Origin of the sequence: Asinibacterium sp. OR53 (assembly GCF_000515315.1) — a bacterium.
Taxonomy (GTDB): Bacteria; Bacteroidota; Bacteroidia; order Chitinophagales; family Chitinophagaceae; genus Sediminibacterium.
Map to the genome: position 1 here is coordinate 3,091,690 of NZ_KI911562.1, position 115,343 is coordinate 3,207,032.

109 protein-coding genes, 1 tRNA gene, 1 other RNA gene and 1 pseudogene (2 of these 112 only partly in view) are annotated in these 115,343 nt (G+C 44.1%); 46 read left to right on the forward strand and 66 right to left on the reverse strand.

The genetic code is table 11. From position 1 onward, the window contains the following. Window positions 1-278 carry the 3' end of a tRNA1(Val) (adenine(37)-N6)-methyltransferase gene (locus tag SEDOR53_RS0113675; RefSeq protein WP_026770233.1) on the forward strand. Its footprint begins 448 nt before the window's first position, so only the last 278 of its 726 coding nucleotides appear in the window; its start codon lies off the left edge, out of view; its stop codon occupies window positions 276-278. Here SEDOR53_RS0113675 and SEDOR53_RS0113680 read toward each other — a convergent pair whose 3' ends face one another. Further along, on the reverse strand, window positions 279-1,478 hold the full coding sequence (locus SEDOR53_RS0113680) for an NAD(P)-dependent oxidoreductase (protein ID WP_026770234.1): 1,200 nt from the start codon (window positions 1,476-1,478) through the stop codon (window positions 279-281). It abuts the gene before it with no gap. Window positions 1,479-1,508: 30 nt separating this feature from the next. On the opposite strand from SEDOR53_RS0113680, the gene hscB reads away from it, so the two are divergent. Continuing rightward, entirely contained in the window at window positions 1,509-2,012 is a 504-nt protein-coding gene (gene hscB / locus SEDOR53_RS0113685; RefSeq protein WP_026770235.1) for a Fe-S protein assembly co-chaperone HscB, read from the forward strand. A 97-nt stretch (window positions 2,013-2,109) separates the two neighbouring features. Next, window positions 2,110-2,193, forward strand: a tRNA-Leu gene (locus SEDOR53_RS0113690). Window positions 2,194-2,441: 248 nt separating this feature from the next. Here SEDOR53_RS0113690 and SEDOR53_RS18070 read toward each other — a convergent pair. From SEDOR53_RS18070 to SEDOR53_RS0113800, 19 genes and pseudogenes are all read right to left on the reverse strand, one after another. Next, window positions 2,442-3,683, reverse strand: coding sequence for an efflux RND transporter periplasmic adaptor subunit (locus SEDOR53_RS18070; RefSeq protein ID WP_051416656.1), 1,242 nt, complete (start codon window positions 3,681-3,683; stop codon window positions 2,442-2,444). 6 nt (window positions 3,684-3,689) lie between these two features. After that, window positions 3,690-5,021, reverse strand: a complete 1,332-nt coding sequence (locus tag SEDOR53_RS0113700) for an efflux RND transporter periplasmic adaptor subunit (protein ID WP_198018947.1) — start codon at window positions 5,019-5,021, stop codon at window positions 3,690-3,692. 10 nt (window positions 5,022-5,031) lie between these two features. Then, window positions 5,032-6,300: a TolC family protein gene (locus tag SEDOR53_RS0113705; protein ID WP_369751308.1), complete on the reverse strand. Its 1,269-nt coding sequence runs from the start codon at window positions 6,298-6,300 to the stop codon at window positions 5,032-5,034. Next, window positions 6,281-9,472 (reverse strand): efflux RND transporter permease subunit, encoded by a 3,192-nt coding sequence (locus SEDOR53_RS0113710; protein WP_198018949.1) that lies wholly within the window; start codon window positions 9,470-9,472, stop codon window positions 6,281-6,283. The genes SEDOR53_RS0113705 and SEDOR53_RS0113710 overlap by 20 nt, the downstream gene beginning before the upstream one ends. Then, complete coding sequence (locus SEDOR53_RS18075; RefSeq protein ID WP_051416657.1) at window positions 9,417-12,152, reverse strand: cation-transporting P-type ATPase; 2,736 nt, start codon at window positions 12,150-12,152, stop codon at window positions 9,417-9,419. The genes SEDOR53_RS0113710 and SEDOR53_RS18075 overlap by 56 nt, the downstream gene beginning before the upstream one ends. A gap of 4 nt (window positions 12,153-12,156) precedes the next feature. After that, entirely contained in the window at window positions 12,157-12,489 is a 333-nt protein-coding gene (locus SEDOR53_RS19510) for a DUF5676 family membrane protein (RefSeq protein ID WP_369751309.1), read from the reverse strand. Continuing rightward, window positions 12,416-12,640: a hypothetical protein gene (locus SEDOR53_RS18925; RefSeq protein WP_084220437.1), complete on the reverse strand. Its 225-nt coding sequence runs from the start codon at window positions 12,638-12,640 to the stop codon at window positions 12,416-12,418. The genes SEDOR53_RS19510 and SEDOR53_RS18925 overlap by 74 nt, the downstream gene beginning before the upstream one ends. A 10-nt stretch (window positions 12,641-12,650) precedes the next feature. Further along, window positions 12,651-14,339, reverse strand: coding sequence for an alpha-amylase family glycosyl hydrolase (locus tag SEDOR53_RS0113730; protein WP_026770240.1), 1,689 nt, complete (start codon window positions 14,337-14,339; stop codon window positions 12,651-12,653). A gap of 41 nt (window positions 14,340-14,380) precedes the next feature. Beyond that, complete coding sequence (locus SEDOR53_RS0113735) at window positions 14,381-14,962, reverse strand: hypothetical protein (RefSeq protein ID WP_026770241.1); 582 nt, start codon at window positions 14,960-14,962, stop codon at window positions 14,381-14,383. Window positions 14,963-15,625: 663 nt separating this feature from the next. Further along, the gene (locus tag SEDOR53_RS18080) at window positions 15,626-15,799 is read right to left on the reverse strand and encodes a hypothetical protein (RefSeq protein ID WP_198018953.1); all 174 of its coding nucleotides are present in this window, start codon (window positions 15,797-15,799) and stop codon (window positions 15,626-15,628) included. A 161-nt stretch (window positions 15,800-15,960) separates the two neighbouring features. After that, window positions 15,961-16,140: pseudogene (locus SEDOR53_RS19515) on the reverse strand (HNH endonuclease); the annotation flags it as partial. 1,445 nt (window positions 16,141-17,585) lie between these two features. Continuing rightward, window positions 17,586-17,996 carry a hypothetical protein gene (locus SEDOR53_RS0113765; protein WP_070415593.1) on the reverse strand — a complete coding sequence of 137 codons (411 nt, stop codon included), beginning with the start codon at window positions 17,994-17,996 and terminating at the stop codon, window positions 17,586-17,588. A 156-nt stretch (window positions 17,997-18,152) separates the two neighbouring features. Beyond that, window positions 18,153-20,516 carry a family 78 glycoside hydrolase catalytic domain gene (locus SEDOR53_RS0113770; protein ID WP_026770244.1) on the reverse strand — a complete coding sequence of 788 codons (2,364 nt, stop codon included), beginning with the start codon at window positions 20,514-20,516 and terminating at the stop codon, window positions 18,153-18,155. 94 nt (window positions 20,517-20,610) lie between these two features. Next, window positions 20,611-20,889 (reverse strand): cytochrome c, encoded by a 279-nt coding sequence (locus SEDOR53_RS0113775; RefSeq protein WP_051347882.1) that lies wholly within the window; start codon window positions 20,887-20,889, stop codon window positions 20,611-20,613. Between the two features lie 13 nt (window positions 20,890-20,902). After that, the gene (locus tag SEDOR53_RS0113780) at window positions 20,903-22,123 is read right to left on the reverse strand and encodes a hypothetical protein (protein WP_026770246.1); all 1,221 of its coding nucleotides are present in this window, start codon (window positions 22,121-22,123) and stop codon (window positions 20,903-20,905) included. Between the two features lie 63 nt (window positions 22,124-22,186). After that, on the reverse strand, window positions 22,187-22,582 hold the full coding sequence (locus SEDOR53_RS0113785; protein WP_232214778.1) for a cytochrome c: 396 nt from the start codon (window positions 22,580-22,582) through the stop codon (window positions 22,187-22,189). A gap of 364 nt (window positions 22,583-22,946) precedes the next feature. Beyond that, the gene (locus SEDOR53_RS0113790; protein WP_026770248.1) at window positions 22,947-24,497 is read right to left on the reverse strand and encodes a phosphatase PAP2 family protein; all 1,551 of its coding nucleotides are present in this window, start codon (window positions 24,495-24,497) and stop codon (window positions 22,947-22,949) included. A 7-nt stretch (window positions 24,498-24,504) separates the two neighbouring features. Next, window positions 24,505-25,503, reverse strand: a complete 999-nt coding sequence (locus SEDOR53_RS0113795) for a hypothetical protein (protein ID WP_051416768.1) — start codon at window positions 25,501-25,503, stop codon at window positions 24,505-24,507. 104 nt (window positions 25,504-25,607) lie between these two features. Next, window positions 25,608-26,213, reverse strand: a complete 606-nt coding sequence (locus SEDOR53_RS0113800; protein WP_026770250.1) for a hypothetical protein — start codon at window positions 26,211-26,213, stop codon at window positions 25,608-25,610. A gap of 196 nt (window positions 26,214-26,409) precedes the next feature. On the opposite strand from SEDOR53_RS0113800, the gene SEDOR53_RS0113805 reads away from it, so the two are divergent. From SEDOR53_RS0113805 to SEDOR53_RS18640, 5 genes are all read left to right on the forward strand, one after another. Continuing rightward, window positions 26,410-26,943 carry a ferritin-like domain-containing protein gene (locus SEDOR53_RS0113805; RefSeq protein ID WP_026770251.1) on the forward strand — a complete coding sequence of 178 codons (534 nt, stop codon included), beginning with the start codon at window positions 26,410-26,412 and terminating at the stop codon, window positions 26,941-26,943. Between the two features lie 73 nt (window positions 26,944-27,016). Next, window positions 27,017-27,442 (forward strand): Hsp20/alpha crystallin family protein, encoded by a 426-nt coding sequence (locus SEDOR53_RS0113810; protein WP_198018955.1) that lies wholly within the window; start codon window positions 27,017-27,019, stop codon window positions 27,440-27,442. 133 nt (window positions 27,443-27,575) lie between these two features. Then, window positions 27,576-28,019 (forward strand): Hsp20/alpha crystallin family protein, encoded by a 444-nt coding sequence (locus SEDOR53_RS0113815; RefSeq protein ID WP_026770253.1) that lies wholly within the window; start codon window positions 27,576-27,578, stop codon window positions 28,017-28,019. Between the two features lie 70 nt (window positions 28,020-28,089). Then, the gene (locus tag SEDOR53_RS0113820; RefSeq protein ID WP_026770254.1) at window positions 28,090-28,599 is read left to right on the forward strand and encodes a hypothetical protein; all 510 of its coding nucleotides are present in this window, start codon (window positions 28,090-28,092) and stop codon (window positions 28,597-28,599) included. Between the two features lie 45 nt (window positions 28,600-28,644). Further along, window positions 28,645-30,219 (forward strand): L,D-transpeptidase family protein, encoded by a 1,575-nt coding sequence (locus tag SEDOR53_RS18640; protein WP_157576829.1) that lies wholly within the window; start codon window positions 28,645-28,647, stop codon window positions 30,217-30,219. Here the strand turns inward: SEDOR53_RS18640 and SEDOR53_RS0113830 are convergent. The 6 genes from SEDOR53_RS0113830 to SEDOR53_RS0113855 all read right to left on the reverse strand — a co-directional run bounded on the left by SEDOR53_RS0113830 (window position 30,216) and on the right by SEDOR53_RS0113855 (window position 36,871). Continuing rightward, window positions 30,216-31,271 (reverse strand): response regulator, encoded by a 1,056-nt coding sequence (locus tag SEDOR53_RS0113830; protein WP_026770255.1) that lies wholly within the window; start codon window positions 31,269-31,271, stop codon window positions 30,216-30,218. The genes SEDOR53_RS18640 and SEDOR53_RS0113830 overlap by 4 nt on opposite strands. Then, a complete protein-coding gene (locus SEDOR53_RS18095; RefSeq protein WP_198018957.1) occupies window positions 31,249-32,868 on the reverse strand; it encodes a PAS domain S-box protein in 1,620 nt (539 codons plus the stop codon). Before SEDOR53_RS18095 ends, SEDOR53_RS0113830 begins: the two co-directional genes overlap by 23 nt. 216 nt (window positions 32,869-33,084) lie before the next feature. After that, window positions 33,085-34,011 carry a 1-phosphofructokinase family hexose kinase gene (locus SEDOR53_RS0113840; RefSeq protein WP_026770256.1) on the reverse strand — a complete coding sequence of 309 codons (927 nt, stop codon included), beginning with the start codon at window positions 34,009-34,011 and terminating at the stop codon, window positions 33,085-33,087. Window positions 34,012-34,016: 5 nt separating this feature from the next. Continuing rightward, window positions 34,017-35,018, reverse strand: coding sequence for a 2-hydroxyacid dehydrogenase (locus SEDOR53_RS0113845; protein WP_026770257.1), 1,002 nt, complete (start codon window positions 35,016-35,018; stop codon window positions 34,017-34,019). Window positions 35,019-35,042: 24 nt separating this feature from the next. Continuing rightward, complete coding sequence (locus tag SEDOR53_RS0113850) at window positions 35,043-35,870, reverse strand: universal stress protein (RefSeq protein ID WP_026770258.1); 828 nt, start codon at window positions 35,868-35,870, stop codon at window positions 35,043-35,045. Window positions 35,871-35,872: 2 nt separating this feature from the next. Then, window positions 35,873-36,871, reverse strand: coding sequence for a hypothetical protein (locus SEDOR53_RS0113855; protein WP_037361340.1), 999 nt, complete (start codon window positions 36,869-36,871; stop codon window positions 35,873-35,875). A 319-nt stretch (window positions 36,872-37,190) separates the two neighbouring features. Here SEDOR53_RS0113855 and SEDOR53_RS0113860 point away from each other — a divergent pair, with 319 nt between their 5' ends. Then, on the forward strand, window positions 37,191-38,015 hold the full coding sequence (locus SEDOR53_RS0113860; protein WP_026770260.1) for a hypothetical protein: 825 nt from the start codon (window positions 37,191-37,193) through the stop codon (window positions 38,013-38,015). Between the two features lie 47 nt (window positions 38,016-38,062). On the opposite strand, the gene SEDOR53_RS18100 is transcribed toward SEDOR53_RS0113860, so the two are convergent. Together SEDOR53_RS18100 and SEDOR53_RS0113870 are read right to left on the reverse strand one after the other, a co-directional pair. Further along, a complete protein-coding gene (locus tag SEDOR53_RS18100) occupies window positions 38,063-39,115 on the reverse strand; it encodes a nucleotidyltransferase domain-containing protein (RefSeq protein WP_051416662.1) in 1,053 nt (350 codons plus the stop codon). A 23-nt stretch (window positions 39,116-39,138) separates the two neighbouring features. Further along, window positions 39,139-39,786 carry a BON domain-containing protein gene (locus SEDOR53_RS0113870; protein ID WP_026770261.1) on the reverse strand — a complete coding sequence of 216 codons (648 nt, stop codon included), beginning with the start codon at window positions 39,784-39,786 and terminating at the stop codon, window positions 39,139-39,141. A 253-nt stretch (window positions 39,787-40,039) separates the two neighbouring features. Here SEDOR53_RS0113870 and SEDOR53_RS0113875 point away from each other — a divergent pair, with 253 nt between their 5' ends. Next, window positions 40,040-40,252 (forward strand): dodecin family protein, encoded by a 213-nt coding sequence (locus SEDOR53_RS0113875; RefSeq protein ID WP_026770262.1) that lies wholly within the window; start codon window positions 40,040-40,042, stop codon window positions 40,250-40,252. 43 nt (window positions 40,253-40,295) lie between these two features. Here the strand turns inward: SEDOR53_RS0113875 and SEDOR53_RS0113880 are convergent, their stop codons facing one another. Both SEDOR53_RS0113880 and SEDOR53_RS0113885 read right to left on the reverse strand, forming a co-directional pair. Continuing rightward, window positions 40,296-41,135, reverse strand: coding sequence for a universal stress protein (locus SEDOR53_RS0113880; RefSeq protein WP_026770263.1), 840 nt, complete (start codon window positions 41,133-41,135; stop codon window positions 40,296-40,298). 33 nt (window positions 41,136-41,168) lie between these two features. Then, complete coding sequence (locus SEDOR53_RS0113885) at window positions 41,169-42,008, reverse strand: universal stress protein (RefSeq protein ID WP_026770264.1); 840 nt, start codon at window positions 42,006-42,008, stop codon at window positions 41,169-41,171. A 171-nt stretch (window positions 42,009-42,179) separates the two neighbouring features. Between SEDOR53_RS0113885 and SEDOR53_RS0113890 the strand changes: the two genes are divergently transcribed. From SEDOR53_RS0113890 to SEDOR53_RS0113950, 13 genes are all read left to right on the forward strand, one after another. Further along, window positions 42,180-43,031, forward strand: a complete 852-nt coding sequence (locus tag SEDOR53_RS0113890; protein WP_198018958.1) for an AraC family transcriptional regulator — start codon at window positions 42,180-42,182, stop codon at window positions 43,029-43,031. 223 nt (window positions 43,032-43,254) lie between these two features. Continuing rightward, on the forward strand, window positions 43,255-44,007 hold the full coding sequence (locus tag SEDOR53_RS0113895; protein WP_026770266.1) for an SDR family NAD(P)-dependent oxidoreductase: 753 nt from the start codon (window positions 43,255-43,257) through the stop codon (window positions 44,005-44,007). Window positions 44,008-44,049: 42 nt separating this feature from the next. Beyond that, a complete protein-coding gene (locus SEDOR53_RS0113900; RefSeq protein ID WP_037361344.1) occupies window positions 44,050-44,640 on the forward strand; it encodes an ester cyclase in 591 nt (196 codons plus the stop codon). A 28-nt stretch (window positions 44,641-44,668) separates the two neighbouring features. After that, the gene (locus tag SEDOR53_RS18105) at window positions 44,669-46,300 is read left to right on the forward strand and encodes a PQQ-binding-like beta-propeller repeat protein (RefSeq protein WP_051416663.1); all 1,632 of its coding nucleotides are present in this window, start codon (window positions 44,669-44,671) and stop codon (window positions 46,298-46,300) included. 39 nt (window positions 46,301-46,339) lie between these two features. Further along, complete coding sequence (locus SEDOR53_RS0113910; RefSeq protein WP_026770268.1) at window positions 46,340-46,918, forward strand: YceI family protein; 579 nt, start codon at window positions 46,340-46,342, stop codon at window positions 46,916-46,918. A gap of 65 nt (window positions 46,919-46,983) precedes the next feature. Further along, the gene (locus SEDOR53_RS0113915; protein ID WP_026770269.1) at window positions 46,984-47,916 is read left to right on the forward strand and encodes an NAD-dependent epimerase/dehydratase family protein; all 933 of its coding nucleotides are present in this window, start codon (window positions 46,984-46,986) and stop codon (window positions 47,914-47,916) included. A 10-nt stretch (window positions 47,917-47,926) separates the two neighbouring features. Continuing rightward, the gene (locus tag SEDOR53_RS0113920; protein WP_026770270.1) at window positions 47,927-49,393 is read left to right on the forward strand and encodes an MFS transporter; all 1,467 of its coding nucleotides are present in this window, start codon (window positions 47,927-47,929) and stop codon (window positions 49,391-49,393) included. A gap of 23 nt (window positions 49,394-49,416) precedes the next feature. Beyond that, window positions 49,417-50,682, forward strand: coding sequence for a M20 family metallopeptidase (locus SEDOR53_RS0113925; RefSeq protein ID WP_051347881.1), 1,266 nt, complete (start codon window positions 49,417-49,419; stop codon window positions 50,680-50,682). Window positions 50,683-50,696: 14 nt separating this feature from the next. Continuing rightward, a complete protein-coding gene (locus SEDOR53_RS0113930; protein WP_026770272.1) occupies window positions 50,697-51,335 on the forward strand; it encodes a trimeric intracellular cation channel family protein in 639 nt (212 codons plus the stop codon). An 11-nt stretch (window positions 51,336-51,346) separates the two neighbouring features. Next, the gene (locus SEDOR53_RS0113935; RefSeq protein WP_026770273.1) at window positions 51,347-53,386 is read left to right on the forward strand and encodes a copper-translocating P-type ATPase; all 2,040 of its coding nucleotides are present in this window, start codon (window positions 51,347-51,349) and stop codon (window positions 53,384-53,386) included. A gap of 276 nt (window positions 53,387-53,662) precedes the next feature. Further along, window positions 53,663-54,211, forward strand: a complete 549-nt coding sequence (locus tag SEDOR53_RS0113940) for a Crp/Fnr family transcriptional regulator (protein WP_198018960.1) — start codon at window positions 53,663-53,665, stop codon at window positions 54,209-54,211. 45 nt (window positions 54,212-54,256) lie between these two features. Further along, entirely contained in the window at window positions 54,257-55,024 is a 768-nt protein-coding gene (locus tag SEDOR53_RS0113945; RefSeq protein WP_026770275.1) for a hypothetical protein, read from the forward strand. A 7-nt stretch (window positions 55,025-55,031) separates the two neighbouring features. After that, window positions 55,032-55,844: an SDR family oxidoreductase gene (locus tag SEDOR53_RS0113950; protein ID WP_026770276.1), complete on the forward strand. Its 813-nt coding sequence runs from the start codon at window positions 55,032-55,034 to the stop codon at window positions 55,842-55,844. On the opposite strand, the gene idi is transcribed toward SEDOR53_RS0113950, so the two are convergent. The 9 genes from idi to SEDOR53_RS0114000 all read right to left on the reverse strand — a co-directional run bounded on the left by idi (window position 55,832) and on the right by SEDOR53_RS0114000 (window position 62,735). Beyond that, complete coding sequence (gene idi, locus SEDOR53_RS0113955) at window positions 55,832-56,362, reverse strand: isopentenyl-diphosphate Delta-isomerase (RefSeq protein ID WP_026770277.1); 531 nt, start codon at window positions 56,360-56,362, stop codon at window positions 55,832-55,834. The genes SEDOR53_RS0113950 and idi overlap by 13 nt on opposite strands. A gap of 37 nt (window positions 56,363-56,399) precedes the next feature. Further along, complete coding sequence (locus SEDOR53_RS0113960) at window positions 56,400-57,101, reverse strand: lycopene cyclase domain-containing protein (protein ID WP_026770278.1); 702 nt, start codon at window positions 57,099-57,101, stop codon at window positions 56,400-56,402. Beyond that, window positions 57,101-57,556 carry a sterol desaturase family protein gene (locus SEDOR53_RS0113965; protein WP_026770279.1) on the reverse strand — a complete coding sequence of 152 codons (456 nt, stop codon included), beginning with the start codon at window positions 57,554-57,556 and terminating at the stop codon, window positions 57,101-57,103. Before SEDOR53_RS0113965 ends, SEDOR53_RS0113960 begins: the two co-directional genes overlap by 1 nt. 72 nt (window positions 57,557-57,628) lie before the next feature. After that, window positions 57,629-58,749 (reverse strand): IS3 family transposase gene (locus SEDOR53_RS0113970; protein ID WP_369751278.1). Its coding sequence is split into 2 segments (ribosomal slippage): window positions 57,629-58,488 and window positions 58,488-58,749, totalling 1,122 coding nucleotides; the frame shifts between segments, so codons are not numbered across the junction. A gap of 63 nt (window positions 58,750-58,812) precedes the next feature. Further along, window positions 58,813-59,259: an SRPBCC family protein gene (locus SEDOR53_RS0113980; protein ID WP_026770280.1), complete on the reverse strand. Its 447-nt coding sequence runs from the start codon at window positions 59,257-59,259 to the stop codon at window positions 58,813-58,815. A gap of 3 nt (window positions 59,260-59,262) precedes the next feature. Further along, window positions 59,263-59,724 carry a hypothetical protein gene (locus SEDOR53_RS0113985; RefSeq protein ID WP_026770281.1) on the reverse strand — a complete coding sequence of 154 codons (462 nt, stop codon included), beginning with the start codon at window positions 59,722-59,724 and terminating at the stop codon, window positions 59,263-59,265. After that, entirely contained in the window at window positions 59,721-60,557 is an 837-nt protein-coding gene (locus SEDOR53_RS0113990) for a phytoene/squalene synthase family protein (RefSeq protein ID WP_026770282.1), read from the reverse strand. Before SEDOR53_RS0113990 ends, SEDOR53_RS0113985 begins: the two co-directional genes overlap by 4 nt. Further along, entirely contained in the window at window positions 60,554-62,050 is a 1,497-nt protein-coding gene (locus tag SEDOR53_RS0113995) for an NAD(P)/FAD-dependent oxidoreductase (protein ID WP_037327089.1), read from the reverse strand. Before SEDOR53_RS0113995 ends, SEDOR53_RS0113990 begins: the two co-directional genes overlap by 4 nt. Before the next feature lie 25 nt (window positions 62,051-62,075). Then, window positions 62,076-62,735, reverse strand: a complete 660-nt coding sequence (locus SEDOR53_RS0114000) for a MarR family winged helix-turn-helix transcriptional regulator (protein ID WP_026770284.1) — start codon at window positions 62,733-62,735, stop codon at window positions 62,076-62,078. A gap of 196 nt (window positions 62,736-62,931) precedes the next feature. Between SEDOR53_RS0114000 and SEDOR53_RS18110 the strand changes: the two genes are divergently transcribed. Then, window positions 62,932-63,195, forward strand: coding sequence for a deaminase/reductase (locus SEDOR53_RS18110; protein ID WP_037327192.1), 264 nt, complete (start codon window positions 62,932-62,934; stop codon window positions 63,193-63,195). On the opposite strand, the gene SEDOR53_RS0114010 is transcribed toward SEDOR53_RS18110, so the two are convergent. The 9 genes from SEDOR53_RS0114010 to SEDOR53_RS0114055 form a co-directional block, all read right to left on the reverse strand. Then, complete coding sequence (locus SEDOR53_RS0114010) at window positions 63,196-63,702, reverse strand: GNAT family N-acetyltransferase (RefSeq protein ID WP_026770285.1); 507 nt, start codon at window positions 63,700-63,702, stop codon at window positions 63,196-63,198. A 225-nt stretch (window positions 63,703-63,927) separates the two neighbouring features. Further along, complete coding sequence (locus tag SEDOR53_RS0114020) at window positions 63,928-65,094, reverse strand: glycoside hydrolase family 172 protein (RefSeq protein WP_084220439.1); 1,167 nt, start codon at window positions 65,092-65,094, stop codon at window positions 63,928-63,930. A gap of 214 nt (window positions 65,095-65,308) precedes the next feature. Continuing rightward, window positions 65,309-66,757 (reverse strand): RagB/SusD family nutrient uptake outer membrane protein, encoded by a 1,449-nt coding sequence (locus SEDOR53_RS0114025; protein ID WP_084220440.1) that lies wholly within the window; start codon window positions 66,755-66,757, stop codon window positions 65,309-65,311. 12 nt (window positions 66,758-66,769) lie between these two features. Beyond that, a complete protein-coding gene (locus tag SEDOR53_RS0114030; protein ID WP_026770288.1) occupies window positions 66,770-69,844 on the reverse strand; it encodes a SusC/RagA family TonB-linked outer membrane protein in 3,075 nt (1,024 codons plus the stop codon). A 118-nt stretch (window positions 69,845-69,962) separates the two neighbouring features. Further along, window positions 69,963-71,309 carry a HAMP domain-containing sensor histidine kinase gene (locus SEDOR53_RS0114035; RefSeq protein WP_026773856.1) on the reverse strand — a complete coding sequence of 449 codons (1,347 nt, stop codon included), beginning with the start codon at window positions 71,307-71,309 and terminating at the stop codon, window positions 69,963-69,965. A gap of 22 nt (window positions 71,310-71,331) precedes the next feature. Then, window positions 71,332-72,006, reverse strand: a complete 675-nt coding sequence (locus SEDOR53_RS0114040) for a response regulator (RefSeq protein WP_026770290.1) — start codon at window positions 72,004-72,006, stop codon at window positions 71,332-71,334. 97 nt (window positions 72,007-72,103) lie between these two features. Next, window positions 72,104-72,796: a VIT1/CCC1 transporter family protein gene (locus tag SEDOR53_RS0114045; protein WP_026770291.1), complete on the reverse strand. Its 693-nt coding sequence runs from the start codon at window positions 72,794-72,796 to the stop codon at window positions 72,104-72,106. Window positions 72,797-72,880: 84 nt separating this feature from the next. Then, the gene (locus tag SEDOR53_RS0114050; RefSeq protein WP_026770292.1) at window positions 72,881-75,238 is read right to left on the reverse strand and encodes a TonB-dependent receptor; all 2,358 of its coding nucleotides are present in this window, start codon (window positions 75,236-75,238) and stop codon (window positions 72,881-72,883) included. Between the two features lie 107 nt (window positions 75,239-75,345). Next, window positions 75,346-75,840, reverse strand: a complete 495-nt coding sequence (locus SEDOR53_RS0114055; RefSeq protein WP_026770293.1) for a YkgJ family cysteine cluster protein — start codon at window positions 75,838-75,840, stop codon at window positions 75,346-75,348. 32 nt (window positions 75,841-75,872) lie between these two features. On the opposite strand from SEDOR53_RS0114055, the gene xerD reads away from it, so the two are divergent. Beyond that, window positions 75,873-76,802 carry a site-specific tyrosine recombinase XerD gene (gene xerD / locus SEDOR53_RS0114060; protein WP_232214779.1) on the forward strand — a complete coding sequence of 310 codons (930 nt, stop codon included), beginning with the start codon at window positions 75,873-75,875 and terminating at the stop codon, window positions 76,800-76,802. Window positions 76,803-76,941: 139 nt separating this feature from the next. Here xerD and SEDOR53_RS18115 read toward each other — a convergent pair whose 3' ends face one another. Next, a complete protein-coding gene (locus SEDOR53_RS18115; RefSeq protein WP_026773855.1) occupies window positions 76,942-78,882 on the reverse strand; it encodes a von Willebrand factor type A domain-containing protein in 1,941 nt (646 codons plus the stop codon). A gap of 77 nt (window positions 78,883-78,959) precedes the next feature. Here SEDOR53_RS18115 and SEDOR53_RS0114070 point away from each other — a divergent pair, with 77 nt between their 5' ends. The 3 genes from SEDOR53_RS0114070 to SEDOR53_RS0114080 are packed head-to-tail and all read left to right on the forward strand — an operon-like array spanning window position 78,960 to window position 81,519. After that, window positions 78,960-79,532 (forward strand): RNA polymerase sigma factor, encoded by a 573-nt coding sequence (locus SEDOR53_RS0114070; protein ID WP_026770295.1) that lies wholly within the window; start codon window positions 78,960-78,962, stop codon window positions 79,530-79,532. Continuing rightward, window positions 79,525-80,628 (forward strand): hypothetical protein, encoded by a 1,104-nt coding sequence (locus SEDOR53_RS0114075; RefSeq protein ID WP_026770296.1) that lies wholly within the window; start codon window positions 79,525-79,527, stop codon window positions 80,626-80,628. The genes SEDOR53_RS0114070 and SEDOR53_RS0114075 overlap by 8 nt, the downstream gene beginning before the upstream one ends. Before the next feature lie 45 nt (window positions 80,629-80,673). Further along, a complete protein-coding gene (locus SEDOR53_RS0114080) occupies window positions 80,674-81,519 on the forward strand; it encodes a DUF2911 domain-containing protein (protein WP_026770297.1) in 846 nt (281 codons plus the stop codon). A 122-nt stretch (window positions 81,520-81,641) separates the two neighbouring features. Here the strand turns inward: SEDOR53_RS0114080 and SEDOR53_RS0114090 are convergent, their stop codons facing one another. Beyond that, window positions 81,642-82,901, reverse strand: coding sequence for a pyridoxal phosphate-dependent aminotransferase family protein (locus tag SEDOR53_RS0114090; RefSeq protein WP_026770298.1), 1,260 nt, complete (start codon window positions 82,899-82,901; stop codon window positions 81,642-81,644). A gap of 195 nt (window positions 82,902-83,096) precedes the next feature. Between SEDOR53_RS0114090 and pafA the strand changes: the two genes are divergently transcribed. From pafA to SEDOR53_RS19135, 4 genes are read left to right on the forward strand one after another with little or no spacing between them, the layout of a single operon-like run. Further along, entirely contained in the window at window positions 83,097-84,758 is a 1,662-nt protein-coding gene (gene pafA / locus SEDOR53_RS0114095; protein ID WP_026770299.1) for an alkaline phosphatase PafA, read from the forward strand. A 34-nt stretch (window positions 84,759-84,792) separates the two neighbouring features. Next, window positions 84,793-85,194 (forward strand): hypothetical protein, encoded by a 402-nt coding sequence (locus SEDOR53_RS0114100; RefSeq protein ID WP_026770300.1) that lies wholly within the window; start codon window positions 84,793-84,795, stop codon window positions 85,192-85,194. Window positions 85,195-85,198: 4 nt separating this feature from the next. Next, the gene (locus tag SEDOR53_RS0114105) at window positions 85,199-85,750 is read left to right on the forward strand and encodes an inorganic diphosphatase (protein WP_157576831.1); all 552 of its coding nucleotides are present in this window, start codon (window positions 85,199-85,201) and stop codon (window positions 85,748-85,750) included. Window positions 85,751-85,783: 33 nt separating this feature from the next. Then, entirely contained in the window at window positions 85,784-85,936 is a 153-nt protein-coding gene (locus SEDOR53_RS19135) for a hypothetical protein (protein ID WP_157576833.1), read from the forward strand. Between the two features lie 63 nt (window positions 85,937-85,999). Here the strand turns inward: SEDOR53_RS19135 and SEDOR53_RS0114115 are convergent, their stop codons facing one another. Both SEDOR53_RS0114115 and SEDOR53_RS0114120 read right to left on the reverse strand, forming a co-directional pair. Then, window positions 86,000-86,761, reverse strand: a complete 762-nt coding sequence (locus tag SEDOR53_RS0114115; RefSeq protein WP_026770302.1) for a C40 family peptidase — start codon at window positions 86,759-86,761, stop codon at window positions 86,000-86,002. Window positions 86,762-86,781: 20 nt separating this feature from the next. Beyond that, window positions 86,782-87,246 (reverse strand): polymer-forming cytoskeletal protein, encoded by a 465-nt coding sequence (locus tag SEDOR53_RS0114120; protein ID WP_026773847.1) that lies wholly within the window; start codon window positions 87,244-87,246, stop codon window positions 86,782-86,784. Between the two features lie 201 nt (window positions 87,247-87,447). Here SEDOR53_RS0114120 and SEDOR53_RS18120 point away from each other — a divergent pair, with 201 nt between their 5' ends. The 5 genes from SEDOR53_RS18120 to ssrA all read left to right on the forward strand — a co-directional run bounded on the left by SEDOR53_RS18120 (window position 87,448) and on the right by ssrA (window position 90,335). Continuing rightward, window positions 87,448-88,059 (forward strand): polymer-forming cytoskeletal protein, encoded by a 612-nt coding sequence (locus SEDOR53_RS18120; protein WP_037361356.1) that lies wholly within the window; start codon window positions 87,448-87,450, stop codon window positions 88,057-88,059. Between the two features lie 121 nt (window positions 88,060-88,180). Beyond that, entirely contained in the window at window positions 88,181-88,747 is a 567-nt protein-coding gene (locus SEDOR53_RS0114130) for an RNA polymerase sigma factor (protein WP_026770304.1), read from the forward strand. Continuing rightward, entirely contained in the window at window positions 88,744-89,103 is a 360-nt protein-coding gene (locus SEDOR53_RS0114135; RefSeq protein WP_026770305.1) for a hypothetical protein, read from the forward strand. Before SEDOR53_RS0114130 ends, SEDOR53_RS0114135 begins: the two co-directional genes overlap by 4 nt. Before the next feature lie 194 nt (window positions 89,104-89,297). Beyond that, window positions 89,298-89,882: a hypothetical protein gene (locus SEDOR53_RS18125; RefSeq protein ID WP_026770306.1), complete on the forward strand. Its 585-nt coding sequence runs from the start codon at window positions 89,298-89,300 to the stop codon at window positions 89,880-89,882. Window positions 89,883-89,962: 80 nt separating this feature from the next. Continuing rightward, window positions 89,963-90,335: a transfer-messenger RNA gene (ssrA, locus tag SEDOR53_RS18780) on the forward strand. Between the two features lie 356 nt (window positions 90,336-90,691). Here the strand turns inward: ssrA and rseP are convergent. From rseP to SEDOR53_RS0114160, 3 genes are all read right to left on the reverse strand, one after another. Further along, window positions 90,692-92,041 carry an RIP metalloprotease RseP gene (gene rseP, locus SEDOR53_RS0114150; protein ID WP_026770308.1) on the reverse strand — a complete coding sequence of 450 codons (1,350 nt, stop codon included), beginning with the start codon at window positions 92,039-92,041 and terminating at the stop codon, window positions 90,692-90,694. Between the two features lie 48 nt (window positions 92,042-92,089). Beyond that, window positions 92,090-93,247: a 1-deoxy-D-xylulose-5-phosphate reductoisomerase gene (locus tag SEDOR53_RS0114155; RefSeq protein WP_037361359.1), complete on the reverse strand. Its 1,158-nt coding sequence runs from the start codon at window positions 93,245-93,247 to the stop codon at window positions 92,090-92,092. Window positions 93,248-93,339: 92 nt separating this feature from the next. Further along, window positions 93,340-94,833, reverse strand: a complete 1,494-nt coding sequence (locus SEDOR53_RS0114160) for a GH3 auxin-responsive promoter family protein (RefSeq protein ID WP_026770310.1) — start codon at window positions 94,831-94,833, stop codon at window positions 93,340-93,342. Window positions 94,834-94,946: 113 nt separating this feature from the next. On the opposite strand from SEDOR53_RS0114160, the gene rplU reads away from it, so the two are divergent. After that, window positions 94,947-95,252 (forward strand): 50S ribosomal protein L21, encoded by a 306-nt coding sequence (gene rplU / locus SEDOR53_RS0114165; RefSeq protein ID WP_026770311.1) that lies wholly within the window; start codon window positions 94,947-94,949, stop codon window positions 95,250-95,252. A 30-nt stretch (window positions 95,253-95,282) separates the two neighbouring features. Next, window positions 95,283-95,540: a 50S ribosomal protein L27 gene (rpmA, locus tag SEDOR53_RS0114170; RefSeq protein WP_026770312.1), complete on the forward strand. Its 258-nt coding sequence runs from the start codon at window positions 95,283-95,285 to the stop codon at window positions 95,538-95,540. Window positions 95,541-95,598: 58 nt separating this feature from the next. Here rpmA and SEDOR53_RS19140 read toward each other — a convergent pair whose 3' ends face one another. Continuing rightward, window positions 95,599-95,898 carry a hypothetical protein gene (locus SEDOR53_RS19140; RefSeq protein ID WP_157576835.1) on the reverse strand — a complete coding sequence of 100 codons (300 nt, stop codon included), beginning with the start codon at window positions 95,896-95,898 and terminating at the stop codon, window positions 95,599-95,601. Between SEDOR53_RS19140 and SEDOR53_RS0114180 the strand changes: the two genes are divergently transcribed. Beyond that, a complete protein-coding gene (locus SEDOR53_RS0114180) occupies window positions 95,882-97,558 on the forward strand; it encodes a DNA polymerase/3'-5' exonuclease PolX (protein WP_037361362.1) in 1,677 nt (558 codons plus the stop codon). The genes SEDOR53_RS19140 and SEDOR53_RS0114180 overlap by 17 nt on opposite strands. 66 nt (window positions 97,559-97,624) lie before the next feature. Here the strand turns inward: SEDOR53_RS0114180 and SEDOR53_RS0114185 are convergent, their stop codons facing one another. Genes SEDOR53_RS0114185 through SEDOR53_RS18645 form a run of 3 tightly spaced genes read right to left on the reverse strand, consistent with a single transcriptional unit; the run spans window position 97,625 to window position 103,158 of the window. Then, window positions 97,625-101,392 (reverse strand): ATP-binding protein, encoded by a 3,768-nt coding sequence (locus SEDOR53_RS0114185; RefSeq protein WP_026770314.1) that lies wholly within the window; start codon window positions 101,390-101,392, stop codon window positions 97,625-97,627. Beyond that, complete coding sequence (gene mazG, locus SEDOR53_RS0114190; RefSeq protein WP_026770315.1) at window positions 101,386-102,180, reverse strand: nucleoside triphosphate pyrophosphohydrolase; 795 nt, start codon at window positions 102,178-102,180, stop codon at window positions 101,386-101,388. The genes SEDOR53_RS0114185 and mazG overlap by 7 nt, the downstream gene beginning before the upstream one ends. Before the next feature lie 9 nt (window positions 102,181-102,189). Continuing rightward, window positions 102,190-103,158 carry a DUF3667 domain-containing protein gene (locus SEDOR53_RS18645; protein WP_026770316.1) on the reverse strand — a complete coding sequence of 323 codons (969 nt, stop codon included), beginning with the start codon at window positions 103,156-103,158 and terminating at the stop codon, window positions 102,190-102,192. Between the two features lie 114 nt (window positions 103,159-103,272). Here SEDOR53_RS18645 and SEDOR53_RS0114200 point away from each other — a divergent pair, with 114 nt between their 5' ends. Further along, window positions 103,273-104,106 (forward strand): hypothetical protein, encoded by an 834-nt coding sequence (locus SEDOR53_RS0114200; protein WP_026770317.1) that lies wholly within the window; start codon window positions 103,273-103,275, stop codon window positions 104,104-104,106. Window positions 104,107-104,224: 118 nt separating this feature from the next. Here SEDOR53_RS0114200 and SEDOR53_RS0114205 read toward each other — a convergent pair whose 3' ends face one another. Next, the gene (locus SEDOR53_RS0114205) at window positions 104,225-105,895 is read right to left on the reverse strand and encodes a sodium/solute symporter (RefSeq protein ID WP_026770318.1); all 1,671 of its coding nucleotides are present in this window, start codon (window positions 105,893-105,895) and stop codon (window positions 104,225-104,227) included. 141 nt (window positions 105,896-106,036) lie between these two features. Here SEDOR53_RS0114205 and SEDOR53_RS0114210 point away from each other — a divergent pair, with 141 nt between their 5' ends. Next, window positions 106,037-106,696 carry an HD domain-containing protein gene (locus tag SEDOR53_RS0114210; protein ID WP_026770319.1) on the forward strand — a complete coding sequence of 220 codons (660 nt, stop codon included), beginning with the start codon at window positions 106,037-106,039 and terminating at the stop codon, window positions 106,694-106,696. 15 nt (window positions 106,697-106,711) lie between these two features. Here the strand turns inward: SEDOR53_RS0114210 and SEDOR53_RS0114215 are convergent, their stop codons facing one another. Continuing rightward, on the reverse strand, window positions 106,712-107,503 hold the full coding sequence (locus SEDOR53_RS0114215) for a hypothetical protein (protein WP_037361366.1): 792 nt from the start codon (window positions 107,501-107,503) through the stop codon (window positions 106,712-106,714). A gap of 148 nt (window positions 107,504-107,651) precedes the next feature. Here SEDOR53_RS0114215 and SEDOR53_RS0114220 point away from each other — a divergent pair, with 148 nt between their 5' ends. Further along, window positions 107,652-108,173 carry a GNAT family N-acetyltransferase gene (locus SEDOR53_RS0114220; protein WP_026770321.1) on the forward strand — a complete coding sequence of 174 codons (522 nt, stop codon included), beginning with the start codon at window positions 107,652-107,654 and terminating at the stop codon, window positions 108,171-108,173. 6 nt (window positions 108,174-108,179) lie between these two features. Here the strand turns inward: SEDOR53_RS0114220 and SEDOR53_RS0114225 are convergent, their stop codons facing one another. The 4 genes from SEDOR53_RS0114225 to SEDOR53_RS0114240 are packed head-to-tail and all read right to left on the reverse strand — an operon-like array spanning window position 108,180 to window position 112,209. Continuing rightward, on the reverse strand, window positions 108,180-109,268 hold the full coding sequence (locus tag SEDOR53_RS0114225) for a dipeptidase (RefSeq protein ID WP_026770322.1): 1,089 nt from the start codon (window positions 109,266-109,268) through the stop codon (window positions 108,180-108,182). Between the two features lie 10 nt (window positions 109,269-109,278). Then, window positions 109,279-110,379: a D-TA family PLP-dependent enzyme gene (locus tag SEDOR53_RS0114230; RefSeq protein WP_026770323.1), complete on the reverse strand. Its 1,101-nt coding sequence runs from the start codon at window positions 110,377-110,379 to the stop codon at window positions 109,279-109,281. Window positions 110,380-110,409: 30 nt separating this feature from the next. After that, entirely contained in the window at window positions 110,410-110,880 is a 471-nt protein-coding gene (locus tag SEDOR53_RS0114235) for a RidA family protein (RefSeq protein WP_026770324.1), read from the reverse strand. 12 nt (window positions 110,881-110,892) lie between these two features. Further along, window positions 110,893-112,209, reverse strand: coding sequence for a gluconate:H+ symporter (locus SEDOR53_RS0114240; RefSeq protein ID WP_026770325.1), 1,317 nt, complete (start codon window positions 112,207-112,209; stop codon window positions 110,893-110,895). Window positions 112,210-113,332: 1,123 nt separating this feature from the next. Here SEDOR53_RS0114240 and SEDOR53_RS0114250 point away from each other — a divergent pair. Together SEDOR53_RS0114250 and SEDOR53_RS0114255 are read left to right on the forward strand one after the other, a co-directional pair. Beyond that, on the forward strand, window positions 113,333-113,779 hold the full coding sequence (locus SEDOR53_RS0114250; RefSeq protein WP_026770327.1) for a hypothetical protein: 447 nt from the start codon (window positions 113,333-113,335) through the stop codon (window positions 113,777-113,779). Between the two features lie 50 nt (window positions 113,780-113,829). Further along, window positions 113,830-114,105, forward strand: coding sequence for a hypothetical protein (locus SEDOR53_RS0114255; protein ID WP_026770328.1), 276 nt, complete (start codon window positions 113,830-113,832; stop codon window positions 114,103-114,105). Between the two features lie 124 nt (window positions 114,106-114,229). Here the strand turns inward: SEDOR53_RS0114255 and folE are convergent, their stop codons facing one another. Continuing rightward, window positions 114,230-114,871, reverse strand: coding sequence for a GTP cyclohydrolase I FolE (folE, locus tag SEDOR53_RS0114260; protein WP_084220441.1), 642 nt, complete (start codon window positions 114,869-114,871; stop codon window positions 114,230-114,232). Window positions 114,872-115,029: 158 nt separating this feature from the next. Here folE and SEDOR53_RS18140 point away from each other — a divergent pair, with 158 nt between their 5' ends. Continuing rightward, on the forward strand, window positions 115,030-115,343 hold the beginning of the coding sequence (locus SEDOR53_RS18140; RefSeq protein ID WP_051347877.1) for a MerR family transcriptional regulator. 565 nt of this gene lie beyond the right edge of the window; the window shows 314 of its 879 coding nt (coding positions 1-314); the start codon lies at window positions 115,030-115,032; the stop codon falls past the right edge of the window.

Here is a 115,343-nt window from a genome sequence, read left to right on the forward strand (position 1 = left end):
CTGCCAGCCGCTTATTGAAACCCACCGGGCACTTTGCGGTATTGCTTCCTTATGCCAGAACAGCAGAATTCATTTACATAGCGGGCGATCACGAGCTGTCCCTGCATGATGCTGTGACCGTTAAACAAACGCCTGCACACCAGCCTTTCAGGTCCATGCTGCTCTTTGGTAAAACGCAGGTGAGCGCTCCCGGCTCAAGCACCATCACCATTAAAGAAGATGATGAATATACAGCGCCATTTGCCATGCTGCTGAAAGATTATTACATTAATCTCTGATCAATGAGCGGCATAATCACGCAGGTACATAAAGCCTGGTGTCAATTGTCCTTTTTGTAAGATGGTAGCTTTTTCAATAAGTGCACTTCCACCCTTTCTCACATCATCGAGCACATATTTGATCAACTGTTCACCAAAAAATTTGCTGGCATCGCGGGGTAATTCGTTGGGGAGGTTGCCAACGGCCATCACATCTACACTTCCCGGGAGGTAAGGCGCTGTTTTGGCGCCTGTGCGTTTGTCTACACCATATACGGGCGATTCAATGGTAGCGTCGCCCAGGTTGCAGGGTACGCTCCCATTTTTATCGTCGGTGATATCGGCGATTGTTTGCAAGCGGAAACCGGGGCGTTGCAAGTCTTCCATGGAGAAAAGGCGCGGTATGTGCTGGTCCCAGTAAATACCGTTCATTAAAATATCGGTATGCGCCAGGTATTGATTAAATACGCACTCGTAGGAATCGGGGTGGGCATGGAATGCGGTTCTGTCATAAGTGCCATTTTGCCGGTGGCGGTACAGATCGGTGCCTTTGAGGTGCACGTATACCGGGTAGTCGAATTCCTGGCGCAGGTATTCGGCCGGTTCAGCTTCCTGCACATCGAGCAGGTTCATGATCTCTAAAATACCATGTGCCACGCGGCCTGTTCCGGTTACCGCAATTTTGATATTGGGCAGTTTCATGCCGAAATAGGTGTGGATGAGCTCGCGGTAGTCATGCACTTCCCTTACCCTGCCCAGTTGGTAAGCGCCGGTACGGTTGCCGTAGGCCATAATGCCGTTGTGTGCTCCCACGATGCCGGCAAAAAAGCCGAAGCCAATGATACGCTGGCCGTCTTTGTGTTCCAGGCATTCATAATCAATGAGCGTTATGTGCCGGTCAACCATGGCATGCATCAGCGGCTGATTATAGGCTTGTTTTTTCTTGGTATGGGAGAAAAAAAAGTAGGTTTTATCGTTGATGAGCATATTCACGGGCACTTCCTTGATGCCGAACAACACATCGCAGGATGAGAGGTCTTCCGTTACTTCGATGCCTGCCTGCCGGTATTCTTCATCGCTGAAACAGCGGTGGGGCGAAGATTGTACCAGTATGGACAGGCCGGGAAAATGTTTCACCAGCCATTTGCACTGGCCCGGCGTAAGCGCCACCCGGTTATCTGAAGGAACTTTTCCCTCTCTAATAAGTCCGATGACAAGCATTGGTTTACATTTGCAGGCAAGATAAGCGTTATGAATTATTTCGAGTTATTTGGTATCCCGGTGGCTTTACAGGTGCCTTCGGCAGGACTTAGCGACAAATATTTCGCCCTGCAGAAAAAATACCATCCCGATCGTTTTGCACAGGCCCCGGAAGCCGAGCAACTGGAAGCCCTGGAACTGTCTTCCCAGGTGAACAAGGGCTTCAGGATATTGAAGAACCCGGAAGAAACCATACGTTATGTGTTACAGTTGAAAGGTTTATTGCAGGAGGAGGAGAAATACGAGCTATCGCCCGCTTTTCTCATGGAAATGATGGAGTTGAATGAGCTGGTTATGGAAGCCGATGGAGATGCCGCTGCGTTGCAATCCGTGACCAGTGCAATTGATCAGTTTAAACAAGATATTTATGAACCTGTTAAAAAAATTATGGCAAATTATCAGGAAGGTGTTACTTCCGAAGAAGAGTTGCTGCAAGTGAAGGAGTACTATTTTAAGAAGAAGTACCTGGACAGGATAACGCCATCCCGGGCATAATTTGCACGTCATCCTGAGCGAACGAAGTGAGTCGAAGGATCTCTCAAAAGATTTTGCCCATAACAATTCCTGACGTAATATTGCACCCCATTCCAAAGCCCAGATGGCGGAACTGGTAGACGCGCTAGACTCAAAATCTGGTTATCGCAAGGTAGTGCAGGTTCGATTCCTGTTCTGGGCACAAAACCACTTTTTCAAGTGGTTTTTTATGTACGAAATTCAATGTTTAAAAGGGTTTTAGAGTTTTATCTTTCCTTTGGTTTCCTGGAGTGTCGCTCTATGGCGATGGAAACACACTCGCAAACAACTTTCCTTCGAGAAAATGCAACTCGTGCCTGCCCAAAGCGGCGCGTTCGAAAAATGGCCGCTCGAATTTGTGGCAACTGAAAATCGCTATTTTCATTGAAGATATCTTTCGTTAGCAATATTTTACATCTTCATCCCCGCCATCGGGTTGGCCCCCTGCCGGAAGATATATTCGCTATTGATCAGGTAAGCCCCATTCACCACCACGATATCTCCCGCCGTCAAACCCGACCGGATCTCGATCCGGTCCCCCGACTCCATACCCACCTCCACCATCCGGCTGGCAAACGTATGCTCCCCGGTTTGGACCCACACCGTCGCGCCCTTACCATCCCGGATCACCGCGTCAATGGGCATAGAGAGCATGCTGTGTAGAGGATTAATCAGAAATACATAGGCCGGCATACCCGGTTTCAACCGGCCACCCTCGTTCGGAATGCTGATCCTGATTAGGTTGATCCGGGTGTCGGCATTGATCTCCGGATTCACGAATTCAACCTCGCCCTTTACCCGTTTGCCTGGCAGATCGGGTATCTGCACTTCGGCCGTTCCAATTCGGTCTATTTGAGGCAACTGCGAGGAATACACCTGCGCCTCCACCCATATCGTGGACAAGTCTGCCAGGAGCATCAATGTAGCCCCCTCCATCGCATAGTCCCCCTCCTTAAGGTCCAGGGAGGCGATCACTCCTTCTGAGCTGCTGTAAAAAGTCGTGAGCAGGCCCGTTTTTCGAGTCTTCACCACCTCATCGATCTGCCCCGCACTCATCCCCCAGAGCTGCAGCTTGTATTTCGCGCCTTCGATCAGCCTGCTCATGTCCACGACTGAGCTATCCAGCAGCTCTTTGCGCTCCACCGCCGCTATCAGCTCCTGCTTGGCATTGTTCAGATCCTCACTGTAGATATCATACAGGCGATCTCCCTTTCGTACATAATCCCCGGCATTTTTGAAATACAACCGGTCGATGCGCCCCATCACTCTTATGCTCACCGAGCTTGTCCGCTGCTGGTTCACGGCGAGAGTACCAGTCAACACCAACTTGCTGCCCACCATCGCCGGCCGTAGCGTGTCCGTCCGGATATTGGCCAACTGCACCTGCTGGCCGCTCAGATAGATGTCCCCAACACCACCCGCGACGCTCACCCCAGCTTTACCTTTTACATTCTCCCTGACACTGTCCTTACTCATATCCATGCCGGGCATAGACACCTGCTGCGGTGTCTTTCGCATTCCTGCCTCTGAATCCATTCCCATCCCTGTCATACTGTCTCCTTTATGCACCGCCTCCGGATTCCAATCCCGGCAAGCCGTCGTAAGCGAAACAGCCAGTGCCAATATCAGCCGAAAACCCACTCTTCTTTTCATACACCTTCATTTTACGATGATAAAACTTTCACTATCCATCAGGTACTGTCCATCACGTGCCACGCTATCCGCTGGCGCGAGGCCACCCAATACCTGTATCTTCCCGTCATAGACATAGCCCGTCTCCACCCGGTGCGCCACAAAGCCACCCCTGGTCCTCACAAAAGCTACCTTGTCTAACCCAAGGGAGACTACCGCCTCCTTCGGCAGCCAGTTCCCGCTCACCGGAGCAGACCGGATCGTCGCCTCTACCTGACTACCCACTGGCAGCCTCAGCCGGGCATTGTCAAAATAAACCCTGGCCGTCAGCGTCTTTTGGTCCCTTCTGAAAGAGGGCTCTATAAAGTCTATCTTACCCCAGATCACCTGATCGGGAGCTACCTCCGCCCGTAGCGTCACACTGTCTCCTTTACGGACCAACCCCTGCTGGCCCGCGTAAATATTCACCAATGCCCATACCCGCGAGGGATCATACACCTTCAGTACCGTCTGGCCTTTTTGGACATACATCCCTTCTTTCAACGCCAGCTCCTCTGTGATCAGCGATATATCCGGCATACCTCCGGGCCCACCCATGCCCGTGGTCCCAGCGCCGGCCACACCACTCCGCACATTCATCATCCCTCCCGCCTCATGGACATGCCCGCTGTAACCACTGCATATCGACACCGTGTAGGCCGCCTTGCCCGTACGCACCACTTCCGCCAGTTGTCCGGGGCTCATACCCAACAAAAGTAGCCTCTCCCTAGCCGCCGCGATCAGCGTTGCATTGGCCGCATCATTCTTTAGCAAGAACAAGAGGTTCTGCTGGGCTGTCAGCAATTCGGGGCTATACATATCCATGATCTTCTGTCCCGCATGCACCGGCTCAAAACGATAGCGCACATATAATTTTTCGATCCGCCCCGATACCCGCGCGGAAATCGCCCCTACCCGGCGGGTATCATAGGTTACAAAGCCCAGGGCCTTTACTTCTATCGCCACCGAACCCCACTCCATCGTTATCACCGGCAGTGAGGCGATCACAAAGCCGTTAGTAGGCTTCAGCAGGGTCCCCAGGTCGATTCCGTCGACCCTGCGGCTCTCCGCCGACTTCTTCAACAGTTCCATTCTGCAGATGGGACATTGTCCGGGCGTATCCCGGATGACCTGTGGGTGCATCGAACAGGTATACACCTCCCGCCTCATGGTATCGGGAGCTTTGACCATACCCGGCATCGATTGGGACATCGAATCCCACTCCGCCGCCTGTGGACCACTGCCGGTTACCCACCTGTCCTTGCAGGCCTCAAAACCGGCCAGCACCAAAAAAATGATCCAGTAATATCTTCGCGGCATAGTTCCTGTTTTATCGGATTTCCAATATCTTTTCCAGCTCGACCTGCATTCCCAGCAACTGCTGCAACTGGTCTAGCCACTCCAGTCTTGTCATGTTCAGGGTCTCCCAGGCATCCAGCAACATGAACAGCTCCTCCGTATTCTGCTCATACCCCAGCTTCATCGTCTGGTAATTCTTTTCCAGGGCCGGTAGGATATTTTGCTCGAACAAAGTCACCTGTTTCTTCTTCGTCTCCAATTCTGCCTGGATACCCGCAGCCATGCCCGTGACTTCGTTGATTGTCATCAGCTTCTCCTGCTCTAGCGACGCCGCTTTCCATTTCAGGCTCTCCGCATTTGCTTTATTCATTTTCGAAGACCAACTGGCGAAAGGAATGCGCACCATGCCCATGAGCGTGAACTGCATGGGCAGCCCCCCGAAGCCAAACATGTGCTCGTACCGCAACCCGAACTCCGGTCTCAGCTTCGTCAGCTCTACGTGCCGTTGCAGGTGCGCCAGGTCGATCTCCCGGTCGATGGCCCGTATATCGCTGCGGGTTTCCGTGATCAACGCGCTGTCAAACAACAACCCATGATAATCCCGGATACTGTACACCGTATCGATCTCGAACGGCGTCAGCTTATTCCTGTTCATGAGCGTGTTCAAGGCGATCCGCTTCTGCACCATTTCGTTTTCCAGCATGCTCCGCATGTTCTCCAGGTTACCCAGGGCCGCCTTCGCCTTGTAGTAGGCGCTCAGCTTATCCATCCCGTTCCTATAGCGGATTTCCGCGTTCCGGATCATGAACTCCAACAAGCGCCGGTCTCGCTCCACTATGCCCCATTTCTTCCGAAGAATGATCCACGCATAATAATTCTTCTTGGCCGCCGCATACAATTCATTCAGGGAGGCCTTCTTCTTTTCTTTTTCCACCGAAGACATAGCACCCATATAGGCAGCATTGGCGTCCTGCGCCTTCTTGTTCGGGAACATCTGCTGGGCCGAGATCATGTACTGCCCCATCCCGCTCGACCCGTCCGGCTGTTTTCGCCACAAAGCAGTATTATAAGGAGCCATCCAGAAACCCGATCCCACTTCCGGCGCCATCCAGCTCCGGGCTCCCCTGGCGGCTTCGTCCATCGCCCGTATGTCGTTGTCGTACATCCGCCCCACCGGATTGCCCCTTTGCACCCGGTCCAGGATACTATCCAATGGCATCTGCTGAGGCTGGGCAAAACAGCCTCCGGCAATGAACAGGACCAGTGCGAGGATCGATACTCTATTTAACATGAATGACATCAATTTTACCTTTACGTTTCAATTCTGATTCTTTTACTATTGCCAGCACCACCGGGGTCACAAAAAGGACAAACAGGATCGTGGTGATCGTCCCGCCCAGCAGGGGTATCGTGATCGGTCGCATTACATCGCTTCCCACCCCCGTAGCCCAAAGGATCGGAATCAGACCAAATAGAGATACAGAAACCGTCATGACCACAGGGCGAAGACGCTTTGACGCACCTTCGATGATATATTCCCGGATATCGGAGATATTAATCGACTCCTGCGAGTTACCTTTTTCCTCCGCCAGGTTCAGCATGGCCTGGTTCAGATAGATCGTCATGAGCATGGCCAGCTCGACGGCCATACCAAACAAAGCAATAAAACCTACCGCCACCGCCACCGACAAATTCACATGATAGAGAGACACCATAAATACCCCGCCGGTCAGCCCAAACGGTAAGGTGATCATCGTGAGTATCGATTCCTTGAAAGAATGATAAGTAAAGTAGAGTACCAGGAAAATGAGCAGGAGAACAATAGGCATGACGATCTTCAGGGTTTTGTTGGCCCTAAGCTGGTTCTCCCACTGCCCACTCCATTCAAGAAAATATCCCCTGGGCAGTTTATCTATCATAACTCCCAGTTTTCTTTGAGCTTCTGTAACCGTACTGCCAAGATCCCGTCCCCTGGCATTAAATAGCACGGTACCACGTAGCAGAGCATTTTCTGAATTGATCATGGGAGGTCCTTCTGAAATCCTAATATCGGCAACAGCTTCCAGAGGCACCGGCCCAAATCTCATTGTTTGCACCTGCAGCTGTTTCAGGGACTGAATATTATTTCTAAAATCCTGGCCGAAGCGGGCGTTGACCGAAAAACGCCGGCGGCCCTCGATGGTTGTTGTCAGTTTCATTCCACCCAGAGCGCTCTCGACCACCGCATTTACATCGTCAACCGTTAAACTATACCTGCTGATCTCTTCCCGTCTGACGGCGATGTCTATATATTTGCCGCCGGTTATTGGCTCTACATACAAATCCTTGACCCCAGGTATCCCTTGGAGCGCATTTTTGATCTTTTGTGAAAAGGCATAGATCGTATCGAGATTCTGCCCATATACTTTAACGCCAACATCTGTACGGATGCCGGTTGACAACATATTGATCCGGTTGATGATCGGCTGCGTCCATCCGTTGGTGATCCCGGGGATCTGCAGTTTTGCATTCAGTTCGTTGATGATATCCTCCTTGGTTTTGCCGGGCCTCCACTCATTTTTTGGTTTCAGCAGGACAACCGTCTCGATCATGCTGATGGGAGAGTTGTCCGTGGCAGTATTGGCCCGACCCGCCTTGCCCAATACGTTAGTGACTTCGGGGACGCTCTTGATCAGCTTATCCTGCACCTGAAGGATTTGTTTCGCTTCGGAATTAGAAATGTCCGGCATTGAGATGGGCATGAACAATATAGACCCTTCATCCAGGGGAGGCATGAATTCAGAGCCCAATCGAGTGAACAGGAAGATGCCGGCCACCAGGGCCAGCAGTTCAACAGCGATAACGGTCTTTCTCCATCGTAAGCATAATCCCAGGACAGGCCGGTATAACCGCTCCAGGACTCGGGTAATGGGATTGGAGCTTTCGGGTTTTAGCTTTCCACCTAAGAGAAAGGAGATCAGCACCGGAGCAAGCATAACAGCCATAAACGCATCGACCAGCAGGATAAAGGTCTTTGTCCATGCCAGAGGGCTGAACAATTTTCCTTCCATCCCGGTGAGCAGGAATACGGGCAGAAAAGAAGCGACAACCACAATATTCGAAAAGAAAACGCCCGGTCCCACCTGTCGGGACGCTTGTGCGATCAGGCCGAGCCGATCGATAGGCCCCGCATTCCGCAACTGCGCTTCCGACAAATGCCGGTAGGAGTTCTCGACCATCACGATACTATCGTCCACCACCACGCCGATGGCCAAAGCGATTCCGGTGAGCGACATGATGTTGGAGGAAATACCAAAGGCTTGCAGCAAAATGAAGGCTGCGCCCACCGATACCGGCAGCTCGATCAGGATCACTACTGCGCTGCGCCAGTGAAACAGGAATATGATAACGACTATGGATACCGTGATCAGCACCTCTATAAGTGTTTCTTTGACCGACCCGATAGCCTCCTCGATCAGCATACTCCGGTCATAAGCGGCATGAAATTTTACTCCCGTCGGCAATCCCTTCTCAACGTCTTTCATTTTGGCCTTCACCGCATTGATCACCTTGTCCGCATTTTCGCCATAGCGCATGACCACGATACCGCCGACAACCTCCCCTTCACCATTCTGATCGAAAATACCAAGCCGCAGATCGCCTCCCATTTGAACGGTGGCTATATCCTTTACCCGCACGGGGATACCTTTATAGTTGACCAAAGCGATGTTCTCCAGGTCGTCCTTGTTTTTAATATAGCCAAGCCCCCGGATAATATATGCCATATCACTCATTTCAAATTTCCGTCCCCCTACGTCGTTGTTATTTGCCCTCACCTTATCCATTACATCCATCATCGAGACATTATAATATTGCAGCTTTACCGGGTCCACCACCAATTGATACTGCTTTTCAAAACCCCCGAAGGACGCCACTTCCGCCACACCAGGGACCGTTTGCAAGGCAAACTTGATATACCAGTCCTGCAAAGCCCGCTGTTCCCCCAAATCCATATTCCCCGCATCCAGCGTATACCAAAAGACATGCCCGACCCCTGTCCCATCGGGCCCCAGGGAAGGGGTCAGTCCTTGCGGCAGCAGCCGCTGGGCATAGTTCAACCGTTCCAGGACACGGGTACGTGCCCAGTATATATCCACATTATCTTCGAAAATGACATAGACAAAGCTCATCCCGAACATGGATGTACCACGGATATTTTTAATCTTTGGGATACCCTGCAAATTGGACACCAACGGGTAGGTGACCTGGTCCTCAATTACCTGGGGCCCACGTCCCATCCATTCAGTAAATACAATGACCTGGTTTTCCGACAGATCGGGAATAGCATCGATGGGGTTCTGACGGAGGCTGTAAATTCCCCAGCCAAACAAGCCCGCTGCTGCCAACAGCACTATGAACCTGTTTCTCAGGGCAATATCAATTAGTTTGGAGATCATGGGTAAACTTTCGTTTTGCTTTTTTTTGCCGTTCATAGACCGTCAGGCAGATGGTAAATACGGCTATCGGAAAAAGCCAGTCCACCAGGTATAAACCCGAAGTATGAAAATAAAGGTTCAGAAAGGGTACATAGACGATCAATAGCATGCAGGTAAGCGACAACGCAATGGCGCCCCATAAATATGGGTTCGAGAACAAATACCTGCTCCAGACACTTCCGGCCGTCCTCCGGGAAAGTAAGTTTGCGATCTGTCCAAACAAAATGGAGACATAAGTCACCGTGGTTGCTTTTTCATAATGATTGGATAGGTGATGATTGTGAAAATATTCGGCCAGAAAAGCGCCATAGGATGCAATTCCCATTACCGTCCCGCGTGCTATGATACCCTTGAGGACTTTTTTTGTCAATATCTTATCTTCGGGGTTTCTGGGTGGATCATCCATAATGGTCTTTTCAGGCGGATCATACGTCAGCATCGTCAGCGGGAACATTTCTCCGAGCATATCCATGGCCAATATCTGCATCACCAATAAAGGGGTCGCAATGCCGATGAAAGCGCCTACAAAACCAGCCAGCACGCATATCAATTCAGCGATGTTGGAGGAAAGGTTGGTAATGACGGTTTTTTCAATATTCCTGAAAATGATGCGTCCTTCCCTCACCGCATAAGCAATGGTAGAAAAATTGTCGTCCAGCAGAATGACGGTTGCCGCCTCCTGTGCTACTTTTGAACCGTTCAAGCCCATAGCAACACCTATATCCGCCCGTTTTAAGCTGAGCGTGTCGTTCACCCCGTCTCCTGTCACTGCCACTATCTCTCCTTTCCGCTTAAGAAGATCAACGATCCTGTATTTGTCATCCGGTGAAACCCTTGAAAAAATAACAGCCCTCTTATTAAATGCTTCCTGCAGTTGCTGATCATCCATTTTCTGCAAGGTTTCACTATTTATAACCTGGGGAAACTGATCATACTCATTCATCAGGCCAATGGATTTTGCAATCGCTCTGGCTGTCAATTCATTATCACCTGTGATCATAACCACCTTTATATGGGCCTTAAAAACCGATTCTATTGCAGTCGTCACCTCCTGATGAGGCGGATCAAGCATTGTCACAAAACCCGCGAAGGTCAGGTCGGTTTCTGCATCTTCAATGTTGTAGTTTTCGGCATCTGGCAAATCTTTATAAGCCAATGCAATTATTCTGTATGAACTTGCCGCATAGGCTGCTGCCGAGGAAAAAACCTGTTCCTTTTGCTTTTCGTCCAATTCCCCTACCTGGCCTTCTACAATCATTTTCCGGGATGCGGATAATATCCCCTCAAGGGCTCCTTTTACAAAAGAAATGGACTTTCCCTTATGCCGCCTGATCACCGAGGCTCTTTTCCGCATGGAATCGAACGCAAATGATTGAACCACCGGGTATGCCTCATTAATTTCCTCCAGAGTGTACCCGGCTTTCATCGCCAGCGTGGAAAACGAGGCTTCCGTCGGGTCCCCAACGCAATACCACCCGGCGTGGTATCGGTCCGGCGGGTTTATTTTGCCACTGGAAGAAAGATAGCCGGAAAGGAAAAATATCTTTAGATCTCCCAGGTTAGACTTGGTTAGGATCTTACCATCCTTCGTCATGATCTCGCCTTCCGGTGCGTACCCAAGGCCGGAAATCGAAAATATCGAACCATTGAAACGACACCCGGTGATAGTCATTTCATTCCTGGTAATGGTACCCGTCTTATCTGATGCAATCACCGTCGCGGAACCTAGCGTTTCAACAGCAGCAATTCTTTTTACAATAGCGTTTTTACCGGCCATCCGTCTTACTCCCAGAGCCAGCGCAGTGGATATCTGTGCTGGTAGTCCTTCTGGCACCATGGCCGCAGCCACCCCGATGGTAAATACCACTGCTACCAGGATAGAATCATGCAGCACCATCCGGGTGGCAAATAAAGGGACTGCGATGATTATGGTGCCCCACATTACCTTCCTGGCCACGTCGGCCGCTTCCACCTGCACTGGCGTCAAATCTGTTTTGATCCTCTTTGAGGTTGCGCTGATCTTCCCTATTTCCGTTTGCATACCCGTGGCATATGCGATGCCGGTTGCCTCCCCTCTGGCAACTGTGGTCCCCATAAAAGCGCAATTCTTCCTTTCTGTAAGGGGAATGATCTTTTCGGTCGCAAAAGCGGCATCCTTTTCAGATGGCACCGATTCACCGGTAAGGGTAAATTCATTAGTGAAGAAAGAAGATGTCTGGATCAAACGGATATCCGCCGGTACGCCGTCTCCTTCATATAGCTTTACGATATCCCCGGGTACCAGGTCCTCAGCCAGTATTTCAACTACCCCTCCCCCCCGCATAACTTTACATTTCTCGACAACAAGCTTTTTCAGGGATGCAAGGATATTCTCAGCCTTTAGCTCCTGGTAAAATCCTATGAGCGCATTGGACACAACGATGGCTATCAGGACTGTGCCGTCCCGGTACTGTCCCAGGTAAAAATCCAGGAGTCCCGCAAGGATAAATATAACTACGAGCAAATCCGTGAACTGCCTGTACAGCGTCAGCCAAATGCCTCCCGAACGCTGCGTCCTCAATTTGTTAGTTCCGTACAGTTGCAGATTGCGTTCCACCGCATCGGGGGCAAGCCCGTTCTGCACATTGCCGCCAAGCTTGTTTACCAATGTCTCTATATGTTCTTTATACCGTTCCATAATGTTATTCCTTAACCAAGGCATTATAGAACCCACCCACACAGGCACCAATGAGCCACCCGAGAACAAATGTTTCCATAACTCCCACGACCGCTTCACCAGCCGGGACCTGCATCCGGATAATGGTACTGGTATCCAATCCATGCAAAAGGCTGTTGAAAAATCTCACCGTTCCGTCGCGGCCGACCGTACACATCGCGATAATACATCCCAGGTAGAGCAATACGCCGGTAGCCCCGAACGCTAACCCCAATTTCCTAATATCAATGCTGGTGTTCATGGTGTTGAATTTTAGAAGTGGAAGAATTTCCCTGCTCGTCGTGCCCGTGTCCACCATGGTGTATGGGCATAAGGATGTGGCAGGCAAACATGGCTAGGATGAAAATAAATAAGGAAGAGCCGGACCCCCATCCCAAAGCAGGAGCCAAAAATATCAGCAATAGCGGGATGGTACACCCGATCAACATCCATAATAACTGTCTTTTCATATTTCAGAATTTATGAGCTTTTTAAGATCACGAATTGCATGGGTTTAAGGTATAGCCCGACATACCTTATCTCTCCGCCGTTTTTCCCTTGCCCCAGCACTTCGACGTCACTTTCATAACCGAACAGGCTCTTCATCGATTTGGATTCACTATTAATACGGCAGTCTATCTCAACATGCTCGACCTTGGCGTCACAGTTTGAGGAATTATATACCACCAGGATCTCCTCGTTGAATAGAATTCTCGAAAATGCCAGCGTACATTTAGGGCATTCTGGCAGATGAAATGAATGACCATCCACAGACAATTTTCTTATATACATCCTGCCGAACTTCAGTACCGGACTTGTATTTCGAATCTTTGCGATAGTTGAAATAGCCTGATAAATGGATGATTTGCAATTAAGGAGATTACTATTTTTCTCTTCCGGATCAAACAGGCATTCCCGGATAAACCAGTCCCCGTTCCCTGCACCCTCCATCCCCTGTTCCGTTCCATAATAGATACATGGAGTTCCCAAAGCACAGAGCAGAAAGCCAATACCTGCGACGATCTGCTGCGGGGTGGCATCATGTCCGAAGCGGGCTTTCAGATTTCTGCCTACCTGGTCGTGATTGTCGATGAAAGTGACCAGGTATTCACCGTTTTCTCCACGGGAAAGCGCATTTTTCTGTAGTGCCGTATATCTATCGATCAGCTTTTCGGGAGAAGCTATTCCCTTGATCACGCCCTCCAAAATATGATATAAGGGGAAGTCCAGCACGGAATTCAGACCATAGTAGAGATTCTTATCTTCCACCGTCACTGGGGTTTTGGGACCGATATAGCGGTTGTACGTCTCCTCCGCACCCAGCAGTTCTCCAAACAAGAAAAAATTACGTTTGCCCAGTGAATAAGCGTATTCACGCACATGAGAGCAAAACCGGCTGATGGCTTCCTCCCGCATATGCTTTACTGCATCAACCCGAAAACCATCGATATCCGTCTCCCGTATCCAATAACAATGTAAGGAGATTAGCAGATCCTGAACATACAATGATTCCCGGGAATCATCATTTCGAAAAGCCTTCATACTGAAAAAATCACCATCCCTGGCTTCCGGCTGAGCCTCAAAATTCCTGATTTGGCCTTTCCGGTTATACAAGTCAGGATTACGCAATTCATCAGGAATGGGCTTATCGGGAAACCGCCAGTTCTCCAAAGGATATTGCAAGCCTTCGTAATAGTAATACTCATTCCCGCCAGGATAATTCCAGTTGTTACCGGAGTAGCGGAGCACGATATCCAGGAAGACTCGCATATCCAGATCATGTGCAATCTCCACCAACTCTTCCAGGTCTTCCTTCGACCCCCATCGACTATCAATATCCAGATAATTGTCGATGGCGTAACCATGATACGACTCTGGGTTATTCCCGAATAAAGGGCTTAGCCAGATGGATGTACAGCCCAAGTTCCGGATATATTCGATATGGTTGATGATTCCCCGAACCGTCCCCCCGCAACTTTGCTGCAATTGATGGTTTACCCCAAATCCGGGATGGCGATCCGCAAAATCCAGCGGGTGCCGGTTTATCGAATCGTGAAACCTGTCCACAAGCAGAAAGTAGATAAACTCCTCCCGCCACTCCCGATGACAACCGCGCCAATACTTTTTACCCGGCTTAGGTGTCAGCAATATTTCCTTTATCGATCGCATAGCTTATGAAATAGTGCTGGAAATAAAATCAATTCATTTAGCTACTGGTTCATTTCAAGAACATGGACTACCTTAAACTTATTATGAAAGCTGTCAAAAGCAGACAGGTCATTGTCATCCTTAAAGGTTACTTCAAGGGCATCGTGGAATTTATGATTGCCGGGATAGGCCGCCTTTAAATTCGCTTTGGTCAACGGCTGAGGCGTTGACTGAATATCCTTGCTGAAATAAAAAGTACTGATAAATTTAAAATTGCCCTTGCCCCCGATAGAAGTAGGGGTTTGCAATTCATAAAGTATCAATTTGTCCGTTTTGTTCAGCACCTGACACGCTTTATTGTCTAAGAACCGAAAGTCAATTCCCTTCGTGTCACGGTATCCGTAAATATCCTTTTTCTTAAGGGCATAAATGTTTCCCCGGTGCTTAACCTTTACTTCCGATTCATTAAAAAGTAAATTGTCTTTGATCTTATGTTTTTCTATGGTATAATTAATGGCGTAAGACAGCTTTCCTTGCCGGAAATCTGTCGCTGTCAAATAGATGCCGCTACTGTCCTTCTGCCCAGAAGCGGGTAATGAATAAACAGTGATGACAAGAGCCATCATAGCTAATGCTCGTTTCATAGTATGATAGTTGATAGGTTTCTAAAAAATGTTCATTGGAAAATCGAAAACCTGGTTTATAACTTGATATGGCCACCGTCAGGAAATGCGATCAAGTGATAATCCCAAACCCGGATTGTCAAAGGAGAAAAAAGCTAAATTCTGAAAACCTTGTGCATGATACACAGGTCAACGGGGTGTTTATATAGTATTCCAGGCGGAGAGCCCGTGCTTCTATATTCCTCATAAATGGGGTGAGACAGGGGACTGATAAAGTCCGGAAACAGCATTGGCGCCTGCACAGTAGTCCTCAAGTTACCCACATTGGTAAAAGCCAACAGCCGGTGATTATCCGTCTTGCAAAAACAAACCACGTTCTTGCAGCATCCCGGTGGCATAGCGCCCGGCGGGCAGCAACAATGTGCATGTCGTAGCCCTACTATCGAAATATCCGCTACTATCCCGCCACATAAGTGGATATCTACGCCTACTCCCAAGGCAGTGTTCAAATAGATAAGCCAGAACAATATAACAGTTAACTTTTTCATACCGGCCATGCTTTGAGTTGCATCTAAAGATAGACTCATCGGAGCAGTGGTCTTATGACATGAATCAGGGCTTTATCTGACTTTTATCGGTACAGGAGCTTTCCGCTAAATGCCTTAGTTCGTTGGAGACCATCCCTTAACGCTTTATCCGGAGCAAACCGGCATTCACCGCTACCATCACCGTGCTTACACTCATCAGCACCGCACCCGCTGCCGGGCTAAGCAGGATGCCCCAGCGATAAGCCACCTCCGCTGCCAGCGGTAAGGTCACCACATTATACCCCGTGGCCCATGCCAGATTTTGCATCATCTTCCGGTAAGTAGCCTTCCGTGTTTTTTAAATGAGCAGATCATCAATTATTATCTCACTTCATCGAGAATACTTTGGAATATTTTTTTTCATAAATCCTTGTGACACTCAAGTTTTAGTAAACTAATATTAGGCCAGGTTTCATTAAGAGTTAGACGTATTTATTTGCTTTTTTTTAGTTCCTCTTTTTCTTTCCAATTATTGTAAAAGTCAATGGCTGCTTGCCGCTTAGGATGGCAGTCACGATAAACAGCAACTCCATTTTCGATTGTAGTCCATCCATCATTTTGATGCTCGTTTAAATGATGAATTTCTAAATTATCCCACTTTATTTCAGAGCCGCAAACGACACATTTTTTTTATCCCGATAATATATAATTTCTCTTTCTAGTTGTCCATATATCCTTGTTGTATCTTTCTGAACGGGTTTTAAAACATCAAACATCTTTTCCGAAAAGAAACTATGTCGAAGCTGTATTGTTTTTGCTATTGGTACTACTGGCGAAGCAACGGGACTAATTTATTCGTCAATATCTCAGCACTGTGGGCGCCGTACTGTAGCATAGTGCACCGCATCCACCACACTGTGGGCGCCGTGCTGTAGTATAGTGCACCGCGTCCACCACACTGTGCGTGCCGTACTGTAACATAGTGCACCGCTCCCACAGTGTGGTGGAATCCTCCATTTGAACACAATAGAACAACTAATGGGTTTATTGCCTTTAAGGTGTAAGTCAACGGGAAAGGCTAAACCGTATTTTTTAGCCACTTTAAAAACCTTATGCCATGACTTACGCAGAAAACAAATTAACCCTGTTTGGAGGCTACACATTATGGCTTCCAAGTAGGGGGTTACATTATCGGCTCCTATTATTTTACAATCTGGTTAATCGATCAACAAAAGAAACTATGTTCCAAGTATTACCGATAATAAAACCAATAGCAATACCAATTAAAAGCCACTTGATTTTCGTTGCTTTTATTGCGTTTTTTATTTCCGCTGAATTTTCCATAAAAGTTTGAAGCTATTTAGGCTGATGTTCAATCTTTGTTCCCAAGAGGCGGGGGAATATTCATAAATTTTAGCCAATACCTGAATACGGAAGTATGCCAAACATATAATATTTTTCGATCAAAATCGAAAAATATTATATGTTTTTGCGATTGTAATCGAAATTAATGATATTCAGAAATTTACAAGCAGTTATTGAAGCCCATCTTTTTAATACGCCATTAGCACGTCGAACGTGAAAGAGTTTATCGGCGGGATCTGATGTCTAATCCTAAAACAGAAAAAAATACAACAAGCCATTTCGCAGTTTGAACCGGGGCAAGTGTTCACTTATGAACAATTGCAGCTCAAGCCCACTGAATACCGGGCTGCCGTCAAAGCATTGGGCAGAATGACATCGGGAGGCATTGTAAAACGAGCCTCTACAGGTCGTTACTATAAACCAAAAGACACTGCTTTTGGACAACTAAAACCTGGAGAGAACGAATTGCTAAAACCTTATTTGTTTGAAAAAGGCAAAAGGATAGCCTATGTAATGGCGTCCCGCATGAGGTCGCTTACGATCCGACAGAAGACAAAACATTTCTTGCTTTCTTAATCAAGAAAAAATAGTAAATTTGACTATGCTTACAGTTAAAATACATATATCTGCTGGGAAAGGAAAAGAACGTTCGTTTACAAAGAGGCAGATTAAAAGTTCGTCTTTTAAAGAAAAGATCGAAAAAGCCAATGAATTATTAAGTACCGCAGTTTTACTTAAGAAAAAGAAATAGGTTACTTAGTGCTGAAATCCTGGTTGCTGAATGGCGGTATGGATGGCACTGTAATTACATTAAATGCATGCCCCGTTGCCTGGTGACAGCTATTGCAGGTTGTTGTAAGGAGATGAAAGCTATTTTTAAATTGAATACTGTTTTTTTGTTGAATAGCATTGCTCACACTTTGTAGCGATGAATCGATCATTCCGATAGACCTGGTCTCCGGCCGGTCTGTACAATACATTTTTATATCGTCAAGACTCTCTTTGATTTCGTTGATTTCGAAATCGGCCAGCTTCCAGTTTTGATTGATTCCTGCAAACCAAAGCTTGTTGTGATGCACCTGGATGCCGCTCATAAACTCTCCGAATCCCGGCTTATACGTTTTATTAATTTGCGCTTGCAGGCTATCTATTTGCTTTTGCAATGATTGTGTGTTCGAGCCAGCCCCATTACAAGCCCAAAACAACATAATTGTAGCTAATAACAAAATACATTTCATAGCTATTGATTTTGTTACATACCTAAAGTTACCCCATCAATACAAATCAAAGAAGCCGCGAGCCTGTTTTAGTAACGCACACTACAATATTTGCACACGCTGCTCACCTGGTTTCAACGACAGCGTTTTCCCATTCCAGTTAAATGTTCCGGAAGTATTAGCAGGCAATACTACCGTGCCCTCTATTCCGTTTGCACCTTTCCGTTGCAGGTCAACAGCAATGGTGCCATCCGGATGCGGCATGGTACCTTTTATGGAAGTCAATTCCCCTGGTGCTGGCGCAATATTTATTTTTCTGAAACCAGGTGCCGCGGGCTCAATGCCGCAAATGGTTGCCAGGAAATCATACACGGGACTGGCGCTCCATGCATGGCAATCGGAACGCGTGGGATCCGGGTTTTCTGCAAAAGTAGTAAGCCCATTCGCCAGCATATCCCGCCAGGGTTTTAAATTACTGTAATAACTGTTGGCCATGCCTGCTGCTTTCATGGCACGGGTAAGATAGAAACGATAATAAAAAGTGGCCTGGCTGAGGCTTTTATCGGTTAAAATGGTTTGCAGTACTTTTTGCATGTCATGCTGTGGAATACTGCCCGTTAAAATAGCCATGATACTGGCATGCTGACTGAAGGTATTCTTGAGCGGCGTATTGGCCATCGCATTTTTTGTTGCATCGAAACAATAACGATAGGTGTTTTTTATGAGTGAAGATGCCAATGATTCGTAATGCGCCGCCTCTTCTTTCTTTCCAAAATAATTGAACAGATCAGCAGCCTGCCTTAATGTATAAGCATATTGTAAAGAAATAATGGAACTGTTTCCATCTGTAGCCCCATCGGGAACACCACCGGGGAAACTCTTGTTCCAATCCACAAAATTCCACCACTTCATGGGGCCCAGCATCTGTTTGCCGGCATCTATCTTTTTTTCATACCAACCCAGCGTTGCACGTACCGCCTGTAGTTTATCTTCAATAAACGCATCATCGCGCCGCAACATCCAGTAATCATGTATCATGCTGATCCAGAAAAGAGAAAAAGTGGGGATCACCTGGAAACGACTGCTCGGATAGCGGCTCTGCGTTAACCCCTCCGGTACCTGTGAGTTGTGAAAATCAACAATGGCTTTACGCATCAGCCGGTCGTCACCGGTAATGTATAAAGAGATCAGGCATTGGATACGGGTATCCGCCGCATATTGTAATTGCTCATAATAGGGACAATCAAAATAATTTTCCCCGGCGCAGAGCCTTGCAGTACGCCAGCCCACATCCCATATATTTTTCAAAGAAGGGTCGTTACTACTGTATGATGCTTTCTGCACAAAGGGATAGCCTGTATACTGTCCGTACAGGTCTTCTATCGTAAGCGGCTCATTGCCCGTTGTGATATCCAGTTGCAGGTAACGGAAAGTGCGGAACCACAGCGGCCTGAAAAGCCTGTTATTGCCACCATCGGGCAGGAAAATATCATAGTTACCTGCTATGCTTTTACCTTCAATCTCGTTCCGGTTACCCTTGATATGATTGGTATCGAACAACGCTTCTGCATACGTCAATTTTACGGCACTCCCCTTCCCCCCGCTTACATTCAATTCAGGATAAGCTACCGTATTAAATGTTTGATCAAGTAAAATACTTGCAGTTGTATTAGCCGGAATAGTTACCGGATGATTGCCTGCAATAAAACCCGCATCCTGGATACCCGATTTTCTCCTTACGCTAACGATGCGTTGCAAAGATTCTTCCATTTGTGGAATGGTGCGCGGCGCGAGCGTCCATAAATTATCCGTGCCATAACCTACAGGCTGTACCCCGGCTACCACAACAGCCTGTTGCCATCTACTATCGTCGAAGTTCCGTGTCTGCCATCCCCAGGGGTAAGCGCTGGCATCTACCTTATCGCCCGGACCAATGACCATATATGAGCGCAGCTTTGCTCCATTTTCCAAAGAGCAGGGCGTGTAGGCGCTGTCTTTACAAGCTTTCCAGGAATTGTTCGTGTTGAGTATCTGTTCCGCATCACCATCGCCCTGCAATAAAAAACCGGTCTGGTTACTCATTTGTGGAACCGCCGCATATTCAGCCATATTCCAGACCTGTGCAGCAATGATATTATCGCCTTCTTGTAATTGTGCAGCGATATCGACCGTTTCAAAATTCCAGTGATTGAGGTCGCAACGGGCCGGGCCGGCCGACACCATTTTTTCGTTCACAAACAACCGATACCGGTTATCGGCAGAAACATGTATAATGAACTGCTGTGGCTTTTTCTCTATATGCAGTATTTTTCTGAAATGATATACACCGTAGGCTCTTTGCGCTATTCCGGAACAGCTGATCCACCGGGCCTTCCATGAGCCGTTCAATAATTGGGGATTGATAGGTTGCTGTGCCTGGGCATGTAAGAGGAAGAATATACCCAGCAGGCCTGCTATTTTTTTCATCTGGCAGCGGTTTCGCTGAAATTACACAAATATCAAAAACAACCATCCCGTACTTACCGGCAGTTGTGGAAATCTGCCATTATGATCAACAACGCTACTGTTTCATAAATTCAATGATCTTGTCTCTCTCCTTGTTGGTGAGCAGTGCACGACTTTGCATATGCAAGCCAATCGTTTCCCATTGCTCCGGCGAAAATGTGGATGGAGAAGGGGTATTATGACAACGTTGGCAGTTTTCAGTCCACAATTGCGCGCCTGACCTCATTGCCACTTTCTGACTTACTTTACAGCTGTTCATGAACAATACTGTAACGGATATAAATGAAAGCAGCGCTGTAATGATTTTCGTTTTTTTAAATGAAATCTTTTTCATATACTATCCATTTTTATAATTGAATAGAGAACTGAACAAACAATGTATTGGTGCTTGTTTTACCGGTAAATGCACCTAAATCTTTGCTGGCAGTACTGTTGCCTGTGTAGGATTCGTACGTTACTTTAAAAACAGTTCTCCAGTTTAACCAATAGCTGAGCCCTACCGTTACAGCATGTTGGTCGCTTCCGAAAGTGGAATTAGCTGGCGTATTGTACATAGTGTACCTTCCTGCCACTTCTATATTTTTTATAAAACTGTTGACATTGACCGGGCGTAGGGAACATTGTGCAAACGACGCGATCGTGTGGTTATCGAATGTATAAGTCTGCGTAGTATCAACAGGGCTTATATAATTCACATTGTCGATGTTCTGAATATTGTATTGTGCTTTTATATTCAGCAAAACAGGATTGAAATTCTTTACGTAGTTTAAGTCAAAAGCATAAGAATTTCCTTTTGCATTCTGCGTTGCACTTCCCGGGGTGCCTACTTTCCCAAACATACCCGATACACCTACTTCTAATGAAGAGTTGGGAAATGGAAGCAAGCCCACACGGCCAGTTACGGTCTTATTATTGTTATTATCTGTAATATTCCCACTTGTTAAAGTTCCATCCGGGTGTAGCTGGCTGCCGTTGGTTAGGGCAATATCATAATTCATTTTCATGTCGCCTAAATGGAATCCTCCTTCAGCTTCAATACCATAATCTGTTGGCGTCATACCCGCTATCCCGATTGGGTCTGTAGCTAATTTGTTAATCCATCCGGCCGCTAACCTTTTAGCGTAAGATCCATAGGGCAAAACAAAATACCCCGCCCGAAAGATCAAACCTGGAGCAGCAAACCAGGATACATCAGCCCAGTTTACACTTAATCCATTGTTGTTGAAGGAAGGTTCAAATTCCAATAAGAAATTTTTTCCATGCCGCCATAAAAACATGGGACTGAATTCATAGTGGTTGGCATCTGGAAAGCTATTGGCCTTTGAAACAACGGAGGCGCCATTCAAGGTATTGGTAGTTTTATAACTTGAAAATCCAATTGTGGTTAGTCCGGCTACCATAAAATGATCTTCTCCCGATCTTTTCTCAGCAACTTTTTTCTCAAGTGCCGCCATCCTGTCGAGCAAAGAAGAATCAACTACCGTTTGTTGCGCACCGGCTTTATTTTGAAAGAAGGTAATCCATGAAAAACAAATGAATATTTTCAATAGTAAGTATTGCTTTTTCATAAAATAGATTTTTTATAGTGAAGCATGTTACAAAGCATTCATTCGGGTAAATCATTGCCATAACTATCGTTTAGATCCTTTAGATAATGTTCGGATATAGGCCACCAACTCCCATCGTTGCTTTTCCGTGAAAGCAGATTTGTATTGAGGCATCGGTGTTCTCCCTTCGCTTATTTTATAGAATATATCTCCGTCTGTTTCACGCAGCATGATGATGGAACTATGATCGGCAGGTTTAGGATTTAGTGCAGCCGCTGCCGGGCCGTCTCCTTTACCTTTGTCTCCATGGCAAGGGGCGCAATTGGTTGTATATAAAGTTCTCCCCTCCTTTATTGCCGCCTGGTTATCGGCCATGGGATTACTGAGATTGATATATTCTTTGGGAACAAGCCAGGGTTTTGATTGTGCTGATAATTGACATAAAGGGATAATAGAAGCGAATAGCACAACGATTATCAATTGAGCAGGTTTTCTGCATGATGACCGGATATCCATAAACAATGTTTTTAAATCTGAATGAATGAATGAACGATTGTTCACGAAACCGACATCAAAATTATAGTACGTACTGCTGCAGGTGTATGATTAAAGTCAGACGGGCTGATGATTTTAAGTTGACTTGTGCGTTTTTTCCATGGCAAGATTCGCTTTTTCTCTTGCTTCCTCATCTGCTATGAATGACTTTGGGTAGAGGTTAATGTTTGTAAATTTATATTTGCCAAACTCTGGCGGAGTAGCAAGAGAAAGCACCCATTCGTTCCGGGTGCTTCCTCTTTAAATAAGCTATCTCTTTGGTATTTGTTGTGCGGCCTTTGTTAATCGGCTATTTGTCAGCTCCATCATTCTTTGCGCGGGTAATGGCATAATTGCCAATGTTTGTTCCTACCTGTAATCCAATAGCACAATCCGACCGGTAATGTATACCACCTGCCATCCTTGAAAAAGATGCTTCCTGTGCCATGGCTGTATAAACGCTGGCCTTATCCGGCACAATATATCCCAATATGGCCGCCGCTGCTCCACTGAAAGTAGAGTGCCCGGAAATATAAGAAGGGAAATTAGGGATGCCGGTTAATGTTTTGATGGCCGGGTTCATCTGTGTGGGCCTGGGATTGAAATAGTAGTACTTGGTATTCCAGCATACAATGGCAGCATCCATCAGGCTCATATTCAGTAACGCCATATTCCTGGCCCACCTTACTTCACTGAAATTCTTCGTGATGAAATCCTCAGCGGCTATCGCGTCCCAATGACCAGCCGGCGTATAGGTACTTACTCCATCTGCCCAGAATTGTACAATCCTTATGTTTTCGCGTGTGGGGTTCTTTAACAATTCGTATATTTCTTCTGTTTCCTGTTTCATTTGCGCACTGGAAGTAGATGGTGGCGCCGGAGGCCTCAATGCACTAACGGTAGCCGTATCGAACAGGAACGGCGTTACGTTTCCAAACAATGGTAACATGGGTGGTCGCTTCGGTACATCCAGGCTGTACCAGGGTATCTCTCCCTTCGCAGTTGCAACTGTTTCGAAGTTCGACCAGTCAGCCGGCGTGCCTGCTGCCTTCCCCGCATTGTCTGTACGTGCCCTTGCAATAAACACCTGCGCTACCCGTCTTCCCAGTGCCTCACCCGCAACGATATCACTTCGGGTTGCTGCGCCCGACATGATCGTGGCTGTTTCCTCTTCTGTGGTCTTTGCCTGTATGGAAGCTATTTCCGTAGGGAACAACAATTTCATCATTTCCGCCGTAACACCTGCCAGCACTGCTGCTTCAGAGGGATAAGAAGGCAGGTCTGTCTGCGGCACTTTGCTGATCACCCCATTATCTGTTTTGTATGGTGCCGGCCGATTGTATAATTTCTTATAGTACCAACAGGCTACCAGTGCATCATATTGTGCAGCACTGATATAAGCATAAGCCCTTGCCGCATACGGTGGATTGGAAAATGGAAACAATGGATAAGCGAAAGGATTGGCGGCACTGGGTATGGGATACGTGCCATCGGCATTCTGGTATGGCGGAAGATTGTATTTGGCCACAAGTTCACGCATCAATTCATTCCATCGCAATACGCCTCCGGCAGCCCAGTACCTGATGCGGGCTTCCTGGTCGCCCGTCAGGTTATGCTGGTATCCTTTGATTTCATTCAGCTCGGCAACATAAGCCGTAGAATTGGTAGTGGCAGGCACTGCTACCATAAAAGTATCGGGCCTTGTCAGCAATACTGTTTTCCAGGTGCCTGCATTGAGATCGATGTTCTGTGGGTTGAGCGGCACCAGGTCATCTGTTTTGCCCTTTACTGATTTATTACAACCGGCATCCATCAAAAAGAAGAATGAGCCGATAGCTATATAATGGATTATTTTTTTCATAGTGGGGTTATTTAGAAATGTCGTGTGATGGCTTTTGATTGCTGTGCTCTTTCTTTGGATGGAATGCAATAATGTAAAAAACACCCAGGTTATAACTTGTTGACTGGCCAACATTCCTGCCGGCTACCACATAGTTAGCGCCGCCTGTTATGGAAAGTCCATCTATTTTGGCAATCTCATACTTGCCATTGACACCTACAGAAGTAGCATTCATTGTATTACTGGGAAAAGGCATGTCGTTCTTGCGAATATCAAAGCCACCCAGCGTTTGCATATTGCTAATTACCACTTCAGCAATGAGTGGATGGCTCCGGTAACCGGCTCGCAGTGAAAAGGCAGCCATATCGGGCATGTCTACTTTATTGCTCCGCACCTGTGCTGTGGTGTAGTAGGATGTTCTGTCGATAGTAATATCATTCCGGTAAGTATAGGTGGCCGAACCCGTTGCAAAGAAGCCCCCTCGCTGATAATCCAGCATCAGTCTTCCTGAAAAAGTAGTGCTCTGCAAGCCGATAGACATAGGCAGAAAATCCGCTGTATAGTTGGAAAGCGGTGTAGAAAGGCCGCCCAGTAAATACAGGGAAAGATCATTCTTACCAACTATTTTTTCTGCGGCCAGCCATTTCAGCCAGACTGAAAGATCCTGTATTCCTTTTTGCTGATGCAGGGTTCCCGCCGAAGCCTTTGTCTGTATATAAGGTAGCCCGAATAAAAAATTCAGTTGATCTGTGATGCCATAATTACCCATCACTGCGTAACTGTTGGTGCTTACAGTGCCCAGGTTAAGGTTGTCTCTCTTGTAAGTACCCTCCCAGTAATGATCCCAGTTGCTGTGACCATACATTAGTCCGGTACAGAAATTATGCTTGCTCATCATAATGGCGTCCTGGTCGGTCTGCGCCAGGAGTATGTTGCCAGTGATCAGTAACAAGGCTAAGACGAAGAGCCTCTTTCGTATAAAGCAGCGTTCCATTGGTGTTGTTTTATTGATAGTAATCAGGTGCATATCGCAGGATAACTGCTGCGACATGATATAATAGCCGTACAAGGCCATAAACGTGCATGGCACGTTCCTGCTAAAGTTGATAAATCATTACTGTTGTGCGCGAATCAGATACGATCGCATTCCGGCGGCTGGTCTATTTTTTTCAGGTGGCTATAGCTTGTCCAGTCATTCCAGTCCGGGCAATGCTCTGTTAGTGAGGGATCATTATTATAAAGAAAAGAAACAAATTCTTCCGTGTAAAAATCCTGTGTGGTTGATTTTGAAAGATGAGAATTATTGCTTTTTTTCAGTGGAAGCGAGGCTTCTGCATTGTTGGTACTCTTCAGGTATTCCGTTCTCAGGTTGAGCAGGTTTGTTCTCTCAATATTCGGTATGCACAATAATTCCAGGCTATCATTGTAAAAACGGCGTTTGACATAGGTATAACTGACACCATTGATCTCGATATTTCCTTTGATCCTTTGATAATCCTGTGAATACTGATAAGGAAGATGCGCATGCACTTTGATGCTGATGAGACCTGCAGTATCACCCTTTTCCTCGTCGAGCAGGGCAGCAAGCCTGGATTCCGACTGGTTCTCAAACCAGGTCGCAATCAATGGATAAGCATACCAGTTCAGCAACAGGGTTAGCAGCAATAGTATGGAAGCAAGCCGTTTCAATACTTTGGTAAGATAATGAAAAAAATAAAGCTGAACAAAAAGCAGCATCAGCTATCTGATTTGTTTAGTACTACATAAATATATATTACCGTGTTGATTATTAAAGCACATAATTCAGAAAATGTAAATAATTGACATATAATATGTTGTGAATTCTATGTGAGAACAATCAAATTAGTTGATGATAGCCGTCAATGTTAAGGACATTCTTCCGGAATAGATTTGTAGAATAAAATTTTCGGTTATGCGAGAAGATATTATGGGTCTCACCACATTACACGATCTGATAGATTTCGATGTCCGGAAATTGAACGGTGCTGAAAGACAACTGGAAAATATATTGCCTGATTGGATAAGCAAAGCAAGTTCTCTGTCTCTTAAAAATGTGCTGCAGCAATATCTTGATTTTGCAAAGGATAATCTTTTAAAGATAAAAGTCTTTATCGCCGAAGAAAAGATTGAATCTCTTTCCTGTACCAACGCTATCATGCAAGCATTTATATTGGAAACAAGAGAGAAAATGAGCAATTGCAACAACACCGAAATACGGGATGCTTGTCTGCTTTCAAGTATACAGGGCATCAATCATTACAAAATAAATATGTATGGTACTGTTGCCGCATTTGCAAAAAATCTTGGAAATGAAAAATCAGCGGTCATTTTCCATCAGGCGAAATTGAATGAAGAGCAAATTGATAAGATACTTTCAAAACAGGCTGAACAGGCCATTAATATGGGCGCGGCCAATCCTATTTTATTGTCAAATAAGAATGGCTGACTGCTCGTATTGATAGTCATCCGTGTACAGTATTTTGATTTTAAAATATATGGAAAATTTCAAACTCCACTATATGAAAGAGTCAGCAATTTACCCTGGTGAATATATCCTGCTTCCTGAATTGGAAGTTTTTTTACTTGATACTAAACCAGCGGCTCCGGCGAATATGGCAATACCTCCGGTCAATATGACTGAGACGGAAGACTGCTTTAACATAGAAATATCTTTGCCCGGAGTAAAAAGAGAAGATATATTCATTCATATGCACAACAATACTTTGCTTTTGTTTGTATTGAAGGAAAAAATAACAAAAGAAAAAAATGAAAAGTCTAGGATGCACGAATTTGAGTCTAATGCCTTGAAACGCCATATCCCGCTGCCTTCTAATGTGGACCCGGGGTTCATGAGTGCGGAATATAAGCAGGGTATCCTACAGATCTATATTCCCAAAACTACTCAACAATCGACAGATAAAGACATACAGGTAATTGTTTATTGAATGCATTTCTGTATATACGGTTATTTTCACTGATGAGTCTCATCACATGCACTGATGGAAATCGTTTGATGTGCTTTTTAAGAAAAATAAATTTGTTCTGCAATTATCCATTCAATAATCAAAATATAAAATTATGGGAACACAAACACTTGCAAGGCAATCAGAAAGAAAGCCTTCATTATTCGATGATTTTTTCAAACCATGGAATGAATGGTTTGGCAATGGCGGCTCCTGGGGTCGTACGATGGATGTACCAGCAGTGAATATTTCCGAACAAAAAGACGAATACCTGGTATCACTGGCCGCTCCCGGTATGAAAAAAGATGATTTCAAAATTGATGTTGATGGCAACATCCTCACCATCAGTTCCGAAAAAGAGGAAAGCAGAGAAGAAAAAGAGAAGAAATTTACCAGGAAGGAATACAGTTATTCGTCTTTTAGCCGAAGCTTCACGTTGCCTGATGAAGTTAACAAAGAAAAGATCGAAGCAAAGTATGAAGATGGAATTCTTAAAGTTTCTTTACCTCACAGGGAGGGGGCAAAGATGCCACAGGCGAAACATATCGCCGTGAAGTAAGCCTACTAATTGTGTGGCTTAGAGCCCCGTCTCTCAGGGTGGCGGGGCTTCTTATATTAACATTTATCGTATGACAGAACTAGATCTTTGGCTGGATTCTTATGATGATATTTATTCCGATTTTGATAGCCGGCATTATCTCAAGCGGAGAATATCGGAAGATTTTTTATATGAATTACGCAGAGAAATGAAATATAAAGAACATAATGCCGAAGGCCTGTTCCTCTTACTGCCACAGGAGCAAAGGAATGAAGAATCAGAAAAAGTGATTGTAAGCAGTCTCAGCGATTTTTTCAGGCGCCAATTTCTGTTTCATCAGCTTAAATGTAGGGGTAAGCTGAGAAAAGGCATTTTGACTCTATTAAGTGGGATAATGATCATACTTCTGAACTCCTGGAGCGATTTTCCTCTTTCTCCCTCTCATATTATTGTTAGTATTAAGGCCCTGCTGGAACCGGCCGGCTGGTTTTTAATTTGGGCTTCTTTTGATTTTCTTTTTTATGATTTTACAAGGCTAAAAAATGAAAGAGATTTCTATAAGCTGCTGAGTGAAATACATATTTATTTCAAATCGGCCTGAGTCAACTTGTTTTCAATATTTATCTATCAGAAAAATAGTAATGCTGTGAAATTCAGGCTAACTATATGCATCATTTTACTGTTGAGTTATACGTCCTATTCGCAAATCACTCCGGACAGGTTGCGAAATTTTGTTTCTAATGGAAAAAACACCCCTGGATCGATTACTCCGTATCCGGTTGAAATCATAACATTCTATGAAAAACTTGGTTTTAAGACTGCATGGATACAACAAGAAAATAAAGAGAATCTGATTTTTTTGCTAACCGTGCTTAAGCAGTCGGCAAATTGGGGCTTACTGGATGAAGATTATGCAACTGGCTTCCTTGAAGAATTTTGCAATGGGCATCTTTCATTGCAGAATGCCGATGATTCTATGAAAAGAGAAATCAGAATTTCCGGCATAGCTATTCACTTTTACAGAAGTATTGCATTTGGCAATATTATACCACAACTTGGCTACGACGGACTTGAGTATGAACCCGCATGCTATGATATTCCAGTATTATTAGCTAACGCCATTGAGACGAAGTCCATGCCGCTATTAAAAGAGCAGCTTAACCCTCCTCTGATTGAGGTTAACACCCTGGAAAATAAAATAAAACAACTGAATGCCAGGATGTCTGAAAGCGATTTTAAAGAGGTTGTCATCGTATCTAATAAGGTTAACTCAAGTAATACTGCGCTGATACTAAAACTCTATCAATTGGCAATTTTGGATTCTGTCAATATCCATCTGTCTGACAATTCATTAAAAAAAGCAATCCGGGAGGCGCAACGCCAGTTTAATTTAATGTCCGATGGAGTACTCCGCTCAACTATTTTGGAACAATTGAACGTTTCGCTATATAAAAGATTACAGCAACTAAGTCTTTCTGTTAATTATTACCGATGGTTGTATTGTCTTATCCGGGACCAAACGGTAATTGTTGTAAATATCCCAGCCGCATATATGAATGTATACCGGGGCAACCGGTCAATCCTGGAAATGCGAATGGTACTTGGAAAAGTGTCTACTCCAACGCCAACACTGGCAAGCAGGATCAGCAAAGTAATTCTGTATCCTTACTGGCATGTTCCATTTAGTATTGTTGCCAAAGAGCTATTACCCCTGATCAAGGCAAATCCTGCATTCGTTGGTGCTGGTAATTTTCAGATATTGAACAGCGCCGGGAAGATCATAAATCCTTACAACATAAAATGGCAGGATTTAAGCATAAAGCATTTCCCATATACTATTCGCCAAAGCACCGGATGCGATAATGCGTTGGGGCTGTTGAAACTGGACTTTTATAGCCCTTTCGGCGTGTATTTGCATGATACCCCCTTCAAGAATGCCTTCATGTTGAATAAAAGGTATTTCAGTCATGGGTGCCTGAGGATGGAAAGCCCTATGAAGCTGGGCCATCTTGTGTTAGAAGCCCACCCCCTGGCAATCGATACGCTCGAACAAAAGGGCTGTCTCAAAAACCGGTCCCCCATAACAGTCTCTGCAGATAACCCTATGCCCGTGATCGTATGGTACAACCCGGCGGGGTGTGATTCAACCGGCAGAGTCCTGTTTTACGAAGACATCTATGGAAAATTCCATCTGAAAGAAGGCAAATCAGCAAAAAATTAACCGAATAAATTTTCAAGTTTCTCCTGATTAAGAATACTGATCCGGCCATCATGTATATCGATCAGTTTTTCATTCTTAAAATCACTGAGTGTTCTTATAAGAGATTCTGTAGCAGTACCCGCCATGGTAGCCAGATTTTCACGACTGAGGTCAATATCAAAATTTTGCCCCCCCTTCATATACTTTGCCTGGATTAGCAAAAGTGTATCTGCAACTTTCTTCCGGAGGGAATTATAAGCAAGTTTTAAAAGTTGATTTTCTTTTTCCGAAATATTCTTTGCGAGTAGCTGAATAAACTTCCGGGAAACTTCCGGGTTCTTGTCGATTAATTCATCAAAGTCTTCTTTGGGTATCACCGCCAGTTCCAGATCTTCCAGTGCTTCAGCAGTATCTTTATAGGTAGATTTTTCTAAAAGAGCGATATGTCCTACAAAATCTCCGGCACTGAAAAGATCGGTCACCAACTCTTTTCCGTCCTTGTTTGTTTTATATGCCTTTATTTTCCCCTTTATAATATAATAAATGCGACTAGGATGATTCCCCTCAGAATAGATCGTTTGCTTTTTTTTATACCGGTTAATATTCCTGTCTTCAGTAAGTGCTTGCAATTCTTTTTTGCCAGACGATGCTTCAAGAAGCTGTCTAACACCGGCCAGACTAGCATTGAGTTCCTGTTTCAGCAGGTCTAACTTCTTTATCCGGCTGTTGACCGCATTCAGCAATTCTGTACCATCAAACGGTTTTATAAGGTAATCGTCTGCACCCAATTCCATTCCTTTGCGAAAATCGCTTCGTTCGGCCCTGGCAGTAAGAAAGATGAATGGCGTATTTTTTATCACTTCATTATTTTGAATAGCATGAAGTACCCCATATCCATCAAGCTCAGGCATCATAATATCGCAGATAATCAGATCCGGTTTATTCTCGATCGCCTTTACCACTCCCGCTTTTCCATTTTCTGCCGTGATCACCATATAATTCGATAATTTCAATATTTCCGAAGTGTTATTTCTGATATCTTCATTGTCTTCAATGATTAATATCTTTTTCATAACGATTGGTTTTTTCATTAAAAGTTATTATAAACTCAGTGCCTTCCAGCAATTCGCTTTTGCATTCAACTGAACCGTTCATCAATTCAGCATATTTAGATACAATGTGTAGCCCAAGGCCTGTTCCCTGTATACCGGTGACATTGTTCCCCCGGAAAAATCTTTCCATTAAATGCTTTTGGTCATCTTTCGAAATGCCTATGCCCTGATCTGTTATTGAAAAAATAAAACGGTCCTCATCAGAATATGTTTTGATCCTGATAAGACTTGCTTCCGGAGAAAATTTGCCGGCATTCGATACCAGGTTCATAATAATATGCTTCAGTAATGTGGGATCTAAAAAAACCATGGAATGACCATCATGAACATAATTGATTACCTGCCCCTTCTTCAGGGTATTTTTTATTTCATCTGTTACCGATACGATCAGATGCTGAATATCAAATTCAGTGTATTTAACGTTAATTTTCCCCTCTTCAATTTTGTCCACGCTGAGAAAATCGTTTAAAATGTCGGTCAGCATATTTGCAGATGAGATAATTCGTTTCAGATGCCTATCCCGCTTTGCCTGATCGTTGTTGTTATTGTATTGCTCTAATAAGTAAACCGATGAGAGTATAGTACTTAAAGGAGTTCGGAATTCGTGAGAAGCCATAGACACAAACCGGGATTTAAGTTCATTCAATTCCTTCTCTTTTTCCAGCAATTTGGAAAGTTCTTCCTTGGACAATTCCAATTGTTGTATGGCGGTTTTAAGCTCCTTCGTTCGCTGTTCAATTTTTCCTTCCAACTCATCATTCAGGTTTTTAATTTCCGTTTCCGACTTTTTACGGATAGAAATATCACTCACAAAAGCTATGATACATTGTTCGTTATCCCGGATATAGCTGCTAAGACTTACTTCTACGGGGAATTCAGTTCCATCCTTTTTAACGGCAAACAAATCCATACCAACTCCCATAGGCCTGTTCTTCGGATGCGCTATGTAGTGACCCCTGTGATGTAAATGTTTAGAATGATACCTTGTTGGAATCAGCAACTCTATCTTCTTTTTTAATATTTCTTCCTTGCTGTAGCCAAAAAGCATTAAAGCGAAAAGATTAATATTAATTATTTCACCGTAGCTATTTGTTTCTATGATTCCCATGCTGGCATATTCAAGCAATGCATCAAATCTTTGCTTATCCTGTGCGATCATTCGTTCAGTTTCTTTTACGCTGTCAATCTTATCAATTACAACGATGTAATAAATTCTTTCTTTATTTTTAAATGGTCTGATCGATAACTCTCCCCAGAACGACCGTCCATTCTTAGATATATATTCTGTCTGTTCGCAAAAAAACCCTTCTCTTTCTAATGTGACAATACGGTTTTCTATCTCTGCATCTGTAAGTTTTATTATCCTGCGTTGATCTACCTGAGTCATGTCTATTTCAGCAGATGCATCAAAATCAAACAACTTAAGCCAGGCAGCATTACAAAAAACAATTTTTGTAGTATCCTTTTCTACAATGGCAGCTCCTTCTTTTATGCTATTGCATAATGTTATCAAAAAGTCATTTTTTGCAATATCCATAACGAGTATCGGCGCTTGCATACAGGTATTCATTGAGTGTTGCAACAGTGAAAGCACTACTAAAATACTCAACTACCATAAATAATCCTATACCGATTGCACCCCGGTAGAGGCCTCGATAAAGGATTAAATGCCAGCCACTTAAAATTGCTACAAATACAAACTATATATCCGTCTACACGCATCAAATGACGATACTCATGAACATTCATGAGTATCGTCATAGTTATAGATAGATTATTCTGAAAGAAGGAAATATAACCCATCGGCATCTTCCTTGTGACACAATCCGGTTCCCGGGTTCATAGTGGCGGCAGTACCACAAGCTACGCCGTATTGCAATGCCTGCTTCAGGTTGCTTCCTTTTGTAAGACTGTATACAATACCGGCCACCATGCTGTCGCCGGCTCCTACCGTACTTTTTACTTTCACTTTCGGAGGGGATACTCGATAAATTTCATCTCGCGTAACAAGCATTGCTCCTTCTTTGCCTAGTGACACTACAATTATCTCACACTTATACTGCTGAATGACATTTTTTGCTATTCCTTCAACCTGATCAATATGAATACTGCTCAGCCCAACCAAAGCAGATAGCTCAGCCAAATTTGGTTTGATCAGGTAAACACCCTGAATAACAGCTTCTTTTAATGCATTCCCGGATATATCAACAATAAGTTTTGCATTTTTTCTTTCAGCATTTTTTGTCAACTGTTCAAAAATGCCCAGGGGAACACCTGGTGGTAAACTCCCGCTTACAACAATAAAGTCGACATCTTTTATTTCGTTCAAGGCATTAAGACATTGTTTCCACTCATTTCCGCTTAATTTACCGGCGGGCATGCCCAACCGGTATTGGTTATCCGTATGCTCATCTTTTATGATGAAATTTTCTCTGGTTTCATTAATGGTCTCAATAATAATGGTATGAATACTTTCTTTTTCAAGGAGATGATTAAGAAATTTACCCGTATAGCCGCCTGACAATAATATACAGGTTGCGTTTCCTCCTATTTTCTTTATCGCCCTTGCCACATTTATACCTCCGCCGCCCGGCTCAAGTTTTACTTTTGAGCATTGCAGTTTTTTATCGGGTATTAAAAAGGGAATTGATGCACTTTTATCAATACAAGGACTAAAAGTAATAGTAACAATAGATGACATAAAAATTAAATTACTTTGGACCTCAATTCATGCTTATTAGTTTTCCCTTTTTCCCAGCAATCGATATTATAAAAGGTAGTTGATGCAATATTGCTCAATGCTTCTTTTGTTGCAAAAGCCTGATGTGGAGTAATGAGTACATTGGGCATATCCAATAGCTTTTTCAATAAAGGGTCTTCCATTTTCTTGTCCGAAAGATCATGAAAGAAAATACCTTTCTCATTTTCATACACATCCGCCCCATAGTAGCTTATCTGGCCGCTTTCTAACCCTGCAATAACATCGGCAGTATTCACGCATCCGCCACGGCCGGTATTAATCAGCATTACACCGCGTTGCATGAGGGCAATGAGCTTGCTATCGACCAAATATCTTGTCTTGGGTGTAAGACAGGTATTGATGCTGATGATATTAGATTCACTGCATAATCTCGTAAGAGTTACGTATTCCAACCCATATTGATGTTTGAGTTTTTCATTCTCCTGGATGTCATACCCCATGAGATGGCACCCAAATCCATGTAATATTTTAACCAATACACTGCCGATTTTACCTACTCCGATAATGCCTATAGTTTTGTTATGCAGATCAAACCCTATGAGGTTGGAAATAGTAAAATTATGCAGGTGTACCTGCCTGTCTGAAAGAATGATTTTTCTGTTCATTGATAATATCAGCGCAAGGGCATGTTCTGCAACAGCATAAGGAGAGTATTCAGGTACATTCGCCACTCGTATTCCCAATTCAACCGCTTTCTTCAAATCTACGTTATCATGTCCTGCTGCTCGGATAGCAATAAACTTTATCCCGTTTTGCCGTAATCTTTTCAAAACATCTGCAGAGCCGTCATCCGACGTAAAAATGCTGATTACATCATAGCCTATCGATTCATCGGTAGTATCAAGCGACAATGCTGTTTCTGTAAATGAAATATCATTATGGAGAAAATTAGCCTTTAACAGATAAGGCTGTTCAAATCGCTGTGTACTATAGAAAAGAATTTTCATTTTTTCAACTCCTTTCAGGCTATTTTATTCATGAATGGCCATAACAGGAATATGCGCATGAAGCACGATCTGTTTTGAATGGCTGTAATGAAATATTTTACTGATAAGGCTATGTTTTTTTGGAATGATGATGAGTAAATCCAGTTTGTTCTTTTCGGCAAATTCAATAATACCTTGTTCCGCGACCGGATTCTTGATAAAATGATACTTGGGGTGCATTTCGCCTAGCATTTCCTGCAACAGACCAGATTCTTCTATTGTCTCTGAGCTGAAAGCATTCCTGGGCTCTTCACTTACATGTAATACATGCAGTTCTGCTTTAAATTCTTCAACTAATTCACGAATCTCTTTTACCCGTACGGATTCTATAACCTCTCTAAAATCGCAGGCAAGTCCTATTTTCCGGATATTTTTGAATTTTGTCAAAGGTGGTACAATCGTCAAAGGCCATTGCACCCGATCCAGGGCGCCTGTTGTTTTTCCTCCAAATAAAAACCGCTCGATTCCACTGGCGGTCTCTGCCCCCATTACCACAGCATACGGCTTAACTGTAGCGCAATACTCTGTTAACCTGAAAAGCACATCTCCGGCTTTTATTTCGTTGTGAATAATTATTCTATCGCCTGTTCGAGCCAATAGTTTTTCTTTGAGCTTTTCAATTTTCTGTTCTGCGTCTGCTTCCAATAGTTCAATACTAAAGGCCGGCATAGGCACTTCACCTACCGGCACTGGAATTGCGTAGACGTGAAATAGTGTTAGACGGGCACCAAGCATGCATGCCATATCAGCTGCATAATCCACTGCATTGAGTGAGACGGGTGAAAAATCGGTAGGGGCAATAATTGTTCTCATAATTAATAGAATTTAATCAGTGCAATATGATGGTATTCTTTCAACAGTTCGTTATCTACAAACTCCACATCTCCGCCATTTTCAAGTACTGTTTGTATTACATCATCCACTGCATCTCTTATAGTGGAAAATTTATTATAGGGCTTAGATGGCATATAGATGGCCCCTTTATTGCTGCTACGTTGCGATCCACACATATAATCTTTTTCAACAACAAGCAGGCGGCCATTCCGGCCCCTGGCATCCTTCCATACTTCTCTTATTCCAATGCCTAATTTCTTTTTGCCAGCAGCGTCTTCCAACTGATTCAACAGGTTCTTTTGTACTACTTTTTCCCAATCTTTTATATATGGTTTGAGCGTCTCGGGCAGTTCTTGTACCGGGGTGTCTTCATAATTTCCATGTATATATTCAATAACAGCCTTCGAGTGCCTGGTAAAGCTTTTAAAATGTCCTAATATTCTTTTAGGGCCTAACAGGAAAAGAGGCAGCCGGTAGGTATTGAGTATCAGATCCAGTGTATTATCAATATGATGGAGGAACTTATCCATTACTATTTCTTTACGGCTGGAGGTATCTGAAAAATTAGCCACTTTTTCAGGGATGTCATTTATATAGGCGTATGCTGAATCGGGAGCGTCTGCAACAATTTTGACAAGTGTATCGGCTTTGCCTAAAAATATCTTGCTTTGCTTGCCGCTGAGGATCAAAACAAGGTATTGGCGCAACTGCTTTTTACTGTACACCAGATCGCGGATTTCAAAGGAATCGTTTATAACCACTTTTTGTAAAACGGGTATATCCAGGTACAATACCTTCTCAAACACAGGCGATACATAAATGGCAATGCTTTTTTTTTGTGTACTGAAATTCAGATTTGACACCAGAGTTGTCAGTTTATCCATCATTAACTCAACCACCCATACAGGGTAGTTGTTCTTTAACTCCTGTTCCACTTTACCTGAAGCAAGCTTCAATGAATGTATTAATTCAGATTTCATACTCATTTTTGGCTCAAAAGGTAAAATAATTGACACGGCAGGGCGATAATATATCGCTCCCTTTACTTCGTTTAATGCTGGTAACAAAACCGGAGTCATAATATGCAGTTTAAGAAAACAAAACTAACACCAGCCATTCCCGTAAACCCTGACTGGCATCAGTATAATCTTTGATTATTCTCAGGAACATTTTCAGCTAATGAGAGAAATCTTGGCGGGAGTAGTTATCAGGTGACGAAGATTAGCCGGAAAGCTGCATATTATCAGTTTTTATTGGTCCCTTAAGTGATAGTTTTATAGTTCAAATCAACATCCTAATATGAGAAAGATATTAATAGCATTTTATGGGACGAACTATTCAGATTCCGCTCTTTCATTTGCTGCTAAATTAAATGAAAAGAACCCAATATTGATTGCAGGTGCATTTTTGCCACAAACAAGTATTGCTAATTTGTGGATGTATTTTGGGACTGGCGCATCCGGTCAGGAATTTCTTTCCCAGATCAGAGATAACGATAAGGAAGTGATACAAAAGAACATCAATCGTTTTGAATATTTTTGCATTGATCATGGCATAGAATACAGGATACATAAAGATTATTTAGATTTTGCTATTCCGGAATTAATAAAAGAATCCCGGTTTGCGGATCTCCTGATCATCTGCAGTGAATCCTTTTATTGGGACATAAAAAATGAGCCGAATGAATACCTGGAAGAAACCCTGCATGCTATTGAATGTCCGGTAATTCTTCTTCCGAATGAATTTGAATTCCCAAGCTGCAATATTCTGGCTTATGATGGAGGCAAATCTTCTGTATATGCCATAAAACAATTCTCTTATCTTTTGCCGGAATTGACATCCAATGAAACAACACTGATTTGTGCGGATGATAGTATAAATATACCATTGCCAGATGAGCTGAATGTAGGGGAACTGACTGCCCGGCATTTTGATAACCTTAATTTGCTCAAATTCGAATCAGATCCCAAAAAATACTTTAATACATGGCTGAGTGAAAAAAAGGGTGCAATTCTGGTAAGTGGCTCTTTCGGACGATCAGCTTTATATCGCTTGTTTCATAAGAGCTTTATTGCAGAAACAGTAAAAGAACACCAAACCCCGGTTTTTATCGCCCATAAATAATATAGAAAATTTTCCTGTTTTCTTCAGGTTCAACAGCAATAGCAGCTCTACAAAACTGATCTAATCAAACCTGGTAGTTTGCGCTCGCTTGCCAGTTCAATTTCATCCTTTCCCTCCCTTAATTCGGGGGAAATATATTGCATCCCTAGCCGTTCATAGATTTCCTGTTCGGTTTCACCCGCTAGCTTTTCACCGGTTTTTACATCAAATAACCCATATTCATTGAGTTTCCAACCCTTCTCCTTTGCCAATAGCCGCAACTTAAGGGTATGCGCTCTGGAGCCTGTAAAATACATAAGGGCTGCCCCATGCTCTTCAACCTGTACAAGTCTTATGTCTACCTGTATGTGCCCCTGCGTCAACAAAAAACTTAGTTTCGTATCGCCACTTACCAGTATTCTGTCAACCTGTTCAATCTTCTTGATTTTATTTATAATTCTTCTCCAATCCTGTTTTTGCGCACAAATAACAATATCTATATCACCTATCGTTTCTTTTTTTCGCCTCAGGCTCCCTGCCAGATCAGCCATTATTATTCCATTTATTTTTCGGATCATTTTAAGTAATTCGGTTCCTATTTCTAATGCGGCAGACAGCAGCATTCTATTTTGTTCAGCTTTAAATAGTTTCAGGCTTCTCATCAGGTTTTCTATTTTCTTTTCGCCAAACCCTTTCGCGCCTTTCAATTTTCCAGACTCAATAGCAGAAATCAAATCTTCTTGATTATTTATATGGAATTGTTCATGGAGCAATTTTATCGTAGCGGGCCCCAAACCTGATATATTCATCAACGCCAGCAAGTTTTCAGGGACTTTTCTTCTTACCTTTTCGAAGACCATGATCTTTCCGGTTCCCAGGTATTCAATGATCTTTGCTGCTATACTGCTGCCAATGTTGCTCAACCTACTCAACGACTTCACATCGGTAGCATATGTGCTTATGTCATTTTTCAAACCCTGTAAAGTTCTCGACGCATTTTCATAAGCTGCTGCACGAAATTGTTGTTCTGGTCCTAAATAACGATAGCAGCCGGCCATTTGATGAAATATATCAGCCAATTTCCCGTTACGGTTCTTATTTGTTACCATCTGCCGCATCATTCAAGTAAAACTTTATAACTTTTTTAAATCTGCAGCTCATTCTCCACACTGGTAACGCCGGGGGCTTTCCACGCAGCGAGTTCTGCATCTTCTTTTTCGGCAAATGAACGAACTCTTCCACTAAGAACAACCTGACTGCCAATAGTCTGCACAATTATATTTTCGGCATCAATAGTGGCGCTTCTATGGAGCGCTGCTATTATTTTTTGGTGAACATCAGAAGCTGTAAACTTCGGTTTTATTGTTATCAGGTTCATAACTGATTTTACGCCAGTCAAATTTTCAATCGCAGATTTTATACTTGTACGCTGATACTCCCACTCTACCTCACCTTCCAGCTGAACATTTCCATCTTCTACTTTTATTTTTATTTTTTCTTCTTGTACACTAGAGTTCCATTTCAATGCATTCAGCACTGCTTCTGCAATTTCCGAATCAGATTTTTGAAATGAAGGAAAAACATGCAATTGAATGTCTTCAGCTATCGCTTTTACCCCTGAAATCTTTTTGGCATCTTTTTCAGCAGCTACTTTTTTTGTGTAACTGTTGACCTGACCGGAAAGAGTTACAATGCCGTTCTTAACTGTTACGCCAATCTCGGTTGAATTGAGAGACGGATCCCATTTCAATTCATCCATTACATCTTTTTGAATTTGGATATCAGTTTTCATAATTTTAAAAAATTAAGATGAATAAATATTTATTGTTCCAACATCGCAACAAATGTATTTTACTGATCTCTTTTCCTTAATGATGGCTATTACATGAAATACTGACCCTGATCAGTATGCATAAAATAAAAAAAAACTGAATATACTTCCTGATACCAATTACTCAATGGGATGATATTTATCATCGACTTTATCTGAAAATCAGCACTATCTTGTCTTGTACAATTTTCATTCATTCTTAAAAAGAAATTATATGACAATCTTAAAAGTTATTGAAGTAATGGCTAACTCCAATAAAAGTTGGGAAGATGCCGCACAAAAAGCAATTACTGAAGCAGGTAAGACATTAGATAATATCCGGTCTATTTATATTCAGGATCATAGTGCAAGTGTTGACAAGAATAAAATTGTAGACTACCGGATCACTGCCAAAATAAGTTTTGAGATTGAAAAGAAACATGCTTAGTAAGGCCGGTTACTATAAAAATAAACAGCAATTGTTTTACTTACTATTTGGCATGAGCAATAAATAAAGGGATTTGTAATTCTTTCATTATCATATCGGCCATACTGGGTCGTAGCCAATTGCTTATCATTCCCCTACCATAGGCTCCTAGTATCACAAGGGAATAATTGCCGGTTCGTTTTAGATAGTTTCGAATTTCAGTTTCAGCTGAGCCCTTCAGAATGGTATAAGATACTTCAGGAAAATGGCGTTTCATAAACTCTTTCATTAATGCATTGTTTGGCAAATGCGAGCTTTCATTTTCCCCTTTTACACTGACGACTTCAGTCGGATGCTCTTTTAACGATGATAATATATAACTGAACATTTTTATGGCATAAACAGACGATGGATCTCCATTATAAAGTAATACAATTTTGTCGATTGGTTTAAAATGATGAGGAACCATTAGTACGGGGCACTTAGTTCGACTGAGCAGGTCTCCAATAAATTCACTGGGAATCTTTTCGGTATAAGCTGTTAAAGTCTCAGTGTTATCTATCATTAGCAAGTCAGCGTAAATACTTTCACGCAATAGCTCCTGTATAGCTACGTTCCGATCATGATGTACATTATATTGCAAACCTGCTTCCTGACAGGCAATCTCGAAATTTTTTACAGCCTCCTTTCTGGTTGCCACATCCTTTGTTTCCAATTCCTTTTGTTTGGCATGGTAATTCTTATTCTCTGTAATGAGGTTTTGTATTTTGTAGCTATGATGCATAAAATCATCTAAAAATACACCAACGAGGTGCGCATTACTTTGATTAGCAAGCTCAATAGCATAATCTCTTACACTTTCTGAGAATCTCAGACCATCAAATGCAACAATAATTTTTTTCATACTCCCAGCTTATTTTAAAGAAAATATCAACCATTAATGATGTGCGATAAAGATGGCCTGAGATATCCCTTTTATTAAAAGATCGGCCTGGCTGTGTTTAAAAAAATTCGATAAGGTATTCCTGCCATAGGCTCCCATTACCACGAAAATATCTTTTCTCCTGAGTAGATAATCAAACAAAGCCGTGGTGGTATCTCCTTTTAATGCTTCGAAATGCAGATTGCTATAATGATCTTTTAACCATTCGGAAAATATATACTTGTCCTGGTCTTCCCACTTACCGGATTCATTGACTTGCACTATCGATACTTTTATTTCATTCAATTGCGGTAAGAGATACGTAAATTGTTTGATAGCAAACACAGATGAGGCAGAGCCGTTATATGTAAAGATAACCTCATTGATTCCGTCAAAACTTTCCGGGGCTATCACCACAGGGCATTCCGCCTTTTGCAAAATATCTTTTACAAATTCCGTTGGGCTGCCTTCATACCGTTTATTGAATGAAGTATCGGCGTCAACGACAAGCAAATCTGCAAATCTGCTTTCTTCAATCAATTCGTCAGCCGGTACACCTCTGTCTCTATGTACCCGGCATGTAATTCTTTCTCCTATACATTTCTGCTTGAAAAGAGTAATATTTTTTTCTATCACCTCTGCCCGTGTTCTATATTCGGAAGGCCTTTCATCTGCATGCCATTCCCGGTAGGGAGTGCCTGGTATTTCTTTCAGCGAAAATTCATGTTGTGCAACAATATTTTCAAGAAATATTCCAGTGGTTTTAGACTTTGTTAACCGTGCAAGATAGCAGGCAAATTCGATGGCATTTTTATCTGGATTTACAGCGTTAATGCCCAGCAGAATCTTTTCCATATTTTTTTGTAAAACTATAGATACAGAACTACAGGATGTATGACAGCCATTAGGAGGTAAGATGATTGTGGTTAAATCGTTAGAATCGTAACAGAGTGGTCAACATAATCGAATACAAACTGTTGCGCCGGACATTTTCAACAATTACGGGGTTCAATACAAAAATTTTTTTTGCTATCTTTAGTAACAATGAATCAGCCATTTTCAATATTCCAGTTAACAGAATCGGACATTGATTTGTCTACAATTGACAGCAATAAAAATTATCCCCATAATCATGATTACGAAGAATTAATTATCGGCGTTGAAGGGGATGTGGAACATTTTATTGACTATAAAAAGGTCAGTCTCAAATCTCCCTTTGTTAGTTTTGTGGCTAGTGGTAAGATGCACGCGGTGCAGCCCCGCCTGGTAAATGGAAAATGTAATATATGGGCCTTAAAGTTTCAAAGTGATTTTATTCCCCAAACCACTTTCCGGCTGTATTCATATTACCATGATCACGCTAACTTTCAAATTTCAATGGCCGTTACAGCCAAGCATATCTTTGCTCTCCTGGAAATGATCGTTGACGAAACACGACATGAAAAATCAAATTTCACCGTTATCCGTCATCTACTCGCCGCTCTTTTTGCCATCATAGAATCTGAAAAAAAGAACATAGAACAGGAGAAAGGTATTGTAACAAAAGAAAACGAAACGTTCAAACAATTTCTCATCCTGCTTGAAAGTCATTATCACGAGCATGTAGGCGTCAAATTCTATGCGGACAAGTTGTTTATGTCAGCGAGAAATCTCAACAATATCTGTCATAATATCCTTCAAAGGAGCGTCATTGAAATAATAGAGCTCAGAAAACTGATCGAGGCAAAGAACCTGCTGATCAACACCGAAAAATCCATTTCAGAGATTGGTCTGGAAGTTGGCTACAATGAGAATACTTATTTTACCAATGTGTTCAAAAAGAAATCCGGTCAGACTCCTTCTGAATTCAGGGCGGAAATGAAAAGGTTGATTTCCTGAATCAATAAGAATAACTTTCCGTACCACCCACGGGCCATATCAAAAAACTACTGCGATGGTAAGCCAGGGAGCGTGGTGAGTGTTCGGCCGGTATGCTAACTCCATTTACGCAAAAAATCATAATTTATTTTCTCAAAAGTGTAATTCCCTGTTTTATGTTGTTCGTAGCTTAACTATGACAAAGAATCATCTGCAAATTCATTTCTGGATTAATAGTTAAACTATGAAATCATTAGCAAGCAAAATAGCCCTGATTACCGGGGCAGGTTCTGGTATCGGTAAGGCTATTGCTTTACTGTATGCAGCGGAAGGTGCGAAAATAGTTGTTTCAGATATTGCCGAGGCAGGCGGACAAGAAACCGTGGCGGCTATAAAAACCCGGGGTGGGCAGGCTATTTTCGTAAAAGCAGACACTTCCAAAGCGGGTGACAGCAAACATATTGTAGACGAAGCAGTTAAAACATTTGGAGCCCTGCACATCGCCGTAAACAATGCCGGGATCGGCGGGCCGTTGGCACCTGTGGGTGAATACCCGATTGATGGTTGGGACAAAGTGATTGCCATCAACCTCTCCGGCGTATTTTACGGGCTTCGTTACCAAATCCCCGCCATACTCGCCTCAGGTGGCGGCAGCATTGTAAATATGGCATCCATACTGGGCAAGGTAGGTACCAGGGGATCAGCCGCTTATGTAGCTGCAAAACATGGTGTGGTAGGACTTACCGAATCGGCCGCGCTGGAATACGCAGACCAGCGAATCCGGATCAATGCAATCGGGCCGGGATATATTACCACCCCTTTACTGACCAATTCATTGACCAAGACGCAAATGGATGCATTGGTTGGTCTTCACCCGATGGGAAGACTCGGCACATCAGAAGAAGTAGCTGAACTGGCCCTTTGGCTGAATTCAGATAAAGCATCTTTTGTCACCGGTTCATATTACAATATCGACGGCGGCTATCTCGCACAATAACCATAACATACATATTTTAAAAACCCTTAAACCTAAATAACCATGAGAACAATTCCCTCAATCAAGACCATTATCCTGTTATCGACAGTAGTGCTTACCGGCATATTGGCAGGCTGTTCAAATATGAACGGCAATTCAAAAGAAATGCAGGCAAAAATTGATTCCATGCAAAACATTTTGAAAACAATGTCATCAGACACCCTGGAAAGTCACCTGACAAAATTCGACACCCTGGACTATGTCGTCTTCACAGGGCAGCAGTGGGCCCGTTTTCATGAAACCCATTCAAATGATATTATTGTAAACTGGCCGGATGGTCATCATACGAACGGACTTGCCAAGCATATTGAAGACATGATCACCATGTTTGTGTATGCCCCCGATACAAGAATTAAAGTGCACCCCATCCGCTTTGGGAATGCTACAGGGGAATGGACCTGTGTTACCGGGGTTATGGAGGGCACATTTACCAAGCCGATGCCCTTGGGAAATGGGAAATTCATTCAGCCAACAGGCAAATCATTCAAGATCCCTATGTGTACAGTTGGTCACTGGAAAAATGGCTTGATGATCGAAGAATCATTGTTCTGGGACAATCAAACTTATATGAATCAAATGGGATTGGGAAAATAAAAACAATCTTACAATAAAACAACTTACAATGAAAAGCATCAACGTGTTCAATGTAAAAGTTGGCCTCGCTTTTTTCCTGTTTGTAGAGTTGGTTCCAGGGACCATTTTTTCACAAAACCAGGACTCACCGGAAAACTGGCCTGCTTATAACAGGACTTATAACGGAGAACGTTATTCGCCATTAAAACAAATTACAACAGCGAATGTCAAACAACTCCGGCTCCTGCATAGTTTTGACCTTGGCAGGGATATCAGCAGCCTGCAAACCGGCCCAATTGTAGTGGATGGGGTTATGTATTTTACTACCGATACAACAACCTATGCCATTAACGCTGCAACCGGAAAATTAAAATGGAAATCGGCCCGGCCCTTGAAAGAACAAAGCGAGCTGAGGGTAAACCGTGGCGTTGCATTTTATGAAAATAAATTATTCAGGGGTTCCGGCGATGCACACGTTTACGCATTGAATGCCGCTGATGGAAAGCAACGCTGGGATATTAAAGTGCCCGACGCTGCTCCGGGCATTACCACACCCATGGCGCCAATCGCATGGAACGGGATGGTTTTCATCGGGCATGCCGGTGGCGATAATTCAGGCATCACCGGTCATGTATATGCGCTGGATGTAAGCGACGGACATGTGATCTGGACATTCAATGCAGTACCGGAAACCGGGCCGGCACGGGCAAGCTGGCCTGCAGCGGCTAAGGGCATCCCTATATCCGGCGGCGCTTTCTGGACCAGCTTTTCATTGGATACGGAAAACGGAGTGCTCTATGTCCCTTCCGGGAACCCGGCGCCTGATTTTGATGTGAAAGTGCGGGAAGGAGATAATTTATATAGCAATTGCGTTATTGCATTGGATACTAAAACAGGAAAGCTGCTGGGCTATGTGCAACTGGTGCGAAAAGACCTGCATGACTGGGATGTGTCTACCGCTCCGGTATTGATCACAACAAAATCCGGAAGGAAGATCATTGCTTCAGCCAATAAAGATGGGTTGCTTTCCGTCATTGACAGAGCCGGCGTAAAGAATGAACCAGGCGCCGGGCAAAATATCGAAGATGCCCTCCTGTATATGTATGCCGTTCCAACCACCACCCGCGTAAATACCGATATCGAATTATCAAGAGAGCAATATACCTATTTTAAACCCGGCGTATTGGGAGGGTCTGAATGGAACGGTGCTGCTTACTCCCCCGAGCTCGACTGTATTTATGTAGGCGCTGTTGATTGGGGAGTTAAGGGAATAATGCCCCCTTTGGATTCAGCAAGAATGGCGCCTCAACCAGGAGGTATCTGGCTGGGAGGAAGATATATTTTTGATCCCCCCTCAGAAGCAAAAGGCTGGCTTACCGCTTTTAATGCCAAAGATGGAACGGTGAAATGGAAATTCAAAGCGCCTGCCCCTGTACTGGCAGGCGTAACTCCTACCGCCGGCGGCCTTGTATTCAGTGCTGCACAAAATGGAGATTTCTATGCTTTCGACGCCCAAAACGGGAAGATGCTCTGGAAAACTTCAACCGGTCTGCCCACCGGCGGCGGCATTATCTCTTATGCCGTGAATGGAAAACAGTACATCGCCATTGCAAACGGAATGAAGTCGCCGGTATGGCCTGGCGCACCTAAAAAAAGCCGTATCCTGATCTATGGACTTTAATAAACCAATATTCATAACGCATTATTAAGATTACAAATCATGAAAAAAGTATTATTTCTTCTGACCACCCTCCTTTCATCGAATCTTTTATTTTCTCAAACCACTACATGGAAAGATGATCCCTGGCATTCCAAACTAACCTTCACCGTTACACACCAGGGGTTTTCTTCTATTTTTGGGTTGTTTCAAAAATTTGACGTAACCATCAGCGCATCAAAACCTGATTTCAGCGATGCCGTTTTTACACTTTCTGCTGATGTGGCATCTATAAATACTGAGGTGAAAATGAGGGATGACGATTTAAGGAGCCCCCATTTTTTTGATGCGATCAAATATCCTGCTATGACCTTCAAATCAACTTCGATTATTAATACAACAGGTATGAAGGACAGGTTTAAGATTACTGGCAACCTGACTCTGCATGGTGTTACTAAAACCGTTACAATGGAGCTGTGGTACAGGGGAACGCATGAAGATCCTATGTCTAAAAAAACAAAGGCGGGATTCCAGCTCACAGGAGTGATAAACCGAAGCGATTTCAATGTTGGTCCTGCTACTCCTTTTGACATCAGCAATGATGTAATGATAAAAGCGGACGGGGAATTCATCAAACAGTAATACTGTATCGTAGCAATTATGGGTTATATTTTATAAAAATTGCTCAATAATTCACCTCAAAAAATATGCAAACAATAATCGGTTCCGGCGGCACAATTGGCTATCCCTTAGCAAGAGAATTGAAAAAATACACGAATCAAATCAGGCTTGTAAGCCGGAACCCTAAAAAAGTAAATGACACAGACGAACTCTTTCCGCTCGATGTAAAGAACCTGGAAAAAATCAGCGATGCAATATCAGGAAGCGAGGTTGTATATGTAACCATCGGGTTTAATTACAACTTAAAAGTCTGGAAGGATACATGGCCCCCTTTTTTGCAGGCTGTTATCAATGCCTGCAAAACCCATAATGCCAGGCTGGTATTCTTTGATAATGTATACATGTATGCAAAATCAGCGATCCCCTATATGACAGAAGACGCTCCATTGGATCCTCCGAGCAAAAAAGGAATGGTAAGGAAACAGCTACATGAAATGATTATGAGCGAAGTTGAAAAAGGCCATCTTACAGCCCTTATTGCAAGGTCTGCAGATTTTTATGGTCCTGACACTAATAAAAGCGTGCTGGCAGAAACGGCTGTTAAAAACCTGCTTAAAGGGAAGAAAGCACTGGCGTTTGGAAATATAAACAAAATCCACACGTATACTTTTACACCAGATGCCGGCAAGGCAACAGCATTGCTTGGAAACACGCCCGATGCTTACAACCAGGTATGGCATGTTCCTACTACAAAAGAAAAACTGACCACAAAGCAATGGATTGAGCTGATCGCAAATAACCTGGGTGTACCGCCAAGGATTCAAAAGGTTCCAACGTGGATGCTGTTCATTATGGGAGTATTCATTCCTGAGTTGAAAGAATTTCCGGAAATGATGTATCAAAATGAATCGGACTACATTTTTGACAGCAGCAAGTTTGAAAAGAAGTTTGGCATTGTAGCTACTCCACCCGAAGAGGGGGTGAAAATAATGGTCGATTATTTAGTAAAAACAAAATAATATTATTGCAATGACGCCATCCGATATACCCGCTGTTGGCACCAATTACCGTGGAACAGACAAACTTATTACAGGGATTGTATTGGCTGTCATCACTTTCTGGCTTTTTGCTCAAACAACTTTAAACATTGCGCCGGCAATGAGTGCAGATCTGAAAATCAGCCAGAACCTGAACAATATTGCAGTTAGTATTACCGCTTTGTTTTCCGGAATTTTCATCGTAATTGCCGGAGGATTGGCTGACCGGATAGGAAGGATGAAGATGACTTACATAGGTCTGGGATTGAGTATTACGGGGTCATTTCTGATCGTTATTTCTCCATCCGGCACAGCTGTTTTTTTACTGGCCGGACGTATTTTGCAGGGACTTTCAGCAGCTTGCATTATGCCCTCAACCCTGGCATTGATGCAGGCTTATTTCGATGGCAAAGAGCGGCAGCGAGCCCTTAGTTTTTGGTCTATCGGTTCCTGGGGCGGATCGGGGCTTAGCTCATTATTCGGTGGGTTGATCGCTTCTACCGTTGGTTGGCGCTGGATTTTCATCTTATCCATCATTGTGGCTATTGTAAGTTATTTATTGTTGCGAGGTACCCCGGAAAGCAAGGTACAGCAGACCCAGGATAAGAGAACCTTTGACTGGACAGGCCTCATTGCTTTTGTTATAGCCATGGTAGCATTAAACATTGTTATTGGACAGGGCGCTGGTCTTGGATGGTTAAGCCCTGCTGTATTAACGGGAACTGCCATCTTCATTGTTGCTGCCATTGCTTTTTTCAGGATTGAAACCAGGGGCAAAAACAGCTTTATCGACCTGGCACTCTTTAATAACAAAACATTTTCGGGGGCTACACTATCTAACTTTCTGCTCAACGGAGCGGCCGGGACACAGCTTGTTTCATTAGCGCTGGTACAAGAAGAAGCTGGCCTGTCATCTCTTCAATCCGGGCTAATGACTGCCGGATATTTAGTAGCCATACTCAGCACCATTCGGGTGGGAGAAAAATTACTTCAAAAAATGGGGCCAAGAAAGCCAATGTTACTTGGCTGTTTCATAACCGGTATAGGTATTTTACTGACCTGCTTTACTTTTCTGTTGGCGAAAGAGTATATTATTGTTGCGTTCATTGGGTTCACACTGTTCGGGATTGGACTCGGCTTTTATGCCACTCCCTCTACTGATGCAGCAGTGAGTAATGTTCCTGGTAATAAAGCCGGGTCGGCTTCAGGTATCTATAAAATGGCGTCATCACTGGGGGCAGCTTTTGGTGTTGCCATTTCTGCCGCCATCTTTTACGGAATTAGCAAGACAAATGGTACTGCGCCGATGGCAGATATTTTCCTGGGAAGGACTGATAATATATATGTACGATATGCGGCTGCTGTGGGACTGCTGTTCAACGTTTTTATGGTTGTTGTAGCCATTATCGCCATTTTGATTACAGTCCCGAAGTCCCCAATAAAAACAATGATTAAATAAACACCGTTTAAACACAAAGAACTATGGAAATTGCTCAAATAAAATCCTTTAATGATAAAATGGATAGCTTCATTGATCAACTGCTCCCGGAACTGGAAGAAATATATAAAGATATCCATCGAAATCCGGAATTATCCATGCAGGAGTTCCGGACAGCTAAAATCGCTGCGGACTATTTAACCAAATATCAATTCGAAGTTTCAACGGGCATAGGGATAACCGGTGTGGTAGGTCTTATGAAGAATGGAGACGGTCCCACTGTGATGCTTCGTGCCGATATGGATGCACTGCCTGTTGCAGAAGCTACCGGGCTGCCCTATGCCAGTACCAAAGTAGCAAGAGATGAAGAAGGAACAGAGGTTGGTGTGTCGCACGTATGCGGACATGATTTGCATGTAGCCTGGCTGATGGGAGCGGCAAGATTGTTTTCAGAGCACAAGGATCAATGGAAGGGAACCTTAATGATCGTTTTTCAACCTGGCGAAGAAGTAAGTCGCGGTGCGCAAAGTATGATAGATGATGGCATGATGGACCGTTTTCCCAAGCCGGATATCATCCTCGGGCAACATGTGATGGTTGGCGAAGCCGGCACCGTCATGTATCGCAGTGGCGCTATACTATCAGCAGGCAACAGTCTTAAAGTTAAAATTTTTGGCCGTGGCGCACATGGTTCACAACCACAGACATCCATTGATCCGGTGATCATGGCAGCGGCAGCTACTATGCGGCTGCAAACCATTGTTTCACGTGAGATAGCGCCAATAGAAAATGCGGTGCTGACCATCGGGGCGTTACAGGCTGGTACCAAGGAAAACATTATTCCAGATGATGCGACAATAAAATTGAATATCCGCACTTTTGATGATGGCGTCCGGGATCACATACTTTCGGCAGTTAAACGGATCTGCTGCGCAGAATGTTCCGCATCCAATGCACCAAGAGACCCTGAATTTACAGACATAGACAGCTATCCGGTTACAGAGAATGATGCCGCCGCTACAGCGAAACTAGCGGAAGCATTCAATGTCCGGTTTGGAGACAAATCATTTGAAACCAAACCGGCTTCTGCCAGTGAAGACTTCAGCATTTTTGGAAGAAATTGGAAAGTGCCGTATGTTTTCTGGTTCGTTGGCGGAACAGATCCTAAAATATACCTGGAGGCCAAAAAGAATAATAAGATAAACACCATACCCAGCAACCATTCGCCTAAATTTGCTCCGGTAATCCACCCTACTTTAAAAACGGGTTTGGCGGCCATGATGACGGCTGCTGTAGCCTGGTTAAAATAGACAGCCGCCCTACAATGGAAAAACTACATGCACTCTATACGTTTCTTGATCTGGCAGGCACATTTGTTTTTGCCATAAGCGGTGCGGTGGCGGCAAAACAACGCGGGCTGGATATGTTCGGCATTTGTGCCATTGCTTTTACAGTGGCCTGCGGTGGTGGAATCATCCGCGATCTGTGCATCGGGGCCATCCCACCTGCCGGATTCACGAACTGGCGTTATCTTGTAGCGGCAATAATATCTACCGGAATGACCATCGGTTTATATCCCCTGGTGCAGCGGCTCAATCACCCGGTGATATTTTTCGATGCCCTGGGCTTATCGTTGTTTGCAGTCACCGGCGCACAAAAAACTCTTGCTTATGGGCACAACTCGGAAGTTGCTGTTCTTTTGGGAATCACAACGGCCGTTGGTGGCGGAGTGATGCGGGATATTTTACTCAACCGCGTTCCCATTATACTGGAAAAAGAAATTTATGCATCAGCCGCACTTGTAGGAGCTTTGATTGTGGTTGCGGGAAATTACTTTAAATGGTTTTCAAGCGACTGGGTCTCCATCATCGCTTTAATCGTATGTTTCGTTTTACGTTTATTGGCATTACGCTACCGATGGAACCTGCCCGTTTATTCAAATGATAAGACCGGCTCAAACTAAAGAAAGAACATATGGAAAGCCAGCACCACGATCATCACCATGACCATGCTGCTATGCAAATGCAGGAGCATGTTCACCACAAACAACAGGATGTACATAGTGACCATGATGAACATGCCGGTCACCATACGGCAGATTTTCTAAAACGTTTCTGGTTATGCCTGGTGATTACCATACCTGTTTTATTGTTATCTCAGATGATACAGCTGTGGATGGGGTTTACATTATCATTTACGGGTGATAAATATCTACTGCTGGCATTGAGTAGCTTTATTTATGGTTATGGAGGCCGGCCTTTTCTTATAGGCTTAGTGAGAGAGCTGAAACAGCATAATCCTGGCATGATGACTTTGGTGGCAGTAGCCATTACCACTGCCTATGTGTATAGCGTAGCCGTAATATTCGGCCTGAGAGGAATGGATTTCTTTTGGGAATTGGCCACCCTGATCGACATTATGTTACTTGGCCACTGGCTGGAAATGAAATCACAGATGGCTGCTTCCCGGGCGCTGGAATCACTGGTGGCTTTATTGCCGGCAATGGTGCATGTAGAGCGGCAAGGTGAAATAAGGGATATCCCGCTGCAAAAATTGCAGAACAATGATATCGTTGTTATAAAACCCGGTGAAAAGGTTCCGGCTGACGGCCTGGTTCTGGAAGGCAGTTCTTATCTCAATGAAAGCATGCTTACAGGCGAAAGTGTTCCGGTGAAAAAAAACAAAGACGCGAAGATAATCGGCGGCTCCATAAATGGTGACGGCGTTCTGAAAATAAGGGTCACTGGTACGGGGAGTGACAGTTACCTCAATAAGGTAATCAACATAGTGCAATCTGCACAGGGCGCCAAATCCAAAACACAGAGCCTCGCAGGCAAAGTAGCCAGGTGGTTAACCATCGTTTCCATTAGTGTAGGCATTATTACTTTCATCGTTTGGTTAAGCAGAGGCCAGGAATTGTCTTTTGCGCTGGAACGAATGGTAACGGTCATGGTCACTTCCTGTCCGCATGCTTTGGGCGTGGCTATTCCCCTGGTAGTGTCTCTCTCTACCTCCCTTTCTGCCATACATGGATTGCTTATCCGTAACCGTACAGCTTTTGAGAACGCGCGAAACATCACTACCATTATTTTTGATAAGACGGGCACACTAACCCAAGGTTCCCATCAAGTGCAAAAAGTTATTCCGTTGACCACACTGTTTTCTGCAGACGATATGCTTCAATATGCGGCCGCCCTTCAGCAAAATTCAGAACACCATATCGCACATGGTATCATGCAAAAATTAAAGGAAAAGGACCTGGAGTTATGGAGGGCCACGGATTTTAAGTATATACAGGGAGTGGGTGTTACCGGCATGGTAAATGGGAAAAGCATCGTGTCTGCAGGTCCTAATTATTTTAAACAGGAAAACAGGGAGATGCCGGACATACCTGCGGAAGTTGACCAATCGACAGACACTGTGAACTTTCTATTGATAGATAATAAGCCGGCCGGCATTATTACGTTAGCAGACAGTATCCGGGAAACCGCTGCGGAGGCGATTGCAGATTTAAAAGCGATGAATATAAAATCATTTCTTTTAACCGGCGATAATGAAAAAGTAGCGTCAGCTGTGGCAAAAAAGCTTAAAATGGATGGTTATTTGGCCAATGTATTGCCACACGAAAAACAAAGCAAGGTTAAGGAGCTCCAGGATAAAGGAGAAATCGTTGCCATGACCGGAGACGGTGTAAACGATGCTCCTGCCCTGGCCCAGGCAGATGTGGGCATTGCCATTGGTTCCGGCACAGATGTAGCAGCAGAAACAGCCGATATCATACTGGTAAACAGTGACCCGAAAGATGTAGTGCAGTTGATTGCTTTTGGCAGGGCAACCTACCGGAAAATGATCCAAAACTTACTATGGGCAATGGGATACAATGTAGTGGCCATTCCACTGGCGGCTGGCGTATTATATCCGTCATTTGTATTAAGCCCGGCATTGGGCGCCATTTTGATGAGCGCGAGCACAATAGTAGTAGCCATCAATGCCCAGTTGCTAAGAGTGAAATGACCCTTACGGCGTATTATGCATAACAGCTACATCCATTATAGTTTTAAATAAAACATCTTTGTATATTAAAAATGAGAAACAACTGATGATAAAAATCAATAGCAATCACTCATTTTCATTGGACAATGTGCTATTCTCCTTTGCACTGGCATCCGAAGCAACTGATGCTTTTGAACGATATATAGTACACATTGCTAAACTTATGTATTTATCTTCGTTGTATACATAAAAAAGCCTTAGACCTAAATGGAGCAAATCAGGCAAACAATAAGACAAATGATTGAAATTTCAGACAAGGAGTTTGAAAATTTCCTGAGTCGTTGTATCGTAAAAAAATTCAAACGCTATGAAGTGGTGAGCCGGCCTAACATTGTTCCCAACGAGATTTTTTTTGTCAACAAAGGGTTGATCCGGGTTATTGTAACAGACAAAGATGGCACAGAACATTCTTTGCATTTCGCTTTGGAGAATCAATTTATTGCCGACTATTCTGCTTTCATGTTAAAACAACCTTCGCTGTATACATTGCAAACCGAAGAAGAAACGGAAACAGTTGTAATGCCCAGGGCAGCGATTGAATGGGGATACAAAAATTTAAACCAAGGCGATAAGTTAGGCAGATTAATTGCCGAGTTTTATTTTGTTTATCAGGATAATCGATTGAAAAATCTTTATACCAGAACCCCAAAGGAACGTTATGACACCATCACAGAGGTTTTTCCAAACATACACGACCGTGTACCACAACATATGATTGCCTCTTACCTTGGCATTACGCCAATTCATTTGAGCAGGTTGAAAAAAGCAAGCATCAAAAAAATCTAAACATTTGTTATCGCTTAAAAGTTGCGCTTCAAATAGTTTTGCTTAATGAGCATATTTATAGAAGCACTAAAAGACAGAAACCAATCGCTGTTTTGGTTTGCGATAATAAATCTTGGGATGGCAGCCTTATTTTTTATCCTCGCGAAGAAAACCTCTACACAAGTGGCAGGCATCAATGCATGGTATAAGCCATTCAAGTTTGCTTTGTCCATAGGCGTGTATGTAGCAACAATGGCCTGGTATTGCTACTACCTTCCGTCGTTCAACATCAGGCTTTTCAACTGGGCAAATATTTTTCTTTTTAGTTTTGAAATTATTTATATCACCATTCAAGCAGCAAGAGGGCAAGAGTCTCACTTTAATTTAGCAACACCTTTTTATAGATTGATGTTTGGAGGAATGGCAATTGCAGCAATTGCCATTACCGTTTACGCCGCTTATGTAGGGAAAGTTTTTCTCCAAACAGATTTCCCCAATCTCCCCGATTACTATATATGGGCCATTAGGCTAAGTATCATAATTTTTGTCATTTTTTCTTTCCAGGGTTTAATGATGGGCGGCAGACAAACACATAGTATCGGAAAAGAAGTCCAAAATACGTTTCTGCCGGTCTTCAAATGGAACATGAAAGAAGGTGACTTACGGGTTGCTCATTTCATCGGAATCCATGCGCTGCAAATACTTCCTCTGCTTTCATTTTATGTTTTTAAAACCAAAAAAGCAGTTTTTGCACTAAGCGGATTTTACCTGCTGTTTGCCGTGTTTGTTCTTGTTCAGGCATTGCAGGCCAAGCCATTTATTAAGTCAAAATAAAAACATCATGAAACTATCAACTAAAGAGCAAAAGAGATTGAAAACCAAATACGGAGATTGGGCTATTGTTACAGGTGCTACATCGGGAATTGGCCTGGAGTTAGCAACACAATTAGCAAATGCAGATTTTAATCTCATCCTCAACTCCAGGCATTTAGAAAAATTAAAGTCAGTCCAATATAATTTAAAGCTCAAAAATAATATTCAAATAAAAATTGTTGACGCAGATGTATCAGAGCCATCAGGCGTTGAAAAAATTATTCAGGCTTCACAAAACCTTAATGTTGGCCTGCTCATAAACAATGCTGGTTATGGCACCTCAGGATTGTTTGTCGACGCTTCGCTTCATTCAGAAATAAATATGCTTCGATTGAATTGCGAAGCAGTGCTTTCATTTACACACTATTTTAGCCAAAAGTTCAAACAACAACAACGTGGTGGAATTATTTTTTTGAGCTCTTTGGTTGCATTTCAAGGAGTACCTTATGCAGCCAATTACGCCGCTACGAAAGCCTACATACAATCATTTGCCGAAGCCTTATCAGTAGAACTAAAACCTTTCAATGTTGATGTGCTGGCAGCAGCACCAGGACCTGTCGAAAGCGGTTTTGGTCAACGAGCTGATATGAAAATGAGTAAAGCATTAAAACCATCCGAAATCGGAGTCCCCATTTTATCAGCACTGGGAAAACAAAGAAATGTTATTCCAGGGATGCTTTCAAAAGTATTGGTGTATTCATTGAGAATCCTTCCCAGATCTGTAAAAATAAAAATCATGCAAACGGTGATGGAAGGATTTACAAAACATCAGAGAGAATAAACTGCAGAAATATTATCCCATATTTTTGCAACAATCTCTCTGAACCAACAAGTAAATTGTTCAGGATGGTCTTCAATTTCAGCCCTTAAGTCTGTCCTGGAAATCCATTTAAAATCCTGCACTTCCATAACATTAGGTTTGGGCTGCAAATCTGAATAACCAATAAAGACATGATCAAACTCATGTTCAATCAAGTTATTTTCAACATTTGATCTGTAAACGAAAGAAAATAAAAACTCCAGTTCACAGTCTAGCCCCATTTCAAATATTAATCGTTCTCTGGCACTTTGTTTCACATCTTCACCTAACCGGGGATGCGAGCAACACGTATTGGTCCATAGGCCCGCTCCGTGGTATTTCTGATTGCCTCTTTTTTGTAAAAGCATTTCACCCTTGGTATTAAATATAAGAATTGAAAAAGCCCTATGAAGTGCTCCCTTTAAATGAGCTTCTATTTTGTCCATTTCGCCAATAGCATGGTCTTGACGATTTACTAATACAACATTATCCTTTTTCATCACTATATATATTGAATATTTTAAATAATTCAGCTGTTTAATTAGCGTGTTTGCAATTTTGCTTTTGAAAAAGTTTAAAAAAGTAAATATTCAGTAGAAACTGGCTGTAACCATAAACGACATCTTCAATCGGAATGGTTAAAATTCTAATCCCTAAAAAATCACCCGGATTGTAATTAACAACAGGTGATTCAATACAGGTGCCCGTTAATACGCCATTCACAGGAATAAATCCCAGTAGTAAAACAAAAAAAACAAATGACGCCTGCCCTATCCATTCTTTTTTAGCTATAAAATGCAGAAAAATAAGCACACACAGCGTTACCAGCGCCGTAATCAATGTGTATGTTTTCTGATAATGCAAAAGGGCGATAACCACCAGTACAATAGAACTTGTAAATACAATTAAGTTGTTTAATGAGTTCGCCCAACCAAGATCAAAGAATTTTTCTAAGCAGAAATAGGTGAATACGCAAGCAAATGGAATACACCAAAAGAACAACCATTCTTCTAGTGGTAGTCCGGCAATTACTATGCCTAAAGTGTAATTCAAATCAAACCACCAGACGCCCATTTTAGTGAACCAAACATCCCATAAAATATAAAGAACAGCAACAATGGTGCTTGACAATAAAAAATTGCCAAAATATCTGTAGAACTGCACTCTTTTATCAAAAGATGCAACGAGACAAATAATGATAGTAAAGAAATCAACCAGTAAATATGTGTAAGATTGCATTATAGCTTTTTAGGGGTATATTTTTTAAAATATTTAAAATGTGCCCACAAAAAACCAAAGCATTCACCATCTTCTTTACCTAAATGTTTGTGATGTTGCTTATGCGCCCGCCTGATTGCCAACAAATAAGGATTCTGCGTATTGCTCAAAATCTTTGCTCTTTGATGTATAAAAATATCATGTACAAAAAAGTACGCCATTCCGTACAATGTGATGCCCAATCCAATGAAAAACAAATAGCTAAAATCATGCTTTATTCCGGCATATAGTAACGCAATGGCAGGAGTTGCGAAAATCACAAAAAACAAATCATTTCTTTCAAGAGCCCCCTTGTTACTATGGTCGTGATGGTCCCTGTGCAAGAACCACAGAAAGCCATGCATTACATATTTATGAATGAGCCAGGTAGCCCCTTCCATTGAAACAAAAACCAACAAGATGGTTAAAAAGTTCATTTTGATGAACCTATTTGGTTAAAAATTTTTTCTATAGTCCGAATGTCGGCTCCCCTTTATTTTTACCCACGCTTAGTTAGAGTTTTCTAAGATAAGGTTTTTTCGTTCTTCCATCATTTGCGCATACCTGATCGGTGAGAGATAACCTAACGATTTGTGTGGTCGTTCAGTGTTATAGTCGATCCTCCACTCTTCGGTCTGTTCTCTCACTTCTGACAAACGATAAAACAGGTAAGCATTCAATACTTCTCTTCTGATGCTTCCATTCTTCCTTTCTATGTATGCATTTTGTGTGGGTTTCCCCGGTTGAATAAATTGTATCGTAATCTGTCTTTGCTCATCATTGCACCACTCTTCCAGTTTGTGGCTGATAAACTCTGGGCCATTGTCGCAACGGATATTGGCAGGCTTGCCTCGCTGAACAATCAGTCTTTCCAGTACCCTGATCACCCTGAGTGCCGGAAGTGAGGTGTCAACCTCTATCGCCAGCGATTCACGGTTAAAATCATCCATCACATTGAACAATCGGAACCTTCTGCCATCTACGAGCGTGTCGGTCATAAAATCAATGCTCCATACCTGGTTAGGTGCTGTTGGAACGTTTAAGGGTTGCTTTATCCGCTCTGGGAGCCGTTTCTTGCCTCTGCGACGGATATTCAGCTTCATATCTGTGTATACCCGATAGATCCGTTTATGATTCCATTCATGCCCTTTATTCCAAAGACGATAGCAACACTGCCAAAATCCAATGGCAACATGTTTGGTTGTTAAAACCGTCAGTGCATCCTGAACTTCACTGTCATCCTTAGGTTTTGGTTGATACCGGTAGGTGTTGCGGGATATACCTGCCAGTTCGCACGCCTTACGGTTACTTAACTGCTCTTCTTCCATCAGATGATGAACAGTTTCCCGTTTCGCTTCAGGCGTTAAAACTTTTTTGCGATCAGGTTCTTCATTGCCCGGTTCTCCAGGCTTAACTCCGCCACGATCTTCTTGTACTCACTGATCTCAGCTTCCATCTGCTTCATTTTTACAACATCACTCACTTCCATGCCTCCATACTTAGCCTTCCAATTGTAAAACGTTGCTTCGCTGATACCCATCTCTCGGGCAATCTCTTTAACAGCAATTCCTGATTCCTGTTTCTTCATTGCAGATACAATCTGCGCTTCGGTAAATCTTCCTTTTTTCATGTGTTTCAAAGTTTAAAGTTAACAAGCTTTTGGTCGTTAACTCTAACCTCACATGGGTAACATTCAGGGGAAGCTTACACGAAAACGATAATCGAAAATATTTTCCAATTTATTCTTTATGAATAATCGATACGCTATGGCTGCAAAAACCCCTAAAGGCAACTCATAATCTACCGTATCTTTCATCAAGACACCTTTTTCGTTGGGTATAAATTCGTGAAAGTGACTCCAATATTTATACGGCCCCTTTTCCTGAAAATCGCTAAAACTTTTTTGAAAATTCACTTGCGTTATCCTGGTTTTCCATTTCATAGGAATTTTTAAAAGTGGAGACACCCTGTAGTCAATTTCCATTCCCTCATAAACAGGCTGATTACCTGTATCAGATAAAACTACAAAGTTCATTTCTTTAGGGGTAATTTTTGACAGATTATATGGCGATGAAAAGAACTGCCAAGCAGTTTCTATATCGCAATTTAATTGCTGTTCTTTATATAACTGGTACCGCATTATTTAATCTTTTAGAGCTTCATTTATATTTTTCAGTACGACTTTTGATGTAATTTCATTCCGATGCATTTTAAGAAACTCTTTATCTGTTTCGATGTTTGGATAGTAACCTAAAAAAAATGGTGCATTTTTTTTTATAGAGAACCTGATAAATCGAATCTCGACATTATTCGGTTCGTTTAAAACCGCTTTTTCAATATTCCTCCTTCCTTCTCTGAATGTATTGAGTTTGGCAATTGGATTAAACACATGCTTCGCCCATATTGCCTGCAAACCACCTAAATAAGCTAAATACAGCGGTTCACTTTTGACCGGTTTCAAATCTTCAATCATTTGTGCACACAAGTTTTTATTTGTAACCGCCTTGTAATAATTACTCCTTACATAATCCAAGCCGATCCCACTTAACAGCACGTTCATTTGAAGTGCTGCATTCCATATCAATATGCTCCAAAAACTCATCATAGAAAAGCCGCTTTATAGCGTAAATAACTTTTCAGGGCTACAAATGCTTTTTGAGAATTCGGGATGCGGATCCTGTTTTTTAGAATTTCCTGCGAACTCGTATTTTTAATTTTTCCAAACAAAGAGAGGTAATACTTATAAGCCAGGTAAACCCCAAACATCGATGAATTGGGAAGCTTTTTAATGCCGTTTAAAGCTTCTGTAAATTCTGTTTCAATTTCCTTTTCAATCTGACACTTTACAGCGTTATCAAATACAGAGATGTTTATGTTCGGGAAATAAGTACGACCCAAAATTTGATAATCATCTTTCAAATCCCTTAAAAAATTAACCTTCTGAAATGCCGAACCCAGCTTCATTGCATATGATTTTAGTTCTTCGTATTTCTCTTTGTTTCCTTCTGTAAATACCTGCAAACACATCAAACCAACTACTTCTGCAGAACCGTATATATACTCATTGTACAGGTCAGAATTATAATCCATTTTTTGCAGATCCATTTCCATACTGTGTAAAAACCGGTCAATCAGCTTTCTGTCTATTTGATATTTGTGAGCGGTTTCCTGAAAAGATTGCAAAATAGGGTTTAGCGAAATCCTTTCTTCTAAAGCAATATTGGTTTCAATTTTCAATCTATTCAATAATTTTTCTTTGTCATAACTGTGAAAGCTATCCACTATTTCATCTGCCAGCCTTACATATCCATAAATAGCATAAATGGCTGGACGGATAGAAGGTTTCAACGCCAGTATGCCAAATGAAAAACTGGTGCTATACTTTTTAGTAGCTATTTTGCTTACATCGTAAGACAATTCATCAAACAGTTTTTTCATATCTTTTGATAATTTAGACTATTCACTTCGTTTGCTACAATTTTTCCGGAGATGATGGAAGGAGGTACCCCGGGTCCGGGTACGGTTAGCTGGCCGGTATAAAACAAGTTGCTGATTTTCTTATTGCGGATTTTTGGTTTCAATACCGCTGTCTGACTTAAAACATTAGAAAGTCCGTAAGCGTTACCGCCATAAGCATTGTAATCCGAAATAAAATCACGCACGCAATAACTTCTCTTATATTCTATTTTAGAAACCAGGTCTGTTGTGCCTGTATGTTTTTCTATTCTTGAAAGCATTTCCTTCAAATATTTCTCTCTTGTTGTTTCATCGTCATCGATTCCTATAGCCAGGGGCATCAGCAAAAAAAGATTTTCCCCGCATTCAGGCGCTACGGTGGGGTCTGTTTTTGATGGGCAACAGCAATAAAACAGTGGGTTTTCAGGCCATTTTTTCTTTTCGTATATGCACCGGATGTGTTCATCCAGGTCGTTTTCAAAAAACAGCGTATGATGTTTTAGGTTAGGAATATTTTCTCCAAACCCCAAATAATAAATAAGGCTGGAAGGAGCAAAAACTTTCTTTCTCCAATATTTCTCATCATAATTTCTAAGCCTTTCAGGCAAAAGTGTTTCCGTATGATGATAATCGGAAGACGCAATTACAACATCAAATTCATGGTTGATACCATTAACCTGCAATGACTTAATTTTTCCATCCTCTATGTTTATCTTTTCAACATTTTGATTGAAATGAAATGTCACCCCTTGTTTCTCCGCAACATTTTGCATAGCCAAAGCCAATTGGTAATATCCCCCCATTGGATACCAGGTACCTAAAGCATAGCCCCCATAGTTCATGAAGCTGTATAAAGCAGGGATATTCTTAGGGGATGCCCCCAAAAAAATGACCGGGAACTCCATTAAAGACCTCAGTTTTGGGTTTGCAAAATATTTGGCTACATAAGCGCGAAAGCTGCTCAGCAAATCCAGTTTTAATGCACTACCTGCTATTTTAGGTGATAAAAATTCCCACCAATTGTGACAAGGCTTGTTTACAAATTCTTTCATGCTTACCTCATACTTGAATTTCGCCGATCGCATGAACTGGTCCAATTTGTTGCCAGAGCCGTACTCTAACTGCTCAAACAGATTCCTTAATGCTTCATATTTTTCAGGCACTTCAATATTCCCATCAGCGAAAACCATTTCAAACTGAGGGTTTAATGCCACCAGCTTATAGAAGTCTGAAGATTGATAACCGAAATCTGTAAAGAAACCTTCTATGATATCGGGCATCCAGTACCAACTCGGCCCCATATCGAAAACAAATCCATTCTCCGTAACAAACTGCCTTGCCCTACCCCCAGGTTGATGGTGTTTTTCGAAAACATGTACATCGTTACAGGCATTAGCTGCGTATGCCGCGGCTGACATTCCCGAAAACCCAGAACCGATGACGGCTATTTTCTTCTTTGGTATTGCACGTTTCATAATCCCCTTAAAATTATCCTGACAATTAACTTAGCCGGCTATATGCTACATCCAATAATTCAGGTATTTCCACATTCATGCAATAAATGGAGTGATGGAAGTCGTCCAATTTGGAAAGTAACCGTATCAGATCCATTTTTTCCGCATAGGTAAGGTTACCGGTAACCACCTGTGAAGCTTTACGAATCTTCTCCATTTGCTTTTCCAAAACATCAATACCTGCCGGGGTAATTTGGATTACTTTACTACGTTTGTCTACCTCAGAATGCGTTTGCTCTGCCCACCCGTTTTGTATCAAACGATTGATGATCTGGATGCCTGCTGACTTATCGTGCACATTTTTCTTAATAAGTTCTATTTTGGACATGGCACCGAAAGCTTTGAGGTTAATGAGGTAGATAAAATCTTCCTGCGTAGAAAATGCAGAGCCATTGATGGCAGATTTAGAATAATACTTAGCATACCTATTCATATGCACGATAAAAGTGTTGATAACACTATCTAAACTCCTGCCGTTTTCTTTACCTTCCCATTTGGGCTCCGCTACAATACCAGGTTCTATCGTAGTGCTGCAAACCCATTTTTTAAACCCCTCTACATCGTCACTATAAACAGCTTCTTTATGATTTTCCAGTTCAAATTGATGAACCAAATTTATTACGTCTATGATTAATCGGTATTCCATTTAATTGAATGATTGTTCGCAAATATACTATTTCGTCATCAAAATAGTGCAAAATAATACTTTTAATTTGCGATAATTATCCGCTTTTATACCTCTCGTAATTCACTGGGTAAGTGTTGACAGCATCATCCTGAGCATACCCAGGTGTGTAAGAAACCAGGAAATAACGGTTACTTTTATGAAACCCGTTACGAACATGACAACAGGCACATTTGCATTAACGATACACATGGTTTCGAGTCTTGATGGAATGATTGCCAAAAAAGACAACAGCGTTTCGTGGTTTGAAACACCTGATTACTACGAAAATGGGGTTGCCGGACAAGACCCAACAGAATTCCTTAAAACAATAGATTGCTATATAATGGGTTCCAGAACTTATGAACACGCTCTGGAACTTTCCAAATCTTATGGATGGGCTTATGGAGATAAACCAACAATTGTAGTAACACACAGATAACTAATCTATCAGGCGTTTGCCCAATATCTTCAAGCTTCTTTCCTGGCCGTCTAACACTGCAACATTCGGCAATGTTGCCCAATCTTCAAAACCGAAATGTTTGAATAGTTTTATACTTGGATCATTATGAGCAAATATAAACCCAAGCAGGTTTTTGATTCCGTATTGGGGAGCGTTGTTGAGGCAATATTGCAGAATGATTTTTCCCAAGCCTTTTCCTCTCTGGTTTTCGTCCAGGTAAATACTAACTTCCACCGTTGCATCGTATGCCTTTCTTCCATAAAACGATTGGAAGCTCACCCAACCGATCGTTTCTCCGCTTTCATTTTCTATTATCCAAAGTGGTCTTTTAGCAGGAGAATGTTCCTCAAACCATTTTAACCTGCTTTCAACTGTAACATTTTCTGTATCTGCCGTTACCATTCTTGATGAAATGGTTGAATTATAGATCTCAACTATTTTGGGCAGGTCTTCTACAGTGGCATTTCTAAACGTCAATTCGCTCATGTTTGCTTTTTTAGAAAGACTTTAGATTTATTGCAGGTGCCAGCTTTCCCGTAAAGTTATCCATGTTGGGTTAGCATTAACGGGCGCCAAAAGAATCTGGCTGGAATCGAACAGAAAATTGAAGCCGGCTATCTCATTATATCTGAAATTAGGTTTTAAAGAAATTCCCATCGATACTTCGCCTTATGCAAGGGCAGACATTCGAATGGAATATTGGTGCGCCCATTAGTTCACTTCCAGCTCATCCTTAGCCGGCAGTTGCGGGAACCTGCCATGAGGCTCTGCCTGATACCAGAATACAACACTGGCAATATCGTCCTGCAATGGCAAATACCGGCCGCTGTTATCGTTGTGCCAGCCCAGGTCTTGTATGGTTACCTTTAAATTCTTTTCAAAACGTATAGGATCGGTAATATGCCAGCGGTATAGGCCAAACCTTTGTTGGGAATTATAATGCCCATCCGGACGTATCACCTGTACCAGCCCGGCATATGGTGTGTTGAATGCAGTATAATTGCTCTCCATAACCCCTGATGCGTTTTTACTCCTGGTATCAAAATCATAGCTTCCGCAGAAATAATCTTCCGTTCCGGTTCCGCATATCGTAGGGAATTGGCTGTCACCATCCATATAGAACTTGATCTCTCCCTCACCCCACCAGCCGTTGGCATGTACACCAATGGCCATATAGGTTCCCACATATTGCCCCTTACCCGTAACACCATCCAGCAACACATAATCTTTTTTATAAGGGTTAGGGTTGATGCGCTTGTACTGTGCATGAAAATAGGCAGCTTCGCGGGCAATTTCTTTCAGCTCATAATTGATGGAATAATAAAGGGTCATATCCTTATCATCTATATTCTCCATCGTGATCTTACAACGGCGCCTGAACGGCATTGGCCAGTAGCAGTTGAACGCACTGCCCGGGTTCACACAAACGGCCAGAGAGCTGAGCGGCGCGTACTGTCCCCATCCCATACAAAAAAAGTCGCCCACCGGACATTCCACACTGGGCGTACTTTCTCCATCCCAATAAAAACGGATGATGCTATTGCGCCAGTTGCCGGTTGGTGTCATCCAGATATGATTGATACAGCCGCTGGAATCGATATCGGCCAGTGTGAATGCGGTGTGTGATTTGATCACTACAGAGGGACTCAGCTTCCAGGTTTGTCCGAGTTCCCTGGCAGCAGAAGCGCCGGTACCGGTGGTAGCCATCCCGCCCATACCTTTTGCTCCTGTAAAATTCTCCGGACTAATGCTCCTGCTTTTAGCATCGGATAACTTATATAATTGTTCAAGGTTATTTTGTGCGTTTGCCTGTATCAACAAAAGAAAGGCAAAGCACAACAACAATCCATGTTTGGTTGCAACCGATGGTTTTATCATAAAGCTGTTATTTGTTTAAAGATAATTTTCTTTCCGGATTTTATTGTTTGATGGCCTAGCAATATTTCGAGTGCTATGTTCTCAACCGTGTATCCGTTGTGTTCCCTCCGGTTGTTCCCCTACGTTTTTATCACAAAAAAAAAAATCCCCATTGACAGAAGCCAATGAGGACCAGCGCACTACCTCCTGTCTTACGCTTATTGAACAACCGGTACTACCATCCGGGATTATTAGGAAGGATATTACTGTTCACCAGCAATTCTGCCTGCGGAATGGGCGTGTGATATACTGATTCGGAAGGTTGCAACAGATTCTTGGTAACACCGGCCGGTAAATCATCTGCCAGGCGCTCTATATTGCTATTAGTGCGCCTCAAATCAAATAACCGGTGCCCCTCAAATGCCAGTTCTTTGTATCGTTCTGTAAGAATGGCCCTGATAAGATCCGTATTACTGGCGAAGGACTGGCTGGTATAACCTTGTATCCTTGCGGCACGTAAAGTATTCAGATCATTGGTACCATCTGCCAGTCTGCCCATACGTGCATAAGCCTCTGCACGTATCAGGTACATTTCCGCTGTACGAAATACTTTTACGTCTGCCAGGTTAAGAGCACCCGGCTGTCCCGCATATTTATTGATGGTATTTGGTAATTGCCCGCCTGTTATCAAAGAGGAATCTGTAGCAAAGTAACTGCTGTAACGCACATCATTGGCGCTGTCATACAACCGCATCAGTTTGAGCGCCGGTGCAAAATATACAATACCGGTAGCAACATTTTTCCATACATCACCCGGACGGAAAGCGCTGCGATTGGTGCGCTTCAGTTTAAAGATCACTTCCGCATCGCTTTGATCCTGCCATATGGCAGGAAAAACATCCGGTGTTGCCAATGGAATTTTATTGATCAGCAGGGAGGATTTATCAATGGCTCCTTGCCAGTCGCCCGCATACAGCGCTACCCGGGCTTCCAGCGATTGCAGTGCATTCAGGCCCATCCTGATATTAGTGCTGCTTGTCTGTTGAGCAAGCAGGGTTTCTGCATCGGATATATCCTGTTTCAATAATTTGAAAAAATCAGCGGTAGCTGGGCGGGAAGGTTTGGAATCAAGATCCGTACGCGTAATATAAGGAACAGCGGCTGCATCGGGCGTGTACACCGGCGCATAAGCATAAGCCCTGTACAGGTCGAAATGCTGAAAAGCCCGGATGACCAGCAATTCCCCCTTCAGCTGGTTTCTCTTTATTTCCTCGCTCGCATTCTTTACGGGCACTGTACCGATATGCTCCAGTATACTATTGGCCCTTCCTATGATCTGGTAAGCAGTGGCCCAGGGGCTGGCAATCTCTTTATCGCCAACAGAGAAAGTCCACCTGAACAATGATTGTGCACTGCTGTTCACACCCGCATTCTTTAAACCAATGCGGCATTCATCTGTGGGCACACTTGCCAATTGCATGATATACTCTTCCTGCCAGTCGGCATACACGCCCAATACGCCCTGTTCCAATGTTTGTACGGATGAGAAAACGGCCTGGCCGTCTACCTGGTCAACAGGTGTTTTTTCCAGTTGCTTGGTGCATGACTGCATACCGGATACCAGTATGATCAGGAAAGAAAATACAAACCATTTCTTTATTGTAATGTTGTTCATTGTGTACATAATGCTTTTGATTTAAAATGAAACATTGATACCACCTGTGATCATTCTGGGCATAGGATATTCATATTGCGCAATATCATTGGCATCTTCCGGATCAAACCCACGCCATTTCATGAATGAGAACAGGTTCTGTCCGTATGCAAAAACTTTCAGCCCGTGTATGTATTTCGACAGGTTTGTTCCCAAAGGAACATGGTATGCAATGGACAGGTTCCTAAGCTTAAGGTAATCGGCACTCATGATATCCCTGGAAGTAAAGAAAGTAGGATACTGCGCCCCTGCATAAGCAACATGATCACCGGGTTTCTGCCAGATATTCAGCATATCGGCCGATTGATTATACTGCCTGTAGTTGGCATCACCCGAGTGGGCATACAGGTTGGGATAATTGAGCCTGGACATACCTTTGATGAAACTCATCAGCAACGAAACTTCAAATTGTTTATAGGTAACATTCAGGGTAAAGCCGCCTTTGTAAGGAGGATCGTATACCTTACCTGCCATGGGTACTGCATCACCTGAATTATATGTGTTGGTGGTCTTTCCATCTTTTGTTAAATAAATCGGGGCCCCTGTTGCAGGATCAACACCTTGCCAGCGAACAGCATAAAAAGTTCCCAGTGCATAACCTGGTAAACTCATCGATGCTTCATCGGCAAATATCTTGCGCTCATTACCCAGTGTTAACACCATGTTCTGGTTATAAGCCAGGTTCAGACCAGCCGTCACTTTCCAATCCTTTTGTTTGATGATGTCTCCTTCTATCATCAGTTCCACACCCCTGTTCCTGATCCTTCCCTCATTGGATGAAATGGTAGCAAAACCGGTTGTGAGGGAAAGGTTCCTGTTCACAAACAGGCCATCGGTAATACGGTTATAAAAATCAAGCTCGGTACGCAGTCTGTTCTTGAAGAACCCGGCTTCAACGGCCACGTCTGCAATACGATTCATCTCCCAGTTATAAGCCGGGTTACCTGGGGTTTGCAACTCATAAGCGCTTTGCCCTGCATAGTTGGCCGGCGCATACAGCTCCCTGTATCCATAATCGCTGGCAAATCCGCCTGCATTGCCGGTGAGGCCATAACTGGCTCTCAGCCGCAAGTAAGAAAAGTGAGTTCTCAATCGTTCGGCAAAGGATTCAGAGAGCACATTCCAACTGCCGCCTACAGCATAGAAATATTTATACCGGTTCAAAGCAGGCACTTGCGAAGAACCATCTCTTCTCAGGCTTGCCGACAATGTGTATTTGTTGGAATAAGAATAACGGGCAATGGCTATCTGCGACAACAACAGGTTATCGGGTGTGGTTTGTCCGCTTATAGCAGGAATGAAATTATTATCAGCCGTACCCTGTGATACACCGGCAGGTGTATTGAGAAGCAAGCTGTTCAATCCGTAACCGGTAAAGCCAAAACCTTCTCCTTTGATCCGGTTCATTTCAGCCAGCAGGTTGGCTTCCAGTTCGTGGTCACCCCATTTTTTGTTGTAGCGAATGCCCCCGTTCGCAATCAAACCCAGCCTGGTTGCGAGGCTGCGCTGGTAAGATCCGCGGTTGCCATTCGGTTCCTGCGCGCCATAATAAGAATCGGGATTGAGATAGTTGGTAAAATTGGATTGCTGGTAATCGATGCCCACCGTACCGATCAGGTGCAGGTTGGAAGACAAACGGAAATCCTCATTCAGAGAGACCACCGCTTTGATCTGGTTGTCTTTACGCAGGCTATTGCGATACACATCCAGGGCATTGGAACCAAAATTACCGGGTCCGGCAGAATCAGTGGGCGACTGATAAGGCAATGCATAATACAGTGAGGCGATGGGATTCTTTTCTGTAATACCACCACCTCCTACTGCTGCACCCCCTTGTGGCGCCACACCTTCGTCCTGTATGTAACGCACAGCAGCGGTAGACAATCCAACAGACAGGCTCGATTTCAAACGGCCGCTGGTATTCTGGATATTGGCCCTCAAACTATAGCGTTTCAGGCTGGAATTCAATGCAATACCTTCCTGGTTCAGGTAAGAAGCGGCAATATAAAACAGGGTACGATCATTACCGCCCGACAAGTTCAATGTATGCGATTGTGTAAAAGCTTTACGAAGTAAGTATTTACGCCAGTCGGTATTGATGGTTTTCAGGCTATCGAGGTAGTGCTTGCCAAATGCATAATCAGCGGCTGTTTTCGGCGTGCTCACTCCATTTACGATCTTATTCGGGTTATTCGCCGAATAAGCCCATCCCGGAAGGTTGGGATCCTGCAGTATCTCTTCAAACTGCAGGCGCTGTGAGGTATTCATCATATCCCACTTGGAACTGTTGACCTCAGAAAAACCCATCTGTGTTTTATAGTTGATACGCACTTTACCATCCGGCAGTGCCATTCCTTTTTTGGTAGTGATCACGACCACACCATTAGCCGCTCTCGAACCATAAGGTGCTGTAGAAGCCGCATCTTTCAACACGTTGATAGATTCGAAATCATCTGTATTCAAAGCGGCAAAAGAAGCGGCAGCAATGGGAACTCCATCTACAATATAAAGCGGATTAGTATCGCCGTTAATGGAACCCAGTCCGCGTATGGTAACACGACCAGCTTCACCAGGTTGCCCTGTAGGCGTTCCTACATATAATCCTGGTGCACGTCCTTGCAGCATCACATCGAATGATCCAACGGGGTTGTTATCTATGGCAGCAGCTTTGATGGTAGACACAGCGCCCGTGGTCTTGTTCCTGCTCTGCTGTGTATAACCCGTTACCACGACTTCTCTCATCTCCTGTACATCTGCGGTCAAAGGAATCACGAGGTCATTGTCCAACGGGGTAACGGTCATTTGTTTGGTTTCATACCCCATCGATTTGATCACCAGTGTACATAACTGGTTAGTTATTTTTAGCGTAAACCGGCCCGATGAATCAGTGATCACATTGGCATGGTTTTCTTTACAGGAAACATAAACTCCTGTTATAGGTAAATGGGATGTTCCGTCTTGTACGCGCCCTTTTAAAAGCCGGTCTTGTGCATACAATGGCACAAATGACAATAAGCCCGCCAACAGGAAACAAATACTGCTCAACATCAATTTCATAATAGATCATTTTGCGTGTTAACTATTTCAGATTCAATAGCGACGCAAAACTAGAAGCGGCTTATTAAGAGCGTCTTAGCCTGAGATTAGCCGGGCATTAGTATATCATTAGAATCCTTTAATGTTGGGGGAACTCCATGATCATATCGGTTCCATTTCCAGGTTGTGAACGAACGGTCAATAAAACATTGTGCAAGCGGAATATTTTTTCACTGAGCGATAACCCAATGCCCACTCCTTCGTATTTTTTTGCATTGGATGCCCTGAAAAAAGGCCTGAAGATATTCTTACGATCTTCTTCATTGATGCCTATTCCGTAATCGCGGATGATGAGGGAGGTCTTATGGTTGTTGGCTGTGAGTACACAGTCTACTCTTTTCCCGTCTGAAAACTTGATCGCATTCTTCAGTATGTTTCCAATGGCCAGAAAAAGCAGGTGCCTGTTGCAGGAAAACGTGTACAAATGTTGATCAGCGGATAAATGATAGATGAGTTCTACCTCATGATGAGCAGCATATTCATCTTTTACCTGCCACATCAGTTCATCCAGGCGAACATCCTGCCTGTCTTCATCTACAATGGTTGCCTGGGCCAGTTCCAGCAGGCTGTTCAATAATTCATTCAGGTGTTCCGTTTCATTCAGTACTGTTTCCAGCGTTTTCCGGTAGTCGTCTTCGCTTCTTTTGGCACGCAGGCTCACTTCCAGTGAACCAATGATGGAAGTTAGTGGCGTTCGCAGTTCATGCGACGCATTGCTTACAAATTGTTTTTGGGTCTCGAAAGATTGTTCCAGGTGTTCGAGCAAATCATTGAAAGAACGTATCAATTCGCTGATCTCGTCTTTTCCGCCCGATTCATTCAACCGCTGGTCTAAACTGGTAGAACGAACGATCCTGATATCCCGGATCATCTTTTTGATCGGCTGAAGTGCCACTCTTGAAAAAAAGTGCCCGATGATCAGGGTAATCAACAGGGAGCTCAGGAAGAACAGCAACATCACATGGAACAACTGTTGCATGGCTTTGATACCATATTGATCTACTGCCGAAATCAATACACAGAAGTCTCCGGAATTATCCTGGTACAATATGCCAACCACTTGACGGTTATGATCAAAATAACGAATACTTCCCGATGAACGTACCTCATGAATGATTGCACGGCTCCATTCATGTGAAATGCTGTCTCTTAAAAAAACAGGCTGGTCGCTGCTATCGTAAATACGTACTATTTCGCCCGGAATGGATTGGGGGTATTTTTTGATGATATCCTTGAACTTGTCTGAAGGCAGGTTGTCTTCTGCCAGGAACAGCTGCGCTACAACGGTAGCCCGCTCTGTCAACCGGTTCCTGAATTCACTTTTCCTGTTGCTGTCTGTGATGAAATAGATACCGGTAAGCACACCCAATAAGAGTATGGCGAATAATACGGTGAACTGCATCAACAACCTGTCCTTGATCTTCATGGCTGTTCCTTTTATTGATGTATTATGGTTCTTTGAGTGTATAGCCCATTCCAATGACCGTATGGATCAGTTGTTGCTCAAACCCCTTGTCTATTTTACTGCGCAGGTAATTGATGTACACATCAATGAGGTTGGTTCCCCTGTTGAAATCAATGCCCCAGACCATTTCAGCGATCTTTGTTCGCGACAATACCCGGTTCTTATGGATCACCAGCACTTCCAGTAACGCGAATTCTTTGGCAGTTAACAGGATCTCTTTTTTATTCCGGGTCACCTTTTTTTTATAACCGTCTACTTCCAGGTCGGCTACCCTGTAAATGGTACCGGGAGCTATCAGGGTCTTACGGCGGGTGAGCACCCTCAGACGGGCAATCAGTTCTTCAAAATGAAAGGGCTTAACCAGGTAATCGTCGGCACCGCAATCGAATCCTGCCATTTTATCCTGCATGGTTCCCAATGCAGTTAACAGTAATACGGGGAGTTCAGGTTTGAGGCGACGGAGTTCTTTGCATACTTCCAGTCCGTTCCGCTGCGGCAAGATCACATCCATCACTACCACGTCATAATCATTTTCCAGGGCAAGCCGCTCTCCCGTTAACCCATCATAGGCAACGGTTACATCATGTAATTGTTCTTTGAGTCCTTTTCTGATAAAATCAGCCACTTTCAGTTCATCTTCTACCAGCAGGATATTCATGCATACAAATTTCCTGCAAAAATACAGGTCAGCCGCCGCGTTAAGATGCTACATTAATAAAATCTAATGTCAGGTATAAACTTAATATTTCTGCCTATTAGACGTTCCCCACAAGCTTGGCTATCAAAAAAGCAGCCGCAGCAGCTACCAGCCCAATCATGGTCACTTTCAGCGCCCCGGCCACAGGCGCCTGGCCTGTGACCTTACTTTTGAAATAACCGAATACAAACAGGCTGATCGTGGTAATGACCACGGAAATCAACAAGCCATCATGCGGCGTATGGGTAAAAAAATAAGCCGACAGAGGCAACAGGCCGCCTACACAATACGCTATACCAATGGTGAGTGCAGAATTGCGCGCCCTGTTGGGATCGGGTTTTTCCAGTCCCAACTCAAATTTCATCATGAAATCAACCCATTTGTGTTTGTCTTTTGCCATCTCTTCAGCTAACAGGTGTTGGCCCTCTGCATTGATCCCGTATGCTGCAAAGACCTCTTTTACTTCCTGCTTTTCTTTTTCAGGCATCTGCTCTACTTCATCATACTCCCTCTTCAATTCACTCTGGTAATGCTCCAGCTCTGTTCTGCCTGCCAGGTATCCGCCCAGCCCCATCGCAATACACCCTGCCACTATCTCTGCGATACCGGCAGTAACCACAATAGTATTATTAGACACGGCTCCGCTCAGACCTGCTGCCAAAGCAAAAGGTACGGTGAGCCCATCACTCATGCCTATTACCACATCGGTAATGAAGGCAGAGCTTTTCAAATGTTCTTCGTTATGCGGCATAAAAAGAATTGATGCATTAAATATAGAAAAAGGAGTTGCTTTGAACAACTCCTTAATATCAATAAATAGTGATCTCGGGTTCTGTTAGAACCTGTATGCCACCGTGGCTACCAATTGCGTGGGCGGAATGGGGTTTATACTGTAGTTTTCATGCGTGTAATAATTCAGTGCATTGGTAAGATTCGACAGTTTGGCCAGTAAAGATATTTTCCTGAACGTATATCCTGCGCTGATGTCAACCGTTGCAAAGCCGTCTACATTGAACAACCTGTTATAGTTCTGTGATTGTCCTTTGGTATTGTTGAACCCGGCAGTACGCGGCCCGGTATAGTATACACCCGCTCCAAATTTCCATGCATTCACATGATAGAATACGGTAGCATTGGCCGAACTCCCTACACTGTTCTGCAGCTTTTCTCCCTCAATGAAATTGCCTTTGGCATCCGGTGTACGGGTATAACGGATATAATTGTAGCTGTATCCGGCAACCACATCCAGTCCTTTGGCCGGGTGAACAGAAATATCCACTTCCACTCCATCGCTGGTGGTTTGTCCGGTAAGCGCTTTCAGGTTGGTGTTGTTATTAGGCGTTACTCCATCGGCAGCGAACAAAGCTGTTTGCGCCAGGTTATTGTTGACAATACGGTAACCTGTTACATTGGCTGTCATCATACCGTTGAGGAAATCATTCTTGATACCCAATTCATACTGGTCTATGATCGATGGCGCCAGTGTATTGCCGTATACATCCGTGCCATTATTCACAGTGAATGAATTGGCATAGGAAGCAAAGACACTGGTGTGTTTGGCAGGTTGGTATACCAGTCCCGCCCTGGGCGAGAAGGCCTTATCGGTCTTGATGGTTCCATTAGTAGTGGTATGATTCACCAGATCGGTTGTGACTGCAGGCTTTGCATCCTGTATTGACCAGCGGATACCCAGCAACAGCTTCACCTGTGGCAGCACGGTTATCAGGTCCTGTGCATAAGCACCGAAGCGTAAAGTAGGCGTTTCCACCACTTTGATGGCGTTGGCTACCGGTATATCGGTACGGGCTTTGAATTTATTGGGGTTCAGCAAATTGATCGTATCGTATATGGTGGGTTGATTATACGTGTAGGCGGTAGTATGATATTTATCAGCATCCACACCTGCCAGCAATATATGATCCATCCCCGCAGTGCTGAACCTGCCCGTGATATTTGCCTGTGCAACATAATAATCCTCTACATTATTGGCCCTGTTCAACGGCCTGTACCAATCGCCGTTTGCCAATGCCTGGATACGTTCGGTGGAATAATAATCGCGCCTGTAATCCTGGTAAGAAACGGAGGCATTCAACTTCCATCGGCTATCGATACTATGTGTAAGCGATGCAGCAGCACTCGATTGCTGTGTTTTGGCATACTGCCAGTTGGCGCCGAAGAATGCAGAACGCGACACTGGAGATATGGTGGTATTATTGATGGTACCAATACCAAAATCAGGTGTGAATGCATGGTTCAGGTAATCACCCTGGATGAGCAAGGTAGTACGTTTGCTCAGGTTGATCAGGAAAGACGGATTGACATAGTATCTTTTTGAACTGACCACATCGCGATAACTCCTGCTCCATTCATAAGTACCATTGATGCGATAAGCCACCGATGCAGACAGGGGGCCATATACATCGAAAGATGGTTTGTACAGATCATAACTGCCTGCCCGCACAGAAAGTTCTCCGCCTGCATTGAATTTGGGTTGCTTGGTCACCATGTTTACGATACCGCCGGGCGCCACATTACCATATAGGATAGCGGCGCTGCCTTTGAGTATCTCAACACGTTCCAGCCCACTCACTTCAGGCATGGTGCCTGAATTCACCCGTGCACCGTCTTTGAAGAGGTTGTTGCCGGTGATGCTGTAACCGCGGGCCGAAAAATTTTCCTGGGTAGCACCACGCGTTGTGGCCAGGTATACGCCGTTGGCATTTTTGAGTATATCACTCAAGCGCTGCGCCTGCTGTGATTCGATCAACTCCCGGGGAATTACAGTGATGGCCTGCGGCAGGTCCATCGCAGGAATACCTGCCTTACCAATGGTTACCGCTTTGGCATTGGCAGTTCTCCTCGCTTCCACGATCACTTCTTCCAACTTTTTAGCTGTTTCAGTCAATGTAAAGTGGAGTTCAGTAAGGGAATCTTTTCCGATGACAACTTGTTGCGTCACCGTATGCAAACCGGCATGGGACACTGTTAATATATGGATACCGGTTTTTATATTTCGCAGTATAAAAGATCCGTCTTCGAGTGAAACAGCGGTCTTCCCTGTTTTTTCTATTACGATGTTTACATCGGCAGCTGGTTTACCATCGGTAGTGGTGACCTTTCCTTTAATGGTTCCTGTCTGAGCCGTTGCCGAAAATCCCATAAACAGTAACAGCAGTGCATATATTTTCTTCATAGCCTTTTATTTGGCTGCGAAATACGCACGAAGCATTTGTTCAGGGCTGCCGTATTGGGAAAAGCTATTTATACAATTGGGAAAAACAGACTGCAAGCAGACTTATGTCAGAGACGCGACATCATTTTCTCTACCATCTTGAACGTTGCCGGACAGTATGCTACATTCTGTTTGTGCACATGAATGTAATCGGTCATTTTTTTCTTCTTCAGGTGGGGAAAACCTGCACAATCATCCGGGCGCACTTCATAAATGCTGCACATATTGGTGCGCAGGTCCAGGAACTGGCAAGGCTGCTTGACATTCATCCAGTCGCCATCGGCCTTGTCAAAATAGAGCCATTTTTCTTTGAATTCATCGGTCGTCATTTCCAAATGGGCTGCAATGCGTTTGATGTCTTTATTACTGAAAGTAGGGCTCATGGTTTTGCAACAATTGGCGCAACTGAGGCAGTCAACTTCCTGCCATACTTCCGCATCGATGGCTTCGGCTATTTTATCGAGATGGCGAGGCGGGTTCTTTTCGATCTTGGTTAAAAACCTGCGGAATGAGCGTTGGTTGTGACGCACTCTTTGCTTGAATGAACGTAAATTGACTTGCATCTGGGAAAAAAGAAATTTGTCCTCGCAATATCATGTACCTTTCCCGCAATTCCAAATCCATCATGTGGGAAGCTTATAAAAAAGGATACAAAGCCTACCTGAGGCTGGAAAAATCGCTGAGTGAACACTCGGTGGAAGCCTATCTGCGCGATGTAGAGAAACTGACACAGTTCCTGCAGGCGACCAGCCAGCTCAAAACACCCGGCGATATTGAACTGAAAGAATTGCAGCAGTTCGTAAAATGGATTCATGAGCTGGGGATGACGGCCACTTCCCAGGCGCGCATCATTTCCGGCATCAGGAGTTTTTATAAATACTGCCTGGCAGAACGGATAGCACAAAAAGCCCCTTCCCTGTTGCTGGAGGCCCCGCGTACCAAGAGGACCCTGCCCGATACGTTGAGCTTTGCAGAAATTGAGACACTCATTGCGCAGGTAGATCAAAGCACCCCCGACGGCGGACGCAACAAAGCCATACTGGAAACCATGTACAGTTGCGGACTGCGTGTAAGTGAACTGATCGGACTGAAGATATCCTGCCTCTATCTCGATGTAGGCTATGTGCGCGTGACCGGTAAGGGCGACAAAGAACGCCTTGTGCCCATTGGCGATGATGCAATCAAATACATCAAACAATACAAAGACCTGATCCGTTCGCACCAACTGATCAAAAATGGTTGCGAGGATATTCTTTTTCTGAACAAGAGAGGCACGGGGCTGAGCCGTGTAATGATCTTCTACATCATCAAAGACCTGGCTGCCAAAGCGGGCATCACCAAAAACATATCGCCGCATACGTTCCGTCATTCCTTTGCCACCCACCTGGTAGAAGGGGGCGCAGATCTCCGTGCGGTACAGGAAATGCTGGGCCATGAAAGCATCACCACTACAGAGATCTACACCCATCTCGACAGGGATTATTTAAGAGACACTTTGCACCAGTTTCACCCGGCCTTTAAATAACAACATCGTCATCCTGACTAAGCGAAGAACGTCATCCTGAGCGAGCGAAGCGAGTCGAAGGACCTGCTGAACATTCAGGCAGATCCCTCGGCTACGCTCGGGATGACGATCGTTGGGCATTCTGGATGACGGTAAATGGTTAATCAGCATGAACAATCTCTTTGCTATCAGATAACACAGCCGCTTTATCAATCAACCCGATCATTTCTTTTCTATACCCTTCCGCATCTTTGCCTATTGCGCCTTCAGCAAGTGCTTTCACGAAAGTATAATTGGCAGTACCCTTGTATTTTGATTGACGAAGCAGCATACCAAACGAAGCAACCGATGCGGCAAAGCGGAAATTTTCTGAAGCCTGCTCTATTGGTATTACTTGTGATTGCACCGGCACCGATAATAATTTACTGGTCTCCTGACCAGGGTCTTTGTAACGGAGTTTAACAAACATCAGTTCACCGGTGTACCCGGCAGGTAGATGCTTCTGTTCTTTGACCTTCTGGTAACGCAACGGATCTACACTGGTACTATCAGCAAGGGCCACGCCGGGAGGAACGATCTCATACAGTGCAGTAACAGTATGCCCGCTGCCCATATCACCGGCATCTTTTTGATCGTTGTTGAAATCTTCTTTGGCCAATATCCGGTTTTCATATCCTATCAACCTGTAAGCTTGCACTTTAGCAGGGTTGAACTCCACTTGCAGTTTAACGTCTTTGGCAATGGTATATAAAGTACCGCCGAACTCATGTATGAGTACTTTTTTAGCCTCTGCTATCCCATCGATATAAGCATGATTGCCATTCCCTTTATCTGCCAGTTTCTGCATTTTGGCATCCTGGTAATTGCCCGTACCATAGCCGAGCACTGTTAAATAAACGCCACTTTTGCGTTCTCCTTCAATCAGTCTCTCTAAAGCATCATTGCTCGAAGCGCCTACATTGAAATCACCATCGGTACAAAGGATCACCCTGTTATTTCCTTTCTTGTTGAAGTTCTCCTGGGCCACTTTATACGCCAGTTGAATACCGGCTCCTCCGGCCGTAGAGCCGCCTGCTTCCAAACGATCGATGGCATCCCGCATGGCGGCTTTGTGTTCTCCATCAGTTGAAGGCAATACCAATCCGGCATTTCCTGCATACACTACAATAGCTACCCTGTCAACCGGCCGCAACTGGTCAATCAATAATTTCAGCGAGGCTTTCACCAATGGTAATTTATCTTCTTCAAACATGCTCCCGCTCACATCTATCAGGAAAGTAAGGTTAGATGGTGGTAATTCCGATACATCCATTTTCTTTCCCTGTAATCCGATCAATACCAGTTGGTGGCTGCTATTCCAGGGACAAACAGCTGCTTCCGTATGCACGGAGAATGGCGTTTGGTCTTTCGGCTGCGCATAAGCATAATGAAAATAATTGATCATCTCTTCAATGCGTACCGCACCTTCCTCCGGCAGTTCTTCGCTATTGAGTATACGGCGCACATTACTGTAAGAGGCTGCATCTACATCAATGGAAAAAGTAGACAAAGGGTTATTGCCTGTCTTTAAAAACGGATTTTCTTCAATGTGATCATATCCCTCCCTGTTGAATGGTTCACGGGTCACAGGAAACAGGTGAGGGTTGTTTCGTCGAACAGAGACACCTGCATCCCGCCTCAACCCATTATTGGATGTTGTGTAGTATTGATGCGTATTGATTGCAGCCTTATTCAATGAAGAACCCATCACTATCATATCTTGCAGCGGTTCCGGTTCTTTCAGTTTTGCCGGTAATGTAACCGCCTGTACCACAGATTTTAAATGAACGGTTACCTGTGTATGCTTTCCAACAGGCTGTTCCCGGGTCTCAAACCCGGCCGCTGTAATGATCAATACGGCCTGATCATTGTTCACCAACAAATTGAAACGGCCAAGGCTATCGGCAACAGCCACCGTTTGCGTTCCTTTGATCGATATCCTGGCTTTGGATACCGGCTTACCCGATTCGTTCACCACCCTGCCGCTCACTTCGCGCGATGAGGGAACAAAGGCTGTTGCCATTACCAACAGCAGGCAGCCCAATAGCATCTTGTATTTCATAATGTTTTTCAGAAAAGATGCCGGCACGGAAAGAATTACACAGGAAAGCGAAAAAAAATTATCTTCATTACACTTTCATGGTTCCGTTAAAGCACATAGAGAATACAACGGCCAGTTCAGATGAAGCACTGTTGAAACAGTACCAGTCAACCGGCGATCAGCAACTGCTGGCCGCATTGTATCTCCGTTATACCGACCTGGTATATGGAACCGCGCTCAAATACCTCTCTTCTCCTGATGCGGCCAAAGACGCCGTGATGGATATTTACCAGGAACTCGTTAACAAACTGCAAACACATTCGGTAGACCGGTTCAAAAGCTGGCTGTACGTGGTAACCAAAAACCATTGCCTGATGCAGTTACGTAAGTATAAAAAAGTACCTCCAATTGCATTTCAGCAGGAATTTATGCAATCGGAAGATTTTTCGCATCTGGATGATATACTGGAAAAAGAAAAAGAATTGCAAAAATTGGAAGACTGTATAAAAGCCTTAAACCCGGAGCAGCAAAACAGTATTCAATTATTTTACCTGAAAGGTAAATGCTACAATGAAATTGTAGCCATTACCGGGCATGACTGGAACAAAGTGCGCAGCCTGGTGCAGAACGGCAGGAGAAATTTAAAAAACTGTATGGACAGCCATGAATGAACGGGCACCACATAACAGATCGTATACACTGACAGATATTGAACAATATCTGCAAGGTAGCCTGTCACCCGCCGAAATGCATGCCATAGAAAAAGCTGCATTGCAGGATCCTTTGCTGGCCGATGCCATCGAAGGATACCGGGGATCCAGCATGCATATAGCCAGGATGCATTTGCAGGATATCCAGCAACAATTGCTGCAACAAAAAAACAAGCAGGCAGTTGTAATAAAAGGCGGGTTCGTTGCCAAACGCTGGTGGCGTGCTGCTGCTGTTATCATTGCTTTGGCGGGTATTGGTGGTACAGTATGGTATCTCATGCATTCTTCTGCTGGCAAGCAGGAAATAGCCATCACTACAGCAATACCCAAAAAAACTGCATCAGCTGACACTACTATTACAACAGAAAGAGTTTCCATCGAAACACTGCCGCAACCGGAACCGCCTGGGCCAGCACGAACATCACTCGCAGATAGAAAAAGATTACCAACACATAGCCGGAATGCAGTTGATCAACCTCCTGTTGCTGATGCCAGCGCTTCAACAACCTCTCCTGCGAAACCAGAACCGCCTGTAACCGCGCTTGCCGATATCCAGCCTGACAAAGCCATGAAACATGCTTTCGTTCCGCTGGCAGCAGCGCCTGGTAAAGCAGCTGCTGCCGGTCAGCAACAGCCTATGATGCTGCGCGGACGAGCAACCAAAGATGTCGACTCTTCACGATCGGAGCTTTCTGAAGTAGTAATAGTAGGTGCTGCACGTCAAACACCAAAAGAATCCGCCGGTTATGCAACGCAACGTTCTACAGCGCCGGTCGACAGTCTCAACTTAAGTCCCGATGGAGGGTGGAGCCATTTCAACGAATACTTCGCCGGCAAACTGGGCGCAGACACACATGGCGAAGTAGTGAGTGACCTGTTGCTGGACGAAACTGGTAAAATCAAAGATGTTATCATCATCCGCGCTTTCGATCGCAACCTCGATTCATTTGGCCATGCGATGACCCGTAAAATAAAACAGGCATTACTGGATGGTCCTGTTTGGCTGGCAGGCAATGTAAAAAAGCCCGGCACATTCCGTCTCAACCTGGAATTTTAGTCGCACAAAAATGACTAGGTTTGTTTCCTAAAATCGAGAACGGTTATGAAAAAAATTTTTCTGGCAATGCTTGCTTTTGGCAGCATACAGGTATTCGCGCAACCTATTAAAATGCCTGCGCCCAGTCCGCAACAAAAAATCATCCAGGCTTTTGGCATGGGCACCATTGAACTCACGTATTCACGCCCCAATATCAAAGGCCGTACATTACTACAAGCGAACAGCGACCTGGCACCTTTGGGCAAATTATGGCGCACAGGCGCCAATGCAGCTACCAGGATACACTTTTCGGATAAAGTGACCATCGGTGGCAAAGTGCTCGACTCTGGCTCTTATGTATTGTACACCATTCCCGGAAAAGAATTCTGGGACATCATCATCAACACCGGTGTCAACAACTGGGGTACCGATGGTTATAAAGAAGCGGAAAATGTAGTGCAGTTTACTGTTAAAGCAGAAAAATTTGGCACACCTATGGAGACTTTCACTATGCAGTTTGCCAATATCCAGCCCGAAACCTGCGACTTGCGACTGGTATGGGGAAATACCACCGTACGCATCCCCATCAGCACCAATGTAAAAGAACGCCTGAGGGCACAAATAGATAAAGCCCTGAGTGCCGATCCTGTGAATCCGAATGTTTACCAACCTGCGGCCAATTTTTATTTCGAGTGGGATAAAGACCTGCCCAAAGCGCTCGGATATGCTACCAAAGCCACCGAAGCGAATCCGCAAGGTTACTGGCTCTTCCTCCTGAAAGCCAAAATCCAGAAAGAAATGGGCGATAAGATCGGTGCCAAAGCAAGTGCAGAAAAATGCATCGCATTAGCCACTACCGCTAAAAACGATGAATATGTGAAGTTGGGTGGGGAGTTGATCAAAAAACTCTAAGAAAATTCGACAATTCGGCAATTCGACAATTTGCCAATGAAATCTATCAAAAATAAAAAAAGCCCAAATGGGCTTTTTTTATTTTATGCTAATATTGTCGAATTGCAGAATTATCAAATTGGCTAATTTACTTCTGCCATATCCGGAATCGCTTCCGCTTTATAAGCACCTGCATCCAACTTGGCTTTTGTTTCAGTGAATGCTTTCAGTGTTTCTTCGATATCCGCATCGGTGTGTGCAGCGGTTGGAATCAGGCGATAAATAATATGTCCTTTAGGGATCACAGGATACACTACGATAGAACAGAAGATATGATAGTTCTCGCGCAGGTCCATCACCATGGCAGTAGCTTCTTCTACTCCACCCTTCATATACACAGGTGTAACAGGTGAATCCGTTTTGCCAATATCAAATCCTCTTTCTTTTAAACCACTTTGCAGTTTAAGGGCATTGCTCCACAGTTTGTCTTTCAGCTCGGGCATGGTGCGCAGCATATCCAGGCGCTTGAGATTACCCAGTACAATGGGCATCGGCAAGCTTTTCGCAAAAATCTGTGAGCGGATATTGTAACGGATATAATCGATGATGATCTTGGGTCCCGCCATGAAAGCGCCAATAGATGCCATTGATTTAGCGAAAGTAGAGAAGTAAAGATCAATCTCATCCTGGCACTCCTGCTCTTCACCGGCGCCGGCGCCTGTCTTACCCAGCGTACCGAAACCATGCGCATCATCTACCAGTAAACGGAATTCGTATTTCTTTTTCAGGTCGGCAATTTCTTTGAGCTTACCCTGATCACCCGCCATACCGAATACCCCTTCGGTGATCACGAGTATACCGCCTGTTTTTTGTTTTTCTACCAGTGCCGCAGCGCGCTGCAATTGTTTGTCGAGGTCTTCCACATCGTTGTGCTTATACACATAACGATGGCCGGGATGCAGGCGCAATCCGTCGATGATACAAGCGTGACTTTCTGCGTCGTACACGATCACATCGTGGCGTCCGCAAATGGCATCAATCGCGCTCATGATACCCTGGTAACCGAAGTTCATCAATATCGCATCTTCTTTCCCTTCAAATTCGGCCAGTTCTTTCTCCAGTTGCTCATGGTAATTGCTGTTACCACTCATCATACGCGCACCCATGGGCAATGCCAGACCATACTGAACAGCAGCTTCGGCATCTATCTTACGTACTTCGGGATGATTGGCTAATCCGAGATAATTGTTAAGACTCCAGACAATCATTTCTTTCCCGCGAAACTTCATCCTGCTACCGATTTCACCTTCCAGCTTGGGGAATGCAAAATAACCATGCGCTCTCTCGCGGTGCTGACCAAGGGGGCCGGAATTCTTAACCAGTTTCTCAAAGATGTCTGCCATATTATTAAATTATTACTTTGGTTATAAAATTGCTGCAAAATTAACCTATTAAAGCTTAGTCAGCAAACGGTTTTACAGTTTCGGCCTATTCCCCTGTAGCAATTGCAGGTCTATTTTAACCACCGATTACCGTTTTTAAAGCTCTTCATCGCTTACCTTCACGGCCTGTTAAAAATCTTTTAAAGACGAGCGACCATGAGAAGGACCTTTCTAGCCCCCTTTGCCACCTTATTGATCATTGCCGGAATCGGTAATGCACAAAAAATTACCAACCAAGCGCCTGCAAGAGGCATTGCCCGGCCCAAACTGGTGGTAGGCATTGTAGTAGACCAGATGCGCTGGGATTATCTCTATCGCTTTTATGACCTCTACAAAGCCGGTGGCGGCTTTAAAAGATTGCTGGGTGAAGGTTTTTCCTGCGATAATACCTTCGTTCCCTATTTGCCTACTGTAACAGCCTGCGGACATGCCTGCATTTACACAGGCACCACCCCTGCTATCAACGGCATCACCGGTAACAACTGGTGGGATAATAACCTGCAGCGCAGTGTTTATTGCACAGATGATAAAAACGTATCTACCGTAGGCAGCAATAACGAAAGTGCCGGGCAAATGAGTCCTGCGAACGTATTAACCACTACCATTACTGATGAACTGAGGCTGGCCAGCAATTTCCACAGCAAAGTATGGGGTATCTCCATAAAAGACCGTGGCGCCATCATTCCGGCTGGACATGCTGCCAATGGCGCTTTCTGGTATGATAGCAAGACCGGTAATTTTATCACCAGCACTTATTACAGCAAATCACTGCCGGTATGGATGCAACAGTTCAACCAGCGTAAGTTGGTAGATTCTTTTTATGAAAAGAACTGGACCCTGGCACTCGATAAATCTGTTTATGAACAATATTGCGATAGCGACGAGAACAGCTACGAAGCAAGGCCCTTCGGTGACAATGCGCGCCAGATGCCCTATACCCTGCAATCATACAAGGGAAAAGATTATGGTAAGATAGCCGGCACTCCTTTTGGCAATGACCTTCTGCTGGAACTCGCCAAAGCTACCATCGCCGGCGAACAAATGGGTAAAGGCAATAACACCGATTTCCTGGCGGTTAGTTTTTCTTCTACCGATTATGTGGGACATGCTTTCGGCACCCATTCATGGGAACTGCTCGATACTTATGTACGGCTGGATGAAACATTGGGTAAACTGTTCAGCTATCTCGACAAAACCGTTGGCAAAGACCAGTATACCGTATTCCTCTCTGCCGATCACGCGGCCCCGCATATACCTGCTTTTCTGCAAAAGAACAGGTTATTGTCTGCCTCCTGGGATGATGGTGAGATCAAAAAAGACCTCACCGATTTTTCCAAACAACAATTCAATGGCCTGAACCTGGTGCGTTTCGTTACAGAATACGATGTATACCTGGATCATTCGCTGATGGATTCAGCCAAACTCGATGCATCAAACGTGAAGAAAGCCTTCATACAATACCTGCTGAAAAAAGACCAGGTTTACCAGGTAGTTGATAAACCGCATGCAGCTACTGCAACCGTCCCTGCCAAACTGCGCGAAATGATCATCAATGGTTATAACCCGCAGCGTTCCGGCGACCTGCAGATCATTGGTAAGCCCGGTATTATGGATGGCGGTAAAACAGGTCTCAGTCATGGTGTATGGAATGCTTACGATGCGCATATTCCGCTGGTATGGTACGGATGGGGTATTAAGAAAGGAAGTACCAGCCGGGAAACTTATATGACCGACATCGCCGTAACACTGGCAGCCCTGTTGCACATACAGATACCCAGCGGTTCTATTGGAAAATCAATAGAAGAAGTGATCAAATAAGTCCAGGCCCTACCTTTGCAATGAAATTTTGTTCATGAAAAGGATCCTGGTCCCCACTCTTCTGTTCCTGGCAGCTTGCTCTCCCGTTGCAAAGGAGTATCCTGTTGCCGAAAATTCTTTTGATGCCGGCAGGGAATTCATCGATGCCTGTTTAAAGGGCGATTTTGAGAAAGCCGAATTTTATATGCTGAAAGATTCTGTTAACAGCAGCTATCTTAAGAACATCGAATCCCTATACCGCAAGAACAGCCGGGAAGGCAGGCAGCAATTGCGTGAAGCGTCGATCAATATCCGAGAAGTAGACGACCTGAGCCAGGACAGTTCCATCATCAATTACAACAATTCATTCGATACCACTGCACATAAAGTAAAAGTGATCCGGAAGAACGGACAGTGGCTGGTAGACCTCAAATACACCTATAACCCTAATCTTTGACAGTATGCAGAAAACAACCCAAGTGCAACACCCCTGGCATGGCGTTCCGCCCGGAGACCATGCGCCCCGCATCATAAATGCCATCATAGAAATCCCGCAAGGTTCGAGGTGTAAATACGAGATCGACAAAGAAACAGGACTGCTGAAGCTCGACAGGGTTATCTTTTCTTCTTTCCATTACCCCATCAACTATGGCTTCATACCCCAGTCTTACGGTGGCGATAAAGACCCACTCGATATCCTCGTCATTACCTCACTTCCCGTGCAGCCCCTGACGCTGATGGAAGCCAAAGTAATTGGGGTGATGCAGATGATCGACGGCGGCGACGCAGACGACAAGATCATTGCCGTAGCCAATACCGACCCGGGTGTGAACCACTACAATAATATCGAAGAACTCCCCAAACATTTCTTCGATGAACTGCGTCATTTCTTTGAAGAATATAAAAAACTGGAAAACAAGACCGTGGTGGTGGAGGATTTTGGCGATAAGGCCAAGGCCCTGCTCATCGTGGAAGAGTCCATTTCTTTTTACAAAGAGACTTTTGTTAAATAAACCCCGGCACCTATCTTTGCCAAAATTTATACCATGGAAGCAAAATCTTCAACCGGAAAATATTGGGCCCTTTGTTTTTTGTGGCTCGCTATCCTGATCCTTTTAATGTTCGTTTACCGTCAGTTCTTCTGGCTGGCTTTGCCTGGCACGGCTACTTATTTTGCCAAGGCCCTGGACATCATGTAATCTTATCTTTCCAACTCATTTCATAAAAACTTTGCCCCGGGCTTAAGCCCGGGGCAAAGTTTTTTAATATCTTTTAATGATGCGCAGGCGGTGGGTTCGCTCTCCGGTTTCGGCATTTACAATACCGGCCTGGTCAATCGGGTCAATACGCACCTTGCCCGATGAATGGATGATAGTAGATGCATCAAGCATCAGTCCAACATGCGTGATCCTTCCCTCTTCATTATCGAAGAATGCCAGATCGCCGCAAACAGCTTCCTGTAAAAAGCCAATGACTTCACCCGGTTCTGCCTGCTGGTAAGCATCACGTGGCAGGGGTTTATTAAAAAAGCGGTAGACCTGCTGCACATAGCCACTACAATCGATGCCAAAGACCGACCGGCCTCCCCATAAATAAGGTGTATTCAAAAAAGTAAACGCCACTTGTTTGATCAACGCTTCTGTAAAAGATGCAGTAGCGGCATCCCATGTTTGCCCGGTGTATACAGCATGATAAGATCCCAGTTGCAATGTCCCCTTATCAAACAACGACAAAGGCGTACCCATGGACACCCACATCGTAGCATCATTGATGGTAAGCTTGCTTGCCCATTCTGCAGATAAAAGCAGCCCGCTTTTTTCGGGCAACCGGTCTGTTTGCTGCAACTGGTTTGTCTGGCACCAGCCTTCGTATTGGTCATAGCAGCAGCGTACCCTGGTAAAGTCACCGCTTTGACCCAGTACTTCCGCCTGTTCTCCAAACAGCAATTGACTCACCATTTCGCTGCGGTGGGTTGCTTCCCTTCGCATGGGACTGGCCGCAACCATACAAACAACAAAAACCATTTGCTTTCTTTTCCTGCAAGTTAACTGATGAGGATCAGTTTCTGGGGCAATGAGAAATATTCTTCCTTGATCTTTTCCAGGTTTTCTTTCTTGTTGAATAACTCGTAATACTCATCCACATCAATGGAAGTATTGTCTTTGCTCACATAAACAGGGCCCGATACAGAACTGTTCTCTCCGTTTTCAAACTGGGCAGTGCGGATCACGCCGTTCACCATCGCATCGGGATGCAGCAGGCATTTGCTTTTGCACACCACATTGCCATCGATCAGACCGCCTATCACGATCTCGTGACAAAGGATGTCTCCACTGACAGTAGCTTTTTTATCGATGATGACTTTGTTGGTACAGAAAATGATTCCTTTGAAATCACCTTCTATACGAATAGGCGAAAGGGTTTTGATGATGCCAAAATAGACACCACCCGAGACTACCTGCACCGCAGGCAGCATGTCAGTAGCATTGGTTTTTTTCTGGAATAGCATAGGATAGAACCGGTGGGATTTGTTACCGGGAGGAGAATCAAGGTACAATTTTTACCTCTTTAATCTCATTTTGGAAAAGATTAATCGGCAAAATTCATAAATACATAATAAATACTTATCTTGGGCTACCTCAAAACCAGGTAATTTTCTCTGTTACCAATTGTCATTCAATCATCTGTCATATCCTAAAACCACATTGCTATGAACAAATTCAGGGAACAAATATTACATGATCCCAACTCCAGCTATCAACCTCAATCGGCTGTAGCAGACGACAAGCAACTGTTTATTACCAGGTCCACCAACATTTCAGGTGTGCTTGACTCCGAGAACGACATTACACTCGATGGTAATTTCAGCGGCGTGCTGTACAGCAGAAAGACCATCCACATTACCCCTACCGGTGTTGTAAAAGGCGTGATCATTTGCAACGATATCAAAGTAGAGGGCGAGATGGAAGGATCTGTCTATAGCCTGCGCGTAAACCTGTTCAAAGATTCGGTATTGAAGGGCAATATTCATTGCACCATCATCAATACCGAAATGAACCAGTTTGTAGATGCTAATATCAAGCTGTTGAGCCTGGAAAATTCCATATTTGAAAGCACTTCGCTCGATCTCTTCAACCAGCTCAAAGAGATATTCAACAAAAACAACAAAGACAACAATTACCTGTCTGTCTTCCAGGAAAAACTCGACCAGATCAAACCTTCCACCAAATTCTATCACCAAACCATTTATGTAGCGCCCAGTAGCGAAACCAAGCACAACAATAGTGGTATAGAAGACATCACACCGGAAGAAGGCAACTGATCAATTAAAACGGTAACATAAGATATCATCAAAGCAACACTTCCCGTGTTGCTTTTTTTATGCTGTTGATATGGAATAAAATAAATCGTGCATCTCATGGTAAAATGCTTTAATTTAAAGCGTGAGTCAGGATAAGTACACACATATCAGCGATCAGGAATTACTCGAACGGTTTTACACAGATCATAACAACCAGTGGCTGGGCGTCCTCCTGCAGCGGTACACATTTTTATTGCTGGGTGTGTGTATGAAATACCTCAAAAATGAAGAAGCGGCCAAAGACGCGGTGCAGCAAATATTCCTGAAAGCCATTACCGAACTGGGGAAATACAAAGTGGTATACATCAAAAGCTGGCTCTACATGGTTGCCAGGAATCATTGCCTCATGCAACTGCGCGACCGGAACATTTTCATCCCGGTAGAAGAAAAAAATGAGCTGGCCGCCGAATGGAGCGATAAAGAGGAGATGCTGGCCAAAGAGCAGAGCCTGTCGCTACTGGAATCCAAGTTAAACGAATTGAACGAAGCGCAGAAAACCTGCTTAATTTTGTTTTACCTGCAAAAGAAAAGCTACCAGGAAATTGTAGACGCTACAGGTTATAATTTATTGCAGGTAAAAAGTCATATACAGAACGGCAAACGAAACCTTAAGATATTGGTGGAAAAGAAAATGAACCCACATTCATGAGCGACCTGAAAGATATATGGAGCCCGGAAGGGGATTTGGACAATGAAGCGCTGATGCGTTACCTGCAAGGTAAGGCTTCGGAAGAAGAACGCTATGCTGTTGAAAAACAAATGGCCGGCTCCGATTTTGTCAATGATGCGGTTGAAGGATTGCAGCAGTTCTCCAGCGCGCGGGAAGCGCAACACCTGACCGAACAACTGAACCGGCAATTGCGCAAAGAGACTTCCGCTACCCAATTGAAGAAACGCCGCCGGCGTATCAAAGACCAGCCCTGGACCATCATTGCGATCATAGTGATAGTGGTATTGTGCATCCTTGGATTTATTGTAATACATATGATGATGCATACAGAATAAGCCATGTGATCTAGCCTACATTAACGACTAAGATCCGGAAGCCTGCGGCCATGTTGCCTGCAGGCTTCTTTATTATATGCGAATGTTAAAGAAATTTGAATAATGATGTTTGGGGCAACACCTGATTAAACCAGATGATCTGATTCATGTCTTTCATTTGAAACCAATTAATAAACAAAAAAAATCTAGACCCCATGAAACAGTTATTATTCATCGCCACCATGGTATTGACAGGTTCAACCATCGCTTTGCAAGCACAACCTCACAGGAACGGTTCCGTAGCAAGAATGCACGACATGAACCACGACATGAGAGACATCCGCCACGATCGCAATGATATCCGTCATGATCGTAAAGACATTCATCACGATCAGGCAGACATCAACAAAGACAGGAAAGATGCCAACGCCGATCGCGCAGATATCAACAAAGACCGCAAAGACATCAATGCCGACAACAGGGACATCAATAAAGATAAAGCCCAGTTGAATCAGGAAATCAAAGAGCGTAATGCAGATGCTGCCAAGCACGATTACAAAGACGCTCAGAAAGAGCAAAATGAAATCAATGGCGTTCGTAAAGACCTGCAGCAAGACAGAACAGATCGCAACAAAGACGCCGCTGGTCTCCGTAACGACAGAAAAGATCTGAGCAAAGATGTAACAGACATCAACAAAGACAAGAAAGACATTAACAAGGACAAGCGCGACCTGAAGCGCGATAAAAAAGACCTGCGTAAAGACAAAAAAGACCTCAGTAACGACGCCAATAATTTCTAAATAAAGCAGCATTCTTCAGAAAGCGGCAGCCTGTCAATTTTTACAGGCTGTTGCTTTTTAGTATATTTGTATTTTCGGCCGGGGTCGTATTGGTTTTGACAGCATATGGCGCGGTTGGTGTAAGCATGCAGTGCGTTGGATAATTAGCACTTTAATCTGAATATTCAAACTTCAAATGGCAATACACAGTATGCCATGGCTGCCTAATCAGTGATTAGTTAGTCATTTGGGCCGCCGAACAGGTTGACCTGTTACCAGGTTCCGCCGCCGACTCAAAACAAACACAGGTTGCTGCTGCAACAGGCTGTGCCTGCAGCTTAAGACCATCCAGCTAAGCTTTGAATTGGTTTGTTCATTTCCTGTTCATCGCCTACAATTAATAATGAAATAAGCATGTAGAAAGCCAATGGTGACGATGTTTGGACAGGGGTTCGACTCCCCTCGACTCCACTTCCCTATTTTTTGAAATGGCTAATTCCCAAGGAATTAGCCATTTTTTATCGCTTTCCAGCCCTCTTTTCTATCCTATTTTTTTAATCTATTTTTGCATCAAATGATCTCTGATGAAATCAGGCAAAAACTTCAAAATATCGTTAGAGGAATTAGCCTCGAAAGGACATCCGATCGTTGCACAACGGTCAGAAGTATCCTTATCGAAAGCTTTGGAGCAAGTTCGACTGTTAAAAGAGAATTCGAAAGTAGATCAATCATTAAAGAAAAGCAGGCTAAATTCTTAGCACGCTATTTAACCTAAAAAGCCCCGGAATTGAATATCCGGGGCTTTTCATTTATTTATTCGTTACAACCGGTTATTTAAAAAGCCGCCAGAAGTCAAGCCCCAGCGCGTAAGCCATTAAGCCCATCAACAAAATCATACCTACCATCTGCGCGTATTCCATAAACTTATCGCTCGGCTTTCTGCCGGTGATCATTTCAATTAAAGTGAACAAAGCATGTCCGCCGTCCAGCGCCGGTATGGGCAAGATGTTCATAAAGGCCAGAATGATAGAGAATATGCCCGTAAGCGTCCAGAATTTTTCCCAATCCCATTTACTGGGGAAAGTATTGCCAATACTGATCACACTACCCAATGAATCTTTGGGATCTACTTTGCCGGTGAACATCTGCTTGATGGCCGTAACATAACGGTCGAGCATTTCCCAGCAACGGTTGAAACCAACAGGGATCGATTGCATGAGGCTGTAGTTCTTCGTAACCACACCCAGCAGGTCGTATGGACTCTTAGCCGTAAAACCCAGCTTACCCTTACTGTCCACACGCGCTCTAACAGTTGCAGTGTCAACTCCTCTTAAAACGTTGATTGATACAATAGAGTCTTTATATCCTTGTTTAATCTGGTTGAATTCGTTGTAGTATTCAAATGATCTTCCATTGATCGCCAGCAGCTTGTCACCTTTCTGCAATTGTCCTTTTGAGAACACAGCGTCTTTTGAAACGGAGTCTACAATAGCGGGGAAACGGGGAAACACCATCCCGCTCATTTGTTTGTTCTTGCTGAGTTTTTTGGCGAAATCACCGGGCACATCAATGTTCACTGTTTGTCCGTTGCGTTCTACCTGGATGCTTTTCGCTTCCTTCAATAGGATCTCAGATTCAAGGGTAGCGAAATTATCCAGTGGCTTGTTGTCAACCCCCAGGATATGGTCTCCATCCCGTATGCCGATGCTCCGGGCCAGTGAATCGGTGTACACACCATATTTCATATTCTTAGCCGGCAGGTATTCTTCACCCCAAACCCAGGTAATGCCTATGAAGATCACGATGGCGAGCAATACATTCACCACTACGCCGCCTATCATGATGATCAGACGTTGCCAGGCCGGTTTTGAACGGAACTCCCAGGGTTGCGGTGGTAACTTCATCTGCTCTTTGTCCATACTCTCATCCACCATACCCGATATCTTCACGTACCCTCCAAATGGCACCCATCCGATACCGTATTCGGTTTCTCCTTTTTTCTTTTTCCAGAGGCTGAACCAGGGATTGAAGAAGAGGTAAAATTTTTCAACGCGGCATTTAAACCAGCGCGCCGTAATAAAATGTCCTAACTCGTGTAATGTGACCAGTATGGAGAATGACAAAATGAATTGCGCTGTTTTAACTCCCACGCTACTCCAGTCGATAACTAATAAGCTCATAGAAATCCCCTCAGATTTTTACTTTTAAATTTTACTGTTGATTTTCTCCTACATGTGTATCAGAGACGCAGCGAAGTTACGGGCCTCTCCATCGCTTTCAAAATACTCTTCCAGGGTGGGTTTTTCGATGAATGCAATTTTCTGCATGGTCCTTTCCACCAGTTCGGTCATGTCGAGAAAGCCGATCCGGTTGCGTAAGAAGGCATAAACGGCTATTTCGTTGGCGGCGTTCAGGATGCAGGGCATATTTCCCCCTTTGTTCAAAGCTTCGGTAGCCAGTGTAAGATTACGGAAGGTCTTTACATCAGGTTCTTCGAAAGTGAGGGTATTGGGTTTGCGGAAATCGTACCGCGGAAACTGGTTGGGAATACGCTGTGGGAAAGCAAGGGCGTACTGAATAGGCAGCTTCATATCGGGTAATCCCATTTGCGCTTTGATACTGCCGTCTTCGAACTGCACCAGGCTGTGTACGATGCTTTGCGGATGCACCAGCACCTGTATCTGATCGGGCTGCAGGTTGAACAACCATTTGGCTTCGATCATTTCCAGCCCTTTGTTCATGAGCGTGGCAGAATCGATGGTGATCTTGGCGCCCATGCTCCAGTTAGGGTGCTGCAAAGCATGATCGCGCTTGACATTCACCAGGTAATTGGGTTTTTTGCCCAGGAAGGGACCGCCGCTGGCCGTGAGAACGATTCGTTCAATCTTATTGCGTCCTTCGCCTACCAGGCATTGGAAAATGGCGGAATGCTCGCTGTCCACCGGTATCACTGCAACCCGCTGTTCGGTGGCTTTGCGCATGACGATATCGCCGGCCACCACCAGGGTTTCTTTATTGGCCAGGGCAATGGGCTTGCCTATGGAGATGGCTTTCAGCGTAGGCCTGAGGCCTGCATAACCTACAATACCAGCCAGCATCATATCATAACAATCGAGTGCAGCCACTTCTTCAAGTGATTCCTCGCCAGCAAACACTTTTACATCAGTAGCAGCCAACGCCTCTTTTACTACTTCATACTTTTTCTCATCACCAATGACCACGGCATTGGGATTGAACTGAAGGGCCTGTTTGATGAGCAGGTCGGCATTGGTTTGCGCCGTTAATATCTCGGCAGAAAAAAGATCAGGATTAGCGGCAATGACATCCAATGCCTGTGTACCGATAGAACCTGTTGACCCGAATATGGCAATGCGCTTTTGACTCATTCCAATTGATTATTATACAATTTAAAACTTATTTTTTAATGGCCGATGAGATAGTTGTTAGATTGAATACCTGACAACTGACATCTAACAACTCATACCAGAAAGTGCTGCAAGGCATCGGCCAGTTGCCGGTCGTTGCTCAGGCGGGGTACCTTGTTTTGTCCGCCCAGCTTGCCCACCGAACGCATGTAATCGATGAATCCATTCTTCCTTACCCTTCGCAGTTGCAGGGTTTGCAGGATATTACCGGAGATCAGGTCGTCGTAATACACATTTTTGTTGCGCAGGTTATGCTCTATCTTTTCAATAAAGGCCCGCATATCCGATGGTTCATTTTCAAATTCAACGAACCATTCGTGGTAACTCTTACCTGCTCCCTGCTGGATCATGGGCGCCACGGTAAATTCCGTTACTTCCACGCCCATTTCCTGTGATGCCTGTAATAAAGCGTTCTCCACTTCTTCTCCTATCACATGTTCTCCGAAAGCGGAGATGAAATGTTTGATCCTTCCGCTCACCACCAATCGGTATGGATTGGTGCTCACAAATTTGACGGTATCGCCAATATTATAACCCCATAATCCCGCGTTGCTGTTGATGATCAGGGCATAGTTCTCGCCCACTTTCACGTCTTTCAGGCTCAACCGCGTGGGGTTGTCTGAAAATATTTCACCGGCCGGTATAAACTCAAAAAAGATGCCACTATTGGTGTTGAGCAACAATCCTTCTGCCTCCTGCGAATCCTGGAAAGCAAAGAATCCTTCGCTTGCAGGGAACAGTTCTATTGTATCTACTTCGCGGCCGATGCTATTGTACAGTTTGGATTTATAGGGTTCGAAGTTTACGCCACCCTGTACCATCACATGGAAATGCGGGAACAGCTCGCCCACTCTTTTACCACTTTTTTCTATCAGCCTGTCGAAATACATCTGCATCCACGGTGGTATGCCGCTGATGAGGGTCATATCCTGCTTGATCGTCTCTTCTACTATCTTATCGAGTTTGGTCTCCCAATCTTCAATACAATTCGTTTCATAGCTGGGCAGTTGATTGGTTCGCAGGTAGCGGGGAACGTGGTGGTTCACGATACCGCTGAGGCGCCCGGTGGGGATATCCGCTATCCTTTCCAGCTCCGGCGACCCGCTGAGGAAGATCATTTTTCCCTGTGCAAAAGCCGTATTGCCTGTTTCGGCCATATAGCAAAGCAAGGCGTTACGGGCCGTATTGATATGGTTGGGGATGGATTCTTTGGATATGGGGATGTATTTGACCCCGCTGGTGGTGCCGCTTGTCTTGGCCAGGTAAAGCGGCTTGCCCTTCCAAAGGACATTCTGTTTCCCTTCCTTGATCTGGTTGATATAGGGCTTGAACTGCTCGTAATCCCGTATGGGAACGGCCTGCCTGAAAGCTGCATACCCATCTACCTGGTCGAGGTGATGGTCTTTACCAAACACGGTACCCTTACCCGATTTGAGCAGGGATTTCAATATAAGTTCCTGATCCTCAACAGCAGATGACATGCTTTTCCGGATCTTGTTGTATATATAGGTGGCAAACGGACGTGCCAGCAGGGATTTCAAATTCATGGCGTTACGCAGGTATTGAAACGATGGGCAAAAATAGGGATAGAATTATTTCAAAAATCTTTGCATATTTCCCTTGTAAATGCATACCTTTGCCGTCCTAATTTTGGATAGCTATGTTAGCAGTTGTAAAAATCGCAGGTCAGCAGTTTAAAGTACAGGAAGGACAAAGTCTGTACGTACCTCACCTGCAAGGTAAAACCGGAGATAAAGTAGAGTTCAGCGAAGTATTGTTTGTAGACAATGGCGGCGCTGTAACCGCAGGTAGCGCTGTAAAAGCCACTGTAAAAGCCGAAATCATCAGTGATCTGGTGCAAGGTGATAAAGTGATCGCCTTCAAAATGAAAAGAAGGAAAGGCTTCCGCAAGAAGCATGGTCACAGGACCCACTACACCAGGATCAAAATCGAAAGCATCGCGTAAGCAAACGCATCATTAAAAAAGTAGTAAACCATGGCACACAAAAAAGGTGAAGGTAGCGTAAAGAACGGCCGCGATTCACAAAGCAAACGTTTAGGTGTTAAAATATATGGCGGACAGCCTGCTGTTGCCGGCAATATCATCGTTCGCCAGAGAGGTACACAATACCATCCTGGTAAGAATGTTGGCGTAGGAAGTGATTTTACTTTGTTCGCACTGGCCGATGGTATCGTTGAATTCAAGAAAGGCAGAAACGACAAAAACACGGTCTCTGTTCAGCCGGTTGCCTAACTGCATAAAAAAATTTTTTTGTAGTTACAAATAGTTTTTTATTTTTAATGCATATTTACTAACCATTAAATCTAAAAAACATGGCAACTGCAAAGAAGGCCGCTAAAAAAGCTGCGCCTAAGAAAGCTGCTAAAAAAGCCGCTCCTAAGAAGAAAGCTGCAAAAAAAGCCGCTAAAAAAGCTGCTCCTAAAAAAGCTGCAAAGAAAGCCGCTAAAAAAGCCGCTCCTAAGAAGAAGGCTGCAAAAAAAGCCGCTAAGAAGAAATAAGCACCAGCTTTTTCAAGCAGAAATAGATTTAAGAAAGTCCCGCGAGATGCGGGACTTTTTGTTTTCTTTACAATCATGAACAACGCTTCCATTGCCGATAATTTTTCGCTGCTTTCCAAGCTCATGGACATCCATGGCGACAATAGCTTCAAGGCGAAATCCTATGCCATTGCCGCTTTCAACATAGAAAAACTGGCCATGGAACTGGAGGGACTGCCGCACGACAAGGTCTTCGCACTCAAAGGCATTGGCGATTCGCTTGGCAAAAGGATCGTAGAACAACTCGAAACCGGACAATTATCCACCCTCAACGAATACCTCGCCAAAACGCCTCCCGGCGTGCTGGAAATGCTGAACATCAAAGGCATCGGCCCTAAAAAAATCGCTACCATCTGGAAAGAACTGGAGATCGAAAACCTGGGAGAGTTACTGTATGCCTGTAATGAAAACAGGCTCCTCCTCTATCGCGGCTTCGGCGAAAAAACACAGCAAAACATCAAAGAGTCGATTGAATTTTATTTCGGCTCGCTGGGGAGTTATCTCTACCAGCAAATAGAATCCTATGCCCAGGCTGTAGATGCCAAACTGAAAAGCGTATTCAAAGGGCAAACCTTTTTATTCACCGGTGAATACAGGCGCCAGCTGGAAATCATCGATACACTGGAATGGGTAACCACTGTTCCACTAAATAACTTGCGTGATTTTTTTACAAAAGTAGGGTTCGAAATATTGAAGGAAGAAGGCGATTACCTGGGCTGTAAAGGGAAAGAAAATGTAACCCTTGGTTTTTATTGCTGCCAGCAAGACACATTATACAATTGCCTGTTCCGCACCAGTTGCAGCGAAAACTTTTTGGAGGCATGGACCAATACTACTCAATGGAATGCTCAGCAGGCCTATGTTTCAGAAGAGGCCATTTTCTCAAAAACCGGCATGGCATTCATTCCTGCTTTTCAGCGTGAAGAGGCAAACATTATTGAACAGGCCCGTAACAACAAGCTGCCTGTACTCATACAACCAACCGATATTACTGCCATTATCCACTGTCACAGTAAATGGAGCGATGGTGCCAGTCCGCTGGAAGACATGGCACAAGCCGCGATAGACCAGGGCTATCAGTACATGGTGATCAGCGACCACTCTAAATCGGCATTTTATGCAAGCGGACTCAACGAAGAAAGGATATTGGCCCAACACCAGCAGATCGATGAACTGAACGAAAAACTCGCTCCTTTCAAAATTTTCAAGAGCATTGAAAGCGATATACTGAATGATGGAAATCTTGATTACAGCCCGGAGGTACTGAACAGTTTCGACGTAGTGATCGGCTCTATTCACTCCAACCTCAAAATGCCGGAAGAAAAAGCCATGATGCGTTTGATGAATGCCATCGCCAACCCTTATACCAGTATACTCGGCCACATGACGGGCCGCCTGTTGTTAAGCCGCAGTGGTTACCCGGTAGATCACAAGACCATCATAGAAGCCTGTGCAAAGCACCATGTAGTCATAGAGCTAAACGCACACCCACGAAGGCTCGATATCGACTGGCGCTGGATCGAATATGCACTGGAGAAAGGCGTACTCATTTCCATCAACCCCGATGCGCATGCCGTTGAAGGCTATGCCGATTGCCGCTACGGTGTGCTGGTAGCCCAAAAAGCCGGGCTTACCAAAGAACAGAACCTGAGCAGCTTTTCTTTAGCCGCTTTTGAAACGTTTGTAGCGATACAAAAACAGAAAAGGGTTTAACCCGTCATTTCTCCTTTACCCGTCATTTCGAGCGCAGCGAGAAATCTCACAGAACAGGCAGATCCCTCACTTCGTTCGGGATGACGAGGTGGCGATTACAGGTAGTTGTACAAAGAATGTACTCCCCACCCCTTCTGTTGTTTCAAACCATATCTGTCCATTGGCATTTTCCACAATGCCGCGGCAGATGGCCAGTCCGAGTCCCGTTCCCGATGATTTGGTGGTAAAATTTGGTGTAAAAATATCATCACGCAAGGCAGTCGGCACGCCACCTGAATTGTCCTGCACCGAGATTAATAATTGACCGGATTCAACCTGCTGGTTGATATGTATCTCTATTTTGCTTCCCGGATCTTCTTTTGCTTCAATAGCATTTTGCAGCAAGTTGGTGAACAAACGGCTCATTTGCGTTTTATCTGAATACACGAGGTAATGTTCCGATGGCTTTTTCCAGTGGATCTTTACACGGGGGTTGGCTTCATACAGGCGAAGCAATGACGATAAAACTTCCATGATATCCAGTTTCTCCATCCGGGCATTCCCGATATTGGCAAACTGCGAAAAATCGCTTGCGATCTTCGATAACTGATCGATCTGCTCTATGAGGGTAATGGCCATGTTGGCCGACAACTCCTTCACATTGGGTGCGCCACTCTGAATGGCTTTCTGCAGGTATTGGATACTCAGCTTCATGGGCGTAAGCGGGTTCTTGATCTCATGCGCTACCTGCCGTGCCATTTCGCGCCAGGCGCCTTCCCGCTCGCTTTTGGCCAGTGACTGGGCACTCTGATCCAACTCTTTCACCATTTTATTATATTCCGATACCAGCATGCCCAGTTCGTCGTCACGATCCCACTGGATCTCTTCATTGGTCTTGCCCAGGTTCACCTCACGCATTTTTTCACCAATGAGGTTGAAGGAATTCGTAATGCGACTGGTAAGGAAGAACGCGATGGCCCCTGCAACCAGGAAAATAAAGGCATTCAAATAAATGAGCGTAGCGAGGAAACCTGATATCTCCTGGTCCAGCTCATTTTGCGAGTTGAGGTAAGGAATGTTGAGGTAAGCATAGGTAGCGCCTTCTTCATCCATCAACGGCACATAAATGCTCAGGTATTCAAAGGAGCCGATCTTTTCCGATTGAATATAGCGGATACTGTGCTCATCGTGCATTTGTTGAAAAGCAGCGGGATCCATTTGTTCACTCAGCAACCGTTTATTATAGATGTATGGCTGGGTAGACACTTTTAAGTTGCCATTGACATCATAGAAATTAATATCAACATTGTGCAGGTCGGAAATATCCGATATGACCTCGTTCAACTGATCGCCGGCAACGCTCACATTGCTCGTATTGATCACATCGTCGAAGATCAGTTGCGGCGTCATTTTATTGTTGATCTCGTTGGCCATCACTAGGATCGACTTCGACAGTTTTTCTTCGTTGTTATTATTGAACCTGAAAATGAAGAACGAAATAGTTGATACACCGATCACCAGGAATGAGAATACGCTGAGGAAAATAATCGTTGCCTGTATCTGTGAACGGATATTGAGCAGGAAAATAGACCGGATACCGCTCCACTTGAACCGCGCCCGCACCAGGTTGCTGCAAAGATGAAACAGGAAAATGATACAAAGGAAAGAACAGAACAGGTAAGCGAAGAAGGTGATGAACTCGGTAAACCAGGCGCTTTTCTTCACTACCACCACTTCTTTATCGCCACCGGTATTATACCACAATTCGCTGTATCCGGGTGGTTTCTTATAGGTGAAGTCCAGTCCCGGCATCTCGGCCCTGGTAAGCTTTAAAGGAAAATTATAATTATTGAAATGGTTGATCAGCCTGCCTCTGTTGTATATGGCATAAGCATAGCTGGTATTGAGGTCTGAAGAAATATCCTGCGACTGGCTGAATAATTCCGGGTAAAGCGCCTCACTTTTGTATCGCCTCGATTTGATGGTTACATAAAGATATCCCAGTGTTTGATCGTTGTTTTTGATGGCCTTCTGGTAGAGATAGCTGAAGCCATTGGCGGCATTATCGTAGCTGTACAACCCTTCTATAGCCGTGGGTTTGGACTTATTGAGGATGATCGTTTTGATAGCCGCATAAGAAGTGGAATCTTCATTATACAATGGGTGGAACAAACTGTCGTACGTGTAAATGCGGGTATCGTATTTATTGAGATAGCCCGAAAAATTCTGGTTGATCAGGCTGTCTTTGATGAATTTGTTGGTGTACTCGCTTTCAAACCGGTGAAAATTATTGAGCAGGAAACGCTCATTGAAACTATTCGCGGCAATATTCAACAGGCTTTCACCAGAAGGATCGGTTTGTACGGCCAGTTGTTCTGCAATTTTTTTCCTTTGTGCCGACTCCAGCACTTTATTCTGATACATCACAATAGCGGAAATCGATAAAGTGAAGATCATCACCCAGAAAATGAAAAAAGAAGACTGCAACAGCGGAATGCCCATATCCGCTTTCCGTGCATTCAGCAGCAGCAGGTAAGCGATCAGCCAGGCCAGGATCACCAGGTCTACGGCTATATCATTAAGCGAAACAAAAGCCAGCAGGTATGCAAAGCCTGTGATGGCTACCGCCGCCATCTGGTAATAAAGCGGCACGGCTGCATCGGTGAGGGGTTTAACCACGATCTGTGAAAAATGATAAAAGCTGAGCACCAGTAAGCATAGAATTACAAAACAGATGACGCTGTAAATGGTGAGGCTGAAAAAGCTGGTTACATCCATCGATATCTTGGAATCCTGTACCAGGCTCTTGATGATGCCGGCCAGCAAAAGACAGGCTACAGTAAGCAGGGCTAACCCGCCATAATGACGAACGGGTGGAGGGAGGGACTTTTTAAACCACCCCTTGTGGTCGTTATGGAACTTATAAAAACTGAGCATCCAGAAAAGCAGGATAGCATTCACCAGCAGGTCGCCCAACGAAGGGTGCAGGTAGTTGGATGCGTAGATCGTTGGATCGAACAGTGGCAGCTTACTGTAATCCAGTGGGAAGTTGACCTGGTATGTGATCAGCCTGATCAGGAAAACCACAGAGAGCAGGAAAAGGAACCCGCTCCGGAAACCGATCCGCTCTACCAGTTCCTGTGCAATCATATTAAAAAATACCAGCAGTAAGATCACCGCCAATACCCGTAAAACAATGGTTACACTATCATAGGCGATGAAAGACCTTCCCACTTTCATTTTGATGCTAAAGATCTCTTTGCCTGCCCTATTCAGGATGGGGATCGCATCCTTATCAAAATTGATCTCATATTGTTTACCCAGCCCCGGGTAATGTGCAAAATCCGATTTCAGGTACTTGTTCTCTATGAAATAAGCCCAACGAATGGGTACCAGCCCCAAAACCGTGAGCTTCTGCCCCTTCAATTGAACGGTGCGTTTGATCAATTCAAAGTCGCCATTCTGCTTCACTGAAAAATAATTTCCATCGGGCTGGTGCAGGTCCTCGGAGTTCACATACATGCGATTGGTATTCCAATAATGCATCGCCGGTGTGCCGCTTCCATCTGTCAGGTACAAAAAAAGCCCGAAGCTTTCCTGCCTGATCTTCTGTTTCGATTGTTCATCTGCAGAATCCTTTACGAGTTTAGTCAGCAGGCTTTTCTCCGACAACAGCTCATCCAGCCTGGTTTCCTGCTTTGCCAGCGACTCTTCCAGCCGGTGCTTTACTTTTTGGGGTGAAGCATTGTAGTTCCAGTAATTGATGAAAATAAAAGAGATGGTATACAGCCAGGCGGCTGTAATGATCAGGTATCCATGCCTGTATATAGCTTTTTTCAGTGTACGGATCAACAATGGTGCTTTTGTTTTTTGACTTCATTCCAGATGGCGTCCATTTCGGCGAGCGACAAACCGGCGAGGTGCTTACCTTGTTCCGCTGCGATGGCTTCCATCTGCTGAAAACGCCGGATAAACTTCTTATTGGTCTTTTCCAGTGCGGCTTCGGGATCGATATGCAAAAACCGTGCATAATTTACCAGGCTGAAAAGCAGGTCGCCAAACTCCTCTTCTATCCGGTCCTGCTCGTTTTGTTGAACCGCTTCCTGCAACTCGTTCGACTCTTCCTCCACTTTCTTCCACACATCTGCTTTGTTCTCCCATTCAAAACCCACCTGTTTGGCTTTCTCCTGGATGCGAACGGCTTTAACCACTGAGGGCAGCGAACGTGGTACCCCGCTCAGCACCGATTTCTTGAGCTCGCCCTGTTCGTTCCGTTCCTGCAGTTTCAATTGCTCCCAGTTCCTTTTTACGTCTTCTTCATCTTTTACCTGTACATCTCCATAAATATGCGGGTGGCGATGGATCAATTTTTCACATACGCTGTTGATGGCTTCTGATAATGTAAAGCGATTTTGCTCTGTGCCTATTTTAGCATAAAACAACAGGTGCAGCATGATATCTCCCAGCTCCTCTTTGATTCCCGGCCAGTTCTCATCGGTGATGGCATCGGCCAGTTCATAGGTTTCCTCAATGGTCATGTGACGCAGGGTATGAATGGTCTGTTTTCTGTCCCAGGGGCATTGCTCCCGCAATTCATCCATGATCTTCACCAGCCGCATGAAGCTATTTGCTGTTTCTTCCATAACACTAAATTAAATCGTAAACGCTGAAAAGGTACCAAAGATCATAAATACGAATAGCATGACCACCAATCCAAGCAATAAAGACAGAAAATATTTGAAGAATGTTTTCTTCGGCGATTGCCCGTAAAACCCGCGCATTGCCTTGTATCCATAAAACAGGATGAGCAATGAGAACATATCAGACAGCAGTTTGTTCGCATCCCAATGAAAAAGACTGAAAAAACTGCCCAGCAGCAGTGAAACCAGTATCATGATGAAAATAGCACAATACAGGTGAAGGGTATATACCACATGGTTCACATAATAGAATTGTTTGCGTCTTATGTATAATAAAGATAGTGCCAGCGAGAAAAGAGGAAGTGATACAAACAGCATTTGCGGGAACAAATGGGTGAACTTCTCCACCATTGCCTCTATAACGCCTTTAGGATCCTGGCGGTATTTGTCGTAAAAACCAAGTGCCCGATGGGTTACTGCCCGCTCGATCCGACCATCTCTTTTTGTTTCAGGAAGGGTATTCTGTGCTGAATCATATTGTTTGCTAGAATAAACTTTCGCATTATCAGCCTTATCGCTTTTCTTTTCCACTTCAGATTTTAAACTGCCGCTTATCGAATCAGCCGTATGCTTCTTCGATTCATTGTAAGTGAACCTAGTGTGTCGTCCATAAAAGCTGAAAAAAATGAGGAAAAAGAAAGCCGAGGTAAACACATACATCTTCACCGGGTGCAGGTACCCGGAGCGCCGCCCCTTGAAATATTCTCTCGACAAAAATCCCGGCCGGAACAGCAGGAACTTCAGTGTGCTGAAGAACTTACCATCAAAATGCGTGAGATCGTATATAAAATGCGTGGTCAGGTGCCAGAAACTTTCTTGGGGCTCAATATTCTCCTGTCCGCATTCATGGCAATACCGGCCATGCAGCAGGCTGCCACAGTTCAGGCAAACTTTTTCGTTTCGTTCAGGGAAATGCGACACTTGTTAATGTTTAACTAAAAATACAGAACTAATTGAGAGTTGCAAGGCCCCACCCGTTTTCCTTTTTTTGAATGTTGATAACTGTCACTGTACATTTGGAAAAAATATCGGCAGATGAAAGGGCTCCAGCTACTGGCATTATTGGTTTTGATCCATACCGGCTGTTTCGCACAGTACTATTACAACGACCTCGTTTCGATACAGCAAGGCGCAGCTCAATACAAGGTCCTCCGCAATAATAAAGTTAAAACCTTCAAAGTGGTGAGCTATGACGCCGACGACCAGCCGACCGAAGGCTTTTCCCTGGAGCAGGAGATCAGCCTGGACGGCAAAAAGATCACCATCACCGATGCTTCCATCAGCGGGAAAAAGAGCGTTACTGTTAATACTTATGAGCTGGGCCGGCTGAAAAAAGCAGTAGCAAGCGGTAACCGGATTGAAAACAAAACCGATTACCAATACGACGATAATGGGCGGTTGATCAAAATAACCCTCACCACATCCGACACTTCCATGAAATATACCAGTGTCGAAACGCATGAATGGGTATACGATGAAAAAGGACAGCCCGCTTCTATGTTGCGTGTAAAAAGCAAGACAGACAGCACTTTCGTGAGTTTTGTGCGGGATGAGCAGGGCAATATAGCAGAAGAGCACTGGAAAAGAAAAGGGTCAGCACCCGAAGTCTATTATTACTATTACAATGCGAAGAATGAGCTCACCGATATTGTCCGGTACAACAGCAAACTGAAAAAATTATTGCCCGATTTTTTATTCGAATACGATCATACCGGCCGTCTCAGCCAGATGACGCAGGTATTACTGGGCAACAATAATTATTATACCTGGAAATATACTTATAACGAAAAGGGCCTGAAACAGAAAGAGAACTGTTTTGACAAAAATCAGAAGAAGGCAGGCAGTATTGAATACGTGTACACTTATTAAAAAGACGTCATCCCGAGTTTATTTAACCGTCATCCCGAGCGCAGCCGAGGGATCTGCCTGAATGTTCAACAGGTCCTTCGACTCGCTTCGCTCGCTCAGGATGACGGTTAATTAAAATTTACCAGAATAAAGTATACAGGGCAACCAGTAACCCGCAAACGATCAGGGCGCCGGCAGCAAAACTTTTATTCATACCAAACATTTTGGTATCTATTTCCAGTCCCTTCATTTCTACTCCTCTTCTCCGGTCGATCATGCTGATGATATACATACCGATAACACAGAACAGGAATACAATGCCCATCCTGTCGAGGAATGGTATCTCATAAACCCCATCGGCATTGGCTTTGGAAAAGCCGGAGGAAGCGAGGAAAGAAAGGTCCATGAAACCAGGCAGCTTCTTGAAAAGGATCGAGAGTCCGAAACCGCCAACTGTAGCAAACAAAGCGGCATTGGAGCTTGTCTTTTTCCAAAAAAAGCCCAGGAAGAACATGGCAAAAATACCCGGCGATACAAATCCGGTATATTCCTGGATGAACTGAAACCCTCCTTTTTTATCAATGCCCAGCATGGGGGCAATGATCAACGCCAGGATCATGGCAATGATAATGGTAGCTTTTCCTATCCATACCATTTTCTTCTCATCGGCCTCTTTATTGATCACTTTCTTGTAAATGTCGAGGGTAAAGATGGTGGAAATACTGTTGGCCTTACCCGCCAGGGAAGCCACCACGGCAGCGGTCAATGCTGCGAAGGACAATCCTTTGAGTCCGGCAGGCAGCAGGTTCAACAACACGGGATATGCCTTATCAGGATTGAGTTCCCCACCTTGCATCATTTCTGTTTGGAAGCTGCCTTTCTGGTGCAGTACGAATGCGGCAATACCCGGCAAACAAACGATCACCGGCATGAGCAGTTTCAGGAAGGCGGCAAAAAGCAACCCACCCCTTGCCGTAGGAAGCGATGCACCCAGCGCTCTTTGTGTAATGTACTGGTTACATCCCCAATAGTTCAGGTTGGCAATCCACATACCTCCTACCAGTACCGTGAGTCCCGGCAGATCGAGGTAGTTGGGATTGTCTTTTTTGAGGATCATGTGAAAATGATCATCGGCCGAATTCAACAAGTGATGAAAGCCTTTTACAATACCTGTATCACCGAATTTTTCAGATACCAGGTTCAGGGCAAGATAGGTGGTTACCAATCCGCCCAGTACCAGGAAGAATACCTGGATCACATCGGTATAACCGATCACTTTCATACCGCCCAGTGTAATGATTACGGCAAAAATGGCCAGTCCAATCATACAGGCAGTAATACTGATGCCCGAGATACTGCTGATGGCCAGGGCACCGAGGTACAAAATAGAAGTGAGGTTCACCACCACATACAATAACAACCAGAAAATGGCCATGATCATGGCTACAGTTGAATTGTAGCGCTGGTTAAGGAATTGCGGCATGGTATAGATCTTATTCTTCAGGTAGATGGGCATGAAGAATACAGCCACAATCAATAAAGTAGCCGCCGCCATCCATTCGTAGGAAGCGATGGCCAGTCCCATTTTAAAACCCGAGCCGCTCATACCAATCATCTGCTCGGCAGATATATTGGAAGCGATGAGTGAAGCACCGATGGCCCACCATGTGAGCGATCCTTCGGCAAGGAAATAATCTTTTGAACTGGTTTGCGCTGATTTCTTTTTCCGGTAGACCCAGAAGCCATAAGAGGCCACTACCAGGAAATAAAAGAGAAAGACCAGGTAGTCCAGACTTTGTAATGTTTTCATTGGGGCGATCGAAGGTTTGATTGTTACGATTTGGGAATGTAGGCTGAAAGATAAGGATTCATACTAAAATTAATGTGCAAATGGCACAATAACTCAATGGCTCAATGTTACCGGCATCCAATTAAGCCTTACTATTGCAGCATGAACAACCAGGAGATCATTGCAGCAACAGCTGCCTATGTGAAAAAGGAGTTGGAAGGTGCAGAAGGCGGGCACGATTGGTTCCATATAGAAAGGGTATGGAACAATACCAGGCGCATTGCCCAAACCGAATCGGTGGATCAGCTGGTAGTGGAACTGGGCGCCCTGCTGCACGATATTGCGGATGCCAAGTTCCACGGCGGTGATGAAAGTATTGGGCCGCGAAAAGCGGGCCAGTTCCTGGAATTGTTACAGGTACCGGTTGAAGTGATCGATCATGTCAAAAACATCATCGCACATATTTCATTCAAAGGCGGCCATTTCGAAGCGGCTTTTCATTCACCCGAACTAGCCGTGGTGCGGGATGCCGACCGCCTCGATGCCTTAGGAGCCATCGGCATTGCACGTGCATTTCATTACGGAGGTTTTAAGAACAGGGAAATTTATAACCCTGCTATTCCGCCCGATCTCAACATGAGCCGTGAAGCGTATAAAAAAACCAATGCCCCTACCATCAACCATTTCTATGAAAAGCTGCTGCTGCTGAAAGACCGCATGCATACAGAAACAGGCAAGGGCATGGCCCTGGAAAGGCACCGGTTCATGGAAAATTTCCTCGAGCAGTTTTACCGCGAGTGGAATGGGTCCTTATCGGCATAAACCAGCGAATTAAAGTCAGTGCGTGGAAGCACGCCGCCCGGGCAAACCGTACAGTATCTTAGGGAAAAGAAAAATCAACCCGTTCAATAAAATAAATGGAACGAAACTGATCTTCATTAAAGGGCGCCCCAGGTGTATTGCTGCATATTTGTCTTCCATAGTATAAGTCCAAACTGTTACTGTAAAAAAGCCCCCGAACAGGATCAGGCAAACAACTGTAAACAGGTATAACCACTGGATCACGACCTCCTTCAATTTCATCAAAACTTCATCTTTCCGCATCCATTTATACAATACAATACTCTGCCCTACTGCATAAATAAATATATGTCCCGGCCGGAGTAAATAATTCACCATAGGTGTAATGAACCATCCTGTTTTTACATACGGAATAAGGCCGATATCGTTGGCCAGTTGGGTTACATTTTGCACTTTATACGCATAGGGTGTGAAAATATAAGGCAGCGCATTCACCAGTTGAACAAGGAACGGGACAAAATGAAGCATATCCCATTTACTCAACCGCGGATCGTCTCTCAATACACTTCTTACATAAAAAAAGCCGGCGGGTCCCAGTAAAAAGAGCAAAGGCGCTATGGTTCCATATAATGGAGCCAACAGCATGGCCGATCCGGAGTGAGCCAGTATATAAGCACTAAGACCATAAACGGAATTCAGAAAAAAGAAAATGGCAAGGTAGATATTGCTCTTGCTGGAATGCTTGTTGATGTAGCACAAAAGCAAAAGCGACAAGAGTATCCCGAATAAGGAGGCAAACAAAATAAAATCTCCAACCAGATGATTCATAATTGTAGTAGAACCAAATATACCTGTTATGATCTTGTTATTGAAATAAATTAAGTTGATAATATGAAACGGTATTAAATCTATGCACGAACAATGGGTAATTTTATGTCGCTATTGCTATAATATTAATAAATTTTCAAATATAAACATGAATACAATCGAGATTAGAAAAGTAACCATAAGCGACGTAGAAGCACTGCAAAGCATCAGTACACAAACATTTAGGGAAACATTTCAGGAAGTGAATACCGAAGAAGACATGCAGATATACCTGGATAGCGCATTCAATTATGACAAACTGAAAGAAGAAATAAATAACGATCATTCGGCGTTTTATTTTGCTACTGATACCATGAACGTCTTGGGTTACTTAAAGATCAATTTTGGTCAGGCACAAACAGAAAAGAAAGACAACAACGCTGTCGAAATTGAACGGATCTATGTATTGAAAGCATACCAGGGAAAACAGGTTGGTCAACTGTTATTTAAACATGCGCTGCAGGTTGCCCGGGAACGCAATGCTCATTATTTGTGGCTGGGCGTTTGGGAAGAAAATACAAAGGCCATCAATTTCTATAAGAAAAATGGATTGGTGCCGTTCGATAAACATATTTTCAGGTTAGGCAATGACGAGCAAACAGATATCATGATGAAACTGGCATTGCATTAGCCTGCATCATGACCATGCATTGCGTAAAAATTGCACCCAGTTATTATGCATGATATTGTCGATATCCGTTTGATGGTATCCCTTTTGTAGTAAGAGCGCCGGTATCTTTTGCAGATCAGCGATCGTTTCGAGGTCATAAGGACATTGCTCCTTTCCAAATGCACCATCCAGGTCCGTACCAATTGCAACATGTGCGGTATTACCTGCAAGCTGACAAATATGGTCGATATGATCTATCATTTTTGCCATATTGCAATGCATGCCTTCTGGTGTTGATTGGCCACGTACCCAGCCAGGAACCATCATCCAGGCATCCAGCGCCACACCGATGACTGCTTTTCTTTCTACCAGTGTATTGATCATTTCATCACTGAACTGCCGGTTATGGTTCACCAACGCACGGCAATTGTTATGGCTCGCCCAAACCGGTCCCTGATAGATTGATAATGCATCCCAGAATGCATCATCGCAAAGATGCGTTGCATCCAGTATCATCTGCAGGCGATCCATTTCTTTCAGCAACTCTTTCCCTGCTGTCGAAAGTTTCCCGGTGGCATCTGTTCCGTTGGCATAGCGACCTGGGCCGTAATGAGCCGGCCCTATAGCCCTCAAACCCATGCTGTAAGCTCTTTTAAGATAAGCCGGTGTAATGATGGAATCTGCTCCTTCCAGGCTTAAAATATATCCAACAGGTTTTTGATCATTGGGGTCATCGTTGAGCCATAAAGCAACATGTTCATCGAGCGCAGTTTTGTTTTTGATCATCACCATTTCTCCGGCATCTTCCATCGCTTTGTACCACGCAAGCTGTCCCTGTGTTTGCGCCCATGCCTGCTCGGGTGAATGCCAGCCGGGCAAAGGATTATCTTCGGTTACATAACGCGCGATCTGTGTTGCCACCACTAATCCGATATTTCCTTCCCGCAATGCAGGTAATGACACCGTTGCTTTCGCTCTGTCGGGCTTATCGGTCATTCCTTTTTCCCGCTGGTTGATGGCCGCTACCGGCAAACGCAGGTCACGATTCCATTCGAGTGCATTCATACTTAGATCCAGGTGCGCATCTATGATCAATCGTATTTTTTTGTTGGGCATACGGCAATTTTCAGTAATGAATAAATCGGTCGCGGGCTATTACTTTCCACTCACCCACTTTTTTCCCATCTTCTATCACATGCACTCTTTCATATAAAGCCACCGTTGGACATATATGAACAGGAACACCGTACAATACAGTGCCGATGGAATATTGTGCGCTGTCCGGCACCCGCAACACTAGGTGTTCCTCGCTTTGGCCTACAGGTGTTGCTTCCGGCGCATTCAGAAAATGTACACGCGGCAAGGGATTTTCTGCGGCAACGGATTTATGTCCGAGATCAACACAAACGGTAACAGCATCAATCACAGACACTACTCTTGTGATCAGGATAGCGCCATATTCAAAGGGTTGTTCCGGTGCATGGTGTTTATAATTCCAATCCCAAAATATAAATGTACCGGGACTGCACTCTACTCCACTCCTTTTGACATGTGTTGGATAAGTAGGCGAGCCGCCTGCAACAATGGTGAGCGGATGATCGAACAACGGATTAACCTGTTCTTTCAGCGTTTGTACCAGTGCAAAAGCTGCGTCACTTTTCATTTGCCGGGTTGCCAGGTCGGTATCACGAATATGCCCATCGTAAGCATGCAAGCCCACTATTTGTATACCTTTCAACTCCTTCGCATATTTGATCAGGCCCGCTGCTTCTTGCGGCTGAATACCCGTACGGTTCATGCCCGTATTTAAATCGATGAATACCCTGATGATAATATTATTTTCCTGTGCTGCACGGGATAACTCCACGGCGCTGGCCTGGTTATCAATCAGGCAGGAGAATATTGTAGCCGGATAGGCTTTTGAAAGCGCTATCAATCGCGTTATTTTGGGGCCGATCGGTTGATATGCCAGCAATACATCGGGTGCGTGCAGATTGCCCAACATTTCAGCTTCCGCAATGGTGGCACATTTGAATTTGGTAATACCTGCATCCAACATTAATTGATTTACTTCCGCTGTTTTATTGGTTTTAACATGCGGGCGCAACCGATTAACATCACCAATCATTTCTTTGGCAACGCGAATATTATCCCTTACGATATCCGGATATACCAGCAATGCGGGAGAATCTATCCCTGTTACATCTGCCAGGTAACGATTATACATTTGTGAGGTTTTAAAAGAAGTAACAATGGTTTATACTAATTCAAACAAAGCCTCGATCTCAACAGGTATGTTATCCGGCAAAGAACCAAATCCAACCGCGCTTCTGACTCCTACTCCATTTTCTTCACCCCAGATCGAAGCGAACAGTTCGCTACAGCCATTGATCACATAAGGGTGCCGTTTAAAATCGGGTGTGCAATTGACCATGCCCAATACTTTGATCACACGCTTTATTTTATTTAAGCTGCCCAGTTGCGCTTGAATAGTAGCCAGCATGGTTAACCCTACCTGGCGTGCGGCCAGTTTACCGGCCTCCATATCCATATCGGCGCCGACGCGGCCAATGATCAGTGATTTGTCATTTTGAACAGGGCCGTGGCCAGACAGGTACAAATATTTGCCATCAACCAGGCAGGGTTTGTACACACCCAGCGGCGACGGTGCAGGAGGCAGCGTGAGGTTTAGCTCTTTTAATTTTTCATCTGCATTAATGGTTGTCATATCAATGAGGTTTTATTTTATGAATAGGTTCAATACCAATACGCCTGTTAGTCCAACTACAGAAACAATCATTTCCATGATAGACCACGAACGCAAGGTATCTTTTACTGAGAGACCGAAATATTCTTTGAACATCCAAAAGCCCGCATCATTCACATGCGAGAACATGAGGCTGCCGGCGCCTACCGACAGTACCATCAGGTTGGGGTTGATATGCGATTGCATCATCAGTGGCAAGATCACGCCCGCCGCTGTTAATGCCGCAACCGTTGCAGAGCCAACACAGGCGCGTATCAGCGCCGCAATCAACCAACCCAGCACCAATGGATGTACCGGTAGTTTTTGTAAAGCAGCAGCCAGCTCGGCACTTACACCACTATCGGTCATCACCTGTTTTAAGATACCGGATCCCGCAATGATCAGCAAGATCATGGCGATGTCTTTCACTGCATTGGCATAGATGTCCATCACATGTTTCATGCTCATGCCTTGCCTTATCCCGATCGTATAAGTAGCCGCAGCCAATGAAACGATCATCACCACAGATGGATCACTGATGAAAGCAAAAAGCGAACTTCCCGAAAAAGCTTTACTGGCACTGTGTTGTATGATGGTAAGCAATATCAAAAGGAATACCGGCAGTAAAGTGGCAAAGAAACTGTTTCCAATGCCAGGTTCCTGGTACACATCTTTTTCGTGCTGCTGGAACAACTCCAGCGGTTCGGTATCGATTTTCTTCAGTGTACTGGCAAAGACAGGTCCGGCCATAATGATAGCAGGTATTGCTACCAACAAACCATACACCAGGGTAAGCCCCACATCTGCGTTGAATAACGAAGCCAATGCAACAGGCGACGGATGAGGTGGCAAAAAGCCGTGCGTAACAGATAAGGCCGCCAGCATGGGCAACCCAATGTACACAGCGGGTAATTTGTATTGATAAACGATAGAAAAAATAAGCGGCACCAGCAATATGAATCCAACGCCGTAGTATAACGGGATGCCCACAATAAACCCGGTGATCATCAATGCCCATTGGATATGTTTTGCACCAAAAGCCGTTACCAATACAGAGGCGATCTTTTTCGCAGCGCCGCTTTCAGCTACCAGTTTACCCAGCATGGCTCCCAGTACAATGATCACCGTTAACGACCCGGCAGTATCTCCAATGCCTGTTTTAACGGAATTGCCTAATTTATCCAACGGAATTCCGAGGGCGATCCCCGCTGCTATAGACACCACTAAAAAAGACAGGAATGTATTGATTTTGCCTACTGTAATAAGCACGATCAGGATGGCAATAAAAAGTATAATAATGAGTATATGCATTATTTCGTCAGGCTGCAGGAAGCGTTCACTTCAAAAATAGGGTACTCTACTCACTTAGCACTAAACTTATACTCATTATACAAGGGGCTCCCGTGAGTTGGCCGGGTTTCCCGGCTTCATGTGCAGACCAGCTCCGCGAGTTGGCCGGGTTTCCCGGCTTCATGTACAGATCAGTTCCGCGAGTTGGCCGGGGTTCCCGGCTTCATATACTGAACAGTCCTGCGAGTTGGCCGAGTTTCTCGGCCCCATGTACGGATCAGTTCCACGAGTTAGCCGAGTTTCTCGGCTTCATATACAGATCAGTTCCGCGAGTTGCCGGGTTTCTCGGCTTCATGTACAGATCAGCTCCGCGAGTTGCCGGGTTTCTCGGCTTCATGTACAGATCAGCTCCGCGAGTTGGCCGGGTTTCTCGGCTTCATGTACAGAACAGTTCCGCCAGTTGGCCGGGGTTCTCGGCTTCATATACAGATCAGTTCCGCGAGTTGGCCGGGTTTCTCGGCTTCATGTACAGATCAGCTCCGCGAGTTGGCCGGGGTTCTCGACTTCATGTACAGAACAGTTCCGCCAGTTGGCCGGAGAGTTCTCGAGTTCATATTGAAGCCTTATCATTGCGAACAAGCGAAAACTTCACCCGATTATGCTCTGTTACCAAGACCGAGGAAAAAAGTTCCATTATTTCACAAAGCTGTTTACTTCCCAAAAACGCCTACTTTTCAGTGACCTATTCGCTCACAATAATGATTGGTATATCTGGTTGATTGAAAACAAGTTAAATAAATGGGCCTATGAAATAATGTGTAAAACACCGAAGCAAATTGGGTGAAAACACCGAAAAAAACCGTGAAATATTTCGAAAATAAGTTTATAATTTTAATTTGTTCCTTCAATAAAGTTAAGCTCGCCAATTAAAACTATTTTTTGTGCTCTCGTTACAATTTTAATTATTTCAGTAACGACTATTATAAGTTGCAAAAAAGATGCTAAGGAAGAAAAAAATTATTTACCAACTTCTGAAAACAAACTTACAACGGACCTTTCTCAATTAGACGATTTTAAAGCATTTGTTGCAAATCTATCAACACTTAAAGAATTAGCCTTAGCAAGTGCCTATCCGAATTCATTTATGCATAAAAAAGATCCCCTAAACAGCGATTTTTTCACACAACTTTCTCGAATTCAAAAAGATGATTTAAAATCGATAAAAGAAGTAGTAAATTCTCAATTTGCTAACGGAGATGATATTTACGCATTAATCAATAAAAATTTCTTACTTTCAAGAAAAATCGTATCTACTTTTCCTGAATTATCAAAAATTTCGCAAGACAAAAAGACAAATATAATTGCTAATGCCATACAGTTGGTGATAAGTAATCAGGACCAGACAATTGGTGACAAGAGGGTTGCCACAAATCTTGTCAGTGACCCTTGTATAACTTCTTGTCAAAATCAATATTATATTAGTGCTGGTGTATGTGCTCTTTTAGTAGAAACAGGTTTTGGCGCTCTAATTTGCATGGCAGGTGCTTGGGCAGGTTTATCTGCATGTAAAAGTGGCTGTCCTACAGTATGATGTGTTTTGCACAATAAGCAATCTCTTTAATTTACTTTTAAAAAGCGTATATGATAACTGCAACAAAACATAAAAAAACTATAGTAAGTTATATACTCATTGCGATTTGGGTATTTACAATACTTATGGTCAAATCTATATTTTGGATGAGCATAATAGCAGCCTTACTACTATTCTTTTCAGTTGCCACGAGTTATTTTTATTATAAAGGGATTGATTCAACGGAAGAAAAAAAGAAGTACTTGGTGCAGAAGTTGGCACTACTTGGGTTGGTTGTACTGGCAAGTGTTTTAGGATATGCATTCTTTTTCTACCGAAGCCATTAGCAGTAAAGCAAAATGAACTGTCTTAGAGCTACTTCTTGCTTTTGAAATGGTTCCTAAATTTATTGTGACTAAATTATTTTTCAATTTTAGTCAAGCCTTTTAGGGGGCTAAGACAATAGCAGGATCATTTCAACTGCAGCAGCAATTCATTTTTTACAGATGCGTTGTTAAAACGTCCTCCATAAAAAGAGCTAACGGTGCTGCACCCGTCCTGTCTGATACCCCGCATGGAAACACACATATGCTCGGCATCAATAATAACAGCTACATCCTCGGTGGAGAGCACCTGTTGCAACTCCTGCCCAATCTGTACTGTTAAACGCTCCTGCACCTGCGGACGCCTGGCAAAATAATCTACGATCCTGTTGAGCTTGGATAAACCAATGACCTTATCGCCGGCGAAATAGGCAACATGTGCCTTGCCGCGAATCGGCACAAAATGATGCTCGCATTGACTGACAAAAGGAATATTTTTTTCGAGCAGGAGTTGACCGTAACCATAGCTATTGTCGAACAGCGAGATGGCCGGCTTATTTACCGGATCGAGCCCGGAAAACAGCTCCCGCACATACATCTTAGCTACACGCATGGGAGTATCCTTCAGGCTGTCATCACTCAGGTCCAATCCCAACGTATGCATGATAGATCTGAAATGATAAGCGATATCGTGCACTTTTTCCTCTGCACTCATGACAAATGCATCCGGACGTAACGGCGTTTGAGACCCGCTGGAAAAATGATCTTCTTCACCGGAAACGGACGCCATTTGACAAGCTAAAGCTCTTTGATACTGAATTTGCATGATGTTTTGTGTAATATTGAAGCATAAAACTAGTTCTATTTTGTCTAACTAAAAAATAAAAAAGTTAGTCATAAAAAAATAATAAGCCGTTAAAAAATAATTTTGTCTTACTTTAGTGCCGTATGAGCGTTACAGAACATTACTCCATCAAAGAGGTTGAATACTTAACCGGCATCAGCGCTTACAGTCTGAGAGCGTGGGAGAAACGCTACCGTGCCCTTCTGCCACACCGTACGGTAACCAATATACGCTATTATGATGGTACCCAGCTACGCCGCCTGCTCAATATTGCTACCCTTCTGCCACTGGGACATAAAGCTTCCAGGCTGATAGCATTGCCTGAAGAAGAACTGCAAAGTCTTGTTCTGAAAGCCACTGAGGCGCAGATTGACGCACCCATGCAGGCGCACATCAACAATATGGTAGCTGCTATGTT

Coding starts and splice junctions, on each gene's coding strand:
- SEDOR53_RS0113680 (WP_026770234.1), bottom strand. CDS start 1,478: ATGCTTGTCATCGGACTTATTAGAGAGGGAAAAGTTCCTTCAGATAAC.
- hscB (WP_026770235.1), top strand. CDS start 1,509: ATGAATTATTTCGAGTTATTTGGTATCCCGGTGGCTTTACAGGTGCCT.
- SEDOR53_RS18070 (WP_051416656.1), bottom strand. CDS start 3,683: ATGAAAAGAAGAGTGGGTTTTCGGCTGATATTGGCACTGGCTGTTTCG.
- SEDOR53_RS0113700 (WP_198018947.1), bottom strand. CDS start 5,021: ATGCCGCGAAGATATTACTGGATCATTTTTTTGGTGCTGGCCGGTTTT.
- SEDOR53_RS0113705 (WP_369751308.1), bottom strand. CDS start 6,300: ATGTCATTCATGTTAAATAGAGTATCGATCCTCGCACTGGTCCTGTTC.
- SEDOR53_RS0113710 (WP_198018949.1), bottom strand. CDS start 9,472: ATGAACGGCAAAAAAAAGCAAAACGAAAGTTTACCCATGATCTCCAAA.
- SEDOR53_RS18075 (WP_051416657.1), bottom strand. CDS start 12,152: ATGGAACGGTATAAAGAACATATAGAGACATTGGTAAACAAGCTTGGC.
- SEDOR53_RS19510 (WP_369751309.1), bottom strand. CDS start 12,489: ATGGTGGACACGGGCACGACGAGCAGGGAAATTCTTCCACTTCTAAAA.
- SEDOR53_RS18925 (WP_084220437.1), bottom strand. CDS start 12,640: ATGAAAAGACAGTTATTATGGATGTTGATCGGGTGTACCATCCCGCTA.
- SEDOR53_RS0113730 (WP_026770240.1), bottom strand. CDS start 14,339: ATGCGATCGATAAAGGAAATATTGCTGACACCTAAGCCGGGTAAAAAG.
- SEDOR53_RS0113735 (WP_026770241.1), bottom strand. CDS start 14,962: ATGAAACGAGCATTAGCTATGATGGCTCTTGTCATCACTGTTTATTCA.
- SEDOR53_RS18080 (WP_198018953.1), bottom strand. CDS start 15,799: ATGATGCAAAATCTGGCATGGGCCACGGGGTATAATGTGGTGACCTTA.
- SEDOR53_RS0113770 (WP_026770244.1), bottom strand. CDS start 20,516: ATGAAAAAAATAGCAGGCCTGCTGGGTATATTCTTCCTCTTACATGCC.
- SEDOR53_RS0113775 (WP_051347882.1), bottom strand. CDS start 20,889: ATGAAAAAGATTTCATTTAAAAAAACGAAAATCATTACAGCGCTGCTT.
- SEDOR53_RS0113780 (WP_026770246.1), bottom strand. CDS start 22,123: ATGAAAAAGCAATACTTACTATTGAAAATATTCATTTGTTTTTCATGG.
- SEDOR53_RS0113790 (WP_026770248.1), bottom strand. CDS start 24,497: ATGAAAAAAATAATCCATTATATAGCTATCGGCTCATTCTTCTTTTTG.
- SEDOR53_RS0113795 (WP_051416768.1), bottom strand. CDS start 25,503: ATGCACCTGATTACTATCAATAAAACAACACCAATGGAACGCTGCTTT.
- SEDOR53_RS0113800 (WP_026770250.1), bottom strand. CDS start 26,213: ATGCTGCTTTTTGTTCAGCTTTATTTTTTTCATTATCTTACCAAAGTA.
- SEDOR53_RS0113805 (WP_026770251.1), top strand. CDS start 26,410: ATGCGAGAAGATATTATGGGTCTCACCACATTACACGATCTGATAGAT.
- SEDOR53_RS0113810 (WP_198018955.1), top strand. CDS start 27,017: ATGAAAGAGTCAGCAATTTACCCTGGTGAATATATCCTGCTTCCTGAA.
- SEDOR53_RS0113815 (WP_026770253.1), top strand. CDS start 27,576: ATGGGAACACAAACACTTGCAAGGCAATCAGAAAGAAAGCCTTCATTA.
- SEDOR53_RS0113820 (WP_026770254.1), top strand. CDS start 28,090: ATGACAGAACTAGATCTTTGGCTGGATTCTTATGATGATATTTATTCC.
- SEDOR53_RS0113830 (WP_026770255.1), bottom strand. CDS start 31,271: ATGAAAAAGATATTAATCATTGAAGACAATGAAGATATCAGAAATAAC.
- SEDOR53_RS18095 (WP_198018957.1), bottom strand. CDS start 32,868: ATGCAAGCGCCGATACTCGTTATGGATATTGCAAAAAATGACTTTTTG.
- SEDOR53_RS0113840 (WP_026770256.1), bottom strand. CDS start 34,011: ATGTCATCTATTGTTACTATTACTTTTAGTCCTTGTATTGATAAAAGT.
- SEDOR53_RS0113845 (WP_026770257.1), bottom strand. CDS start 35,018: ATGAAAATTCTTTTCTATAGTACACAGCGATTTGAACAGCCTTATCTG.
- SEDOR53_RS0113850 (WP_026770258.1), bottom strand. CDS start 35,870: ATGAGAACAATTATTGCCCCTACCGATTTTTCACCCGTCTCACTCAAT.
- SEDOR53_RS0113855 (WP_037361340.1), bottom strand. CDS start 36,871: ATGAAATCTGAATTAATACATTCATTGAAGCTTGCTTCAGGTAAAGTG.
- SEDOR53_RS0113860 (WP_026770260.1), top strand. CDS start 37,191: ATGAGAAAGATATTAATAGCATTTTATGGGACGAACTATTCAGATTCC.
- SEDOR53_RS18100 (WP_051416662.1), bottom strand. CDS start 39,115: ATGATGCGGCAGATGGTAACAAATAAGAACCGTAACGGGAAATTGGCT.
- SEDOR53_RS0113870 (WP_026770261.1), bottom strand. CDS start 39,786: ATGAAAACTGATATCCAAATTCAAAAAGATGTAATGGATGAATTGAAA.
- SEDOR53_RS0113875 (WP_026770262.1), top strand. CDS start 40,040: ATGACAATCTTAAAAGTTATTGAAGTAATGGCTAACTCCAATAAAAGT.
- SEDOR53_RS0113880 (WP_026770263.1), bottom strand. CDS start 41,135: ATGAAAAAAATTATTGTTGCATTTGATGGTCTGAGATTCTCAGAAAGT.
- SEDOR53_RS0113885 (WP_026770264.1), bottom strand. CDS start 42,008: ATGGAAAAGATTCTGCTGGGCATTAACGCTGTAAATCCAGATAAAAAT.
- SEDOR53_RS0113895 (WP_026770266.1), top strand. CDS start 43,255: ATGAAATCATTAGCAAGCAAAATAGCCCTGATTACCGGGGCAGGTTCT.
- SEDOR53_RS0113900 (WP_037361344.1), top strand. CDS start 44,050: ATGAGAACAATTCCCTCAATCAAGACCATTATCCTGTTATCGACAGTA.
- SEDOR53_RS18105 (WP_051416663.1), top strand. CDS start 44,669: ATGAAAAGCATCAACGTGTTCAATGTAAAAGTTGGCCTCGCTTTTTTC.
- SEDOR53_RS0113910 (WP_026770268.1), top strand. CDS start 46,340: ATGAAAAAAGTATTATTTCTTCTGACCACCCTCCTTTCATCGAATCTT.
- SEDOR53_RS0113915 (WP_026770269.1), top strand. CDS start 46,984: ATGCAAACAATAATCGGTTCCGGCGGCACAATTGGCTATCCCTTAGCA.
- SEDOR53_RS0113920 (WP_026770270.1), top strand. CDS start 47,927: ATGACGCCATCCGATATACCCGCTGTTGGCACCAATTACCGTGGAACA.
- SEDOR53_RS0113925 (WP_051347881.1), top strand. CDS start 49,417: ATGGAAATTGCTCAAATAAAATCCTTTAATGATAAAATGGATAGCTTC.
- SEDOR53_RS0113930 (WP_026770272.1), top strand. CDS start 50,697: ATGGAAAAACTACATGCACTCTATACGTTTCTTGATCTGGCAGGCACA.
- SEDOR53_RS0113935 (WP_026770273.1), top strand. CDS start 51,347: ATGGAAAGCCAGCACCACGATCATCACCATGACCATGCTGCTATGCAA.
- SEDOR53_RS0113940 (WP_198018960.1), top strand. CDS start 53,663: ATGATTGAAATTTCAGACAAGGAGTTTGAAAATTTCCTGAGTCGTTGT.
- SEDOR53_RS0113945 (WP_026770275.1), top strand. CDS start 54,257: ATGAGCATATTTATAGAAGCACTAAAAGACAGAAACCAATCGCTGTTT.
- SEDOR53_RS0113950 (WP_026770276.1), top strand. CDS start 55,032: ATGAAACTATCAACTAAAGAGCAAAAGAGATTGAAAACCAAATACGGA.
- idi (WP_026770277.1), bottom strand. CDS start 56,362: ATGAAAAAGGATAATGTTGTATTAGTAAATCGTCAAGACCATGCTATT.
- SEDOR53_RS0113960 (WP_026770278.1), bottom strand. CDS start 57,101: ATGCAATCTTACACATATTTACTGGTTGATTTCTTTACTATCATTATT.
- SEDOR53_RS0113965 (WP_026770279.1), bottom strand. CDS start 57,556: ATGAACTTTTTAACCATCTTGTTGGTTTTTGTTTCAATGGAAGGGGCT.
- SEDOR53_RS0113980 (WP_026770280.1), bottom strand. CDS start 59,259: ATGCGGTACCAGTTATATAAAGAACAGCAATTAAATTGCGATATAGAA.
- SEDOR53_RS0113985 (WP_026770281.1), bottom strand. CDS start 59,724: ATGATGAGTTTTTGGAGCATATTGATATGGAATGCAGCACTTCAAATG.
- SEDOR53_RS0113990 (WP_026770282.1), bottom strand. CDS start 60,557: ATGAAAAAACTGTTTGATGAATTGTCTTACGATGTAAGCAAAATAGCT.
- SEDOR53_RS0113995 (WP_037327089.1), bottom strand. CDS start 62,050: ATGAAACGTGCAATACCAAAGAAGAAAATAGCCGTCATCGGTTCTGGG.
- SEDOR53_RS0114000 (WP_026770284.1), bottom strand. CDS start 62,735: ATGGAATACCGATTAATCATAGACGTAATAAATTTGGTTCATCAATTT.
- SEDOR53_RS18110 (WP_037327192.1), top strand. CDS start 62,932: ATGACAACAGGCACATTTGCATTAACGATACACATGGTTTCGAGTCTT.
- SEDOR53_RS0114010 (WP_026770285.1), bottom strand. CDS start 63,702: ATGAGCGAATTGACGTTTAGAAATGCCACTGTAGAAGACCTGCCCAAA.
- SEDOR53_RS0114020 (WP_084220439.1), bottom strand. CDS start 65,094: ATGATAAAACCATCGGTTGCAACCAAACATGGATTGTTGTTGTGCTTT.
- SEDOR53_RS0114025 (WP_084220440.1), bottom strand. CDS start 66,757: ATGTACACAATGAACAACATTACAATAAAGAAATGGTTTGTATTTTCT.
- SEDOR53_RS0114030 (WP_026770288.1), bottom strand. CDS start 69,844: ATGAAATTGATGTTGAGCAGTATTTGTTTCCTGTTGGCGGGCTTATTG.
- SEDOR53_RS0114035 (WP_026773856.1), bottom strand. CDS start 71,309: ATGAAGATCAAGGACAGGTTGTTGATGCAGTTCACCGTATTATTCGCC.
- SEDOR53_RS0114040 (WP_026770290.1), bottom strand. CDS start 72,006: ATGAATATCCTGCTGGTAGAAGATGAACTGAAAGTGGCTGATTTTATC.
- SEDOR53_RS0114045 (WP_026770291.1), bottom strand. CDS start 72,796: ATGCCGCATAACGAAGAACATTTGAAAAGCTCTGCCTTCATTACCGAT.
- SEDOR53_RS0114050 (WP_026770292.1), bottom strand. CDS start 75,238: ATGAAGAAAATATATGCACTGCTGTTACTGTTTATGGGATTTTCGGCA.
- SEDOR53_RS0114055 (WP_026770293.1), bottom strand. CDS start 75,840: ATGCAAGTCAATTTACGTTCATTCAAGCAAAGAGTGCGTCACAACCAA.
- xerD (WP_232214779.1), top strand. CDS start 75,873: ATGTACCTTTCCCGCAATTCCAAATCCATCATGTGGGAAGCTTATAAA.
- SEDOR53_RS18115 (WP_026773855.1), bottom strand. CDS start 78,882: ATGAAATACAAGATGCTATTGGGCTGCCTGCTGTTGGTAATGGCAACA.
- SEDOR53_RS0114070 (WP_026770295.1), top strand. CDS start 78,960: ATGGTTCCGTTAAAGCACATAGAGAATACAACGGCCAGTTCAGATGAA.
- SEDOR53_RS0114075 (WP_026770296.1), top strand. CDS start 79,525: ATGAATGAACGGGCACCACATAACAGATCGTATACACTGACAGATATT.
- SEDOR53_RS0114080 (WP_026770297.1), top strand. CDS start 80,674: ATGAAAAAAATTTTTCTGGCAATGCTTGCTTTTGGCAGCATACAGGTA.
- SEDOR53_RS0114090 (WP_026770298.1), bottom strand. CDS start 82,901: ATGGCAGACATCTTTGAGAAACTGGTTAAGAATTCCGGCCCCCTTGGT.
- pafA (WP_026770299.1), top strand. CDS start 83,097: ATGAGAAGGACCTTTCTAGCCCCCTTTGCCACCTTATTGATCATTGCC.
- SEDOR53_RS0114100 (WP_026770300.1), top strand. CDS start 84,793: ATGAAAAGGATCCTGGTCCCCACTCTTCTGTTCCTGGCAGCTTGCTCT.
- SEDOR53_RS0114105 (WP_157576831.1), top strand. CDS start 85,199: ATGCAGAAAACAACCCAAGTGCAACACCCCTGGCATGGCGTTCCGCCC.
- SEDOR53_RS19135 (WP_157576833.1), top strand. CDS start 85,784: ATGGAAGCAAAATCTTCAACCGGAAAATATTGGGCCCTTTGTTTTTTG.
- SEDOR53_RS0114115 (WP_026770302.1), bottom strand. CDS start 86,761: ATGGTTTTTGTTGTTTGTATGGTTGCGGCCAGTCCCATGCGAAGGGAA.
- SEDOR53_RS0114120 (WP_026773847.1), bottom strand. CDS start 87,246: ATGCTATTCCAGAAAAAAACCAATGCTACTGACATGCTGCCTGCGGTG.
- SEDOR53_RS18120 (WP_037361356.1), top strand. CDS start 87,448: ATGAACAAATTCAGGGAACAAATATTACATGATCCCAACTCCAGCTAT.
- SEDOR53_RS0114135 (WP_026770305.1), top strand. CDS start 88,744: ATGAGCGACCTGAAAGATATATGGAGCCCGGAAGGGGATTTGGACAAT.
- SEDOR53_RS18125 (WP_026770306.1), top strand. CDS start 89,298: ATGAAACAGTTATTATTCATCGCCACCATGGTATTGACAGGTTCAACC.
- rseP (WP_026770308.1), bottom strand. CDS start 92,041: ATGAGCTTATTAGTTATCGACTGGAGTAGCGTGGGAGTTAAAACAGCG.
- SEDOR53_RS0114155 (WP_037361359.1), bottom strand. CDS start 93,247: ATGAGTCAAAAGCGCATTGCCATATTCGGGTCAACAGGTTCTATCGGT.
- SEDOR53_RS0114160 (WP_026770310.1), bottom strand. CDS start 94,833: ATGAATTTGAAATCCCTGCTGGCACGTCCGTTTGCCACCTATATATAC.
- rplU (WP_026770311.1), top strand. CDS start 94,947: ATGTTAGCAGTTGTAAAAATCGCAGGTCAGCAGTTTAAAGTACAGGAA.
- rpmA (WP_026770312.1), top strand. CDS start 95,283: ATGGCACACAAAAAAGGTGAAGGTAGCGTAAAGAACGGCCGCGATTCA.
- SEDOR53_RS0114180 (WP_037361362.1), top strand. CDS start 95,882: ATGAACAACGCTTCCATTGCCGATAATTTTTCGCTGCTTTCCAAGCTC.
- SEDOR53_RS19140 (WP_157576835.1), bottom strand. CDS start 95,898: ATGGAAGCGTTGTTCATGATTGTAAAGAAAACAAAAAGTCCCGCATCT.
- mazG (WP_026770315.1), bottom strand. CDS start 102,180: ATGGAAGAAACAGCAAATAGCTTCATGCGGCTGGTGAAGATCATGGAT.
- SEDOR53_RS0114200 (WP_026770317.1), top strand. CDS start 103,273: ATGAAAGGGCTCCAGCTACTGGCATTATTGGTTTTGATCCATACCGGC.
- SEDOR53_RS0114205 (WP_026770318.1), bottom strand. CDS start 105,895: ATGAAAACATTACAAAGTCTGGACTACCTGGTCTTTCTCTTTTATTTC.
- SEDOR53_RS0114210 (WP_026770319.1), top strand. CDS start 106,037: ATGAACAACCAGGAGATCATTGCAGCAACAGCTGCCTATGTGAAAAAG.
- SEDOR53_RS0114215 (WP_037361366.1), bottom strand. CDS start 107,503: ATGAATCATCTGGTTGGAGATTTTATTTTGTTTGCCTCCTTATTCGGG.
- SEDOR53_RS0114220 (WP_026770321.1), top strand. CDS start 107,652: ATGAATACAATCGAGATTAGAAAAGTAACCATAAGCGACGTAGAAGCA.
- SEDOR53_RS0114225 (WP_026770322.1), bottom strand. CDS start 109,268: ATGCCCAACAAAAAAATACGATTGATCATAGATGCGCACCTGGATCTA.
- SEDOR53_RS0114230 (WP_026770323.1), bottom strand. CDS start 110,379: ATGTATAATCGTTACCTGGCAGATGTAACAGGGATAGATTCTCCCGCA.
- SEDOR53_RS0114235 (WP_026770324.1), bottom strand. CDS start 110,880: ATGACAACCATTAATGCAGATGAAAAATTAAAAGAGCTAAACCTCACG.
- SEDOR53_RS0114240 (WP_026770325.1), bottom strand. CDS start 112,209: ATGCATATACTCATTATTATACTTTTTATTGCCATCCTGATCGTGCTT.
- SEDOR53_RS0114250 (WP_026770327.1), top strand. CDS start 113,333: ATGCATAAAAAAGATCCCCTAAACAGCGATTTTTTCACACAACTTTCT.
- SEDOR53_RS0114255 (WP_026770328.1), top strand. CDS start 113,830: ATGATAACTGCAACAAAACATAAAAAAACTATAGTAAGTTATATACTC.
- folE (WP_084220441.1), bottom strand. CDS start 114,871: ATGGCGTCCGTTTCCGGTGAAGAAGATCATTTTTCCAGCGGGTCTCAA.